Genomic DNA, 112,019 nt, shown 5'->3' on the forward strand with positions numbered 1-112,019 from the left:
GCGCCGCGTCCGCCGCCTCGATGGCGCGATGCGTATCAATGTCGTCGCAAGCCGGCACCGTGCCAATGGCCACATCGTCCACAGGATCGGTCACCGTCAGCCGGCCACCGGACGCCGCCTCGACCCACGCCCCGCCGATCAACGCGCGCTCGATCAACAAGTCGGTCCTGACCAGTCCCGCAATGCCCCTTCCGGCCACAACTGCATTCATCGGCACACAACTCCTGTCTGTCGGCCGATTTTAGGGAGGCAGCGCGCGGTCCGGCTGTTCGATTCTCGCAGGACGCGGCAGATCGGCCCGAAAATCCTGTCTGCTTCGGAACAAGATTGCGCGGCGGATGTGACACAGGCCACAGATCGAACGAACGACACAGGAAAGGAAGATCATGTCCGAAGCGAAGGATGAAGCCACTTATGACGACTGGCAGCGGCTCGACATCCGCGTCGGGACGATCCTCGACGTGCAGCCCTTTCCTCGGGCGCGCAATCCTTCCTACAAGGTCCAGGTGGACTTCGGCGCATTCGGTACGCGCTGGTCGAGCGCGCAGATCACCAGCTATGCACCCGAAGCGCTGATCGGCACGCAGGTCTGCTGCGTGGTCAACTTCGCCCCGCGCAACATCGCCGGCTTCCAGTCCGAGATCCTGATCCTCGGCGCGCGCGACACCGATGGCAACGTTATCTTGCTGACGCCTCGCAGCGCCGTGCCGATCGGGGAAACGGTGTTTTAAACGGGCCTTGGCGCCCCTTTTCGGTCGAGCGAAGTCGACACACGAACGGATGTCGTAAAGAGCTAAATGCACGATGATCAATTGTGCGGGGGCCCCTCCTCAAACGCAAAGGGCCCGGGAGTTGTCTCCCGGGCCCCGCATCGCTCGGGGGGCGAACTCAGAATTTGAAGTTGAGGCGAGCGTAGTAGAAGCCACCCTGCCAATCGACGACCGAGTCCGTCCGGTAGATCCGGCCAGCCGTAGGCTGGAGCAGATCCGGCGCGGGATAGTGATCGAGGATGTTGCGCGCGCCGACGGAGATGGTGAAGCTCTCGTCGAACGTGTAGCTCGCCTCCAGATCGATCTGGGCCTGTGTCTTGAACGACTGGGTGGGATTGGCGACCGTCTCCGACGGCGCCGTGGCCATGGCCGTATAGGGACCGAACAGGTTGGCCCGCGCCATGAGCGAGACCGCGCCCATGCTGTGGACCGCCGACAGCGTCCCGCGCCAGCGTGGCGCCGCGTTGCGGAAGTTGTAGTCCTGATAGACGGTGAACAGCGACGGGATCTTGAGGCTCTCGATCTTGTACCAGTTGGCGTTGAAGCTGGCGGCGAAGTTGGTCTTCATGCCCCCGCCCCAACGATGGTCGTAGGTCAGGATCGCGTCGAAACCGCGCGTGTCGGAATCGAAGGCGTTCTGGAAGAAGTTGACGCTGGCGATGCTGTCCGCGCCAACCACGCCCGCCGCGATCATCTGCGCCTTGAGCGCGTCCGTCACCGCGACATTGCGCGTGGAGTAGAAGGCGTCACGGATCTTGATGATATAGCCGTCGAGCGAGAGACTGAGGCCGGGCATCGGTGCCAGGGTCAGGCCCAGCGTGTAGTTGGTGGACTTCTCAGGCTCCAGTTCCTTCGCGCCCAGGAACTGGGACACGGGATTGGTGGCAGGGAAGAGGCCGGCCTGCGTAAACACGCCATTGACCGTTCGGATCGAAACCGACGTGGTATTGATGAGGCCCGGGGACGGCGCGTGGAAGCCCGTGCCGATCGAGCCGCGCATCGCGATGCCGGGCGTGAACTCGTAGCGGAAGGCCGCCTTGCCGTTCACCGTGTTGCCGAAGTTCGAGAAATGCTCGAAGCGGCCGGCAAGGTCGACGAACAGCCCCTTGATGGGATCGGTCGACAGTTCGAGATAGGCCGAGACGCTTTTGACACCCCAAGTACCGGCGGCCGAGGGCGGCACGCCGTTCACGCCATTCGAACCGACCGGCAACACATTATAGGCGGGGTCAATGCCGGCAAAGCCATCGGCCGTGCCGGCCTGGTAATTGGCGCAGTTGATGCCCTTGTTGGTTGGCGCGCCGGGGTTCAATGTCCGGGTCGCCTCATTGCAGAAATCGAACGGATCGGTCGCCGCGAACGGTCCTCCGCGATAGGAATCGAGCTCGCCCGGCCGGATCGTATATTCCTCGTTGCGATACTCACCGCCGAAGCTGACGACGAGCGGCGTCTCGAACGCAGCGACCGGGATCGAATAAGAAAGGTCGGCGTTCAGCGCGAGTTCGCTGTCGATGTAGGTCGAGGGCTTGAAGGAGCGCGGCGAGTTCGGACCCAGTGAGGCATTGACCGTGTCAACGATCTCATAGGCCAGCTTGTCCCAACCGTAGCGCGCGCTGATGTCATAGCTCAGCGCATCGGAGGCGGTGGTGCCCTTGATGCCGGCGACCGCACTCCAGTCCGTTACAACCCCGGAGAAGACCGGGCTGAAGCCGGCGGGGAAGATGTCTGTGAAGGAAAACACGCTGCCGTCCTGCAGTCGGACGGGCACGCCGTTCACCGGCTGATTATTCGCCGGGTAGCGATAATTGGCATAGGCCGAGCCCTTGGATCGCGAGAAGTTGCCGAAGGCATAGACCTGCGCAGTGTCACTGATGTCGATGCCCGAGTTGACGACGGCGCGGAACGCCTCGGTCTTGGGCTGGCCCCATTTCTGCAGCGGGGTGTCCAGATCGACCAGCGCGGCATAGGCCGGGTTCGCTGCCGCATAAGCGCGGGCGTCGAAGGTGGTGCTGGTATATTGGTTGGCCCGGGTGGTGTAATCGTCTCGGCTATATTGTGCCGTGACGTTGACGAAGCCGTTTTCCGTGAGCTTCATGCCGACATTGCCCGCGACCATCAGGCTGTCGCCGTCGCCCTCATAATATTGGCCGGCCTGGGCGGTCAGCGAACCGCCATGATTGTCGTCCTTCAGCATGAAGTTGATCACCCCGGCAATCGCATCCGACCCATATTGGGCGGCCGCGCCGTCGCGCAGTACCTCGACGGATTTGAGCGCGAGCGATGGGATGACAGCGGAATCGGCGCCTTGCGCGCCGGTGCCGGAAATGGCCACGCTGGCCGACTTGTGGCGGCGCTTGGAGTTCATCAGCAGCAGGGTCTTGTCTTCCGGCAGGCCGCGCAGCGTGATCGGGCGGACGAAGGTGCCGGTGCTGGAGTTGGGTTGGCGCGTAACGTTGAGGGAGGGAACCAGGGTCTGCATCACCGCGACGGTGTCGGTGCTGGAGATCTTCTCGATATCCTCCTGGTTGAAGTGATCGATGGGAACAGGCGAGTCCTGAACGGTGCGCGGGGTGCCGCGCACGCCGGTCACGACGATGTCCACGTCCGCCTCTCCCGAATTGTCTGCGGGAGCCGTCTCGGTCTGCGCCATCGCTGGCATTGCGAGCGTGAGCGCTAGAAGAGACGGGGAAGCGAGACCCAAGCGTTTCGCGAAATGCTTCATGAGAACCCCTTTTTGACCGTTGCTTATCTTTGCCCCGGATCGTCTGTTGTCCGGTGGAGGAGGAGGCCCCGGAAGGCCTGCCGCCATGAGGGGAATAGTAAGGTCGGGCCCATGAGCGAGTGTTGCCGTTTTTTGACGGATCGCTGGAAGAATATGCCATCGCAGCGAGCGGCAGCAGGGCGATCAATCTGAAATACGTCTTTCGTCGTATATGACCGCATGGTCGGACGATGCAGCACGCCCCCGCTTGTGGGACATCTGTCAGAACCGGCATTTTCCGGGGGTTTCGGTATATTGCATCCAAAGAAAAAGAATCCCGCGCGCGAGGGAAGCGGGGTGACGGTGGCGCGACGGCGACGAGGATCGCACGCCTGTCCCGCAGGCGGGCGGGAGGCCTTTGCGCCAAAGGTCCCGCCACGAGCGATTCTGCGTGGAACGGCGAACGGGAACGTCCCTTTTCGGCATAAAATGCTTCGCCATGGCCCGCTTTCGGCAACATCGCGAAAATCGCGCTGATAGCGTTTGCTTTCCAGGCCCGGGGGAGGATCGGGCGCTCCGCACAGGATCCAGCAAGGACCAGCGGTCAGCCTGGCGATCCCTGAACAAGGGTTCGTCATGAAGGCGATGCTATCTTCCCGCTGCACGAAGGAATCATCTATGAGCGTTGGAGACAAGAATCTTGGAATGGATCGCCCGATCCAGCGGCGCGATTTCATTCAAGGCGTGGCGGTCACGGCGGGGGGCGCCATGGCGGCCGCCAGCGCCGGCCCGGCCATCGCCGCAAAAGCCCGCGCAGCCGCGTTCGCCAATGCTGACGGCTCCGCCACTCCGGAGACCTACCCGCCACTGCGCACCGGCATGCGCGGCCAGCATCCCGGCGCATTCGAGGGCGCGCATGCGCTGCGCGACGGCGAGAGCTTTCCGAGCGCGGAGGATACCAAGGAAAGCTATGATCTGGTGGTGGTCGGCGGCGGCCTGAGCGGCCTTGCAGCCGCCTATTTCTTCCGCAAGCGCGCCGGCCCCAATGCGCGCATACTGATCCTCGACAATCATGACGATTTCGGCGGCCACGCCAAGCGCAACGAGTTCCTGTACAACGGCAAGCAGCTCATCGCGAACGGCGGCTCGTCCTATATGGTGGCGCCATCCAAATGGACCTATGAATCCATCTCGCTGATCCGTGAGCTGGGCATCGAGAAGGGCACCCCCACCGACCGGGTGGACGGCCAGCTCTACCGCTCGCTCGGCATGCAGCCCGCCACCTTCTTCCGCAAGCAGGTCTATGGCGCGGACAAGCTGGTGCCCGGCGGCACACCCACCAGTCCGACCGCGCAGTGGCTGGCACAGACGCCCTTTCCCAAGCAGGTGAAGGACGATCTGCTGCGGATCACCACTGCCAGCATCGACTATATGAGTGGGCTTACCCCAGCGGAGAAGACCGCCCGGCTGCAGGCGATGAGCTATCGCGACTATCTGCTGAACGTGGCGAAGGTGCATCCCGACGTCGTGCCGCTGATGCAGGGCATGTGGTGCCTGGGTGCCGATATGGGGACGGCCTGGTTCGCCTTCTTCCGCATGCGGCCCGGCTTTCAGGGCCTCGGGCTTGAGCGGCCGGCGCTGTCGCCCGAAAGCGAGGAGCATCGGCTGGACGATTTTTCGCTGCCGGCCGGCAACAGCGACATTGCCCGCCTCATCGTGCGCGCGCTCATTCCGGACGCCCTCGCGCCGGGCGATTTCGCGGCGGTCGAAACCAAGCGAGTCAATTATGCGGCACTGGACCGCGCACAGCAACCGACGCGGATCCGCCTGTCCAGCGTGGTCATCCGGGTGAAGCATGCCGCCACTGCCGGGCGCCTGTTCGATCCGGACAACAGCGAATGCGAAATCACCTATATGTCCGGCGGTAAGGCGAAGCTGGTTCGCGGCGCGAATGTGGTGCTGGCCTGCATGAACAACATCGTGCCCTATCTGGTGCCGGAGCTGCCGGAGGATCAGAAGACGGCGCTCCATGCAGCAGTCCGCGCCGTCAACCAGGAAACGAACGTGCTGTTCCGCAATTGGGAGCCCTTCGCCAAGCTCAAGACCAACGCCGTCACCTTCCCGAACAGCTTCTATGGGCGCATGAGCCTGGCCGCCCAGCGCTATTTGGGCGAGCTAGTGCCCTCGCGCACGCCGTCTGAGCCCATTGTCGTGAGCTTCGGCACCGGTGCCAATTCGGGCATTTGCTCCAACACCACCATGCTTGGCGAGCTCATGGGCGGATCGCCGCCCGAACCCGGCACACCGGCCGACGACCAGTTCCGCATGGCGCGGATGGGCCTGCTCCAGACGCCGTTCGAGCATTTCGAGCGCGCGATCCGGAGCCAGGCAGCTGCCGCGCTGAGCGGGACCGGCTTCGATCCCGCGCGGGACATCCTCGCTATCACGGTCAATCGCTGGGCGCATGGCTTCACAACCGGCCGCAATTCGCTCTTCGAGCCGGATAAGCTGGGCCAGACCTCTCCTGTCGTGACGGCGCGTGCGCCGTTCGGGCGGATCACCATCGCCAATTCGGATGCGGGTGGCGTCTCCACCGCCGGCACCGCCATTGACGAGGCGTTCCGGGCCGTGCGCGAACTCGAGCAGAACCAGATTGGCTTCTACGAACAGATTTGACGCGACGCCGGGCGATCACACATCGCCCGGCAGATAAAGGGGCAGACATGCGTAACTGGAATCGCCGCAAGCCGATGGCGCTCGACACGCTTTCATCGGCGCATCGCCTGCGCCCGACGCTGAGTTGGTGGCACCTCATCGCCTTGGGCGTTGGTGCCATCGTCGGTACAGGCATCTATACGCTGGTCGGCATCGGTGCCGGCCTCGCCGGTCCGGCAGTCATCCTGTCCTTCGCGATCGCGGGCGCGGTCTGTGCCTGCGCGGCGCTCTGCTATGCGGAAGTGGCGACGATGATCCCTGCATCGGGGTCAGCCTATACGTACAGCTATACGGTGATCGGCGAGCTTGTCGCCTGGATCGTAGGCTGGAGCCTCATCCTTGAATATTCGCTGGTTGTCAGCGCGGTCGCGGTCGGCTGGTCGGGTTATACCGCCGGCTTCCTCACCTCGCTCGGCATCCCCTTGCCCGCGGCGATCAGCGCCGGCCCTCATGCGGGCGGCCTGCTGAATGTGCCGGCGGTGCTGATCGTCTTCGCGGTGGCCGGGCTGCTCGCGCTCGGTACGCGGGAGAGCGCGGTCGTCAACGCCATCCTGGTGGTCGTGAAGATCGTGGCGCTGGTCCTGTTCATCGCCGTGGCCCTCCCCCATTATGACGCTGGCCAGTTCCACCCCTTCATGCCTTATGGCTTCGCCGCGCATGACGTGAACGGCGTGCAGCATGGCGTGATGGCGGCAGCGGCGATCATCTTCTTCGCCTTCTACGGGTTTGATGCCATCTCGACGGCTGCGGAGGAAACCAAGAACCCCGGTCGCGACCTACCGATCGGCATCGTCGGCTCCATGCTCATATGCACAGCGCTTTATGTGGGCGTCGCGGCGGTCGCGGTCGGCTCCATGCCCTACACCACCTATGCCAATAGCGCCGAGCCGCTGGCGCTTATCCTGCGTTCGCTGGGTCAGGGCAAAGTCGCGGCGATCATCGGCGCGGCCGCGATCATCGCACTGCCGACCGTGATCCTGGCATTCCTCTTCGGGCAGAGCCGCATCTTCTTCGTCATGGCGCGTGACGGGCTGCTCCCGGCGAAACTGGCCCGGGTCAATGCCCGGACCGGCACGCCGATCCGCATGACCATGGTCACCGCCCTGGTGGTGTCGGTGCTGGCCGGCCTCGTTCCGCTCGATGCGATCGCCGCGCTGGCCAATGCCGGCACGCTGGCGGCTTTCATCGCGGTGGCCGCCTGCATGCTGATCATGCGTCGCCGCGAACCCGATCGTGCGCGCATCTTCGCCACCCCGCTGCCCTGGGTGGTCGGCCCGCTCGCGATCATTGGCTGCCTCTATCTGTTCTGGAGCCTCCCCGGCACGACCAAGCTCTTCTTCCTCATCTGGAACGTCGTCGGATTGGTGATCTATCAGTGGATCGGCCGCCGCACCGACGAGGCGCCGGCCGCCTGACGGCAACGACCAAAAACCCGTGCTCCTGCCTTCGCGGGGAGCACGGGTTTTTGCATTTCGCCGCCGCTCAGGCGGACCGACCTACTTCAGCGTTTTCAGATAGGCGATGATGTCCGCGCGTTTGCCATCGTCCGGCACGCTGATGGCCATCCGCGTGCCGGGCACGAGCTTGGCCGGCGCGGTCAGGAATGTATCGAGTTCCTTGGTCGACCATGTCCTGCCCCACTTCGCGAGCGCCGGCGAGGGAGCGGTCATGCCAGGCACGACGCCGGCCTTGCGTCCGACCACGCCCGCAAGGCTCGGCGCCAGCTTCTTCTCGCCGGGCTTCGTGCCGTGGCACACGGCGCATTGAGCAAAGGCCGCCCGGCCCTTGTCCGCCGACTGGGCGAGCAAGGGCGCGGATGACAGGGTGAGAACTGCACTCAGAACAAAGGTCGCGATACGCATCTGGTCTCCACTCAACTCAACAGGTTCCAAGGACGATAGATCAGGATATTGCCATCGTAGCTATAGGTCAGCGTCTTGCCGTCCGGCGAAATCTTGTAGGTCGCCTGCAGGTCAACCTTTCCGTGACGGGTCACGGTCAGGCTCAGCGTCGCGTCGTCGACTTTCCTCAGCGAGACGACATTATAGGCCAGGCCCCCGGCGGTACTGTGATATTCGATGCCGGGCGTGCCATCGACCTGCGCCGCCCAATGGCCGGAGGTAAGCGCGCCAGACGCTGTCAGCGTCGTGAATGATACGAGGATCTTGCCATCCTCCGTATAAGCGAAACTGCGGATTGCGGCCTGCGGCTTGGCGCCCTTGTAGGTGGAGGCTGCAAGATCGACCTTCCACAGGCCGATGATGCCCGCGGGGGCCTGCTCCCGCGCATCGCGGAGCGACTGCGCCGGTTCGGCGGCCGAAACGGGCGATACGGAGAGGCTTGTCGCCATCATGGCTCCGGCGAGCAGGGTTCTGATCCAGGAATTCATACCGATCCTCCAGCAAAGGCCGCGCAGTGGCGGCAGAATATCGGAAGGAATATTCGCAGGGGTCCGCGACATTTTCTGCCGATTGCGCAGTGATGCGCGCGCGTCTCTGCGGGGAGGAGCCCGTCAGGGAGTGGAATTGCGGGATGTTACCGCTCCGCCAGGCAGCACCTTGCGCATGGCAATGCTCGAATGAATGCGGGCGACGCCGGGCAGGCGCGAGAGGACGTTGGTATGCAAGTCCTCGTAGGCCGCAGCGCTGCCCGTCGCGACGCGAATGCTATAGTCCGCATCGCCCGTCATGAGGTAGCATTCCCGTATCTCCGGATGTCGCCGCACCGCGCTCTCGAACCGGCGGAGATATTCCTCGGTCTGTTTCTCCAGCGTGATGCGCACGATCGCCACCGTCGCCTCATCTTCTTCCGGCAGCCCCACCACGGCCACATAGCCGCGGATCACACCTGATTTCTCGAGAATCCTGACCCTGCGCAGGCAGGCGGAAGGAGACAGGCCGACCGCTTCCGCCAGGCTCTGGTTGGAGATACGGCCATCGGTACGCAGCAGCCGGATGATATGTCTGTCGATCTTGTCCATGATCGTCGAAGCATATTGCGCACCTGCGCCTCTTTTCTACTGAATTCCGGCTTGAAACGGCAACTTCTGCATCTGTTGGGCAGAACATTCGAAGCGCCTGCTGATATCCCTTGTCCCCATCAGACGCGGGGTGACCAATGGACAATTCCGACAGTATCGAAGGCGCGATTCTGACGATCGACCTGTCCGCGCTGGTCGCCAATTATGCCCGGCTGCGCAACCGGGTCGCACCCGCCGAACTGGCGGCCGTGGTGAAGGCGGACGCATATGGCTTGGGCGCGAGCATCGTGGTGCCCGCCCTCGTCTCGGCCGGGTGCAGCCATTTCTTCGTCGCGCATCTTGCCGAGGCGCTCGCCATTCGCCCACTCGTGTCGGCAAACAGCACCATCTATGTGCTGAACGGGCTGACGCCCGGCGCCGAGGCGATATGCGCCGACCATGCTATCGTGCCGGTGCTTAACAGCCTGGGCCAGGCGTCGCGCTGGCGCGATCTGGCCATCCAGCGCAAATGCCCACTATCCGCCATTCTGCAAGTCGACAGCGGCATGTCGCGCCTGGGCCTCTCCCCGGAGGAGGCCCGGCAACTCGCCGGCGACGAGCAGTTCCGCCGCTCTGTGCCGCTCCGCGCGATCATGAGCCATCTCGCCTGTGCAGACGAACCGCAAAATGCTGCGAACGATCGCCAGCGCACGCAGTTCGAGAAACTGGCCGAGCTGTTCCCCAACGTGGCCCGATCACTCGCCAATTCCGGCGGCTGCCTGCTCGACAGCGCGTTTCATGGCGACATCGCCCGCGCCGGCATCGGGCTTTACGGGGCCGACCCTGCCGACGGCGCGGAGGCGCCCTTCGCCCCCGTCGTGCGGCTCGATGCCAGAGTGATCCAGCTCCGCACGGTGCCGGACGGCGCTGGGGTCGGCTATGGGCTCGACTGGCAAGCGCGCGGGGAACGGCGCCTTGCGACGTTATCGGTAGGCTATGCCGATGGCTGGCCACGCGCCCTCTCCAATCGCGGAGCGGCATGGTCCGGCGGCGTCCGCCTGCCGATCACGGGTCGCGTGTCAATGGACAGCATGACCGTGGATGTGACGGCACTCGCGCCCGGCGCGCTGACGGAAGGCGATTTCGTCGAGCTGATCGGCCCGCACCAGCGCCTTGAACAGGTCGCGCGCGATGGCGGCACCATCGCTTATGAGATCCTGACGAACCTCGGCGCCCGCTATGCCCGACATGTCCTCCCCCTCGCCTGCCCCACCCCCATATTGGAGACAATGTCATGAAGGTGCTGATCCTCGGCAGCGGCGTGATTGGCGTCACCTCCGCTTATTATCTCGCCAAGGCCGGGCACGAGGTGCATGTCGTCGACCGGCAGCCCGGCCCGGCGCTGGAAACCAGCTTCGCCAATGCCGGTGAAATCTCGCCCGGCTACGCCTCGCCCTGGGCCGCGCCCGGCGTTCCCTTCAAAGCGCTCAAATGGATGGTCTCGAAGCATTCGCCGCTCATCCTGCGGCCCGGTCTCGATCCGGCGCGACTGCTCTGGCTGGCGCAGATGCTTCGCAACTGCACGGGCGCGCGCTATGCGGTGAACAAAGCGCGCATGGTGCGGATCGCGGAATATAGCCGTGACAAGCTGATCGCCCTGCGGGCCGACACCGGCCTTGCCTATGACGAGCGCATGCAGGGCACGCTCCAGCTCTTCCGGACGCAAGCGCAGATGGACGGCATCGCCAAGGATGTCGCTGTGCTGCAGGCCGATGGCGTACCGTTCGAGGTGCTGGATCGGGAGGGCTGCATACGCGCCGAGCCCGGGCTTGCCGATGTTTGCGGAACATTCGTCGGCGGCCTGCGCCTGCCCAATGACGAGACCGGCGATTGCTTCCTGTTCACCAACGCCCTTGCCGAGCTGGCGCAGAGGCTGGGCGTGCACTTCGACTATGGCACGGCAATCGACGGGATCGAGGTTGATGCGGACAGGGTGACGGGCGTGCGCACCAGCAAGGGATTCATGCGTGCCGATGCCTATGTCGTAGCCCTCGGCAGCTATTCGCCCGCCCTGCTGCGTCCGCTCGGTATCCGCCTGCCGGTGTATCCGGTGAAAGGCTATTCGATCACGGTGCCCATCGTCGACGAGGCCCGCGCGCCTGTCTCGACAATCCTCGACGAGACCTACAAGATTGCGATCACGCGTCTGGGTTCGCGCATCCGGGTCGGCGGCATGGCGGAGATCGCCGGGTTCGATCGCCGCCTGCGCCCCGCCCAGCGCGAGACGCTCCAACTCTCGCTCGGCACCCTGTTCCCCGGTGTCGCGGACATGGGCGCGGGAACTTACTGGTCGGGCTTCCGGCCGATGACGCCGGATGGCACGCCTGTGATCGGCAAGACGCGCTACGGTAATCTGTTCCTCAATACCGGTCACGGCACGCTGGGCTGGACAATGGCCTGCGGCTCGGCCCAGGTCGTCGCGGACATCATCTCGGCTCGACCCACGGAAATCGAGGCCGTCGACCTGGCCATTTCGCGCTATGCAGCCTGACGCCGCAAGCGATCACTTTTATCGACAAGGAGTAAGCATGAGCATCGAACGTCTCGATCAGGGCCCACGCATGAGCAAGGCCGTCATCCATGGCGACACCATCTACCTTGCCGGCCAGGTCGGTGCGCCGGGCGAGAGTGTCACTGCGCAGACGCAGGCCGTGCTGGCGCAGATCGAGGCGCTGCTCGCCCGCGCTGGGAGCGACAAGTCGCGCATCCTGAGCGCCACCATCTGGCTCGCCGACATGGCCGACTTCGCCGAGATGAATGCCGTCTGGGATCGCTGGGTCGGCGGCAGGGACGCCCCAGCCCGCGCCACCGGCGAAGCCAGACTCGCCACGCCCGACTACAAGGTCGAGATCATTATCATCGCGGCGCGAGACTGAAGGCGCCGCCTCGGCCTTCGCTCACAACCGGCTGACAGCCTACTTTTGCATTTGACTCGCATTAGTGCGAAAATGCAGGCTCCTCTTGTGAAAATAGGGGGAACATGAATACGAATTGGTTGCTGTCCACGTCACTGCTCGTCGCGGACTGATCTGACGCAATCGACCGACGTTGAGACATTCCTGCCGATCGATGCTCGCAATGGAAATGTCCGGCTACGCCGAATCCGGTCATTCGTGTAGCGGGTTAAGCCTTCGCTATGGTGTTTAGGCTTAGGAATACTTCGACGAGTGGGTTTCAGTCAGTGGGGAATCGACACGGCGGGTCACACCGATCTCGAGAAGGCCGTCATGCTTTCGCACCGCTGGTGGACGCCACAGGAACTGGCGGCCCATGACGAGGCCTGGTATCCGGTCGATCTGCTGGACATCTGGCAGGAGCTGCTCGCCGGCACCGTGCCGTCATGACCGGCGAAACGCGGGCAGGGCTGCTGGAAGGCTGGCGCGCGCATCTCGCCGAAGGCCGGCGCCGCTCGCTTCACACCGTGCGCGCCTATGCCAACTGGCGGCGAGGTGTCAGAGGGAACGAGGGCATCACAGTCATCCGTCCAGGCTTCCTGCGCGGTGCAGACTAGAGCTTATCGATCTGGTCAATCACCTTGCGCATCAATGAGAGGAGCTGCTCCCTCTCCTGATCGGATAACCCGGCGAGAAGCAGATCTTCGCGTTCTAGCGCCGTGGCCAGTAGCCGATCGTAGAGCTCGCGACCCTCTGCAGTCAATTCATAGGGCTTGGTGCGCCCGATGAACCGGCCGGCTTTAGGGGAAACATATCCTTCCGCCGCCAGCTTCGACATCGACCGGCTGACCGCGCCGGCATCCATCGCGATGAGATTTACGACCATCTGGGAGCTTGCCGTGCCCTGCGCATGGATCGACGCAAGCACGCGCCATTCGCCAATTCCGATGCCAAACCTTTCAAGATAGAGCTTGGAGGATGTTGCAGTCCAACGATTTGAAATCGTGCCTAAAAAAAATGGGAAATATGCACGGAGATCGAACGGGACGTTAGCCATTCCGAATGGCACCCGATTTAATTTGACATGTCAAATTATAAGTTCAGATTTGCCTCCTGCTAAGGACATTTCGAGGTCAGGCAGTGCTTCCTGGGAGCGCGACGACCGATCCCTAGGCAAGCTCAAGCGCCGCACGGACGCAAAATTGCGACGGCAAGAAGGAGAGAGGACGATGGTGTCATTACGCGAAGCGAGCGGCTCTGAGCGCGACGATCGCTGGGCCAGCACCGGCCTGTCGGACACTGGCGCCTTGTCCGCCTGGAACGACGTCATGTCCAGCAGTGTCGCTGAAATGTGCATCGATACCAACCATCGGGCGAACTTCAGGGCGCAATGGGTCCGGTTTGGCCTTGGGCCTATCGACATCAACAACTTCCGCACAGCCGAGCAGACGATTTCCAGAAGTCAGGCCATGGCGCGCCGGTGCTCCGAGGAGGTTTTTGCGCTGTCCTACATGCAGCAGGGCACGGCAGCATTGCGCCACGCCGGCATCGATCTGCATGTTCCGGAAGGCAGTTTTTGCATGGTCAGCCATGCGTCGCCCTACAGCTTCCAGTTTCCGCGCGGGGCAATAGCGTTGACGGCGCACATGCCGTCCTCCTGGTTGCGCCGCTGGGTGCCACAGCCCGAAGCGATGCTGGCCCGAACCTTCGACGCCAGTCTGTGGGGCGGCGCACTGGCGGCGATGCTTTCGGCTATCGACCAGAACGGACTTGAAGATGCGGCACTGTCGCGATCGTGCATTGCCGACCAGCTTGGTGCGTTTCTTGCGCTGATGAATGGCAATGTGACGACAGGCGAAACCTTGCATCAGGGCAAGCTCTTCCAACGCGCCATCCAGATCATGCGCGACCGGTTCGACGATCTGGAGCTTAGCCCGGCGACACTGGCAAGCGAGCTGAACATCTCCAAGCGCTATGTGCACAAGATCTTCGCGGGCAACGACACAACCTTCGGGGCGGCGTTGCTTGAGCTGAGGCTTTGTCGGGCAGCAGAGATGCTTACCGACCCGCGCTATGGCATCTATCGGGTCGCGGATGTCGCCTATGCCTGCGGCTTTTCGGATTCGAGCCATTTCGCGCGAAGGTTTCGGGATCGGTTCGGCGCGGCCCCGCTGCAATTGCGCAAGGGGCACTAAAGGGGGCCGCAGAGCCTATCCCTCGATACCGCGCAGCGAGACGCCGCCATCGAGCACGATTTCAGCGCCCGTCATGAAGTCGGATGCGTCGGAGGCGAGATAGAGCGCCAGCGGCTTGAACTGATGGGTCTCACCCATGCGGCCGAGCGGCACGCCAAGATCCCACACCGCGCGAACCTCCGGATTGTGGAGGACACCGCCACCGATATTGGTCACCACAGAGCCCGGCGCGATGGCATTCACCCGAATGCCGAAGGGGGCCAGCTCGCGCGCAAGCTGCCGCACGAGATGCTTCACCCCTGCTTTGGCGGGCATATAGGGCGTCGCGACGATCGGAACCGTGATTTCGGACGCGTTGGAACTGGTGGCGATCAGCGAGCCCCTGCGTCCATGCTTCTTCATCAGCCGGACTGCGTGGCGGAAGGTGAAGAACACGCCGTCAAGATCAATCGCGATGGTCTTGCGCCAGTCGTCCACCGAATAGGTGTCGATCTGGCCCGAGGCAGTCCGCTGGCCGTCAAAGCCCATATAGCCTTCGCCCGCCGCCATGCCGGCATTGGCGAACACAATGTCGATGGCGCCGAAGGCGGCTTCATGGTCGTCAAAGGCGCGCCGCACATCCTCGTCATTTGCCACGTCCATCCCCGCATGGCGGACTGTGAAGCCTGATGCCGCGAGGCGCTCGGCTTCCTTCGCCGCAGCCTCTTCATCCATGTCGGCAATCGTGACGCTGGCACCGCCCTCGGCGACGGCCTCGACATAGGCCAGACCAATGCCTGAAGCGCCGCCGGTAACCAGCGCGGATTTCCCCGCGAGCGAAAAGCGGTCGAGTAAAGTCATGCTGATCTCCAGTTGAGGATGGCCTGGCTCAGAAAGGCTCAGACGATCTCAGAGCGCGCTTCTGCGATGACCGTTGCGGTCTTGGCAAAGCTCACCTCGGCCATCCGGTCGAGCGGCCACTCCCTGAAATATTCGTGCATGACTTCCACGCCGATCGGACCATCATAGCCCAGGCTCCAGATCGCGCGGAGGAAGCCGACGATATCGAACTCGCCATCGCCCGGCAGGCGCCTGCGATTGATGACCGAATCCATGAAGTCGACCGGCTTGGCCAACACGCCATCGTTGATTTCGACGCCGATCAGGTCCTGCGGCGTAAGCTTCTCCACCAGATCGGCCAGCGTTGTCCCGGTACGGACCACGTGGAGATTGTCGATCATGATGCCGCCGTTCTTCGCCCCGGCGCCGCGCGTCAGCGACAGCACATGGTCGAGGCTGGGAAGGTGGGAAAATCCCGCCGGGAGCATCTCGAACAAGATCTTGGTGCCGCGCTCCGCGGCTTGCGCGCAAAGCGTGGCGAATTCCTCGGTCATCCGGTCCAGCGGCGTGCCGTCATTATCGAGGTCCGCCACCTTGATGTGGTTCGCCCCGAGTGCTTCGGCCGCATCGAGCAGCAAGGCGCGGCTCTCGTCGGACGCCGCGCGACGCTCTCCTGTGCAATACCAGTCGTTCAACCATTCGACTTCGATATGGGCGATGCCATTGGCCGCCAGCATCGCCTTGACCTCGGCAAAGCCATGCCGCTCGCGCAGGACGGCCAGATCGGAATGCCAGAAGCCCATCCCGGTAAAGCCCGCTCGCGACGCGCATTCAATGCGGTCGCGGATGTTGTGGTGGCACAGTTCCTGCACCACCGGTGCCGTGCCGGCCGCCAAGGTCCAGTATGATCCGAGGATATTCACATCGTTCAACATATCCGTTCCTTGGCGATCGTTGCAGCAGGGCTCAGTACCGATAGTCCAGCGCGATTCCGAAGATGCGGGGCGGATCGTAGCTGATGTTGATGGTGCCGTCGGACAGGGTCGAGCTGTAGGTTCCCACTGCCTTGTCGGTCAGGTTGGTGCCGAAGACCCGCACCGAGTAGTGATCGTCGGCGGAGGTCCAGGCCACGGCGGCGTTCAATTTCGCGAACGGCGCCTGGGACACGATGTTATTGGCCTCGAAGAAATAGCGCGACGAGTAGATACCCGTGGCGTTGAACGCGATCTTCGATCCGTCCGACATGTCCAGCGTGTAGGTGGCCGACAGGTTGCCCTGAAGGCGTGGCGCCTTGGGAATGCGGTTTCCGCTGGCATCGCCGGGGAAGGACGCCACACCGCCATTGGGGCCGGTGAACGGTGCGTTGGTGAACTCCTTGAACTGCGCGTTGGTGTACGCGAGGCTGCCCGCCAAATCGAAGGCCGGAGAGATGCGCGCATCGAAATCGACCTCGGCGCCGTAGATTCTGGCTGACGCGCCGTTGATGATCCCAGTTGCGGCGAGGCCGACCTTCTGCACCTGGATGTTCTTGTAATCATAGTAATAAGCCGCGAAGTTCATCCGCAGACGATTGTCCAGCAGGTCCGTCTTGAGGCCCAGTTCATAGGCATTGAGCGTTTCGGGCAGGAAGGCGGGATCGGTGGAAAGTTGCGTGTTGAATCCGCCGCTCTTGAAGCCGGTGTTGAAGGAGGCATAAGCCAGCACCTCCGGCGAGAACCGGTGATCAAGCGACACCCGGAAGGTGGGCTTCTTGAACGAAATCTCGTCATGGGGGGTGGTCCCCAGCAAAACGCGGGCAGGACTGCCGAACGCAATGGCCTCGGTACGGCCATCGATCTCGCGCTGTTCGTATGTGTAGCGGGCGCCGACGGTGAGCTTTGTTTCGGGTGTCAGGCTCAGAGTGCCCTGGCCATAGCCCGCGAGCGATTCGGTCAACTGGTTGCCGAACAGCAGCACGGATTCAAACGGGCCAAACAGGTTGTTCGGCACATCCCGCGAGAAGACTTGCGAAGGATCATAGATGCCGCGGGCGCGGAAGTAATAGACGCCTGCCGTCCAGGTCAACGGGCCGGAACCTCCGGACGAAAGCTGCAGCTCCTGACTGAACTGACGTTCCAGATCGACCAGATTGCCCTCGAAATGCGGCACCGGCGTGAAATCGATATCCCAGCGCAAATTGGTATTCGAATTGCGATAGGCGGTAATGCTGCTCAGGGTCAGATCGCCAATATCCTGATCGAGCTTGAAGCTGACACCCCAGTTGCGATTATCGACCCGGGGCACGGCATCGCCATTGAGATCCCATGGATCGCCAGGCGTATTGGGCACGCCGAGGAAAGTCGGAAGATTCGTGCCCGGGAACACCCGCTGGCCGTTGAAGGAATTGGCCATGTCCGTGAAATCGCCAATCAGGCGCGCGCGCGTGGTGTCACTCAGCTCGAACAGCCATTTGGACCGCACGCTGATATTGTGGATATTGCGATTCACCTTGTCGCCGGTCGGCACGTTCACGCCCCAGCCCTTGTCCTGCGTGCTGGCGGAGACGGCGAGATCGGCCGTGATGCCATTGGAAATGGCGCCCGCGACATAGGCATTGCCCTTTGTCGTGAGGTAATTGTCGACGCTGACGCCCAGCCGCACGTCGAGATTGCGTGAGGGGTCGCCGGTGACGACCTGGATCAGGCCACCCGTCGCGTTGCGGCCGAACAGCGTGCCCTGCGGCCCCTTGAGAACCTCGATGCGGCTGATGTTATTGAAATCGAACAGTGCCGAGGTCGATGACGCATAATAGACCCCGTCAACGTAGATCGACACCGGCGTCTCGATGCCCGGACCGATGGCCGTGCTGCCGACGCCACGCAAATAGGTGATCGCAAAGCCGACGGCACTGGAGACGCTCAGGCTGGGGACGACCTCGCCAAGCGCCTGCACGCCCTCGATGCCGCGAATTTCCAACTGTTTCGCTGTCTGCGTTTGCACCGCGATGGGAACGTCCTGCAAGCGCTCCTCGCGGCGCTGGGCCGTCACGATAATGTCGCTGTCGCCTGCGGCGGGCGCGGCGGCCTGCGGCGCCGACGAGTCGACGGCTTGTGCGACCGCATTGGTCGACACGCCACAGCACAGTGAGGAAACGAATGCGATTCCAACAAATGATCTGATCATGGTTCTGGCCCCTCCGGACAGTCCTTGCGGACGTTATTATGTGTGGTTCTTGATAGGGTGTTTCGCGGATGTCAGCGCGGGTGGCGATGCACGAAAATGCGCTCCACGGTGCACTGCCGCGCTCCTCCCGATCACCTGCTATCGGGAGGAGTGCGTGACTCAACGCGACCGATATTCCTGGGCCGATGCCGAATAGGGCCAGGGAAGAACGGTGGCCCGCACATCCTTCTGGACATGGCGCTCGACACCCGGCTTGGACGATCCGCCACCGGGCTCGCCCCACAGGATCGAGACTTCCTCGCCCATCTCCGTGTCGGCGAGGGTGGCAAGCGATATCCACTTGCGCTGCACGGAGAGGTAGCAGGGATAGGTGGACAGGCCGATGCGCTGTCCGCCCTTGGTCACGCTATCGTATGGGTGCGCGGCATAGTGCGCATTCGGCATTTCCATGAACTTGGCGTTCGTGCCGTCCAGCAACTGGCTGGCGTAAATGGCGATGGCATCGTCTGCATTCCATTCCAGCGTGACCTTGCGGCGATGTGGCTGGTCGACCATCTTTTCCAGAGCCGAGCGGCCGATGAAGTCATGGTCGAATTTGATCAACCGTCCGTAGTCGAGATCCCAGGGGGATAGATAATAATCCTCGATATTGTCGGAGACGAAGCTGCCGCCGATGGAGGCGTTTGCTTCAAATCCATTGCCCGGCAGCCATTCCCGGTAGGCGCGCATATTTTCGCCCGAATAGATCGCCTGCAGCGGGGACGGGATCCAGCCCGCCTCGACCGCGCAGGTGCCGTAGGCCCGGCCGCCGACGAGCTTCAGCCCGAATTCGGCGCCCGCTTCGAGGATCTTGGCGCGGACATCGTCGCCCTCATCCCACGGCCCCCAGAATTCAAGGCCCGGTGCACCGGCGAAGGAGTGGGCCAGCGCTCTGGCCTTATGTCCTGCCACGGTGATTTCCGTCATCTGGAAGAATTTGGGCTTGTCGATCGGCCCGCCATTCAGCTTCTCCAGCAGCGGCCAGGCGTTGGGGCCCTGCAGCTCGAAGCGGTACGTCTTGCGCGGCTGCGGATTGGAGATGGAGCGCTCGTCCCGCTCGGTCTTTACGTCATAGCTGCCGGTGGAGGCGATGAATTCGATCCAGTTGGCCACGGCAGGGCGGCCGACGATGTTCACCTTGTCATCTTTCAGCCCGAAGAGGATCATGTCGCCGATCAGATAACCGTCGTGGTTGCAGCAGATGAGCTGCTTGCCCTTGTTGCGGCCATAATTCTTGAACGAATTGACGCCGACCTCGGAGAGCAGCTTTATCGTGTCCGGCCCTTCAACATACAGGTCGGTCATGTGGAGGGACTGGTCCAGCAGGCCGACGGTTTCGTGCCAGGAGCGCTGCTCGTCGCGCCAGTTGGTATACTCGCTTTTGACCGGGTACTGATAGGCACCCACGCTCACATCGCGCAGCCATTTGGCGGGATTGCCGAGTTGGTCGATCTTGTCCTGAAGCGACTTGAATTGCATGATATCCTCCGAATTGATTGATCAGAAATCGCGTAATTTGGTTCAGGGCCGCGCCGGCATGGCGGCGTCATCGCCGCGTCCCGCGCTTACCTTGCGCAGCAGCGACAGGCCGCCGAGCAGGAAGATCAGCCCTGCAGTGAGGCCAGCCCGCTGGCTGGCGAACAGCTGGGTGAGGACGGCAATCGTCAGCGGGCCGAGGAACGACGTGGCGGTGCCCGACAGGGCGTAGATGCCAAACAGTTCGTTCAGCGATTCCCGGGGCGCGATCTTGGCAAGCATCGCCCGGCTGGAGACAAGCCCTGCCGTCACGAAGAAGGCGGCGAGCCCTTCTGCAAAGAAGAACGCCTTATCCGCGATGCGCGGATACAGACCGCCGGTGGCATCGGGATCGGTGGCCATGAACAGGACGGTATCAGGGCCAATCGTGACAAGCAGCAGGTTGGAAGCCACACAGCCGAGGATCACGATCTGCAGAGCCGATTTCGATCCCAGCCGATCATCCAGAACGCCGCCGAAAAGCGATCCGCCCACCGCCACGACGCTGAGTACAAGGCCCATGACGGACAGTTGGACACCGCCCCACCCGAGAACGCCCGAGCCGACCACGCCCATGAACATCATCAGCACGATGAAGCCTTCGTTGAACACCATGCGGGCGATCAAATAATGCAGCACATCGGGCATCGACCGCAGACGCGTTATGGATCGACGCAGACGCTTCAGCCCGTCGCCCACCACCTTGCCGAGCGGCAGTTTGTTGGCCGCAGGGTCTGAAACCTTGAGCAGGATGGGCAGCGAGAAGGCCAGCCACCAGAGCGCCACGACCGGGGGCACGAAGCGCTCGGTTGGCCACGCGCCGTCGCCCTGAACAAGGGTGCGGTCTGCCAGCAGATACGCACCGAACAGGATGATGCCGGCCCCGTTGGCTAGGGCGTAGGCCAGACCACTCACCCGCCCGAAGCGGCTTGAGGGCGCAACCTGGGGTAGCAGCGCATTGTAGAAGATGGACGACAGTTCGTAGCAGATATTGGCGACCACCAGCGCGGCGGCGATCAGCAGCACGCCACCGCCCAAATCGGGCCGTGCCAGCGTCAGGATTGCCGTCGCCGGTACCGCCACCGCGATACAGGCGAGTAGGAAGGGCTTTCTGCGCCCGCCCGCGTCGGCAATGGTGCCAAGCAGGGGCGCGCACAGCGCGACGCACAGCGCCGCCGTGGAGAGGATATAACCCCACAGCGCCTGCCCCCACACCGGATCGCCCACCACCCGATTGGCGAAATAGGCGGAGAAGACATAGATGTTGATGAGTACGTAGAATGGATTGCGGGCGGCCTCGTACAGCGCCCAGGCCATCTGCGTTCCGCGGGATTGCGTGGACGCGCGAGCGCCCTCCGCCGCGCCCGTTGTGGGCGCGGCGTGAATATAATCACTCATGGTGCAGTAATCCCGTTGGTCAGGTCGCCCGCGGCGACCGATCAGCCCACTTCAACAATGCATACCGCTTGTCCGACCTCGGCGATCTCATCCTCCGGCACGAGGATTTCGACCATCGTGCCATCGCCTGTCGCCTCGATCACTTGCGTGACCTTCTCGGTCTCGATCTCGTAAAGCGGTTCGCCTTCCTTGATCGGATCGCCCGGCTGCTTGTGCCAGGTCACGATCGTCGCCTCTTCCATGTTCATGCCGTAGCGCGGCAGCTTCAGTTTCACCTTCATGCCGTCACCCCACGCAGTTCACCGCAGATTGAGAGGGCCGCAGTGACCACCTTGTCTTGGTTCGGGAAAACGGCCATTTCGGCCACGCCCGAATAAGGCATCGACACATTGGGAACGGTCACCCGCTTAATCGGCGCTTTCAGCGACGAGAAGCAGCTGTCGGCCATGAGCGCCGCAGTGTGGGACGCGGCACTGCAGCGATCCTTGGATTCATCGACCAGCACCAGTCGCCCCGTCTTGCGGACCGATGCGGCGATACCCGCCTCATCGAGCGGAACCAGCGTGCGCGGATCGATGACCTCCGCGGATATGCCATGGTCTTCCAGTGCGCGTGCCGCACGGAGCGCCGGGCGCACCATGGTGCCGATGGCGCAGATAGTCAGATCGGTCCCTTCATGGTGGACCGCAGCCTTGCCGAAGGGGACCAGATACTCGCCGTCCGGTACCTCGCCGCTGTCGCCGCCGCGCCCGCTCGCCTCAAGGAAGAAGGTGGGGTTGTTGCCCCGAATGGCCGTGGTGAGCAGGCCCTTGGCATCGGCCGGGGTCGCCGGCGTCGCCACGTTGACCCCGCCGATATTCATCAGCGTCGGATAGGGCGTGTCGGAATGCTGCGCGGCCAGCGACCGCCCGCCGCCATAGCCGGCGATGATGGTGATGGGGAGGTTCATCTGCCCGCCGGTCATCATCCGCAGCTTCGCCATCTGGTGAGCGATCGCGTCCATGCCGGTGTAGACGAAGTTGCCGAACATCAGGTGCAGGATGACCCGCCGCCCTGCCGCCGCCGCACCGACGGCCATGCCGGTCAGCGAGGCTTCACAGATGGGGGTATTGTAGACGCGGTCCGGTCCAAACCGGTTGTAGACCTCGCGGGTGTCGCCGAAAATGGCCAACTCGACATCTTCTCCGAAGAGGATGATGTTCTTGTCGCGCTCCATCTCATCGAGGAAAACCTGGTTGATTGCCTGGATATAGCGTTGCTTTGCCATGATGATCTGTCCTCAGGGCCGCTGGCCGGAAAAGGTAATTTCGAAGACAAGCTCCGGGTCGGCATCTTCGCTTTCCAGCGCGAAGGCGACCGCAGTCTCGATCTGCGTCAGGACGCGGTCGTTGACCTGATCGAGATCGCTCTGGGAGGCGCCGCCTTCCGCGAGCAGCCGGGTGGCAAAGCGCAGGATCGGGTCCTTGTCTGGGGTCCGCCAGCCCTCGATTTCCTCTTGGGTGCGATAGGTGTAGCCACCCAGAAAGGCCTCCTCAGCCTCAAGATGGCCGTGAATGCGGTAGGTCTTGGTCTCGATAAAGCTGGGGCCGCCGCCAGCGCGCGCCCGGTCCACCGCCTCTGCCATCGCTGCCTGCACCGCCAGCACATCATTGCCGTCCACGGTGACCGCCGGCATACCGACGGCCCGGGCGCGATCGGTAAATTCGCCGGCCGTCACCCGGTCGGTGATGGTGAATTCGGACAGGCCATTATTCTCGAGCACCCAGATGACCGGGAAGCTCCACACCGCACTCATGTTGAGGCTTTCCATCAGCACGCCCTGATTGGCCGCGCCATCGCCGAACAGGCAGACCGAGACGGCGGTCTCCTTGGCGACCTTGATCCCCATGCCTGCGCCTGCGGCAATGGCGATACCGCCGCCGACAATGCCGTTGGCGCCGAGGATGCCCTTGCTGACATCCGCCACGTGCATCGATCCGCCCATGCCACGGCAGATGCCGGTCCGCTTGCCCCAAAGCTCGGCAAACATGGCATTGAGATCACCGCCCTTGGCCAGAAAATGGCCGTGGCCCCGGTGGGTGCTGGTGATGAAGTCGCGGTCTTCCAGAACGGAACAGACCCCAACGCCCGAGGCTTCCTGACCGATGTAGAGATGCACGCCGCCCGGCAGATTGCCAGCCTGCGCCTCCTTGCCGAGGCGCTCTTCCGCACGGCGGATCAGCAGCATCCTCTCATAGAGCGCCAGCCACTCGGCACGCCGCCTCTCGTCAACATTGGGAAGGTCGCTCAAGCTTCTCTCCATTTGCATCCCCGTTTCGCCCACGGGCTTTTCGAGGCTTTTCAATTCACCGGACCACGAATGGCAAATCCCGTGTCCGCCATTATAAACCGGACGCCCTATCGTTGCCATCCAGCTTACCGGTATCTCGCTGGACCTGTGCGTATGACGGAGAACAAACTTCGGTATCTGCGTGTATCCTCCACCTTGGTCGGTCCGGCCCAGTCTTGCCCGACCTCCAGCTAGAACGGCTAAATACCGGGCTTTCCGTGCAAGATTTCGCGAAGTCTTCAGCCTCCCGAAAGCTGTCATCGGCTCGCCGCAACGCCCATGTCGCACTTGTTATGAGCGGCCCGAACGCGGCATATTGACGGAAGACCAGGTCGGTCCTGAGCCATGCCACGGTCTATGAGACGGGCGGCTCAGATCGGCACCATGGCATGGCGGTGGCAGATACGCCGCGTGACCGGAGAGGAGAGGCGCATTGAACTCCGTAACCAGCAAGTTCGACGTTGAGGGCCGTTCGGTGTTTGTGACCGGCGGTGGCGCGGGGCTTGGCCTCGCTTATGCCGAGGCGCTGGCCGAGTGCGGTGCAAAGGTCACCCTGACGGGTCGCAGCAGCGACAATATCGAGGCTGAGGCCGCCCGGATGCGTGATCTGGGCTGGACGGTCCATGCCCATCAGCTCGACATTAGCGACGCCACAGCAGTAGCCGCCGCCATTGATGAGCATGTCGCGCGGTTCGGGAGCCTCGATGCTGTCTTTGCCAATGCCGGGATTGGCGATGGCCCGGGCTTCTGGGACGCAGCCCATCAACGGCGCGTGCCCCAAGGCGAGATAGAGAATCTGGCACAGTCAAGCTGGGCACGCATTCTCGACGTCAATCTCAATGGCACGGCCTACACCGTATCGAATGCCGCGCGCGCGATGAAGGTGCTGGGCCGGCCCGGGTCCATCGTCGTGACGTCATCTGTCGCCTCCACCATGGCCTTTCCGACGATCGCGACCGCCTACATGGTTTCCAAGGCGGCCGTCTCCCACCTAGTCCGGCAGGTCGCGCTGGAGCTGGCGGAATTCGGCATCCGTGTGAACGCAATTTCACCGGGCATGTTCGTCACCAACATCGGCGGCGGCTATCTGGCGGACCCGGCAGCCCGCGCGGCCATGGGTAAATATGTGCCGATGGGACACATGGCCGATGTCCACCAGATCAAGCCACTGGCGCTCTATCTGGCATCGGACGCGTCGGATTTCATGACCGGCGCGGAACTGCCCATCGATGGCGGGGTACTGCTCGGTGCCTTTAAGTGATCGGATGGAGGCCCCAGTCGGGGCGCATCGCATGAGCGTCACCTCACACGCCCAAACGCTGAGGGGAAAAACGGCACTCATCACTGGGGTGGTTGGTAATATCGGCCATGCCACGGCGCGGGAACTGGCGGCGCGCGGTGCCCGCATCATCGGCGTCGATCATCCAGAGGCGGATGCCAGTGTCATCCAGCAGAGTTTTGCGGCCGACCCCTCCTTCGCGCTGATCCGCGCGGATGTGAGCCGAGAGGCTGACGTGAAGGCCTATGTGGAGGCCGCCCGGGCGCTGGCACCCAGCATCGACATCTTCTTCAACAATGCAGGCATCGAGGGACCGCAAGCTGCCATTGCGGACTACCCGACCGCAGCATTCAGCAGGATCTTCGAAGTGAATGTGCTGGGCGTCTTCCTCGGGCTGAAATATGTGCTGCCGGAGATGCAGCGGCAGAAGAGCGGGGCCATCATCAACACCTCTTCCATCGCCGGACTGGTCGGGGCTGCCAATATGTCCGGCTACATCATGTCCAAGCATGCGGTCCTCGGCCTGTCCCGCACGGCCGCCCTCGAAGCCGCGCCGTTTGGCGTGCGCGTCAATTCAGTGCATCCCGGCTTTATCGAGAGCCGGATGTTGACCGACATCGTCCACCGGCTGGGCGCGCCGGATACCGATGCGTTTTCAGCGACGGTCCCCCTTAAGCGGCTCGGCTCCGTCGATGAAATTGCCAAGGCCGTCGCCTTTCTGGCGTCCGATGAGAGTAGTTACATGACGGGCCACGCGATGGTGCTGGACGGCGGGTTGACCGTTGGCTGACGCTACATGAGCGCCAATGACATCGATAGGGCGGGGGCCGGCCGCAGTGTCGTCGTTTTGCGCTCGGCCTCGGCGAGAGACGAAAGGGCATATTTGTGAAAGCCGTTATCTTCCAGGCGCTCCACACGCCGCTGGCGTTCGAGGACATTCCTGATCCCACGCCCGGCGAGGGCGAACTGGTGGTCAAGGTGGGGCGCTGCGGCATTTGCGGCAGTGATCTGCATATGACGCAGGATGCCGCTTATGGATGCAAGCATGGCGATGTGCTGGGCCATGAGTTCGCCGGCGAGGTGGTGGCGCTGGGTCGGAACACGCAGGGGCGCAAGGTGGGCGACCTCGTCTCGGTCATCCCGCTCAAAAGCTGCGGCGACTGCGAACATTGCCGCAAGGGCGAAGTGCAGTGGTGCGCGTCATTCGGGCTGCAGGGTGGCGGCTATGCCGATTATGCCGTCACTCGCCCGAACCAGTGCGTGCCCTTGCCGGCGGGGCTGACGCTGGCGGATGGCGCCATTATCGAGCCGCTGGCCGTGGCCCTGCATGGCGTGAACCTGTCGGGCCTGAAAACCGGTGACAAAGTGCTGGTGTTGGGCGCAGGGCCGATCGGGCTTGCGGTGGCCTTCTGGGCCAAGCGGCTCGGGGCCGCCAGGGTGGCCGTGCAGGATATCTCCACCGCGCAGCAGCAGCGCGCGCACGATATGGGCGCGGACGTGTTCGTGGTGGACCCGCAGAACCCCGTTGAAAGTGCCGTGCAGGGTCTGGGTGGCATGGCCGACATCGTCTTTGAATGCGTCGGCGTGCCCGGCCTGATCGCGCAAGCCGTGGACCAGGTGCGTCCGCGCGGCACGATCCTGCTGCTGGGCCTGTGCACCAAGCCGGACACGTTCAACTCCTTCGCCATGCTCGGCAAGGAAGTGCGCCTCGTTACCTCAGCCTTCTTCACCGTGCAGGAATATGAGGCCGCCCTTGCCGCGCTGGAACAGGGCGCCATCGCGCCCCGGCTGATGGTCACCAGCACCATTGCGCTCGCCGAGACGCCCACGGTCTTCGAGGCCCTCAAACAGCGCGGCGAGCAGTGCAAGGTGCTGATCGCGCCGGGCGTCTAGGCCCTTGCATGGGGGCGCTAGCCACAGGTCGGCGAGTTCGATGGCCGCTTGCCCGTCAGGTGCTCCGACTGCTTCAACTTGCCGCGCTGGAGCAGCGTCGGTTTTCAGGATCAGAGAAAGGCTCCCTTGACGGCACATATTGGGGCGCCGCCGCAAAGCGGTCTCGCGTTATCCGAATGACCGGTTCTAGCGGAAGCTGCCGTTCAAAGTCCCGCCGGCGAACGAGGCATTTTGGTCGTGTTCCGCCCTCTTTCCAGACATTGCCAGTCAGCATCTCCATCCCGAAACCAGCCGAGTTTGCACACGATCTACCACGAACGGAGACGGATGGCCCCTCTCTCGAAGCCCTCGGTTTTCCGAGAAAATTTGCGTACGCGCTGGATCGGGAGTGATCACTGAGGTGCAGGAACTGGCGGAGAGGGTGGGATTCGAACCCACGGTACGGTTGCCCGTACACCGCATTTCGAGTGCGGCGCATTCGACCACTCTGCCACCTCTCCGCAGAGGTTTTCGCGTCGCAGTGCCCTGAGAGAGGGCGCCGCTGCGGTAGTCGAGCGCGCGCTGTTAGCGGATGATCGGGGCTTTGCCAAGCAGTCGGTGCGGGAAAACTTGCACTCGGTGCCAGCGACACTAAATCTGTCTCATGAATCAAGCCCAAGCCCGCAAGTCATTCTCTTCCGTGACGCACATTCCGACGATCAGTGCCGCCCATCGCGTGTCGCACGCGCATTTCGGTATTGGGGAGAAGGTCCGGCACCGCCTGCTGGGGTTTCGCGGGGTTGTGTTCGATATCGATCCGGTCTTTTCCAACAGCGAGGAATGGTATGAGGCCATTCCCGAGGCGATGCGGCCGGAGCGGGACCAGCCTTTCTACCATCTGTTCGCGGACAATGGTGAAGCGACCTATGTCGCTTATGTGAGCCAGCAGAATCTGGTGGCCGACGGAACCGACGAGCCGATCGATCATCCGGCTGTCACCGCCTTGTTCGGCGAGCATCGCGGCGGGCATTACGCGCTCGACCCGAGCTACTGGCACTGAATGACTGCGGCGCCTCGGCTGTTGCAGCCGGGGCTATGTCCCTCTTCAGGATTTGATCCGCCACCCCTGCCGTAGCCCGATATAGCAGACGGCGGCCAGCACGAGGTTGAGCGCGAGCAGGAGCGCCGCGCCCACCGCGATGGGCGAATCGGCTGCGGCGAGGAAGCCATAGCGGAAGCCCGAAATCGCGTAGAAGAACGGATTGACGTGGCTGATCGCCCGCATGATCGGCGAGACATGATCCATCGAGTAAAAGGTGCCGGAGAGCAGCGAGAGCGGCGCGACGAGGAAGTTGGTAACGGCCGCGGCATGATCGAACTTCTCCGCCCAGATCCCGGTGAGAATGCCGAGGAAGCCCAGCATCGCCGAGCCGGCAATGCCGAAATAGACGACGGCCCAGAGATGATGCGGGGCCACATGGACGCCCGGCCAGGCCAGCATCGCCAGCCAGATCGCGCCACCGACAAAGGCCGCACGGGTCACCGAGGCCGCGACGAGGGCGAACAGCAGTTCCCCCGCCGAGAAAGGCGGCATGAGATAATCGACAATCGTGCCCTGCAGCTTGCCGGCGAGCACCACGGTAGCGGTATTCTGGAAGCTGTTCTGCACCATCGCCATGATGATGAGGCCGGGCGCCACGAAATCAGCGAAGGGCACGCCCATCACCATCAGGCCGCCACGCCCCAGCGCGACGGTGAAGATGATCAGGAACAACAGGCTGGTAAGCGCCGGCCCCCAGATCGTCTGCAGATGCACCTTGAGGAAGCGGCGGACTTCCTTGAGGTAGAGCGCCTTCATCCCGGACCAGTTGACGCCGTGGATGACGGGAACGCCCGGTTCATGACGAATGAGCGGTTGGGTGTGCGAGGAAGCAGGTTCGGCCATGAAACTGCCCTATCGCGTCCCACCCGCAGCAGCAATGGCACAGCGATACTGTGCCGCCCGGCTTTGTCGATGACAGGCCGTTTGACCTTTGGGCCATGGATGCCCATATGACCCGATCATTTGAAGGAATAGGCATGTCCTGGACAGACGAACGCATCGATCAGCTCCGGCAGATGTGGGAGCGCGGCATGACTGCGAGCCAGATCGCTGAAGAGCTGGGCGGCGTGAGCCGCAACGCCGTGATCGGCAAGGCGCACCGCCTTGGCCTGCAGTCGCGCCCCTCCCCCGTGAAGGCGGCGGACTCCAGCCGCGCTGCTGCGCCGCAAAGCCGCAAGGCGGCGCCTCCGCCGGCACCTGCCGCACCCAAGGTGGAAGCCGCGCCGGCGCCCGAGCCGCGCGTCGCAAAGCCGCAGCCCAAGGCGCCTCCGGTGGTGGAAGCCCGGCCGCAGCCCCCCGTCGCGGCCCAGCCTGCCGCCGACACGCCGCCCCCGCCTCCCCAGCCCCGGATCGTCTCGGTTGGCCCCGGCGGCTTCCTGCGGCAGGGTCCGGGTGAGATGCAACAGCCGATTCCGCCGGCACCGCCGCGCCGGCTGGTTCCGGCCAAGCCCAGCCCGGAAATCGCGGACAAGACCAGCCTGCTCGATCTCAACGAGAAGATCTGCAAATGGCCGATGGGCCATCCGGGCGAGCCGGACTTCCACTTCTGCGGTGAAAAGGTGAACCCGGGCTTCCCTTATTGCGTGGAGCATTGCGGGCGGGCCTATCAGGCGCAGCTGCCGCGTGGCACGCGCCGTCCCCCGCCGCCCATGCCTTATGGCGGCCCCCGGGTGCGCTGAGGCATCAAGCGATGACAAAAAAAGGGGCCGGTTTCGGCCCCTTTTCTGTATCTGGCATTCCAGTGCGACATACACCCTCCCGCCTTATGAAGCGGGAGGGCGCAATCGATCTTAGAAGCGGAAGCTCGCCGTCGCGCGAACGGTGTGATGATCGAACACATCGTTGGTGCGCTGAATGTCGGTGAAGCCAGCCGGCGTGATCACGAACGGGTTCGTCAGCGACGGCGGCGTGCCTTGGCCGGCGCGAACGGTGTAGCCATCCGTGTTGAAGCGGGTGTAGCGATACTGCACGCCGATCGAGAAGTTCTGGCTCACGCGCTGCTCGATGCCGCCGCCAGCAGTCCAGCCCCACTCGTCCGCGCTTTCGTTGGACTCGGTGAAGGTGTTGAAGGTGTTGCTGGTGGCGAAGTTGTTCTTGATCTTGGCGTAAGCCACACCGCCGGTGCCGTAGATCAGCGTACCGGTGCCGAGTGCCAGACCGGCGCGCAGACGAGCGTTGGCATCCCAGTCAATCCGACGCGACAGGACATAGCTGGCCGGAGTGGTGCTGAAGCCGCTGACCGAGTTACCGATCATCGTGCGACCGCCTTCGATGACAGCGCCGACGACGAAGTTGCCCATCTGCATGTCATAACCGGCATGGACACCCCAGGCGACGCGACGATCCTTGTCACCGGCACAGGAGCCGGGCGTGGCACCAAGCGCGCGGCCACGGCAGAAGCCGGGCGCGAAGGCATTGCCGGGGACAGCCGTGGAAACGGTATCGCCGTAATTGCCATCATTGTTGGTGTCGAAGGTCAGCGTCTCGAGCGTGTCGCGGTCATAATTGGGCTGCCAGGCCATGCCGAGCGAGCCACCGACATACGGACCGGTCCAATCACCCGCGCCATCCTGCGCCAGAGCCGGAGCAGCCAGCAGGCCTGCCATGGCGGTGGTGAGCGAAATGAGAGCGATCTTTTTCATACAATAAATCTCCTGCCTCTGAACTGGCTGGCCGCAATACGTTCACCCCCTCGAATTGGTTTCGCGAACTCGCTCACAAAATTCTGTTAACCACGACACCTGTCTCTTTTTTGTAACGGTTTGGCCGCGAATATTGCTGCCAGATGAACGAAACGGTCACGATTATTGATTTTGCCTACTTCGTTGCTCGCTGAGCTGTCTGTATCTGCAAGCTATTCTATTGCATTTGGCCGCGGTGCGGCGCTGCGATGATCGATCCGCTAGAGCGCTCGGACGCCGACATGGTTCCACCACCCGCCGGATAAGATCACGCCGCTTGCGCCCGTGACTCCGCTGGCCCTATAGTTCCCGCATGTCCGACAACCTGTTCGACCAGAACATCGCCCGCACAACCGAAAGCTACGACGCCTCCGCCATCGAGGTGCTGGAGGGGCTGGAGCCGGTGCGTCGCCGCCCCGGCATGTATATCGGCGGCACGGACGAGCGCGCGCTGCACCATCTCGCCTCCGAAGTGCTCGACAATGCCATGGACGAAGCGGTCGCCGGCCACGCCACCCGCATCGAGGTGACGCTGGAGGCGGACAATCGGCTGACGATCACCGACAATGGCCGCGGCATCCCGGTGGACCCGCACCCCAAATTTCCCGGCAAGTCGGCGCTGGAGGTCATCCTCACCACGCTGCACTCGGGCGGCAAATTCTCGGACAAGGCCTATGCGACGTCGGGCGGCCTGCATGGCGTCGGCATCAGCGTGGTCAACGCGCTGTCCGTCGACACCGAGATCGAGGTGGCGCGCAATCGCGAACTGTTCCGCCAGCGCTTCTCCAAGGGGCACCCTGTGGGTCCGCTGGAGAAGGTGGGCGCGGCGCCCAATCGACGTGGCACCAGCGTCAGCTTTACGCCGGATAGCGAGATTTTCGGGGAACTGAAGTTCAGGCCCTCCCGGTTGCACCGCCTCGCCCGCTCCAAGGCCTATCTCTTTGCCGGTGTGGAAATCCGCTGGAAATGCGATCCGGCTATCATCACGGATGACACACCCGCCGAGGCGGTGTTCCAGCTCCCCGGCGGCCTTTCCGACCATCTGCGCGAGCAGCTGGGCAATCGCGAGTGCGCGACGGCGGAGTTCTTCCGCGGCACGCAGGATTTCCCGGACGGTGTCGGGCGCGTGGAATGGGCCATCGCCTGGCCGCTCTGGTCCGACGGTTCCACCAGCTGGTACTGCAACACCATCCCGACACCCGACGGCGGCACCCACGAGACCGGCCTGCGCGGCGCGGTCACCAAGGGCATCCGCGCCTTTGGCGAGTTGGTCGGCCAGAAGAAGGCGAAGGACATCCAGACGGACGACATCATGTCCGGCTGCGAGCTGATGCTGAGCGTGTTCATTCGCGATCCGCAATTCCAGAGCCAGACCAAGGACCGGCTGACCAGTCCCGAAGCCGCGCGGCTGGTGGAAGCGGCTATGCGCGACCATTTCGACCATTTCCTCACCGACAATATGGACCGGGGCAAGGCGCTGCTCGGCCATGTGCTGGAGCGGATGGACGAGCGCCTGCGCCGCAAGCAGGAAAAGGAAATCAAGCGCAAGACGGCGACCTCCGGCCGCAAGGTCCGTCTGCCGGGCAAGCTGACCGACTGCTCGTCAGATGACCCCGAGGGCACTGAACTGTTCATCGTGGAAGGCGACAGCGCCGGCGGCAGTGCCAAGCAGGCGCGCGACCGCAAGACGCAGGCGATCCTGCCGATCCGCGGCAAAATCCTGAACGTCGCTTCGGCCACCTCGGCCAAGATCCTCGCCAATCAGGAAATCGCAGACCTGATCCTCGCCATCGGTTGCGGCACCCGCAAGGACTGCAACCCGGACAATCTGCGCTATGAGCGCATCGTCATCATGACCGACGCCGATGTCGATGGCGCGCATATCGCGACGCTGCTGATGACCTTCTTCTTCCAGGAAATGCCCGAGCTGGTGCGCCGCGGCCATCTCTACCTCGCCCAGCCGCCGCTCTATCGCCTCGTAGCGGGGGGCAAGAGCTGGTATGCGGCGGACGATGCCGCGCTCGCCAAATTGCGCAGTGGCGAACTCAAGGGCAAGAAGCTGGAGGTCAGCCGCTTCAAGGGCCTGGGCGAGATGAATCCCATGCAGCTGCGCGAGACCACCATGGACCCTAAGAAGCGCAAGATGATCCGCATCACCCTGCCGCAGGAATATGAGGAACGCGCGGGCGTGAAGGATCTAGTGGACCGGCTGATGGGTACCAATCCCGCGCATCGCTTCGCGTTCATTCAGGAGAATGCCGCGCAGGTCGATGAGGACGTCATCGACGCCTGAGCCGGGCGAGCCCACGGAATTTCGCGCCTGAAACCGCCCGTAACGGGAGCGTTATCCCGCGCCTCGCGTTTCCCTACCAAGCAGTCGGGAGACATATGTGCGCACTGGAATTTTTGGATCATCGTTGCTGGCGGTCGCGCTGCTTCTTTCAGGTTGCGATAAAACAAAGGACAATCAGGATCAGGCCGGCGTCGCGCTGGAAGACATGCAGTGGAGCGACGCGGCGACCGATCAACTAAACGAAGCGCTTTCCCAGCGCGCCGCGCATGGACTGGACCAGAAGGATTTCGGCCTCGCCGGCTCGGGTGAAAAGGCCGGCAATGCGGCGCTCACCAAGGCCGCGCTCGCTTATGCGCAGGCGCTGGCGCGGGGCGCGACCGACCCGACCAAGCTGTATGAGATTTACACCGTCCCCCGCCCCTCGCCCGACCTTCGCGCCGGGCTTGCGCAGGCGTTGCGGGAGGGCAAGGTCGGCGCGTGGCTGGCCAGCCTCGCGCCGCAGGATGCAAGCTATCGCAAGCTGTCCGAGACCTATCTGGCGCTGCGCAAGCAGGGCAATGGCGCCAGTACCGAAATTCCGGCAACCAGCGCGCCGCTCAAGCCGGGTGAGAGCGACGCCCGCATCCCGGCCATAGCCCGGCAGCTCGTGGCGACGGGTTATCTCGACAAGGCGAATGCCAGCGCGGACACGCGCTACACCCCGGCAATCGCCGCCGCCGTGCGGGCTATGCAGGCGGACTATGGGATCACGGCCGACGGGGTGATCGGCGACGATGCGCTGAAGATCATCAACCTGTCCGACGCTGACCGCGCCCGCGCCCTCGCGGTGAACATGGAACGCATGCGCTGGCTCGAGCGCACACCGCCGGCGACGCGCATCGATGTGAACATCGCGGAGGCCCGGCAGAGCTACTGGCGCGACGGCAAGCTGGCCGATGTGCGCCGCGTGATCGTGGGCGAACCGGACAGGGAAACGCCGATGCTCGGATCGCCCATCTATCGCCTCGTCGCCAACCCGACCTGGACCGTGCCCCGCTCTATCGAAGAGAAGGAACTGGCCGGCAAGGGCGCAGACTATCTCCGCCGCAACAACATGGCGCGGAAGGACGGCTGGATCGTCCAGCAGCCCGGGCCGAAGAACTCGCTCGGACTGGTCAAGTTCGACATGAAGAATGATCATGCCATCTATCTGCACGACACGCCCGCCAAGCAGCTGTTCAATGACGTGCAGCGCCAGCGCAGCCATGGCTGCGTGCGCGTGCAGGACGCGCTTAGCTTTGCCGACATGATCGCGCGAGACGAAGGCGTGACGGCAGAATGGCAGAAGGCACGCGGGACCGGCAAGGAGAGCTTTGTCCCCCTGCCCCGCGAAATCCCGGTGCGGCTGCTCTACCAGACCGTGATCTTCGACGATGCCGGCGATCCGGTCGTGCGTGACGATCCTTATGGGTGGAACAACCCCGTCGCCGCCGCGCTGGGCTTCGGCTCAGGGTCGGAACGGCGGGTGCGGGGCGACCGCGGTGACATCGGGCCGTGAGCCGTGCGGTGCCGGGCGGTTTGGGCTAGCCTTCCGCCCGGCGCCGGCCGGGCCGCAGCAGGTAACGCCACACCCCGACGAGATTGATGACGAGCAGCACGATGTTCTGCACGCCGATGCCTTCGCTCTCCGGCTGGAGGAAACCCCAGCCGATCAGCGCCATGGAACTGGTGACGAAAATCACCATCGCCCAGCCCGTCCACAGCCGGCCGAGATTGAGCGACACGATGAGCGCGGCCAGCGTCGCCGCGGCCGCGCCATAATATTGTAAGGCTGTCAGCAAGCCGTCAGACATGCAGGTCAGGCCGCATCGACATGACGACCTTCAGCAAATTCCTCGATGATCTTGGCACAGAAGGCATCCAGATCATCCGGTGTGCGGCTGGTGACGAGGCCATTGTCGACGACCACTTCCTCATCCACCCAATCACCGCCGGCGTTCTCGATATCGGTTCTGACTGTGGGGTACGAAGTGAGCGTGCGCCCCTCGACCACATCGGCCTCGACCAGCAGCCACGGACCGTGGCAAATCACGCCGATGGGTTTGCCAGCCTCGGCGAAGGCGCGAACCAGATCGACGACATCGTCATCGCCGCGCAGCTTGTCCGCGCCGACGCTGCCGCCGGGGATGATCAGGCCGTCGAAGTCATCGACGGACACATCGGCAACCGCGCGATCCACGGTGTAGGTGCCGCCGGGGTCGAGATCATTATTGTTGGTCTTGGCTTCACCCGTCTCGATGCCGATCACGGTGACGGTGGCGCCCGCCTTGGTCACGGCATCGCGGGGTTGGACGAACTCGGGCTCTTCCGTGCCGCGCGGCGCGATGAGGATCGCGATGGATTTTCCTTCCAGACTCATGGGGTCTCTGCCTTTCCTTGCGTTTGGGGATATTCCGGACAACGCACCGGCAGGCGTTCCGAGCCCGAAGGACATGCAAGACAGGCTGAACCGAACCAATCATGCGCCGGCGGCGGAGCAGTCCCTCCGCCGCCGGCGCCCTCATTGAGGGTTAGAAGCGGGCGCGAAGGCCGCCGTAAACCGCGCGCCGCTCGACCGGGTAATAGATTGCGGAGGCTGCATTAGCGGTGATTACGGCGGAAATGTCGCCGATGGCCTTCTTGTCGGTGATGTTCCGTACGTCGAGGAACAGGTCGATCCCGCTGGTCAGCGTCGCGCCTGCTGTCAGGCCAAGCAGCGCATAGCCGGGCGTGCGCGTGCTGTTGGCGTAATCGGCAAACGCCCCCTGCGGCACCCATTCGAGATTGGGCGCGACGTTGAGCGCCGGCGTCCCGATCCGTACTTCGCTGCGCAGCACATTCAGCGGCACGACCGGCAGGCGGTTGTTCTGGAAAACCGCATCGTTGACGAAGTGGAAGTCCGAATATTGCCAGATCTGGCGCAGGCGCAGCCAGGGGGTCGGCGCGAGGCTGACGGCGGCCTCGATGCCACTGTGCCGCGTGCGATCCGCGTTGAAGGTGGCGGCCGGAACGGTGGTGCCATTGGGGGAATATTGCAGCAGCTCATCGCGCAGGGTGGCACGGTAGGCGGTGATATCCCAGCTCACCATGCCCGCCTGCCCGCGGGTGCCGATTTCCGCCGTCCAGGCCGTCTGTGGAGCGATGGCCGCAATGAGCGTGTTGACCGGCGGCGTGCCGACGCTCTGGAAGACCTCGCCAAAGCCCGGGAATTCCGCCGAGCGGCTGTAGTTGGCGAAGAGCTGGATGTCCGGCGTCGGCTCGATGAGCACGCCGAACTTGGGCGAGAATTCATTGAACGCCAACCGCCCGCTCTGCCCCGTGGAGAGCAGCACCGTGCGCTTGCGGAAGCCATCGGCATAAATGCCGCCGGCAATCAGCGTAACGCCCGGCACCGGCTGGAGGCGGGCCTCGCCATAGACATTGGCGGTGCGCGCGGTCTGATCGGCATCGAAGGTCAGCGCCCCGCGTTGGCCATTCACATTCCGATACTGGCGCGCCCGCGTTTCGCCATGGCGGACCTCGCCGCCCAGCGTGAAGGAGAGAATGCCCGCATCATGATCCAGCCGGGCGAAGACGCCCCGGTCGGTCGATTTCTGATCGATCACTTCAAAGATGGGGTGGAACAGATCCTTCATGTTGAGGAAGGCCCCGACATCGAGCCGGGTCTGGCCCCAATCGAAGCGGGTGCGGTTCTGCAGGCGGATCGAGTCGATATCCCGCCCCTGATCGCCGCTGAAATTGCCTTTTTCCGGATTATTCAGAACATCCGTAGCGGTAAGCGCGCCGGGCAGTTCCTGCCGAATGCGGTTCAGGCTCGCATAGAAGCGCGTGGTCACAACATCGGACAGGGCAAGGCCGACATTGCCATGGACGCGCATGCTCTCGCGATGGGCGTGCTGGCGGTCGCCATCCGAGGTATCGGCGCTCACGCCGACCCAGTAGTCGGCGGGGCCACTGGTTCCGCCATAGGCCGCGAGGCCCCGGACTGTCTCGAAGCTGCCGGCATCGGCACGTAGATACAGGCCGGGCGCATCCTTGCCCGTCGGCGTCACGCCATTTATCGCGCCGCCCAGCGTGCCCGAGCCGAAGCGCAGGGCGTTGGCGCCACGATAGACCTCCAGCCGCTCGAAGAAGATCGGGTCCAGTTCCTGAAAATCGCCATTGTCATCGGCGAGATTGATCGGCGCGCCATCCTGCAGCAGCGTGATGCCCCGCATGTGGAAGCCGCGAGAGAGGCCCGAGCCGCGGATGGAGAGGCGAACCTCCTGCCCATAGCGCGGCTGGGTGTAGACGCCGGGTGAAAAGGCGAGCGTATCGCGCAGTGAGACGATGGTCTTGTCGGCATAATCCTCGTGCCGGACGACATCGGTGCCGCCCGGCGTGGCGCGGGCGAGCCGCTCGGCTTCCTGGGTCTGGGACTGGCCCACGACGATGATGGTGCGCTCGCCATCGGCGGCGGCATCGGCAGCCTCCTCAGCAAAGGCGGGCGTGGCCATGGCGAGCATGGTTGCGAGAGCGATAAAGGACGTTTTCATGATGATGTCTCCCCCCCGTTCGGGGTCTGAAATATTGTGGGTCAGGCGATCAGGCGGCGAAGTTCGGCGAGGGCCGCATCTTCACTATCCTGATCGCTCAGCAGGGATTGCAGGCGCCCGTCGCGATCCATGAGGATGACGAAGGCGCTGTGATCGATGGTGTAATCGCCGCCCTCGAGCGGGATCTTCTGGTAGAAGACCCGGAAGGACCTGGCGGCGTCGGCAATCTGGGTTGGCGAACCGGTCAGGCCGAGAATGGGCGTGCCGAACAGATCGACATAAGCACCCACATCGGCCGGCTTGTCATGGCCGCTATCCACCGAGACGAAGACGATGCGGAACTTGTCCCCATCCTTGCCCATCGCCTTGCGCAGATGCGCCATGCGGCTGAGGGTCGTCGGGCAAATATCCGGGCAGCGGGTGAAGCCGAAGAAGATCGCATAGGGCGTGCCCTTGAGCGTCTGCGCGGTGACCGGCTTTCCATCCCTGTCGACCAGCGAGAAATGCTGGCCGACATCGGCCGGCGCGCCCGCAATCACTTGCGGCGGACCTTGGGTGACGAACCGCAGGGCCAGCAGAATACCAAGGCCAAGGGCAGCGAGCGCCACCAGCAGCCAGAGCCACAAGCGAATGCGAGCCAGCCGGCGCGGATCAGTGTCCGCCATGGCTGCCTCCATAAGTGACGGCCTCGACGGCGAACGAGACCTGCACCTTGCCGGCGCGGGCGAAGTCGAGCGTGACGGGAATGGTCTCGCCGCGCACCAGCGGGCGCTTGAGGCCCATGAACATGATGTGGAAACTGCCCGGCTTGAGCGTCACCGAGCCGCCGGCCGGGATCGGCAGGCCATGCTTGAGCGGCCGCATCCGCATGACACCGCCCTCCATGCTCATGCTGTGGACTTCGACGCGGGTGGCCACGGGGGTACTGCCTCCGATGAGCCGCTCATCCGCACGGGCGCTGTTGGTGATGGTGAGGAAACCGCCACCCGCAGACTGCCCACGCGCGGTTTCCCGCGCCCAGGGTCGATCGATGGTGAGGCCGTCCTTCTTGACGCCCTGCGCGGTGGCAGGTGCCACCAAAGCTGCGGCGAAACCCGCCGCGATCACGATAGGAATTTGCATTGAGAAACACTCCGACATGCCCACGCGTGACGACGCGCCGGCAGGACCGACAAATCAGCTCAGATTGTCAGGCGTAGGCCGGAGGGCCGCGTAGGGGGGGTCGGAGATAGGTCTCGTGCCGGGGCAGCCGCAGATCGGGCTGCAGCAGGGCCGTCGCGAAGATGAACGCCAGCGCGGCTTCGAGCACGACCGGATCGGTTGCGGCAAGCGCCTGAGCCGTCAGTCCACCGAAAGCGCAGGTCTGATCCGATTGGGTCTGCGGCGTCTTGTCCTTGCCCTCGACGGGAATGTGCAGCGTGATCGGCCCCGCCCCGCCGGACGAGCATAGCTCGACGGTGAGCGTCTTACCGCTGACGACCGGCATGAAGCCCGCCGGCATCAGCGCCTTGAACAGCAACGCGAGGCCGAGCAGCGTGGCAGCCCAGCAGCGGTGCGAATGAACAAGGCGGCGCATATGCAACACGGCCGCGCTCCTAATCCCCTCCGCCGCATTTGTCACCCGCGAACGGATAAAACCTCACGGCGCGCAGGCAGGAGCGGATTTTCTAGAACAGATAGCTCAGGCTGTGCAGCGTGAGACCGACCAACCCGCCGACAAGGGTGCCGTTGATACGGATATATTGCAGATCGCGCCCGACCGCATTTTCCAGCCGCCCGGTGATCGTTCGCGCATCCCAACTGCGCACGGTTTCGGAGACCAGCAGGACGATGCTGTCGCCATAGCGCGCCGCCGTGCCGACCGCGACGCGCCGGGCGAAGCGATTGACCACATGCTTGAGCGCGGGATCGTCGCGGAGCGTTTCGCCAAGCTGGCGCACCACCTCGCCCATCCGCCCGGCAAGCGCTGCCTGCGGATCACGCGCGGCGCGCAGCATGGCCTCCCGCGCGGCCTGCCAGATGCCATCCAGCCAGCGCTGCATGGCCGGGTTGGCGATCATCTCGTCGCGGATGCGGTCGACACGCGCCTGCATCTTGGGGTCAGTCTGGAGATCGTCCGCAAGGGTCGCCAGCCCCTCCTCCACCTTGGAGCGCAGCCGGTGCTCCGGGTCGTCCGCGGCCTCCTGCAGCAGCCTGTCCAGCCCGTCGATGATCTTGTTGGCCAGCGTCTCATCGAGCCCGGTGAAGCGCATGATCTTGCCCGAGCGCTCATGCACGATCTGGCGGATGAGCTCGCGATTGGCTTCCAGCGTCCGCGCGCCCCAGCGGATCAGCGCATCGAGCACCGGCTGGTGGCGCCCGTCCTTCATGGCCGCGGCGAGCAACTGGCCCAGCAGCGGCGCGGCATTGAGTTGGCCGATGCGCTGGACCAGCACGCCCTTGAGCATCCCGCCTAGCCGCTCGTCGTCCAACGCTTCCAGAGAATCGGCCAGCAATCGTGAGGCGCCACGGCGTAGCCGTCCATCGCCGGCGGCCGGCGCCGCCAGCACGCGCCCGGCCGCGCCGGCGACATCCAGCCGGCCCATGCGGCGAGCGACGACGGCGGGCGTGAGGAAATTGTCGCGCAGAAAGACCGCCAGCGTATCGCCGATGCGGTCCTTGTTGCGAGGGATGATCGCGGTGTGCGGGATCGGCAAGCCCAGCGGATGACGGAACAGCGCAGTAACCGCGAACCAGTCGGCCAATCCGCCGACCATGGCCGCCTCGGCGAACGCCCGGACGAAGCCCAAAGCCGGATGCAGGTCCTCGAACCGACGCGCCGACACATAGGTAATCGCCATCACGACCAGCAACCCGGTTGCAATGATGCGCATCTGCCGCACGCCGCTATGGACGGGAACCTTGATCATGCGACGTCTCTAGCCGAGTGCTGCCCCTGGGTCATCCGGCAAGGCATCGCGCAACAGGTCCATCCCCGCACGCGAACCAAGCCGCTGCCGGAAGAAGTCCCGCCAGCGACAAGAGTTCCAGAAACCCCTGCTTATTCGGCTGGCTGAGCGGCCTCGCCCTTGCCGTCATAGGTCAGCACCCGGCGGCGCAGCCACGGGCCGATCCGCTTCTCGACGCCATCGGCGAGGCTGAACGCAGCAGGCACGATCGCGAGGGTGAGCAGCGTCGAGAGGATCAGGCCGCCAATCACGGTGATGCCCATCGGCGAGCGCCAGGCGCCATCACCGGTGAGCGAGAGCGCGGTCGGCACCATGCCGGCGGTCATGGCGACCGTCGTCATCACGATCGGCTGGGCGCGCTTGTGGCCGGCTTCCATGATCGCCTCGAACTTGGGCACGCCCTTGTCCATCTCCTCCAGCGCGAAGTCGATCAGCAGGATCGAGTTCTTGCCGACAATGCCAAGCAGCATGAGCAGGCCGATATAGACCGGCAGCGAAAGCGGCTCGTTCATCACCAGCATCAGCAGCAGGCCACCCAGCGGCGCCAGCGCCAGCGAGCACATGTTCACCAGCGGCGAGATGAAGCGCTTGTAGAGCAGCACCAGCACCGCGAAGACCAGCAGCACGCCAGAGGTCACGGCAATGACGAAGTTCTGGATCAACTCCTCCTGCCAGCGATCGCTGCCGACAGCCTGATTGCTCACGCCCTGCGGCAGGTTGCGCATGGTCGGCAGCTTGTTGATCGCCTCCATGACAGGACCCTTGACCGCGCCCTGCGCCAGATCCGCACCGACGAAGATGCGGCGCTGCTGGGCATAACGCTGAATGGAGGTCGGCCCGGAGCCGAAGCTGATCTCGGCGACGCGGCTGAGCGGCACGGTGCCGCCGCCCGCCGTGGGGACAGGCAGGTTCTCGATGTTCGAGAGGTCGCGCCGCGCCGATTCCGGCAGCATGACCCGGATGGGCACCTGGCGATCCGACAGCGAGAACTTTGCGCTGTTCTGGTCGATATCGCCTAGCGTTGCGATGCGGATCGTCTGGCTGAGCGCCGAGGTCGTAACGCCAAGCTGCGCAGCCAGATCGAGCCGCGGACGGATGATGAGCTCCGGCCGCTGCATGTCGGCATTGACGCGCGGCGCCACCACACCCGGCAGGCTCTTCATCTCTTCGGCAACCTTCGTCGCCGTCTCTTCCAGAAGCGCCGGGTCAGAGCCGGAGAGCATCACAGAAATGTCGCGTCCCGTGCCGAACCCGCCCTGCTGGGACGCGAACGAGACGCGCGCGTCCGCTATTTCCGCGAGACGCGGCGCCAGTTCGCGCTCGAACTCGATGCTGGTCCGCTTGCGGTCCTTCTTGAGCGTGATGAAGATGCGGGCATTGCCTTCGCCGACGTTCGCCATGGCGGTATCGACTTCCGGCTGCTTATTCAGCAGCTCGGTCACCTGATCGGCAATGGCCTCGCTCTGCCGGAGCGTCGTGCCAGGCACTGCCTCGATGTTGATCCGGCTGAAATCCTGATCGGCATTGGGCTCAAACTGCTTGGGCATCGAGACGAGGAGGATGACGGTCAAGGCGAAGGCCGCCAGACCAAAGCCCATCATCCAGACGCGATGATCGAGGAAGCGCGCGCGAATCCGCCGCCCCAGCCCACCGCCACGGGCATAAGCCTTGGCCTTGCGATCATCGAGCGCCCAGCCAAGCAGGCTCATATAGCGGTCCATCAGCCAGCCTTCGCCATGCTTCTCCTCGCCATGATGTTCGAGGAAGTAAGCAGCGACTAGCGGCGTGATCATGCGCGCGACAGCAAGGCTGATCAGCACGGCGATGACGACCGTGAAGCCGAAATTCTTGAAGAACTGACCGGTGATGCCGGGCATCAAGGCGACTGGAAAGAACACCGCGACGATGGACATAGTGGTGGCCACCACCGCGAGGCCGATCTCGTCCGCCGCGTCGATGGAGGCCTGATAAGCCGTCTTGCCCATGCGCATGTGCCGCACGATGTTCTCGATCTCCACGATCGCATCGTCGACCAGCACGCCGGCCACCAGACCGAGCGCGAGCAGGGAAAGGGAGTTCAGGTTGAACCCCATCAAATCCATGAAATAGAAGGTCGGGATCGCCGAGAGCGGAATGGCGATGGCGCTGATCACCGTCGCCCGCCAGTCGCGCAGGAAGATGAACACCACGATGACGGCGAGCACCGCACCCTCAATCAGGGCGTGCATCGAGCTGCTATACTGGCTCTTGGTATAGTTCACGCTGTTGAAGCGCTGGTAGAAACGAATGCCGGGATTTTCCGTCTCAAGCTGCTTCAACACCTTGAGCGTTTCATCGAAGACGCTGACGTCCGATGCGCCCTTGGCGCGCTCGATGGAGAAGTTGACGACCTGCTTGCCGCCGACCTTCGCCAGGCGCTTTTGCTCGCCATAGCCATCGGTCACGCTGGCAATGTCCGCCAGCAGGATCGTGCGGCCGTTGCCCAGCGATATCTGGGTCTGGCCGAGGCTGTAGGCATCCTGCGCATTGCCCAGCACGCGCACCGACTGGCGCGAGCCGGCGATCTCCGCCTGGCCGCCCGCCGCGTTGACGTTCACCTGACGCAGCGCCTGGTTGACCTGCGACGCCGTAACGCCGAGCGACTGCATCTTGGCCGGATCCAGCGTCACGCGAATTTCGCGATCGACGCCGCCTCCGCGCCCGACGCGCGCCATGCCTTCGATGCCGAGCAGGCGCTTGGCCACCGTATCGTCGACGAACCAGCTCAGCTGTTCGATCGTCATGTCCGAGGCCTGGACCGAGAAAAACGCGATCTCGGCGCCGCCCACTTCGACCTTCTGGACGAAGGGCTCGAGAATGCCATCGGGAAGGTCGCTGCGGATCTGATCGACCGCGTTCTTCACTTCCTGGGTAGCGACGTTGGAATCGACGCCAATCTGGAACTGGACGAAGGTCTGGCTCGATCCTTCGCTGGCCGTCGACTGGATTTCATCGACGCCATTGATCGACCGCACCGCCGCCTCGACGCGCTGGGTGATCTGGGTCTCGATTTCCGTCGGCGCGGCGCCCGGCTGGCTGATCGTGACGTTGACGGCCGGAAAATCGATGTCCGGATTATCCACGACGGCCATGCGGCTGAACGCAATGATGCCCGCCAGCAGCAGGCCGATGAAGAGCACGATCGGCGGCACCGGATTGCGGATGCTCCAGGCCGATATGTTGCGAAGACTCATCTCGTCTGTCCTGCCAATCTAGCGTGTGACGGCCGCCACAAGCAGCGGCGCCCTGTTAGACGTCGCCCGTTAGACGTCGCCCTGTCAGGCGTCGCCGGTCAGCCGCCAGCCCTTCCGTCCGTTGCACTCTTCGCGAGCCGGGGCTTGACCGTCTCGCCCGGGCTGAGGAAGCCGCCGGCATAGAGCACGACGCGCTCTGAGCCATTGAGCCCCTGCACCACGGCGATGCCCCGCGTCGTCACCGCACCCGTCTTCACCGACCGGCGCTCGACCTTGTTATCCTTGCCGACGACGTAGACATAGCTGCCCTTAGGGTCGCTCTGGATCGCGGACTCCGGCAGGACTGCTGCCGACACGCGCTCCATGGCAATTTCCGCATTAGCGAAACCACCCGGACGCAGCGCGGCATTATAAGGCACGGCGATGCGGACGATGCCCTGGCGCGACGTCTGGTCGATCACCGGCGCGATCTGCCACACGCGGCCCTCGAAGCTCTGCGTCATGCCGACAGGCGTCACGCGTGCCACGGCGCCTTCGGACAGCAAGGCCAGCTCGTCTTCGGAGAGCAGCGCCTTCATTTCCATTTCGCCCGCGCGCGCGATGCGAAACAGCACGGCACTGCCGCCGGAGACGACCTGACCCGGCTCGACCGAACGCGTGAGCACCAGCCCTGCGGCCGGCGCGCGAATATCCAGCCGCCCGACCTGCGCGCGCATCTGGTTGAGCTGCGCCACCGCCACATTGACCCGGGCCACGGCAGCATCGCGCGTCGCGGTCTTCTGGTCGATGTCGGCGCGGGACACGAATCCGTCGCTCACCAGCGCCTTGGCGCGATCAAGATTGTTCTGGGCCAGCTTGGCGTCGGCTCGGGCGACCTGCACGGACGCTTCGAGCTGGGAAATCTGCTGGGCCTGCACCGAGCGTTCGATGGTCGCGAGAATCTGATTCGCGCCGACCCAGTCGCCCGGCTGAACATGAACGGCGACCACGCGGCCACCCTCGCCGACCACGCCGACGGGCATATCCACCCGCGCTGCGAGTGAGCCGGTGGCATTGGCGGTGCGCGTCACGGCTTCCTGCGCGGGCACAGCGACGGTGACGATTGCCACCTGGCTGACCTGCTCGCCCTGATCGCCCGAACCGCCGAAGAATCGATAGGCCAGCATCGCGATGACCGCCAACGCGACGAGCGCGCCAACAACCAGCAGCAGGCGCCGCCGCTTCTGCCGACTCTCGGCCTCTTCCGGGTCCGCACTGGACACGCCGTATTTCATGTTCGCTTCATAGTTCATGAGTTTCGCCGCCTAGGCGCCCCTTAGCTCGAACTGTATTACATGAATAAGTCACTATCGACAAGCGGGATTATACCCACCTTCTCGCAGCCGCAACACCCTGTGTTCACTTCGCTTTCTAAGCTGAAGACCTTACAGGACAGCAGCATGAATGAACGCTGAGCAAAAGCGATGCTTGGCGGATGCGCCTGCAAGAAATCCGAGTGTCGCAGCGGTGCCGGCTTGTAGACTTCGTCTACTTGCTGTCAAACGAAATTAAGAACATAACAATGAGAGGCAGCGACCGCCATTCTCACCATGAGGTCGCCTAACCAAGTCCTGAAAATAAACGGTTTGGGCAGACGCAACACTTACCGATCCAGCTTGGCGGATCAGGCAGCCCGCGGAACGATTTTCGCCAGTTCACGCCCATGCACGCGGCGCTCTTCTTCCAAGTCGTAATCAATCTGAAGACCCAGGAAAAACCCTTCGCTCACACCAAAATAACGAGCCAGCCGCAGGTCCATATTCGCGTCAACGGGATAAACCTCAGCGAGAACGTCTGACAGGCGCCGCTTCTCGACCCCCGCGCCTGTCACGACTTCATCAAGTGAGATCTCGCTACCGACCAGAAAATCCTCGCGCAGGATCGAGCCCGGATGGACATTGTCCAGCAGGCCGTCATCCTCTGTGATAGTCCTCGATCCGGACATTCTCTGCGCCTCCATCCGACCAGTTGAACGTGATCCGCCATTGGTCGTTGATCCGCAGACTATATCGTGAAGGTGTGAAGCCTTTCAACTGCTCGAAGCGATTTCCCGCAGGAATGCGGAGATCATACAGATTTGTGATGCGATTGATCTGACGAAGTTTGCGGCGCGCCGTCTGCTGGATATCCGGCGGCAGCTTGCGACTGCGCTGGCCGAGGAAGACTCTTTCAGACTCCCCATCGGTAAACGACCGGATCATTGAAACTCATCCAGCCGACGCCAATTTGCATCCGCGGGGCCTTTTGCATGCCAAAAACGCCAACCATTAACGTTGTTCCCGGTTATCGCGCCTGCTGCATCTGAAGGACTGGTACGGACAATCCCGTTAGAATCCAGCCACTGCCCATTCTGGATTTCCGCGAAGTAAGTTCGCCCCTTGTAATCCGCCTTAAGCTTCGTTCCGTTGGGAAAAAGAACGCCATTAAACCAAGCACCGTTCATATACGGCGCGAGCACATTTCCTCCAGCAGGACGCCGCATTAGGGCATCCACCTCTGCTTCACTCATGCCGGCAAGCAACGCATTGGTGACGGCATTTTCACGATTAGGAAGCTTCAATAACCGACGCAAAACGTCATTATACCCGTCCGCCTCGTTATGTCGAAGGGCGGTGAGTGCTTTGAAAACGTCAAAGTCGATTTCGATCTGCATGCCATAGCCTTCTCTCTACGGGAGCATACTATGATAGTTTACCGACGTTAGCAATCCAGATTTTTGCCGTTTAACGCCCCATTTTCCGCTGCGTCTTGCCGTAGCGCATCTTGCGCGTGCCGGGTTTGCCCTCGGTGGCGCGGCCGAGATAGCGGCCCGCATTGGCGGTGACCTGCTGATCGACAGGGAGCCCCAGTTCCTCGGCTTCCAGCTTGCGGATCTGGTCGCGCAGGCGGCCGGCTTCCTCGAACTCGAGGTCGGCAGCAGCGGTGCGCATCTTCTTTTCGAGATCCTCGATATAGGCGCGCAGATTATGGCCCACCATGTGCGGCGCATCGTCGAGGCCGGTGTCGACGGTCACCTGATCCTTGCTGGCGACATGGGCGATGATGTCGCCGATCTGCTTCTTCACGCTTTCCGGCGTGATGCCATGTTCCAGATTATAGGCGACCTGCTTCTCGCGGCGACGGTTCGTTTCGTTGAGCGCGCGCTCCATCGAGCCTGTCATGCGGTCGGCATAGAGGATCACGCGGCCATCGATGTTGCGCGCGGCGCGGCCGATGGTCTGGATGAGGCTGGTTTCCGAGCGCAGAAAGCCTTCCTTGTCGGCATCAAGAATGGCAACGAGCCCGCATTCGGGGATATCCAGACCCTCGCGCAGCAGGTTGATGCCCACGAGCACGTCATAGACGCCCAGGCGCAAGTCGCGGATCAGCTCGATGCGCTCCAGCGTCTCGACATCGCTGTGCATGTAGCGGACCTTGAGGCCTGCCTCATGCATGAACTCGGTCAGATCTTCGGCCATGCGCTTGGTGAGCGTGGTCACCAGGGTGCGGTAGCCCTTTTGCGCGGTCAACTTGGCTTCATGGATGAGGTCGTCCACCTGATCCTCGACCGGCTTGATCTCCACCGGCGGATCGATGAGGCCGGTCGGGCGGATGACCTGCTCGGAGAAAGTGCCGCCGGTCTGCTCCATCTCCCAGTTGCCGGGCGTGGCGGAGACGCTGACCGTCTGCGGGCGCATCGCGTCCCATTCATTGAAGCGCAACGGGCGGTTGTCGATGCAGCTTGGCAGGCGGAAGCCATATTCGGCGAGCGTCACCTTGCGGCGATGATCGCCCCGCGCCATCGCGCCGATCTGCGGCACGGTCTGATGGCTCTCATCCACGAAAAGGATCGCGTTTTCCGGCAGATACTCAAACAGAGTCGGCGGCGGCTCACCCGGCAGGCGGCCGGTGAGAAAGCGGGAATAATTCTCGATGCCGGCGCAGGAGCCCGTGGCTGCGATCATTTCCAGATCGAAATTGGTGCGCTGCTCCAGCCGCTGCGCCTCCAGTAACTTGCCCTCCTCGACCAGCTCCTTCAGCCGCTCGGTCAGTTCGTGGCGGATCGCCTCCATCGCCTGCTTGAGCGTCGGGCCGGGGGTGACGTGGTGCGAATTGGGGAAGACCTTGACGTAATCGAGGCTCGCCGCCTTCTTGCCGGTCAGTGGATCGAACTCGACAATCTCCTCGATCTCGTCCCCGAAGAAGCTGATCCGCCAGGCATTATCCTCATAGTGGCTCGGGAAAATCTCCAGATTGTCGCCCCGAACGCGGAAGTTGCCGCGCGCGAAGGCGGCATCGTTGCGCTTATATTGCAGCGCCACGAGCTTGCGGATGATCTCGCGCTGATCGGCGCTCTCGCCCTTTTTGAGGCTGAAGGTCATCGCCGAATAGGTTTCGACCGAACCGATGCCGTAAATGCACGAGACGGACGCAACGATGATCACGTCATCGCGCTCCAGCAGCGACCGGGTCGCCGAGTGGCGCATCCGGTCGATCCCCTCGTTCACGCTCGACTCTTTCTCGATGTACGTATCAGAGCGAGGCACATAGGCCTCGGGCTGGTAATAATCATAATAGCTGACGAAATATTCTACCGCATTGTCAGGGAAGAAGCTCTTGAATTCCCCATAGAGCTGCGCGGCGAGGATCTTGTTGGGCGCCAGCACCAGCGCGGGGCGCTGCACCGCCTCGATTACCTTCGCCATGGTGAAGGTCTTGCCCGACCCGGTGACGCCGAGCAGCACCTGATCCTTCTCGCCAGCCTCGGCCGCCTCGACCAGCTCGGCAATGGCCGTGGGCTGATCGCCGGCCGGCTGATAATCGCTCACCAGCTTGAAACGCCTGCCTCCCTCCGCCTTTTCCGGCCGTGCCGGACGGTGGGGAACGAAGGACTGGTCGGTCTGGGGTTCAGCCAGATTTGTGCGGATTTGGATCGCCATAGGGGGAATATGGCGATTGTGGCCGCCGGCGGCAATGGGGCGGAAGAACAAAGCGGGATCGACGATGACTGGGCCCGCCATCATGATATGGGGTGAGCGTCAATCAGGCTTTTGCCACCGATCCGTCCGTCGTGCCGTTCTCGAGCTTGCCCTGCGGAGGCTAAAGCGCCATCACCGGCCGGACGAGCTTGGACACACAGGTGCCGGGCCTTGCGAAGAGGACATGCCCATGCGCGCCGTTTTTCTGATCACCCCTGCCCTTCTTGTCCTCTCCGGCTGCGACAGCGGCCCGAATGTCTCGGCGACCAACGCGACGCCCGAGGAAGTGCAGCAGCAAGTGGCGGCTGCCGGCGGCGATGGTGTCATGGTCAGCCCCGGCCGGTGGGAAGGCCAGATGACGGTGCAGGAGATCGAGATGCCCGGTCTGCCCGCCGAAGCGCGTGATCACATGGAGGCGCAGATGGGCGCCGGGCGAAGCTTCACCAGTTGCGTGACCGAAGAGGATGTGAAGGAGCAGAAAGCCTTTTTCACCGGCGAGCACGACAAGAGCTGCAAATATGATCACTTCACGATGAAAAATGGTAAGATTTCCGCGCTACTCAAATGCGATGGCGGCGCGCAGGGCCGCATGGAAATGAAGATGGACGGCGAATATGCCCCCGACCGCTACCGGATGGAGATGGCCTCAAAGGCCCAAGGCGGGGACGCCGCAGGCGAGATGACGATGAAGATGACAGTGGACGCCAAGCGGGTCGGCGCCTGCAAGGGAGACGAGCAGGGCTGACAGCCTCGGTCGCCCTGCGGGGCGAGAGGGACCCGCCCATGCGAAGCGTTTCAATTCGGGGCGGCAGAACTAGCGTGGAGCGGGACCGTTAGCACCAGCCGAATTCTACTGTATGGAGCCGCTGGTTCGCGCGGCGTTGAGTCGGGCAAGCGGTCCATCCCGGCGGAGAGGCACCCATGATCGGCTACACGACGGTGGGCACCAATGACCTGCAGCGCGCCATGGCCTTCTATGATGCGCTGTTCGGCAGTGTCGGCATCCGGCGGTTGCTGGAGCTGCCCCATATCGCGGCCTGGGGCGCCAGCTGGAGCAAACCGATGTTTGGCGTCGCCAAGCCGTTCAATGGCGGACAGGCGACCCCCGGCAATGGGGCGATGGTCGCCATGGGCCAGCGCACGCGGGAGAAGGTGCGGCGATTGCATGGCAAGGCGATCGAAATGGGCGGGGTAGATGAAGGCCCGCCTGGTCTGCGTAGTGCCGATGGGAGTCAGGCCTTCTACGCCGCTTATGTGCGTGATCTCGATGGGAACAAGCTCTGTTTCTACTGCGTCGGTCCCGGCGAAGGCGATGCGGAGACGGCTGCGCTGGTCGGCTAGATCCGCAAACACGGCCGGCGGTCAGAATTTTCCGGGCGACCTGCGCTGCGCTTGTGCTAACGGCGCGCCATGCTGACCATCAATGATATCACCGTGCGGCTGGGGGGCCGTGTCATTCTCGATGCCGCGAGCGCCGCCCTGCCGCCGCGGTCGCGGGTCGGCCTGATCGGCCGCAACGGCGCCGGCAAGTCCACCCTGATGAAGACGATCATCGGTGAACTCGACCCCGATGGTGGATCGGTCGACATGCCGCGCGACACGCGTCTGGGCTATATCGCGCAGGAAGCCCCGAGCGGCAGCGCCACGCCGTTCGACACCGTGCTCGCTGCCGATACCGAGCGCGCGGCGCTGCTGGTGGAGAGCGAGACGTGCGAAGACCCGGACCGGCTGGGCGACCTGCACGATCGCCTGATCGCCATCGATGCCTACACCGCGCCCGCGCGCGCGGGTCGCATCCTCACGGGCCTCGGCTTCGATGAAGAGATGCAGAACCGGCCGCTCGACAGCTTCTCGGGCGGGTGGAAGATGCGCGTCGCGCTGGGCGCCCTGCTCTTCTCCGAGCCGGACTTGCTCCTGCTCGACGAGCCATCCAACCACCTCGACCTCGAAGCGACCCTGTGGCTGGAAAGCTTCCTCAAGGAATATCGTGGCACGGTGCTGGTCATCAGCCACGAGCGCGACCTCCTTAACAATGTCGTGGACCACATCCTGCATCTGGAGGGCGGCAAGATCACCCTCTATCCAGGCGGCTATGATGCGTTCGAGCGGCAGCGCGCCGAGCGGCTCGCCCAGCTCGAATCGGCGCGCGAAAAGCAGGCGGCAGAGCGTGCGAAGCTGCAGGATTATGTCGCCCGCAACAGCGCCCGGGCCAGCACGGCCAAGCAGGCGCAATCGCGGGCCAAGGCGCTGGCCAAGATGCAGCCCATCGCCGCTGCGCTGGAAGACCCCAGCCTGTCCTTCGACTTCCCCGATCCCGAAGCGCTGCGCCCGCCGCTCATCACGCTCGACATGGCGTCGGTCGGCTACAATGAGACCCCGATCCTCCAGCGCCTCAATCTGCGCATCGACCCCGATGACCGCATCGCGCTGCTCGGCAAGAACGGCAACGGCAAGACGACGCTGGCCCGGCTACTCGCCGCGCAGTTGCCGGCCATGGAAGGCGCAATGAACGCCTCGGGCAAGATGAACGTCGGCTATTTCACCCAATATCAAGTGGAAGAGCTGGATACGGAAGACACACCGCTGGAGCACATGACCCGGCAGATGAAGGGCGCCACCCCCGGCGCGGTGCGGGCGCAGCTTGGGCGGTTCGGCTTTTCAGGCATAAGGGCAACCCAGAAGGTCGGGTCGCTCTCCGGCGGCGAACGCGCGCGGCTGGCGTTGGCGCTGATCACCCGCCACGCGCCGCACCTGCTGATCCTCGACGAGCCGACCAACCACCTCGACGTCGATAGCCGCGAGGCTCTGGTGCAGGCGCTCAACAGCTATTCCGGCGCGGTGGTGATCGTCAGCCACGACCGGCACATGATCGAGCTGGTCGCCGACCGGCTGGTGCTGGTCGATAGCGGACTGGCGCAGCCTTTTGACGGCAGCCTTGAGGATTATACCGACTTCGTGCTCGGGCGCGGTGCCAGTGCCCCAGCGAAGGAGAGCGGGTCCAAGAACGATCGCAAGGCCGATCGCCGCGCGAACGCCCAGGCCCGCGAGCGCTACAAGGCGCTTCAGGCGGCCGTGAAGAAGACAGAGAAAGCGCTGGCCGATCTCACCGCCGAGCGCTCGCGGATCGATCTCGCCCTGTTCGATCCGGCAAAGGCTGGGCCGCAGGAAAAGGACCGGACGATGAGCGAACTGATGCAGCGGCGCGCCAAGCTCGACGGCGCCATCGAACAGGCCGAGCAGAGCTGGATGGAAGCCAGCGAGGCGCTCGACAGCCTCGACGTGGCCTGACAGGGGCGATCCGGCCATGACAGCCGCCGACCGCCTCGACGCCTATCTGGCCCGCCTCGGCCTTGAGTCCGCGCCGGCGCCCGATGCCGACGGCCTCGCCATTCTTCAGGCGGCACAGCGCCGGCGCATCGCGTTCGAGAATCTGGATGTGCGCCTGGGCCGCCCGATCCTGATCGACGGGGACAGCGTGTTCGACAAGCTCGTCACCCGGCGGCGCGGCGGCTATTGCTTCGAGCAGAACCGGCTGTTTGCCGACATGCTGGGCACGCTTGGCCTGCCGGCCAGACCGCTGCTCGCGCGGGTGTTGCTCGGCGCGGCGCCCGGAGACATCCCGCCGCGCACGCATACTCTGTTGCTGCTTGAGATCGAAGGCCAGCCTTGGGTGGCCGATGCCGGATTTGGCGGCAGTTTCGTACCGCCCCTGCCCTTGCAGGACGGCGCCGAGGCCACGACGCCCGACGGAGCCAGCCATCGCTTGCGCCGGACCGGCCAGCCCGGCGACGTCCTCGGCGAATGGCTACTGGAGCGCGCCGGCCCGACGGCCTCCACCGACGGGCGCAGCGTGGAGACCGACGACTGGCAACCGCAATATGCGTTCCACCTCGATCCCGTGGCACCCATCGATCTGGAGCAGTGCAACCACTGGACCTCCACCCGCTCGGCTTCGCGCTTTACGACGCTGCACATTGTCAGCATCGTGCTGCCCGACGGCTTCGCAGCGCTGACCGAGCGTGATCTGTCTATCGCGCGTGGGCCTATTCGCGAGGTGCGCGAAATGACCACGCCGGAAGAGTATCACGCGGCCCTGGCGGATGTCTTCGGGCTCACCCTTGCGCCGGATGACGTGGCTGCGCTGCCCCTGTTTGCGCCATGTAACAGTTCGGGCGCGGGCGAATAAGCGGGCTTAACCCTTTCCGATAACGCGGTGCTCCTGCGGAAGCAGGCGCCCAGGGCAGTGGCGTACTGCGGTTGCGCCCTGGGTTCCTGTTTTCACAGGAACGCAAGGCGGTTCCTAGGCTTGACCGCGCCTAGCTCAATGATCGCACGATGAAGATCAGCAGCATCCCACCGAGCACGGAGCCGATGAAGCCGACCGGGCGGAAGTTGCCGCTCTTGCCATCCATCAGCCCCGCGACGAAGCCGCCGATGATGCCACCGCCGATGCCGAGCAGGATCGTGGCGATCCAGCCGAGGTCCACGGCGCCGGGATAGAAGAAGCGCGCGAAGACGCCAACGATGAGGCCGACGACGATATAGCCGATGATCCGGAACATAGATGCATCCTTCCTGCCTGCGGCGTCATGAGCGCGCGCCGCTGAGCGGTTATTGCGCGGATCGGCCGGCGCCGCAACGGCGTCGAGCGCTTGCCTGCGCAGGGCAAAGGCGTATAGCGCGCGGCATCCAAACCGCCTTTCCTTGCCATTTGCCGGGAGTCTCACGCGCGCCATGACCGTGACCATCAAGACCGCCGACCTGATCGAAAGCGTCGCCGATGCGCTTCAGTTCATCAGCTACTATCACCCGATGGATTATATCCGCGCGCTGGGCACGGCCTATGAAGCGGAGCAAGGGCCGGCGGCCAAGGACGCCATTGCGCAGATCCTGACCAACAGCCGCATGTGCGCCGAGGGCCATCGCCCGATCTGCCAAGATACCGGCATCGTTAACGTGTTCGTGAAGTGGGGCATGGATTGCCGCCTCGACGACACCAGCAAGTCGCTGCAGGAGGTTGTCGACGAGGGCGTGCGTCGCGCTTATCTCAACCCCGAGAACAAGCTGCGCGCATCCGTGCTGGCCGACCCCGCCTTCACGCGGCGGAACACCAAGGACAACACGCCCTGCGTGCTGCATGTCGAAATGGTGCCCGGCCATCATGTCCATGTCGATGTCGCGGCCAAGGGCGGCGGCAGCGAGAACAAGTCCAAGTTCAAGATGATGAACCCGGCTGACAACATCGTCGACTGGGTGCTTGAAATGCTGCCGCAAATGGGCGCCGGCTGGTGCCCGCCGGGGATGCTCGGCATCGGCATCGGAGGCACGGCCGAGCATTGCGTCCACCTCGCCAAGAAGGCGCTGATGGAGCAGATCGACATGGCCAGCCTCAAGGCGCGCGGGCCGCAGACGGATATCGAGGCGCTGCGCATCGAGATTTTCGACAAGGTGAACGCGCTCGGCATCGGCGCCCAGGGTCTGGGCGGGCTTGCTACAATCCTTGACGTCAAGATCCTCGACGCGCCCTGCCATGCGGCAGGCAAGCCGGTGGCGATGATCCCCAATTGCGCCGCGACCCGCCATGCGCATTTCTCGCTGGATGGCTCCGGCCCCGCCTATCTGGAAGCGCCCAAGCTCGATGAGTGGCCCAAGGTGGACTGGAAGCCGAGCGCGGAAGCGATCCGCGTCGATCTCGATGCGCTCACGCCCGAGATGGTGCGCAGCTGGAAGCAGGGCGACCGCCTGCTGCTCAACGGCAAGATGCTCACCGGCCGCGACGCAGCCCACAAGCGCATTCAGGACATGCTGGCCAAGGGCGAGCAACTGCCGGTCGAGTTCAAGGGCCGCGTGATCTATTATGTCGGCCCGGTCGATCCGGTGGGCGAGGAAGTGGTCGGTCCGGCTGGCCCGACGACCGCGACCCGCATGGACAAGTTCATGCGCATGATGCTCGACCAGGGCCTGCTCGCCTGCGTCGGCAAGGCTGAGCGCGGCCCGGCGGCGACCGAGGCGATCAGGGATGCCAAGAGCGCTTATCTGATGGCGGTCGGCGGCGCGGCCTATCTCGTCGCGCGGGCGATCAAGGGCAGCAAGGTGGTCGGCTTCGAGGATCTGGGCATGGAAGCGATCTACGAGTTCGAGGTGCAGGACTTTCCCGTCACCGTCGCGGTGGATAGCGAAGGCAACAACGTCCACCAGCTCGCGCCGCTCGTTTGGCAGGAGAAGATCGCCCGGGAAGGCCTGCTGGAGAAAGCATGAACCTGACCCGGCATAGGGCGCAGCGTTGATTTCTTCGCCGATCTGGCTGCCGGCGACGCTGCTGGCCGGCCTGCTTCAGGCGTGGCGGACGGCCGTGCAACGGCGCGTCGGGCAGATGATGTCCGTGAATGCCGCTGGCCTTGTGCGCTATCTCTACGGCCTGCCCTTCGCGGCGGTGCTGATGCTGGGCTATCACGCCCTGCTGCGGGACGGGCTGTTCCCGGCCTTCTCCAGCGCCACCGTCATCTATAGCGCATTGGGCGGGCTGGCGCAGATACTGGCGACGAACCTGCTGCTGATGGCCTTCCATCATCGCAATTTCGTCGTCGGCACCGCCTACTCCAAGACGGAAGCCGCGCAGGGCGCCCTGCTCTCCATCCTGCTGCTCGGCGAAACGCTGAGCCTGCTGGCCTGGATCGGCATCGCCATTGGCGTGGTGGGCGTCATGCTGCTCTCCACCGGCGGCAAGCGGATGAGCGCGGGCGATTTTCTGCGAGCGCTCGGCCAGCCCGCTGCGCGCTACGGCATCGCATCCGGCTTCTTCTTCGCGCTCACCGCGATCGCCATTCGGCGCGCGACGATGGATGTGACCACGCCCGACCCTATTTCCGCAGCGCTCACGGTGCTGGTCATCACCGTTGCCCTGCAGACGGTGATGCAGGGCGGCTACCTGCTGTGGCGCGAGCCGGAACAGGTGCGCAGGGTGTTCGAGACATGGCGCGTCTCGGGTCAGGTCGGCTTTCTCTCCGCACTCGGCTCGGCCTGCTGGTTCACCGGCTTTGCGACGGCACCGGTAGCGCTGGTGCGGATCGTCGGCCAGAGCGAGGTCGTCTTCACGCTCAGCTTTGCGCATTTCTATCTGCGCGAGCGCCTGCGCCGGAGCGAAGTGATCGGCCTGCTGCTGGTGGTGAGCGCGGTGGTGCTGGCGCTGCTCGGCGCCCGAGATTAGGGCGACGCGCCACTAATACCGCACCGCACAACGTCATTTTAACCGCTTGTTCCTAAACCGCCCGTCGAGCGGGAGACAAAAGCGCGTGAACATGACGAACCGGCTGGAAACGACGATCTTGCATGTCGCCGAGCATACCGGCGCGCTCGGCCTGCGCACGCTCGACCTGCAGGTGGACATTGCCGAGCTGGCCGACCGCGTCACCGATCAGGCATCCATGCTCGAAACGCTCGAAGATGCCGCGATCGCGCTCGGCCAGATGGGCGATGACGTAGGCGACAATGCCGATCAGGCCCGCGCGCAGGCCAGCACCGCGCGCAAGGTAGTCGATGATTCGAGCACACAGCTTGCCTCAGCCTCGCAGAATGTGCTGGATCTGATCGATCAGGTCTCCCGCATTCACGAGCGGCTGGATGGGTTCAATCTCGCCCTCGCCAGCGTCAGCGATACCAGCAAGGTCATCAGCGGCATTGCCGGCCAGACCAATCTGCTGGCGCTCAATGCCGCCATCGAGGCCGCCCGAGCCGGCGACGCCGGACGGGGTTTTGCGGTGGTGGCGGCGGAAGTGAAGAAGCTGGCGCAGGAGACGGCGCTCGCCACGCAGCAGATCGAAGGATCGATCCGCGAATTACGCAGCGAAGCGCAGACCATGCTCGAGCGGATCGCGCAGGGCGCGCAAAAGGCCAATGGCGCCCACGCCGCCTCGGGCGAGATCGCCGCACTGGTTGCCCGGTTGCGCGACCTGATCCTCGGCCTCTCCGGGAACAGCGAGGCGGTGTCGGCCAACATTCACGCGATCCTCGGCTCGGTTGGCGAAATTCGCACCGGGCTCTCCGACCTCGCCGATGCTTCCATCGACAATGCCATCGGCCTCCAGCGGCTGTCCACGCGCGTGATCGACGTGAGCGAGGACACCAACCAGCTGCTCCAGTATCTCGCCGAAAGCGGTGTCGACATCCCGGATTCGCCTTATATCCGCTTTGCGTCCGAAGCGGCGGCGGCCATGGCTTCCGCCGTCGAAGAGGCCATCACAGCCGGCGAGATCACGGCCGATCAGATCTTCACGGACGATTATGAGCCGCTGGCGGGCAGCAATCCGCCGCTGTTCAACCATCCTGCCCAGACCCTGATCGCGCGGATCGCGGCAGGCTGGCGGGAGGGTGCGCGGCAGTTGCCGGGGCTGGTTGGCTTCAACTGTCTCGACCGCAATGCCTTTTGCGCGCTCGCTCTCCCCGTGCAGGGGATGGAGCAACCGTCAGCGGCCCTGGAGCAGGCGAGCGATCAGGGCCAGCAGGGGCAGATGCTCAATGCGCCCCACATGCGCGCGCTGGCGCGGACGACCCGGCCGTTCACCGTGCGGACAAGCCGGCGCCCGCTGGCGCAGGGCAGAAGCGGACTGTTCAAACAGGTGGTGGCGCCGCTCTCCATTGCGGGCCAGCATTGGGGCGTCATCGAACTGATCTATCAGCCGCCGCTGGCTGCGCCGCTCACCATCGCAGCCTGACGGCTCAGGCGCGTTGGCGCGGCACCAGATGCCAGGCGCACGCCGTCGCCATGCCGCCGCAGACTATCAGGGCCAGAGCGAGCGAAACCGGCTCTCCCGCCGTCACGCGCGAAAAGATCGCCACGATCAGGCCGGCCAGCGCGAGCTGGACGAAACCCAGCAAAGCCGAGGCCTGACCGATGCTGTGCGGATGGGTGGACAAGGCGCCGGCCTGCGTCTGCGGCTGCACGATGCCCCAACCCATGGTGTAGAGCATCTGCGGGATGACCAGCGCGACCCATATGTGCGGCCAGGCAGAGACGGCGAGCAGCATGAGCAGCGGTCCAGTCGCCTGGAACAGCACGCCGACCCGCAAGGTGCCATCCACGCCCAGGCGACGGACGAGACGATAAGACAGGAAATTGCCGGCGATGAACCCGGCCGTCGCCAGCGAGAGCATCGCGGCATAGCCGGCGGCCGAGACGCCGAGATAGTCGATGATGACTTGCGGCGCGGCGGAAGAAAACAGCAGGATGCCGCTGTAAGCAAAGGCGTTCGCGATGATGTAGGCCATCAACGCGCGCGACCGGGCAAGGCCTGAGAGGGTGCGGAACAAGGCGCGCAGATCAAAGGGGAGCCGCTCTTCGCGCGCCAGCGTTTCCGGCAAGCGCAGGGTCGTCACGATGACCAGCACGCCGCCCATCACGGCCAGTGCCACCAGGGGCGCACGCCAGCCGCCTGTCGCCACCAGAACGCCGCTGATGAGTGGCGCCAGCGCCGGGGTGAACCCCATGATGATGCCGATCAGCGCCAGAGCGCGCGCGGCGTCCTCCCGGCCAAGCTGATCGCGGACCATCGTGCGGGCCAGCAGCACCGCTGCGGCTGCGCCGACGCCCTGCAGCGCACGGGCGGCGAGCAGCATCGAGAAGCTCTCCGCAAATGCACCCAACAGGCCCGCTAGCGTAAACAGCAGCAACCCGCCGATGACGACCGGCCGGCGGCCTAGTGCATCCGCGCACATGCCGCCGAGCAGCTGCGCGATGGCGAAGCTGATCACGAACGCGCTCATCGCGGTCGGCATATGAGTGGGGTCTGCCCCAAGGCCGCTCGCAATAGCCGGCAAGGCGGGCGACACGCCTTCGATGGCGGCCGGCAAGGTCGCCGTCAGCGCGGCCAGCAGCAGGACACGGCCGAGCGGGAGATGCGACGGTGCGGGCGCGCCGGGCGCCGCCTTGGAAGGATGATCGGTCAGAATGGGGGTCCGTTCAACTGTTGCCGGGGCTGTCCAGCTTGCCGAACCGCGCCTCGAAGCCGGCAGTGTCGCCGCGCGCCAAGAAGCCGGCTTGCTCCACCCAATTGTCGCGCACGATGCGGCCCTTGAAGGTACCCAGATTGGCATCGACCGTCGCGATGTCCGCCACGTTCCAGGCGGCGATTTGGTCGAAGCGGGTAATCCCGAGCTCCGTCAGCAGCGCAGCCAGCTTTGGCCCGACGCCCTTGAGCAGGCGCAGATTGTCCGGTGCGCCCACGGCGGCAGGAATGCCGATGGCGTTGGGCGTTGTCGCCGCCGGGGCCGGGGCTGCGAGGGAGTCATCCGGGATCGGTGTCGTCTCGGCTGCGGCCGTCTGCGGCTCAGACTTGCCCTCGAACTTATGCGCGACCTCTTCGGCGATGTTGCGTGCCGCTTCCGTAACCGCGCCCACGGCGGTGGCCGAGGTATCGATATGGTCCGCCGCTCCGAATCGTGACCGGAAAACCCACACCAGCAGAATGATGAGCGCGATTGCGCCGATGATCATGATGATGCCTTGGGACATGCCGACAATCCTCTGTGCCTGACTCTTCGCCCGATCCATAAGGCGGCCTCGGCGGATTTGCCAGCATCACGAGGGCGCGCATTCGGTGCACGTCGCCAGGCCCGTCCCGATGGCCGGCCTTTTCCACATCTTTATTTTTCCGGCCCGCTTTCTGCGCTTGCTTTCCGGCAAGCCCGCGCAGGACCGCGCGTCGCTGCACTGCAGCATAAGCAGACATCGCCCAACCGAGTCATTTCGTCGATGAAATGCGGCCCCGCGATCGCCATTATACCTTGCATCCGCAATCATCTGTGGCACTATCAATAGTGTTAGGGGTCCGGGGGCTACGCTATAGATTGTGCTTCGTGATGTTCTGGATAGCGCGCCAAGGCGCGTAACCCGGCGGAAAATCCCGCCGACATCCGAATTTGAGGTCTCTCCGGCCAAGGCTTGACGAAACCGAACGAAGCAAGAACATTGGGGGTTGAATCATGGAGTTTCGGGATTTGCAGGCGGAAGGTTTGGCAGAAGCAACGCTGGCCAGCGAGGGCATTATGGAAACTGTGCGGACAGGCGATGCGCCTGAAAAGGCGCCCAAGAAGGCGGCAGCATCGAACACCATCGACGCCCGCCGCTTCGATGTGGTGACCGATTCCACGCGTGATGCCTTGCTGACCGAGTTCGGCAAGGAGACGCTCAAGGATCGCTATCTGCTGCCCGGCGAATCCTATCAGGATCTGTTCGCGCGCGTCGCGGCGGCTTATGCCGACGATGAGGCGCATGCCCAGCGCATCTACGATTATATCTCCAAGCTGTGGTTCATGCCCGCGACGCCCGTGCTCTCCAATGGCGGCACGGGGCGCGGCCTGCCCATCTCCTGCTATCTCAACAGCGTCGACGACAGCCTGGAGGGCATCGTCAACACCTGGAACGAGAATGTCTGGCTCGCCTCGCGCGGTGGCGGCATCGGCACCTATTGGGGCAGCGTCCGCGGCATCGGCGAGCCGGTCGGCCTCAACGGCAAGACCAGCGGCATCATTCCCTTCGTCCGCGTGATGGATTCGCTCACCCTCGCGATCAGCCAGGGCTCGCTGCGGCGCGGCTCGGCGGCCTGCTATCTGGACGTCTCGCACCCGGAGATCGAGGAGTTCCTCGAAATCCGCAAGCCATCGGGCGACTTCAACCGCAAGGCGCTCAACCTGCATCATGGCGTGCTCATCACCGATGAGTTCATGGAAGCGGTGCGTGAGGGCGCCGAGTTCCAGCTGCGGAGTCCCAAGGACGGCAGCGTGCGCGCCACCGTCGATGCGCGCTCGCTTTTCCAGAAGCTGGTCGAGACGCGGCTGGCGACCGGCGAGCCCTATATCGTCTTCTCGGACACGGTGAACCGGATGATGCCCAAGCATCATCGCGACGTGGGCCTGAAGGTCTCCACCTCCAACCTCTGCTCGGAAATCACCCTGCCGACCGGCAAGGACCAGTTCGGCGAGGATCGCACCGCCGTGTGCTGCCTTTCGTCGCTCAACCTCGAAACCTGGGACGAGTGGAACGGCGACAAGATGTTCATCGAGGACGTCATGCGCTTCCTCGACAATGTGCTGCAGGATTATATCGACCGCGCACCGGACGAGATGGCCCGCGCCAAATATTCCGCCGGCCGCGAGCGGTCCGTTGGCCTCGGCGTCATGGGCTTCCACAGCTTCCTGCAGGCGCGCGGCATCTCCTTCGAAGGCGCCATGGCCAAGAGCTGGAACCTGCGCATCTTCAAGCATATCAATGCCAAGGCCAACGAGGCCTCGATGGTGCTGGCGCAAGAGCGCGGCCCCTGCCCCGACGCGGCCGATCAGGGCGTGATGGAGCGCTTCTCCTGCAAGATGGCGATCGCGCCGACCGCGTCGATCAGCATCATCTGCGGCGGCACCTCGGCGTGCATCGAGCCGATCCCGGCGAACATCTACACGCACAAGACGCTCTCGGGCAGCTTCATCGTCAAGAACCCCTATCTCGAGAAGATCCTCGCGGCGAAGTCCAAGGATTCGACCAATGTGTGGAACTCGATCCTCGAGAAGGGCGGCAGCGTGCAGCATCTCGACTTCCTGACCCAGGAAGAGAAGGACACGTTCAAGACCAGCTTCGAGATCGACCAGCGCTGGCTGCTCGAGCTGGCCGCCGACCGCGCGCCGTTTATCGATCAGGCGCAGTCCTTGAATCTGTTCATCCCGGCCGACGTGGAGAAGTGGGATCTGCTGATGCTCCACTTCCGCGCCTGGGAGCTGGGCGTGAAGTCGCTCTATTATCTGCGCTCCAAGTCCATCCAGCGCGCCGGCTTCGCAGGCGGCGTCGAGGCGGACAACACAGCCGAGCTCAAGAAGATCGAGCTGGGCGAGTCCACCGATTATGACGAGTGCCTCGCCTGCCAATGATCCCCCGGATCATCGGCACGTTGCGGCTCGGCACTCTCGCCTGCCAGTAAGGAGCGGGCATCGTCCACTCAATCGATCCCATATGGGCCGGAGCGCATGGCGTCTCCGGCCCATATCTTTGGCGGGCGACGCCCCGCCTCCATGCATTGTCGCCAAATCCCCCAGCAAAGATGGTACGACCTGGCACGCCGCCGTTCAGGCAACCGAGCGCAGGGGCGTTCGTTCAACGATATTGCGCAACGCGTTCAAGGAGACAGCATATGACCACCCGGACAGCATCGGCTCAATATGAAGGCATGGGCAAGGCCGGCAAAGGCCGCCTCACCACCCAATCCGGCGTACTCAAGGAGCAGCCCTATGGTTTTGGCACCCGGTTCGGCGATGAGCCCGGCACCAATCCCGAGGAGTTGATCGCGGCGGCCCATGCCGGTTGCTTCACCATGGCGCTCTCCTTCGCGCTGGAGCGCGCCGGCTATGCGGACGGGTCGCTCGACACCAAGGCTTCGGTCAAGCTCGAACAGGGCGACGGCGGCTTTACGATCACCCGCTCGGACCTGGTGCTGGAAGCCACCGTGCCCGGCATCGACCCCGATGAGTTTGCGCGGATCGCGGAAGAGGCGAAGAAGACCTGCCCGGTCTCGAAGCTGCTCAATGCCGAGGTGACGCTGGAACATCGCCTGAGCTGATCCGGCACGCGGGTGCACAGCAGGACAGGTTCTGCGAGCCCTCGGAACGACCTCGCCTTCCAGCCGTTATCTCTGCCAACAAGGGCAGGACGATCAGAAAGGCAAGGACATGACTTTCGCAGGATTTCGCACACCGGCCATCGCACTCGCGGCCGCGACCATGACCCTCGCAGGGTGCAGCGATATGGGACTTGGCGGCGGCCCCGGCTACGCCTCGAACAATGATGGCTATGTGCTGGGCGCCAATGACCCGATCTACCGTGACGACCGAGGCGGCTACTATTGCCGCAAGCCGGACGGCACGCGGGGCGCGATCATCGGCGGCCTTGCCGGTGGCGTCCTCGGCAACATCATTGCGCCCGGCGGCAGCAAGACGATCGGCACGATCATCGGCGCTGCGGGTGGCGCCGTGGCTGGTCGCGCCATCGAACGCGGCGAGGTGCGCTGCCGTTAAGGCTTGCCGGTCGACGCCGTGACAGCACTTCGCAACATTTTGCAAATCAGGAGAGCATCATGCTGAAAACATTTTTCTATGGAGCGGTCGCCGCCTTCATCGGCTCGAAGCTCAAGAAGATGAACGATGAGGGACGCCTCGAGCCGTACAAGGATCGCGCCCGCAAGCGCGCTCAAGAGCTGAAGGACAAGCTGGCGGAACATCGCCAGACGTCCGAGACGGATACGGCCCGGCAGGAGATCGGCAAATCGCTGTCGTCCGGCAAGGCACAAGCCAATGCTTCGGCATCGCCGGATGTTTCGAAGCCCGCAAAGGCCCATCCCTGGCCGGTTGATCCACAGGCCATGCCGAGCTGAGCGATTAGTCCTCCACATGAAACGGGCGCCCGAACGGCGCCCGTTTTGCTTTGTCAGCGGCGCTCGATCAGCCTGTTCAGCTCCACCTGGCGCTGGGCGATCAATTCCGGCACCGCGTCGATTTCCTTCTCCAAGGCATCCCGCAGGCTGCAAATCTGCGCATCCGTAAGATGCTCGATGCCGATATAGCCATTCTGCGCGGATTCCATGGCGCGGATAAGCTCGTCCAGCTTGACCTGCATGGCGCTCGCATCGCGGTTCTGGGCATTCTGGATCAGGAACACCATGAGGAAGGTCACGATAGTCGTGCCGGTGTTGATGACCAGCTGCCACGTGTCCGACCACTGAAAAATCGGCCCGCTGATCCCCCATATGACGATGATGCTCAAGGCGAGAACGAAGGTGAACGGCTGGCCCGTCCAGCTCGCCATGCGGCTGGCGAAACGGGTGAAAAACATCTCGATCATGTTGCGCATTCCAGCAGGGAGGATGCGGCGGATGTGTAACCGGTCGGGGCCGGGCTGGCCAGCACGCAGGCACGCCCACCGAGGTTGCTGCGCCCGCCTGTGCGCCAAGACAGAGCAGCCGAAACGCAGGCTCTAGGCATGAGCCTTCTGGCCGGCTACTCTCCCGCGCATGAAGCTCACCTCCGCCCGCGCGCTTGCCGCCCTCGCCCTGCCCGCAGCCATTTTGTTGAGCAGCTGCGCAACGCCGGAAAGTCGCATTCGCGCAGGGCTCGTGCGCGCGGGCCTCAGCGAGCCTATGGCCGGCTGCATGGCGCGCACCCTTACGGATCGCCTGAGCAATGCGCAGCTTCGCCGGATCGCGACGCTGACCGACGGACGCGGCATCGACCCCAATAGGACGACGGTGAGCGAAATGGTCCGCCACTTGAGCACGTTGGGCGATCCAGAAATCCTGCGGGCGGCTACAGCATCGGCCATTAGCTGCGCGATCTGACACACAGACCCGACGTCTTCGAGCCAATCCGCCTCGCGAGACCTTGACCGGCGCCGCGCTGGTCTACGCGTAAATATCGCATCCGAGCCGTCGATTTTGCAACTTTGCAAATTACGCCGGCGTCGGCTTGGGCTATGGCGCGGCCAACCTCTTCTCAGGCTCAGGATACTGCACCCATGAACATTCATGAATATCAGGCCAAGGAACTGCTCGCGAAATTTGGCGCCCCCGTCCCCGCCGGCCATGCAGCGCTGACCGTGGCGGAAGCCGTCGAGGCCGCCAAGTCGCTCCCCGGCCCGCTCTATGTGGTGAAGGCGCAGATCCATGCCGGCGGGCGCGGCAAGGGCAAGTTCAAGGAGCTCGGTCCGGATGCCAAGGGTGGCGTGCGGCTGGCCAAGACGATCGAGGAAGTCGAAGCACATGCCAAGGACATGCTCGGCAATACGCTGGTGACCATCCAGACCGGCGAGGCCGGCAAGCAGGTCAACCGCCTCTACATCACCGATGGCGTCGACATCGAAAAGGAATTCTACCTCGCCCTCCTCGTGGACCGCGCCAGCGGCCGCATCGCCATGGTCGCTTCGACCGAGGGCGGCATGGACATCGAGGAAGTGGCGCACTCCACGCCCGAGAAGATCCACACCATCACCATCGACCCGGCGACCGGCTTCATGCCGCATCATGGCCGCCGCGTGGCTGCCGCGCTGGAGCTTTCCGGTGATCTCGCCAAGCAGGCCAGCAAGGTCGCCGGCGCGCTCTACAAGGCGTTCCTCGGCACCGATGCCAGCCAGATCGAGATCAACCCGCTCGCCATCGCCGGCGGCAAGATCCAGGTGCTCGACGCCAAGGTCGGCTTCGACGGCAATGCGCTGTTCCGCCACCCGGACCTGATGGACCTGCGCGACGAGACCGAGGAAGACCCCGCCGAACTGGAAGCGAGCAAGTACGACCTCGCCTATATCAAGCTGGATGGCGACATCGGCTGCATGGTCAACGGCGCGGGCCTTGCCATGGCGACGATGGACATCATCAAATTGAACGGCATGTTTCCGGCCAACTTCCTCGATGTGGGCGGCGGCGCCTCCAAGGAGAAGGTGACGGCGGCATTCAAGATCATCCTCTCCGACCCGGCAGTGAAGGGCATTCTGGTCAACATCTTCGGCGGGATCATGCGCTGCGATATCATCGCAGAAGGCATCGTCGCGGCAGCCAAGGAAGTGAATCTCTCGGTGCCGCTGGTCGTGCGGCTTGAGGGCACCAACGTAGCGCAGGGCAAGGAAATCCTCGCCAATTCCGGCCTCGCCATCGTGCCGGCCGACGATCTGGGCGATGCCGCCAAGAAGATCGTGGCCGAGGTGAAGGCGCTGGCCTGATGCAGAGCGCGGCAGAAGGCGGTTGCCGCTGTGGCAAGCTGCGCTTCCGGGTCACCGGGGCGCCGCTGTTCACAGCGGCCTGCCACTGCCGCGGCTGCCAGCTGATGACGGCGAGCGCCTTCTCGCTCAGCAGCTGCTATCTCTCGACCGGTTTCGAAGTGATCGCCGGCGCGCCGGTGATCGGCGGATGGCACGGCGCGCCGCGGCATTTCTTCTGCGATCATTGCCTGAGCTGGGTGTTTACGCGCCCGGAAGGCATGGACGAGATCGTCAATGTGCGCACGACCTTGCTGGACGTACCGCCGACGGACCCGCCCTTCCTGGAAACCTACACCTCGGAAGCGCTGCCCTGGGCGGTCACGAAAGCCAGACACAGCTTCGAGACCTTCCCGCCCATGGAGCAGTTCCAGCCGCTGATGGCGGAATTTGCGAGCCTTTCTCGAGGTTGACGTTAACGTGAACGTCAACTAGCATTCGACTGTCTTAAGGAGAGCACAGATGAAGATCCTGGTCCCGGTGAAACGGGTGCTCGATTATAATCTCAAGCCGCGCGTGAAGGCGGACGGGTCTGGTGTGGACCTTGCCAACGTCAAGCTGAGCATGAACCCCTTTGACGAGATTGCCGTCGAGGAGGCCATCCGCCTGAAGGAGAAGGGCGTGGCGAGCGAGATCGTCGCGGTCTCCATCGGCGAGGCGAAGGCTCAGGAAACGCTGCGCACGGCACTGGCCATGGGCGCGGACCGGGCGATCCTGATCACGCATGAAGGCGTGGCCGAGCCGCTGGCGGTGGCCAAGCTCCTGAAGGCGATTGTCGATGAGGAACAGCCGGGTCTGGTGATCCTGGGCAAGCAGGCCATCGATGATGACAGCAACCAGACCGGGCAGATGCTCGCGGCGCTGCTCGGCTGGGCGCAGGGTACGTTCGCCAGCAAGGTGGAGGTTTCCGGCGACACGGCCAATGTAACGCGCGAAGTGGACGGCGGGCTGGAAACGGTGGCGCTCAAGCTGCCGGCCATCGTGACGACCGACCTGCGCCTGAACGAGCCGCGCTATGCCTCGCTGCCCAACATCATGAAGGCCAAGTCCAAGCCACTCGCGCAGAAGACGCCGGCCGATTACGGCGTGGACATGACGCCGCGGCTGACGACGCTGACGGTGACCGAGCCCGCCAAGCGGCAGGCGGGCGTGAAGGTGAACAGCGTGGATGAGCTGGTCGAGAAGCTTAAGGTGCTTGGGGTCGCCTGAGCGACCGATCACTTTTCCGTTCGTGTCGAGCGAAGTCGAGACACGCCGCGCACAACGCTTCTCGACTTCGCTCGAAGCGAGCGGGATGCGGATGAAGGGACAGGATAATGAAGACACTGGTTCTGGTCGAGCATGACAATGCCACCCTCAAGGATGCGACCCTGCCGGTCGTGACCGCCGCCGCCAAGCTGGGCGAGGTGCATTTGCTGGTCGCAGGCAAAGGTTGCGCCGCCGTGGCCGAGCAGGCCGCGAAGATCGCGGGCGTGGCCAAGGTTCATCTCGCCGATGATGCCGCGCTGGAGCACCAGCTCCCCGAGAATGTCGCACCGTTGATCGTCGACCTCATGGGGCATCATGACGCCTTTCTCGCCCCGGCCACGACAACCGGCAAGAACATCGCGCCGCGCGTCGCCGCCTTGCTCGACGTGATGCAGATTTCGGACATCATCGCGGTGGATGGGCCGGACACGTTCACGCGCCCGATCTATGCCGGCAATGCCATCGCGCAGGTGAAGACGAGTGACGCCAAGCTGGTCATCACCGTGCGCGGCACCGCCTTCGACAAGGCGGCGTCCGAGGGCGGCTCGGCCCCGGTGGAGGCCGTGTCCGGCACCGGCGATGCTGGCACCGCGCGCTTCGTGTCCGCCGAGGTGGCAGCCTCGGAGCGGCCTGAGCTAACCAGCGCCAAGGTGATCGTTTCGGGCGGTCGTGGCGTAGGCAGCGGCGAAAATTACAAGGCGCTCATCGAGCCGCTGGCTGACAAGCTCGGCGCCGCCGTCGGCGCCTCGCGGGCGGCGGTGGACGCGGGCTTCGTGCCCAATGATTATCAGGTCGGCCAGACCGGCAAGATCGTGGCGCCGGACGTCTACATCGCCGTCGGCATTTCCGGCGCCATCCAGCACCTCGCCGGCATGAAGGACTCCAAGACCATCATCGCCATCAACAAGGACGAGGATGCGCCGATCTTCCAGGTGGCCGACGTCGGACTGGTGGGCGACCTGTTCCAGATCGTGCCGGAGTTGACGAGCAAGCTCTGAGGCGCGGATTGAATTTGGCAGAATGCGGGCGCGTCGATATTGGACGCGTCCGGGTTCTGCGGGGCCAAGACCGGATCATGTTGGCGCTCGGACCGTCCAGAAATGTTGTTTGTCTGAATAACGGAAGTCAGAGATCGAGGAGCCTGAGCGTCGCTCCTGAACGCGAGCGTTGGCGAGGGTTACGCTTTACGCAGCTTCTCGTTTCAACCGGTGACACGCGCCGGCGCTAGCAGATGAAGAAACAAGGTTCGGCAGGCAATTTCGCCCGCTATAGTCGCGCCGATGGCTCTTGACCTTGGACGGCGCCTTGCGCCCATACGCTTCCTCGCTTTTGCGGCGATCCTGCTTGTCAGCCTGCCGCTGCTGCATCAGGTCTTGGGCTGGCGTCATGCCATGATGGCGGGATTCGATATCGCGGCTGGTATCTTTCTGCTGTCCGTCTGGCCTTTGCTGGCCCGCGCCGGGCCGGATCAGATGCGCCAGTCTGCCGTACGGAACGATGCCAATCGCACCTTGCTGCTGGGGATAACCGGCGCGGTCTCGCTGGTGGTGCTCGTCGCGATCTTCTCCGAGCTTGAGAACAGGCACGATCCCGGCATCGAAGCCATGGCCCTGGTCATCGCGACCCTGGCACTGGCGTGGATCTTCTCCAACATGGTCTACGCCCTCCATTATGCCCATATGTTCTACGTGCGGAGCGAGGGCGACACAGATGACGAGGGCAGCGCGGATGCGCGCGGCTTCGACTTTCCCGGCACCAAGGAGCCGACCTATTGGGATTTCGTCTACTTCAGCTTCACGCTGGGCATGACGTTCCAGACCTCGGACGTGGCGGTCACCTCCACCTCGGTCCGGCGCGTGGCGACGATCCACTGCCTCGCCGCCTTTGTCTTCAATCTGGGCGTACTGGCCTTCACGATCAACGTGCTGGGCGGCAGCGGCAACTGAGCCCGTCGCACCGGCTGCGACACATTGATACAAACTCCGCCGATTGCGACAAAGTCTCGTGACAAGTGGGGGCTATACAGTCCTCATCAGCGTTACTCTCCCACGGCGCTGATACTCTCCCACAGTCCCCGACGGCCCCTCCCTCCCCCAGGGAGGGGCCAAGGACGTTTGGGGGTGAGCGGCCCCCATCCCGGCTAGATTTGCGCGTGGTGCTCCTGCGCAGGCAGGAGCCTAGGGCGGCAAGGACATCCAGCTGCGCCCTGGGCTCCTGCCTACGCAGGAGCACACGCTTCAATCTAGCTGTCGTAATTCTAGCCCTCAGGCGGCGGTCCAGCCGCCATCCACGCTGATGTTCGCGCCGGTAATGTTGCTCGCGGGATCCGAGCAGAGGAACATCGCGATCGCGGCGACCTGCTCCACCGTCACGAACTCCTTGGTCGGCTGACCAGCCAGCAGCACATCGTTGATGACCTGCTCGCGAGTCATGTTCCGGGCTTTCATCGTGTCCGGAATCTGGCCCTCGACCAGCGGGGTCCAGACATAGCCGGGCGAGATGCAATTGGCAGTGATGCCGAAGGTCGCCAGTTCCAGCGCGATCGTCTTGGTGAAGCCGGCAAGGCCGTGCTTGGCCGTCACATAAGCCGACTTGAACGGCGAGGCGACGAGGCTGTGCGCGGAGGCGGTCTGGATGATCCGGCCCCATTTGCGCTGCTTCATATAGGGCACGGCAAGCCGGGTGGTGTGAAAGGCGGATTCCAGATTGAGCTTGATGATGAGGCTCCACTTGTCGAGCGGGAATTCCTCCACCGGCGCGACATGCTGGGTGCCGGCATTGTTGATGAGGATATCGACACCGCCAAAGGCCTCCGCCGCCTGCGCCATCATCGCCTCGATCTCCTCCGGCTTGGTGAGATCATGGCCGGAATAGATCGCCTTCGCACCGCTCGCCTGCTCCAACGCCAGCCGCTCCTTCTCGATGGCATCGGCATCGCCAAAGCCGTTGATGACGAGGTTGACGCCCTCGGCCGCCAGCGACTTGGCATAAGCAAGGCCGATGCCCGATGTGGAGCCGGTGATCAGCGCTGTCTTGCCCTTCAAACTCATGCCTGCTTCTCCTTGATCTGACCGGTCAGCGCGAGGTCGAAGGTTGCGCTGCGGCCACTGACGATGTTTTCCGCGATAAGCTGGGTCCCGTGCGAGAGCACGGCGGCGACGGCGGCATCGCCCTGCGCCCAGTGATCCAGCATCGTGCGGCGCGAAAATTCGAAATCGCGCGCGCCGCTATGCCAGGCGCGCAGGCGGTGGATGAGATGGATGATGTTGACCGATCCTTCCTCGATCATCCCCGCCAGCCGCCGCGCCTCGGATGTTTGGGCGACGTCCTGCGGCAAGCGATCCAGCAGCGCGCGGATCGCCTCATGCTCCCGCCGGGTACGCAGGAAGCGGTCCGTCACCTGCCGGGTGCGGCTGGAATATTGAATATCCTTTTGCCGCGACCAGACATCGCTCATTTCGCGCGGCAGCGGCCCTTCTGCCGGGAAGAGATCGACCTGGAAGATCAGCAGATCACCGGACTGGTGCTCGAGGACATGACTGAGCGGGGTATTGGAGACCAGGCCCCCATCCCAATAATGGCGGCCGTCAATCTCCACCTGCGGGAGTCCCGGCGGCAGGGCACCGGAAGCCATGACATGGCGGGCATCGATCCGGCCCCGCCATTGCGGGTCCTGATTGTCGAAATAGACGAAATTGCCGCTCTCGATATCCACTGCGCCAATGGAAAACCGCATGGGACCGTGATTGACCCGGTCCCAGTCGACCAGCCGGTCCAGTGTCTCGCGCAAGGGCGCCGTGTCGTAATAGCTGATCGCTTCCGTCGTTCCGGGCGGCGCCCATAGTGGCTGCAGAAAATGCGGGCGGAAGAAACCTGGTACGCCCCCGAGCAGCACGGCGCCGGCGGCGGCGAGATGTGCGCCCTCGCGCAGATGATCGTCCTCGGGCAGGCAGATGTTCGGCAGGCCGCTGCTGACGAGAGTCCAGAACTCGGTCAGACGGGCCACCCATTGATCGGGCGTGTTGCCGGCGATGATGGCGGCATTGACGGCGCCGATGGAGATGCCCGCGACCCAGTCGATCCCGATGCCAAGCGCCGCCAGCCGCTCGATCACGCCGGCCTGATAAGACCCCAGCGCGCCTCCGCCCTGGAGGACCAGTGCGACCTGATCGGGCAAAGGGAGCGGCGCATGGCCGCCGCGGCGACGCGGAGTCGGCATATCCATGGTGCGATGCAATATCCCATTCCCCGGCCGTCCACCAGCGCCGAGCGGGGACCGGATGTCGCGATCCCCACAGAATTGCCGGGGCGTTGGGATAGTTCCTAGCCTTGTTGCATTTCACCGTCGCAGCGGGGAGAATTTCCCGACACATCGACCATGGCGTGATCATGCAAGCACGCGCTGGGGAAGGGACGAGAATGCGGCTCGACGACGAACGGGAAAGCAGCAACTACGAGATCCAGCGTGGCGGCGGGGGCGGTTTCGGCGGCGGGGGCGGCAATCTGCTCGGCATGTTGCTGCCGATGATCGGCAGCCGCTTCGGCTGCGGCGGGGTGGTAATCGCGCTCGCCGTGTTCGCCTTCATCAGCTTTAGCGGCGGCGGGCTGCTGACCGGCGGAGATACCTCCCAGCCGGCGACCGAGCAGGGCGCTCCTACGGGTCAGGAGGGCGAGCTGACGCAGATGCAAAGCTTCTCGCTCAAGGTGCTCAACACCACCGAGCGCATCTGGGGCGATCTCTTCCGGCAAAGCGGCCAGACCTACAAGCCCACCATCCTCTCCTTTTATGCGCAAAGCGGGCGTTCGGGCTGCGGGGCGGCGCAATCGGCCATGGGACCATTTTACTGCCCGCTCGACGAGAAGATTTATCTCGACACGGATTTCTTCCGGGAACTGCAGCAGCGCTTCGGCGCGCCGGGCGACTTCGCCCAGGCCTATGTGATCGCCCATGAAGTCGCGCATCATGTCCAGCATCTGGAGGGCCGGCTGGATGATGTGAACAAAAGGCAGCAGCAACTGGGCGAAGCACAAGCCAATGCGCTGCAGGTCCGCATCGAACTGCAAGCCGATTGCTACGCAGGGGTGTGGGGACGCCGTACCGGTCTGATGGAAACTGGCGATCTTGAGGAAGGCCTGCGCGCTGCCGCCGCGATCGGCGATGACACGCTGCAGAAGGACGCCGGGCGCCGGCCGGCGCCGGACAGCTTCACCCACGGCACCAGCGCCCAGCGGGTGGCTTGGCTGCGTCGGGGCTACGACTCCGGCGACCCTGCCCAGTGCGACACCTTCAGCGGCGACATCTGATCGTCGAAGCGGGCAGGTGATTCGCGAATGAGGGTGACATTGCATTCGATTGCAATGTTCAGCTAGGAGCAAGGCCCCCTTGTCCATGATCAGAAAATGGCGGGTTTCTTTGAATTTTTTTCGCTTCTTTGAGGCGATCCCCGGTTGATTCCGTCACCTCTCGCGGGCGCGAGATAAAACCCAGCGGTGAGAGAGATGAAGAAGGTTTCCCCTCCGGCGAAAATTTTTTCTCTTTTAGATCAAAGGCGTATATCTAAATTACATTTTGCATCAGCGAGTTTCGTTTTTCGCACTTGCAGCAAAAAACGGATGTGCTATTTAGAAACTGCCTTTCAGGCATCCTCTCCTAAGACTCAAGGGGCCGATCTCTCACGAGGTCGGCCCTTTTTTTTTGTATAAAACTGCATTAGGCAGGCCCGTCTCCATCGCTCTTACAAGATTACTTCGGAGAGGGAGCCGCCGGGAAGACCGGCACGGGCGACGGGACAAAGCGGAGGATCGAGCGCTTAGAAGCAGCTCTCCTCCGCTTTTTCGTTTCTGGACATTGGCGCGATTATAGATGCAGCAGAATCCTGCTGTCATTGCGGGCTGACTGCCGTAGGCGGGTGTGAGCGCGCGGGTTAGGGCACAAGGATGCTCCCCGAGCGAAGGCGGCAGCCCGGCACCGTTGACAGCCTCGCGAGAGAATAGAAAGCCCGCGAGCACTGAACCGCGCACGCGCAATCAACGCTAGTTGATCAGTCAGGAAGGCGAGCGGCCAGAACGCCGCTCATCGGCGGCGCGCCCTGCGCAGACATGCAAGCTATCGGGAGGAGAGCTGCCAGTCGTGTGATCAATCGTCGCGGGAGACTTTTTCCTGCCGTTCGTGGCGCTCCTGCGCCTCGACGGTCATGGTCGCGATGGGGCGGGCTTCAAGGCGACCGAGCGAGATGGGCTCACCGGTCACTTCGCAATAGCCATATTCGCCATCGTCGATGCGGCGCAACGCGGCGTCGATCTTCGAGATGAGCTTGCGCTGGCGATCGCGGGTGCGCAGCTCGATGGACCAGTCCGTTTCGCTGGAGGCGCGATCGTTGAGATCGGGCTCGCGCAGCGGTTCGCTCTGCAGCGTGGCGAGCGTGCCCTCTGCCTCGGCGAGAATTTGCTTCTTCCAATCGAGCAACCTGCGGCGGAAATATTCCAGCTGCAGCGGCCCCATAAACTCTTCGTCTGCGGAAGGCCGATAGCCTTCGGGAAGATCGATCCCCGAGCCTTTCGAGCCGTTTTTATCCGACGAATCTGCAAGCGAGGCCATTCACTTCTCCGCGTCGATCAAGTCGCCGATTTCCGGCGCTCTCGCGGCGCCTATAGAGCGCAGCCGAGAGTGAAACAAGCACTGTTTCCCGCGCATTGAACGATGACTGAACAACGGCCGAATCCGCCGTGAATCGGCGGCCGAACGAGACGAATACCGCTGCCCTCGCCAGGCTTGGGCGGCGGTGCCAGTCGCGTCCCCACCACTGGGAGATCGCTGGCCGCTTGATCGGCCATGGCGCGCGGGGCATAGGCGGTGCGCCATGCATGATATCAAAGCCATTCGGGACAATCCCGCCGCCTTCGACGCCGCCCTCGCCCGCCGTGGCATGGAGCCGGTCGCCGCCTCCATCGGCGAGGAGGACACGCGCTGGCGCGCCGTCGCCACGCAGGTGCAGGAAGGCCTTGCGCGACGCAACGAGGCCAGCAAGGCCATCGGCCAGGCCATGGCGAAGGGCGACAAGGAGACAGCCGAGGCGCTGAAGGCGGAGGTCGCGACACTCAAGACCAGCCTGCCCGAGCTGGAGGCGCAGGAGAAGGCGCTGGCGGAGGCTGTGCAGAGCCGCCTCGCCGCCATTCCCAATCTGCCCGCCGCAGACGTGCCCGATGGCGTCGATGAGGCGGGCAATGTGGAAGTGCATCGCTGGGGCACGCCGCGCAGCTTCGACTTCACGCCGCAGGACCATGCCGATTTCGGTCCTGCGCTCGGCCTCGATTTCGAGGGTGCGGCTGCCATGTCCGGCGCGCGCTTTGCGGCGCTGCGGGGGCAGATGGCGCGGCTCCACCGGGCGCTCGCGCAATTCATGCTCGACCGGCAGACGGAGACCAATGGCTATACCGAGGTCAATCCGCCGCTGCTGGTGCGCGATGAGGCGGTGTTCGGCACCGGGCAGTTGCCCAAGTTCGCCGAAGACCTCTTCCGCACCACCACCGGCCACTGGCTGATCCCGACCGCCGAGGTGAGCCTCACCAATCTCGTGCGCGAGCAGATTTTGACCGAGGCTGCGCTGCCGATGCGGTTCACGGCGCTCACGCCCTGCTTCCGCTCGGAGGCGGGATCGGCCGGGCGCGATACGCGCGGGTTCATTCGCCAGCATCAGTTCGAGAAGGTCGAGCTGGTGGCGATCTGCACGCCCGATCAGGCGGCGGCGGAGCATGAGCATATGCTCAAATCCGCCGAGGGCATCTTGGAAGCGCTGGGCCTGCCCTATCGCCGGATGCTGCTCTGCGCGGGAGACATGGGCTTTTCCGCAACCAAGACCTTCGATCTGGAAGTCTGGCTGCCGAGCCAGCAAACCTATCGCGAGATCAGCTCCGTCTCGACCTGCGGCGACTTTCAGGCGCGGCGCATGAATGCGCGCTACCGTCCCGAGGGCGAGAAGGGCACGCGCTTCCTGCACACGCTCAACGGATCGGGCCTCGCCGTGGGGCGGACGCTGGTGGCGGTGTTGGAGAATTACCAGAATGCCGATGGCAGCGTGACGGTGCCTGAGGCGCTGCTACCCTATACCGGCGGCCTCGCCACGCTGACGCCCGCCTGATGCGCATTCTGCTCACCAATGATGACGGCGTGAACGCGCCCGGCCTCAAGGTGCTGGAAAAGATTGCCCGCTGCTTTTCGGACGACATCTGGATCGTCGCACCGATGGAGGAGCAATCGGGCGCCGGGCATAGCCTGACACTCTCCCGCCCGCTGCGCCTGCGCCAGCATGGCGAAAAGCATTATAGCGTCTCCGGCACGCCCACCGATGCGGTGATGATGGCGGTGGGGCATCTGATGAAGGACCAGAAGCCCGACCTGCTGCTCTCCGGCGTCAATCGCGGCGCCAATCTGGGCGAGGACGTGACCTATTCCGGCACCGTCTCGGCGGCGATGGAAGGCGCGATCTCCGGCGTGCGCTCGATCGCGCTGAGCCAAGTCTACTCGCGCGAGGGGCTGGGCGACAGCATCCCGTTTGAGGCGGCCGAGGCCTGGGGCGAGCGGGTGGTGCGCGCGCTGCTCAAGCAGGATGCGCTGGAGCGCACGCTCATTAACGTGAACTTCCCGGCCCTGCCCGCCAGCGCGATCAAGGGCATCAAGGTCGCGCGCCAGGGCTTCTACGACATCGACCGCACCCGCATCGTGCCAGGCACCGATCCGCGCGGTTATGATTATTTCTGGTTCGGCCTGCACCACAGCGACTCAGCACCGGAAGCAAGCGACCTCGCGGCGGTGGCGGAGGGTTATGTCTCTGTGACGCCGCTGCACTACGACCTGACGCACTATGAATTGCTGACGGCGCTGGAAGCGGGGCTGGCGGGGGCCGGGGAATAACGGCAGTGATCTGAAGCCCCTTCTTGGAAGATGAGGGGAGAAGGTTCACCCCTGCCCCTACCTCGCCTTGCACCCTGCCCTCCCCGCTGGCACAAGGCCGGTGATGTTCCAGCGCGACGATCCCCGCGTGCCGCCGCGCGCCTTTTTGCGACGGCGCTCGTCCCTGCCGGTCTGGGCGGACCTCGCGTGGCGGGTGGGCGCGATTCTGATCCTCGCGACCTTCGTTCTGCTGGTTCACTGGTTTGAGCGAGACGGGCTGCGCGACAATCTCGACGGGGAGGTCAGCTTTGGCGATGTCGTCTACTTCACCGCCGTGACTGTCACCACCGTGGGCTATGGAGACATCGTGCCGGTAACGGACCGCACCCGGTTGTTCGAGAGCATCTTCGTTACCCCGGCGCGCATCTTCGTCTGGCTGATCTTTCTTGGCACGGCCTATCAGTTCGTTTTCCGCAATGTTTGGCACAGGTGGCGCATGTCGCAGATCCAGAAGTCCCTCACCAACCACATCATCGTCGCCGGCTTCGGCACGAGCGGTTCCGAGGCGGTGCGGGAGCTGGTGGCGCGCGGCACAGACCCACGCTGCATCGTCGTCATTGAGCGCAGCGACGAATCACTGGCGCTGGCCGAGGCCGCTGGTTGCAACATCCTGAAAGGGGATGCGACGCGCGACCAGACGCTGATGGACGTGCGCGTTCAGGAAGCGCAGGCCATGATCGTCTCGGCCGGACGCGACGACACTTCGATCCTCGTGACGCTGACGGCTCGCCATCTCGCGCCCGATATCCCGCTGAGTGTCGTCGTGAGGGCGCCAGACAACGAGTCGCTCGCCCGCCAGGCGGGCGCGACGACGGTCATCAATCCGGTCAGTTTCGCCGGACTGCTGCTCGCCGGTTCGTGCCAAGGCGCCCATATCGCCGATTATATGGCCGATCTTGCTGCATCTGGCGGGCGCGTGCAGCTGCGCGAGCGCCGCGTCACGCAGGCCGAGGTGGGCGAACCGCTGAGCGCGATCCAGACCGGCCTGGGCGTGCGGCTCTACCGGGCCGGGCGCGCTTATGGTTTCTGGGAGCCAGAGGCCGCGATGCTCTATGCGGGCGACATGATCATCGAGATCATTCCCAACGACGGCGAAACACCGCCCAGCCCCAGCCCGGCGTAACGGCGCAGATGGACCGCGCGGGACGACTCGCCTTTTGCTTGCCGGCGCCCTATATGCGCGCGCAATCATGGCATTGAAAATTCCCGACGCGCCCAAGGTGGGCATGGTCTCGCTCGGCTGCCCCAAGGCGCTGGTCGATTCAGAACGTATCCTCACCAAGCTGAGGAGCGATGGTTACGCCTTGTCCCCGGACTATGATGGCGCGGACGTGGTGCTGGTGAATACCTGCGGCTTCCTCGACAGCGCCAAGGAAGAAAGCCTCGAGGCAATTGGCGAGGCCATTGCCGAGAACGGTCGCGTGATCGTGACCGGCTGCATGGGCAATGAGGCCGAGCTGATCCGCGCCCGCTTCCCGCAGGTGCTCGCCATCACTGGAGCGCATCAGTATGAGGATGTGGTCAATGCGGTGCATGATGCCGCGCCGCCCGTCCCCAATGCCTTTGTCGATCTGGTGCCCGAGGGTGGCCTCAAGCTCACCCCGCGCCATTATGGCTATGTGAAGATCAGCGAGGGCTGCAACCACAGCTGCGCCTTCTGCATCATCCCCGATTTGCGCGGGAAGCTCGCCAGCCGGCGGATCGATGCTGTGCTGCGCGAGGCGGAGAAGCTGCTCGCGGCGGGCACCAAGGAACTGCTGATCATCAGCCAGGACACCTCTGCCTATGGCGTGGACGTGCGCCATGAGGAGCGGTTGTGGAAGGGCGAGCCTATCCGCACGCATATGACTGACCTCGCCCGCGCGCTTGGCCAGCTGCGTACGCCGCAGGGCGAGCAGCCCTGGGTGCGGCTGCATTATGTCTACCCCTATCCGCATGTCGACGCGGTGATCCCGCTGATGGCGGAGGGGCTGCTGACGCCCTATCTCGACATCCCCTTCCAGCACGCCGCGCCCAATGTGCTGCGCGCCATGAAGCGCCCGGCCAACGAGGCCAAGGTGCTGGAGCGCCTGCGCGGCTGGCGGGAAATCTGCCCCGATATCGCAATCCGCTCCAGCTTCGTCGTCGGCTTCCCCGGCGAGACGGAGGCGGACTTCCAGTATCTGCTCGACTGGCTGGAAGAAGCGCAGCTCGATCGCGTCGGCGCCTTCCGCTTCGAGCCGGTGGAAGGGGCGCAGGCCAATGCCCTGCCCGACCATGTGCCGGACGAGATCAAGGAAGAGCGCTTCCAGCGGATCATGGACGCCTGCGCGCGGATTTCAGCAGCGAAGCTGGCGGCCAAGATCGGCCGCACGCTGCCTGTGGTTATTGACGAGGTTGGCGAACCGGATGAGGACGGCAGTGTCGGGGCGACCGGCCGCAGCCAGGCTGACGCGCCTGAGATCGACGGGCACGTGTATCTGCGCGATGTCAATCCGGGGCTTGCGGCGGGTGATTTCGTCTCGGTGGAGATCGAAGATGCGGACGAGCACGACCTGTTTGGCGTGCCGATTTCGGTCTGACCAAGCTTTCCAGCCTGCCGTTTGTGTCGAGCGAAGTCGAGACACGGGAAGAGCGGTGCTTGTGTGTCTCGACTTCGCTCGACACGAACGGGAGGTGGGGATTGCGGGCCTACTGTGCCGCCGCGAAGGCCTCCTTCCAGGCCGGTTTCACCGCGCCCAGCACTGCGACATCCACCGGCACTTCGATCTCGTAGATCCCTTCCGCATAGGGTCCGGCCTCATAGGGCATGATCACGAAGTGGAGGCGGTTGAGCGCGCCGCCACCTGACGTCGCGGCAATGATCGTCTGCTTGGTTGGATCGACACATTGGTCGAATTCGGGGATCGGGCTGCCCTCGCCGCTGCCGACCGGCTCGCCGCGCCGCTTGGCGCGCTCGGCGTCCAAAGCCGCGCAGAAGCGGTCTTTAACGGCGCGGCCTAGCGCAGCAATGTCGAACAGGTCGCTGGCCTCCAGCGCCTTGTTCCCAGCCTTGTCCCAGTAGAGCACCTTGACCAGCGGCATGCCGTGAGCGCCGCCGGTATAGCTATAGCCTTCGCTGCGCAGAACGAGCAGCGTCGGCACGTCGGCCGCCACGGACCAGTCCTCGGTGTAGCTATAGCCACGGAAGGGATAGCCGGCTTCCTTTGCGGAGGCTTCTTCTGCCCGGATGCCGTCCTCCGTTTCCTTGCGCTGCTTCTCCGCGCTCTCCTGCAGCATGGCATCGAGCGGGGCGATGGCAGCGGCCGCGGCAGGCCAGCTGACGCGAAATTCGGATTCGCCCTTGGTGAACGCCACCGACTTGCCCGCCACGGCATTGGCCTGCATCGCATTGGCGGGCTCGGCTGCGTTGGCCGCGTTTTCTACCGGCGCCTGCATATTGTTGGGGACGGTCTCATTGCCGCAGGCGGCCAGCGCGATGCAAAGGCTGAGCAGAGTGGCGGACTTGATGGGGGCCATGGGGCAATCCTTTCACGAATGGGGCGAGCCTAACGGATCAGCCGGCGCTTGCCGAGGCCCCCTGCGCACTCTAACCCTGCATTATGACGGACCCAGCCGATCTCGTGCGCCCCGACACGGGCCAGACCGCCCATCTCATCCACCTCATCGATGCCGCCAGCCATGAGCAATGGCTCGCCGGACGGACCGAGCGGGAACGCGCCGCGCTCGTGGCGCAGAATTACCAGCCAAAGGCCTATGCCCACGCCATCCTGCCCGGGGAAAAACCCGATGCATGGAGCGTGGTGACATATGTCGCCAATGTCGACTCGCTCTCCAGCTGGTGCCTCGCCAAACTGCCGGGCGTGCTGCCCGCGGGAACCTATCGCCTGGCCGAGCGGGAGCCGGGCCCGGCCATCTTCGGCTGGATGACGGCGCAATATCGCTTTGAGCGCTACAAGGCCAAGCCGGCGGCCAAGGGGCCTTGCGTTCTGCTCACCGGCCAGCCCGGCGCCATTGACGGTGCCGCCGCGCAAGCCCGCGCGACCGCACTGGTGCGCGATATGGTCAATACGCCGACGGCCGAGATGGGGCCGGGCGAGATCGAGGCGCAGACGCGCGCGGTCGCCGATCGCCATGGCGCCACCATGACCGTGACGCGCGGCGATGCGCTCGAATCGGGCTATCCGATGATCCACGCCGTCGGCCGCGCGGCGGACCGGGCCAATGCGCCCCGCCTCATCGAGCTGGTCTGGGGCCCCGAGGATCATCCCCGCGTCGCGCTGGTCGGCAAAGGCATTACCTTCGATACCGGTGGGCTCGACATCAAGCCGGCTTCCGGGATGCGCCTGATGAAGAAGGACATGGGCGGCGCGGCCCATGCGCTGGCGCTGGCGGATCTGGTGATGGGTGCGGGCCTGCCGGTGCGCCTGCACCTGCTGCTGCCGGTCGCCGAGAACGCCATCGCCGGCAATGCCTTCCGCCCCGGCGATGTGCTGCGCAGCCGCAAGGGGCTGACCGTGGAGATCGGCAATACCGATGCGGAGGGACGGCTGGTGCTCGGCGACGCGCTGACGCGGGCCGGCGAAGACAAGCCCGAACTCATCATCGACTTCGCCACGCTGACCGGTGCGGCGCGGGTCGCGCTCGGCCCGGACCTGCCTGCGCTCTTCACCAATGACGATGCGCTGGCGGCCACGCTGGCCAGCTGTGGCAGCGACGCGGACGATCCGCTGTGGCGCCTGCCCCTATGGGCGCCCTACAACGACCTGTTCAAGAGCGACATCGCGGACCTCTCCAACAGCGGCGAAACGCCTTTTGCCGGCGCCTCTACGGCGGCGCTGTTCCTCCAGCGCTTCGTGCCGGACAAGACCCCATGGGTGCATTTCGACACCTTCGCATGGCGGCCGACCGTCAAACCGGGGCGCCCTAAGGGGGGTGAGGCGTTGGGCCTGCGCGCGACCTTCGCCATGCTGCAAAAGCGCTACGGACAGTCTGGGGATTGAGCGATCCGGGCATCTGCGCCAAGGGCCGGGATGCACCGTTGCGGTCGGGTATCCCTTGACCTTTCGGCCTGTTTTGCCGCAGGGGGCGCCGATGAAACAGACCATCGCCGGGACTAGCGTGGCGTCGTCGCCCGAACGCAAGAGCGTGAAGCTGGATGGGACATCCCGCAGCTACGATCCGCGCGTGCGCGCGATCCGGCCCGATCTGGCCGATGTGGCCCTCGCCGATCTGTATTTCGCGCCGCATTATGCCGCGCCGGTGCCGCGCAGCTGCGTGGTGGCCGCCACGATGCTGCGCGCCGCACCGGACGTCGCCGCAAGCGCCGTGAGCGAGCTGCTCTATGGCGAGAGCTTTCACATGCTCGATGCCCGCGCCGGCTGGGCCTGGGGCTATTGCGGCCATGACCATTATGTCGGCTATGTGCCGCTGGACGCGCTGGGCGAACCTGTCGAGGCCAGCCATGTCGCACGCGGCCTCGCGCCGGTGTTCGCGGCGGCCGATATCAAGTCACCGGTGCAGATGCTCCTGCCCGCCGGTGCCAAACTGGCCGGTACGGCGCAGGGCGATTTTCTCGCTATCGATGGCGGGTTCGTTCATCAGCGGCACGTCCGCACCCTCGCGGATGTCGAGAGCGACTGGGTTGCCGTCGCGGAGCGCCACTTGGGCGCGCCCTATATATGGGGTGGCCGGGGCCTGGGGCTCGATTGCTCGGGGCTGGTGCAGATCGCTCTGGCTGCCTGTGGGATAAACGCACCGCGCGACACCGACCAGCAGGCCGAGGCCGTCGGCGAGGCGCTGGGCGACAATGCGGCGCTCCGACGAGGCGACATCATCTTCTTCCCCGGCCATGTGGGGCTGATGGTGGATGGCGAGCGCCTGATCCATGCCAATGCTCACGCGATGGCCGTGACCATCGAGCCGCTGGACGATGTCGTCGCGCGGCTCCGCGACACGCATGAGCAGCCGGTGACAGGCCGGCGCAGGATTACGACATGACAAAGATTTTCATTGACGGCGCCGCCGGGACCACCGGCATCCAGATCCGGGACCGGCTGGAGGGGCGCAGCGAATTCGATCTCATCACGCTGGGCGATGCCGCCCGCAAGGACGATGGCGCGCGCGCCGAAGCGATCAACGCCGCCGATATCGTCATTCTCTGCCTGCCCGACGACGCGGCGCGCCAGTCCGTGCAAATGATCGCCAATGATCGCACGCGGGTGATCGACGCCTCGACGGCGCATCGCGTGGCCGACGGCTGGGTGTATGGCATGCCGGAGGTCTCCGGCCATGATGCGGTCGCGAAAGCCCGCTTCGTGAGCAATCCCGGCTGCTACTCGACCGGCTTCATCGCGCTGGTCGCGCCGCTGGTGAAAGCCGGCATCATCCCCGCCGAGACGCAGCTCACATGCAACGCCGCCTCCGGCTATTCCGGCGGCGGCAAAGCCATGATCGCCGAATATGAGGGCGCTGATGGCGCGCCGAGTGCCTTCCGCACCTACGCGCTCGGCCTTGGCCACAAGCATGTGCCCGAAATGCAGGCCCGCTGCGGCCTGACGCATCGCCCGCTGTTCGCGCCGGCTGTCGTGCCGGTCTATTCTGGCATGATCGTGGACGTGCCGCTGCATAGCGATCTGCTGACCAATGGCACGGATGCCCGCGCCATGCGCGCAGCACTGGCCGAGCATTATGCAGGCTCGCCGATCATCAGCGTGGCGGATGGCTATGAGGCTGCGACGCTCCCCATCGAGTTGCTGCGGGACAAGGACATCATGCGTCTGTTCGTGTTTGCGGATGAAAACAGCGCGCAAATCCGTCTGGTCGCGGCGCTCGACAATCTCGGCAAGGGCGCGTCCGGTGCGGCCGTGCAGAACCTCAACCTGATGGCGGGCCTGCCGGAGACGACGGGGCTGCGCCTTTAGGCAACGGCCAGCGGATTCCCGTTCCCGTTCCCATTCGTGTCGAGCGAAGTCGAGACACTTTGCCACTGCGCTTGACGTGTCTCGACTTCAGCTTGCAGCTGAAGTTTATCCTGAGCGCCCGCCTGCGGGCAGTCAAAGGGCTCGACACGAACGGCAGGTGGACTGGGCGCGCCCCTTTGCACCCCGCCACCGACTTCCTATCTTTGAGGCAACACACCCCCTCCTCGAAAGGACGCCCACTCATGAGCGCGACTGCAACGCTGGCCGGCGGCTGCTTCTGGTGCACAGAAGCGGTCTATCAAAATCTCGCAGGCGTCGAGTCCGTCGAGAGCGGCTATATCGGCGGCAGCAAGCCCAACCCCACTTATGAGGAGGTCTGCTCGGGCAGCACGGGCCATGCCGAAGCGATCCGCATCACTTATGATCCGGCCGTGATCGGCTATGGCGATCTGCTCGATATCTTCTTCGCCACGCATGACCCGACGACGCTGAATCGGCAGGGAAATGACATCGGCACCCAATATCGCTCCGCAATCTTCCCGCATGATGCCGGGCAGGAGGCAGAAGCGCGCGCTGCCATGGAACGGGCACAGGCGGACTGGCCGAGCCCCATCGTCACGACGATCGAGCCGCTTGCCACCTGGTATCCTGCCGAAGATTATCACCAGCAATATTGGGATCGGGTCGGCGACCGGAACCCTTATTGCATGGCGGTGATCCCACCCAAGCTGCAGAAGCTGCGCAAGGGCTTTGCCGACCGCCTGCGAAACTGAGGGGAAACGGGGGCCATTCCGGCGCAGCAGGCTTGCGCGACGGCGGGAAGCCGCTCAGACAGTGCTCCTGTCCCCGATGGACATTGGAGAGGCTGCCATGGTTCGACCTGCCCTGCTGATCGCCGCGAGCGTGCTTGGACCGCTCACCCTGCAGGGCTGCGTCGCCCGTACGGCCTATAAGGTGGCCAAGGCGCCGGTCGATGCCGGTGCGAAGATGGCTGACTGGGCAACGGTCAGCGGCGACGAAGCGGATCGGGAACGGGGTCGCGAACTCCGGCGCAAATGCAAGGCGCGCTACGACCCTTATTATTGCGAATGAGGCAGGAGGGCGGGACTAGCCGCCCTCCCCTCGATTGTCAGAACCTCAGCTTTCCCAGACGCGGCTGACGGCCACGCGCGCATCCCGCGGAATGTAGCGCGGGCGAGACGGCCGGGGCGCCGGGCGGGAGGCACGAATGGCCGTCGCCGCCATCAACGGCGCACAGAAGAAGCGCAGGGCCAGCGACACGAAGCCGATAAAGCTGAGGAGCGCGATGCCCGTGCCAAGCAGCCCGATGGCGAACAGGCAGAGCACTGCCACGGCGAGCGACGCGCACCCTGCGATCGTCTCTGGCCGGGTCGCTGCAAAGGGCGATTCGTCGGCCAGTCCGGCGAACTTGGGCGTACGTCGCCAAGCGAGCGGGCGATTCGAGAGGCCGGCAATGCCTGCGACCAGCACGACATAGCTGAGCGAGGCGCGGGCGATCTCGCCCCACACCATGGCGCCAGTGTCATAGCAGCCGGACAGGCGATAGCGATGCACGAGCCGCACCCACCATGTCGCCGCACCGATGAGCATCAGCAGACCGGCGATGGACGGCACCTTGACCGGCTCCATAGCGCCGATGGCCAGCCCGACGACCATGGCAATCATGCCCCCCACGCTGACGACGAGCGCGGCCAGCGTCTGCAACGGCGCGAGGCAGCGCACGACTTCCAGCAATTTGGTCCAACCCGGCAGTGGCGCGGCAAAGGGCGCCGGCAGGAACAGGCGCCAGTGACGACGCAGCTGCTGCACCGGACCCGCCGTCCACCGGAAGCGCTGCTTCTTGTAATCGTCGAAGGTCTCGGGGATCAGGCCGCGGCCGAAGGTCTCGCCGAAATACAGGCCCTCATAGCCGACCTTGCGCAGGCGCACGGAGACTTCCGAATCTTCCGTGAGGCACCATTCCGCCCAGCCACCGGCTTTCACCAGCGCATCCTTGCGCATCAGGCACATCGTCCCGATGGTGAAGGCGCCGCCATATTCACTCACGCCGGGGTAATCGACCTTGTTGACGGGCATATATTCCCAATAGCAGGCACTCAGATAGTCATTGCCCTCATAGTCGCGATAGTCGTGGGGCGTCTGAATGTAGCCGAGCTTCGGATCGGCGAAGAACGGTAGCAAGCGCGAGAGGAAGTCGTTGCGGGAGTAATAATCGGCATCGATCACGCCGATGATCTGCGCATCGTAGGCGGTCTGCTCAAGGAGGAAATTGAGCGCGCCGGCCTTGGCGCCCGGCAGCGGGTCGACATGGAAGAAGCGGAAGCACTCCTTGCCGAGCTTCGCGTTGAGGCGCGCGCAATGGGCTTCCAAGGGCCTCCAAAGAGCTTCGTCCTTCGTATTGTTATCGCAGACCAGAACTTCGAAATTATCGTAATCCTGCGCGGCGAGGCGGTTCATCGTCTCGATCACGATCTCGGGCGGCTCGGCATAGCAAGCGAGGTGCAGCGAGACCTTGAGATGCGCGGCCGCGGGATCGGATGAGGGGATCGCCACCGGCAGGCGCCAGCGCTCATGCGTCAGCACTGCTTCGCGCGCCACGCTGGCGATGAGATTGGCGAGGAAGGCGAACAGGGTCAGCCCCAGCGCGGCGAAGGCCAGCACCATCAGCAATGGCGGCAGGCCGGCTTCGAGAATGAACAGCGTGCCCCACAGGCTCGTCATCACGCTGCCAAGCCCGGCGCCAGTCAGCCAGAGGATGCCCGGCATGCTGAAGCGCACGAGATAATAGCGCGCAATTGCGACCAGCGTGATCGCGGCGAGAAAGATGGGGATGACCGAGCCGATCTGCCAGGTGACCAGCGCCGTGGCGAAAAGCGCGCCGAACGAAGCGCCCAAAAACTCGTGCACTTCCTCGGAAACTGGCCGAGAAATACGATGCGGCGCAGAAACGGCACGAAGTGTCAAAAGTGCAGCCGCGAGTGTAAAAAATGCAACGAAGATCAACGAAGAATCGAGATCAACTCTGGATAAGGCGATCAATTATTCAGTCCTCCGTTTACTGCCGACACGCCAACTGGATTTGCCGCGTCCGTGCATAACGCATGGATTTGACAATCGAGCCTTCACGAACTCTTCAAAAACCGCAAACCAGCCAGCGGCAAACCGTGCATGAGCCGCCGCTGCCTGCCACAGGTGCGAGATTCGCGAGGATGGCCAGCGGTCGATCGCCCCCGCCCGTCCCGCATATTTTCGACCGACTCACTGCTCAGGCCGACCTCACGCAGCCGCGCGCCGCAGACGATCGTTGATGGCAAGGCCGAGCCCTTCAGACGGGATCGGCGCCACCGAAATGCGCGCCGCCGCGCTCTCATCCGCCTCGTGCAGAGCGGCGAACAGATGCGCGGCGGCTTCGATCAGATCACCGCTCGGGCTGAGGTTGCGCTGGGATGGTCCCGGACCGAAACCGATGTGGAAACTGCCCGGCGCAGGGTCCGTGCAGTTGAGCATCAAGGGTTTGGATGGCGCATAATGGCTTTCGAGTTGGCCGGGCGCGGTAATCCCTGCACTGGCTGCCGGTGCGCGCACTGGTCGTCCGGTGATCGCTTCCAGGCGCTCCGGGGTCACGGGGCCGGGCCGCAGCAGGATGATCGCATCGTCGAGCGGCTCGACGATGGTCGATTCCACGCCATCGCTGGCTGGCCCGGCATCGAGGATGAACGGGATACGCCCGCCGAGGCTAGCCAGCACATGGCTGGCGCGGGTCGGGCTGATCGCGCCGGAGCGATTGGCCGAGGGGGCGGCCAACGGCACGCCCGCCGCGCCGATGAGCGCGCGCATTGCCGGATGCGATGGCAGCCGCACCGCCAGCGTGGGAAGACCGGCGCTGGCAAGCCCGGCGACGGGACTATCGGGCAGGCGCGGCAGGACCATGGTCAGCGCGCCTGGCCAGAATGCCTCGGCCAGCGCCTGTGCCGTGGCGTTGAACGACACCAACTGGCGCGCCATCGCGACATCGCTGACATGGACGATCAGGGGATTGAAGGACGGGCGGCCCTTGGCCTCATAGATGCGCGCCACGGCGAGATCGTTGGTCGCATCGGCGGCGAGACCGTAAACCGTCTCGGTGGGCACGGCGACCGGTTCGCCGGCCATGATCAGCGCGGCGGCTTCCGCCAGCCCGGCGCTGTCATAGGCGCGAATACGCGTTTCGAGGGACCGGGTGGCGCGGGACATGTGCGGCCTATAGCCGCGCCGCGTGACACATTGAAGCGGCATGATAGCGTGGCGGCGACAGGGCGGAGACCGGTGCCGCCGGCCTTCGCGTCTTGACCTCGCGGGAACGGCCCGCCACGGCTCAATCCATGATGACCGAGGGAAATGCCATGTCCACACCATCCATGGACGATGCGCTCGCGCGGATCGCCGCCGCGCTCGAACGGCTTGCGCCGAATGCCGCCGCCACCCCCGACCTGGAAGCGCATCCGGCCTATCGATGGGATGGGAAGATGCTGGTGCCTATCGAGGGCTTCGAGCCGATCGACTACGCCCTGCTGACCGGCATCGACGCGCAGAAAGAGGCTTGCCTTGAGAATACCCGTCGCCTCGCGCGGGGCCATGCGGCGCACGACATTCTGCTGTGGGGTGCGCGGGGCACGGGCAAGTCGGCCACGGTGGCCGCCTGTGTCGGCCAGGTGCAGAAGGAAGGGCTTCCGCTCGCGATGGTCGAGATCGCCACGGACGATCTGCGCAGCCTCGCAACGCTGTTCTCGCTGCTGCGCGCCGCGCGCCGGCCGATCGTCCTCTACATCGACGACCTTGGTTTCGACGGTGACTTTGGCGCCGATGCACGAGCGCTGCGCTCGCTGCTGCAGGGTGGCGCCAGTGCGCGCGGGAGCCATGTGCGGCTCTATGCGACCTCCAACCGACGCCACATCGTGCCGCGCTCCATGAGCGAGCAGGATGACCCAATCAATCCGCGCGACGTCGTGGACGACCGGATGGCCCTTTCCGATCGGTTCGGCCTGTCGCTCGGCTTCCATGCGCTCGATCAGGATGCCTATGTCGCCATCGTGCGCCGCTACGCCGCCCGTTATGAGCTGGACGTCGATCCACTGGCCGCGATCCAGTGGGCGACCCAGCGCGGCAGCCGCTCGGGCCGGGTGGCCTGGCAATATGTGGTGGAACTGGCGGGGCGGGCAGGCATTACGCTCGACCGCTGAGGATGGTGCCGAGACCACGATGAAAACTGTGCTCCTGCGAAAGCAGGAGCCTAGGGCGGGGTTTTCTCTTCGGCTGCTCCCTGGGCTCCTGCTTTCGCAGGAGCACGAGGCACAATCAATTCTGCAAAAGGCTCAGGAGGCTGGCGCGCGCTCCGGCGTCGGCGCGGCGGCCGGTTTTGCGGAATTGCTCACACGCCAGATGATCCCGCCGACATCGTCACTGACCAGCACCGATCCATCGGCGGCCACCAGCACGTCGACCGGGCGACCCTGCGCCTGCCCGTCCTTGTTAAGGAAGCCGGTGAGAAGATCGACCAGCTTGCCCTGCGGCCGGCCGCGATCGTCAAAGGCGACATAGGAGACCTTGTAGCCGCTGGGCGGCTTGCGGTTCCAGCTGCCATGCAGGGCCACGAAGGCCCCCTGGCTAAACGGCGCGCCAAGCGCGGACCCCGGCGTGAAGGCCAGGCCCAGGGGCGCCGTGTGCGTGCCCAGACCAAAGGCCGGGCGGCGGGTATATTCGCGCAGATCATCGCGCTGCGGCTGCACGCGCCGGTCGACATAGCCGCCCCAGTAATTCCACGGCCAGCCGTAGAAGGCCGCGAATTCCACATCCGTCATGTAATCCGGCACGAGGTCCGAGCCCAGCATGTCCCGCTCGTTGACGACCGCCCAGAGCGAGCCGGTCCACGGGTTCCAGGCCAGATCGGTGGGGTTGCGCAGGCCGCTGGCGAAGATATTCGCCTCGCCCTTGCGCGGATCGATCTCCAGAATGGCGGCGCGATAATCCTCCGCATCCAGCCCGTTCTCGGCGATATTGCTGTTCGAGCCGACGCCGACATAGAGCTTGCCGTCCGGGCTCGCTGCAAGGCTGCGCGTCCAATGATTATTGGGCGCATTGGCGGGAAGATTGGCGACCTTGCGGCCTTTCACGCTGATCCGCGTTTCGCCCAGCTTGTAGGGGAAGGCCATCAGGCTGTCGGTGTTCGCGACGTAGAGCGTCTCGTCGATCAGCGCCATGCCATAGGGCGAGTTCAGCCCTTCTAGCAGAACATGCCGCTGCTCGGCAATGCCGTCGCCATTGGTATCGCGCAGCAGCGTGATGCGATTGGCGGACACGCCACCAGCGCCGGCAAAGCCGATCAGCTTGCCCATGATCCAATCCTGGATGCCACCGGCTTTGCGGGGCGGGCTGTTGGTCTCCGCCACCAGAATGTCGCCATTGGGCAGGCGCAGCATCTGGCGAGGGTGATCGAGACCGGCTGCGAAACGCTGCACGACGAGACCACGCGCGGCCACCGGCGCGGCGCCATCGGTCCAGCCGACTGGCTTGGCGATCATGACAGTGGGGAGGATCTGCTTGCGCGCCGGCGTGAACTCGGGCTCACGCCCTTCAAGCGCGGTTTCCGGCAGGCGCGCGACATCGGGGCGCGACAGATAATAGAACACGCCACCCGCGATGAGGATCAGCGCGGCGAGTGTCAGCAGGATGATCTTTTTCATGGCGACGATCTTACGGCTACGCCTGCCTTGACGCAACAAGCCGAGCAGCCATGCGCGCCCTTATCTGCGCGGATCAGCCCCGGCCCTTCAGCCAGATCGCGACAGCCACGATCACCCCCAGCGCAAGCCCGGCCAGAATGCCGATCGAGGGCTGCCCGGTCGCGATGCCGACGATCGTGCCAAGGAGAATAAGGCCTGCCAGCGGCGCACCGCCGCCCATGGGTGATTTGTCGCCTGAAGAATTCGGATTGGTCATGTCACGCCCATGCCATGTCCCGCGCCGCGATGCCAGCCGAACAAGCGCGCGGTCTTCGTCGTGCCGTAACTGGACAGATTGCTCCCGCACGGGACTTGGTTAAGCCGTGCTTAGCCAGCGTGGGGCGTCCGGCACGGATAGAGGGCGAAGCTGGCACGGTCCGTGAATGGATTCAGCTGGACCAGAATGACTTGATTTTGCGGGGGCAAGGGATTCGAATATTGAATGCATCTTCCGATCATGGTCGACCGTCGGAGTTACGACGACGCCACCGCATTGATGCGCATTTTCGGCGATCACGCGGGCGTTGAGGCGGCCCAGCGCGCGGATCGCAGCCGCGATGTCGGCAACCACATCCGCTTCTGCCACTGGAGAGAGGTGGAGCGCGTCCTGTTTCTTCTCCAGGTCCAACATTGCGTGGGAACCGTCCATTGACAGCCGCGTTGAGGGAATGATGCGGCTCCCCGCAATTGCCGCTATCATCTCTCCCGGCTCATCCCTCAGTCCCCCCCAACGATGAGCCGGGAGAGAAACCCTCAAACAAGCCCCGCCTTGGCCCGCTCTTCCGCGACAAGTTCCTTGCGCGAGAGCTTGCCGACCAATGTGCGCGGCAGGCTCTCGCGAATTTCGACCGCGCAGACGCGCTCATGCTTGCCGAGCTGCGGGTTGAGCCAGTCCTTGAGACGCTCCCCGTCGATGTCGTCCTGCACCTCGGGCCGCAAGGTCACGAAGGCCTTGGGCACCTCGCCGCGATAATCATCGGGAATGCCGATCACGAGCGCTTCCCGAACGGCGGGATGGCGATACAGCACGTCCTCGACCTGGCTGGGGAAAACCTTGAAGCCACCAACCGCGATCATGTCCTTGATGCGGTCGACCACGCGGAAATAGCCGTCTTGATCGATGGTGCCGACGTCACCGGTGCGCAGGAAACCATCGACGAAGACCTCCCGATCGGCATCCGGATTCTGCCAATAGCCTTGCATTCTTTGCGGGCCGTCAAAGGCGATCTCACCCGGTTCCCCCGGCTGGGCAAGCCGGGACGGATCTTCCCGGTCGAGCAGGCGCACGCGCGTGCCGGGAATGGGCTGGCCGATCGAGCCGGTCTTGCCCGGCCCATCATAGGGATTGGCCGAGACGACGCCGCTGCTCTCCGTCAGCCCATAGCCTTCGACCAGCCGCGCGCCGGTGGTCGCCATGAACCGCTCCTTGAGTGGCAGTGGCAGCGGCGCGCCACCGGAAATGCAGACGCGCAGGGAAGAGAGGTCGGCTTTGGCGAGATAGGGACTGTCCAGCAGAGCCTGGAACATGGTCGGCACCCCGGGCAGCGAGGTGACGCGGGTCCGCTGGATCGCTGCGATGACCTGCCGCGCGTCGAAACGCGGAAGAATGACGATCTCCCCGCCGCGAACGACTGTGCGATTGAGCACCGCCGTGTTGGCGAACACGTGGAAGAAGGGCAGCGCACCCAGAATGCGGTCCTCAAGGGCATGCCAGGGATCGAGCAGGTCGATCTGCCGCGCATTGGCCGAGAGGTTCTGGTGGGTGAGCATCGCGCCCTTGGGTCGCCCGGTGGTGCCACCGGTGTATTGCAGCAAGGCAAGGTCGCGCAGGGGATCGATCGACGGCAGGCTGGAGGGATCATCGCCCAGCAGCGAGCCGAACGAGAGAATGCGCGGATCGGACGGGACATGGTCATCGGCCGACCGCTTGAACAGTCGGTAGAGCAAGGATTTGCCCAGCGGCAGGCCACCGGCGACGGAGCCGACCACCAGCCGGTCGATGCAGGAGCAATCCAGCACGGCGCAGGCATTGCCGAACAGGGGCTTGGCGGAGATGGTCACCAGCAGGGTCGTCCCGCTGTCCTCGGCCTGATGCGCCAGTTCCTCGACCGTATAGAGCGGCGAGAAATTGACCGCGATGGCGCCGGCCATCATCGCGCCATAATAAGCCACGACGTAATGCGGGACATTGGGGAGGTAGAGACCGACCCGGTCACCGGGCTGGACGCCGAGGCCGATCAGCCCGGCAGCGAAGCGCCGTGCATTGCGGTAGCACTCGGCATAGCTGAACTTGCGCCCGTAAAAATCAAGCATCGGGCGGCTGCCGTCCTGCTCCACGGCAGACCGCAGCATCTCCGGCAGCGATAGCGGGGCAAAGTCCTGCGCCCACGCAACGGGGTGATCATAATGGTCCTGCCAGGCGGGTTTTTCGCTCTCCATACGGAGAGGCTATGCGATCCCGCGTGGCAAGGCAACGCCATGCCGGGCGACGCTACGTCGCCCGGATGAATGCTTTTGATCACAGTGTAAATTCGACCCCGAACGCCCCGAATCGGGGCGCGAAATCAGTCTTCGCGGGGGCGGCTCGCGAACAAAGCGGCTTCCTCCGCCAGCATCGTTTCAGACGCGCGGCGCTGTGCGTCCTCGCGCTCCTGGCGCAGTTCGGCGATCAGTGCCTCACGGTCGCCATCGAGACGGTTGTCGGTCGGCGCTTCGATGCCGGCCTTCTTGGCCGCCTTGGCCACCAGTGCATCCAGCTCACGCTGCGAGCACAGGCCCAGCGTCACCGGGTCCTTGGGCTGGATGTTGCTGATGTTCCAGTGCGTCCGCTCGCGGATCGCCTGGATGGTCGTGCGCGTCGTGCCGATCAGCTTGCCGATTGCGCCGTCCGAAACCTCGGGATGGTGGCGCAGAATCCAGGCGATGCCGTCCGGCTTGTCCTGACGCTTGGAAACCGGCGTGTAGCGCGGTCCTTTGGTGCGGCGGACCGGGTCCGGCCCCTTTAGCATCTGCAGCTTGTAATCAGGGTTCTGCTCGCCCTTGTGGATTTCCTCCACCGAGATTTCATGCGCACGGACCGGATCACGGCCGGTATATTTGGTGCCGGCGGTATCGTCCGCGATCGCCTGCACCTCGAGGATGTGCAAACCGCAGAATTCCGCAATCTGCTCAAAGCTGAGCGCAGTGTTGTCGACCAGCCAGCTGGCTGTGGCGTGGGGCATGAGCGGCTGTGCCACGGGACAAGTCCTTCTGTGCAAAATAGAAGGGCCACCCCTCACGGGATGGCCTCGATGGTCGCACAGATAAGCTATTCCGGCTGGATCGGCAAGCGCTCGCGCGCGTCGCGGCGCCCAAGGGGGCGAAAGACCGTTCGGCCCTTACAACGGGCTCAGGCCGCGTGTGCCAGCGCCGGGGCGCCGAGCCAGTGCAAGCTCTCGAGGAACTGCTCCGCGCTGCGCCGCCAGGTGAAGCTGCGCGCATGCGCCGTGCAGGCCGACGGAGAAAGCTCCAGCGCCTGCGTCACGGCGCGCGCGAGATCCTCGTCCATCGTGCCGGTCTGTGCTGTCAGCACGTCGACCGGGCCGGTGACCGGATAAGCCGCCACCGGCGTACCGCAGGCGAGCGCCTCGATCATCACCAGCCCGAAGGTGTCGGTGCGACTGGGGAAGACGAAGACATCGGCAGCCCGATAGGCCGAGACAAGCGCCTCGCCGCTCAACATGCCGAGGAAATGAACGGCAGGATGTCGCGCCTCCAGCGCCGCGCGCGCAGGCCCATCGCCCACCACGACCTTGCTGCCGGGCGTATCGAGCGCAAGGAAGGCCTCGATATTCTTCTCCACGGCGACGCGGCCAACGTGAAGAAGGATTGGCCTCGGCAAGCCGGCAAGCGCGGGATGCCCATCCCCTAGCGGCGAGAATTGCGTGAGATCGACGCCGCGCCCCCAGTGATGCGTGTGGCGGATGCCGGCGCGATGCAGTTCGGCGCGCACTGACGGCGTCGCCGTGAGCACCGCCTGCGCCGCCCCATGAAACCAGCGGAAATAGGGCCAGAACCAGTCCGCCGACAGGCCCGTGCGCCGCTCGACATAATCGGGGAAATTGGTGTGGAACGCCGTGGTGAACGGGCGGTCATGCCGCAGGCACCAGCGCCGCGCGGCCAGACACAGTGGGCCTTCGGTCGCGAGATGGATCGCATCCGGGCCGAACGCCGCGATCATGCGGGCGATCGCCCCCGGCGCAGGCATCGCTAGCCGAATTTCTGGATAAGTGGGGCAAGGTAGCGTGTGAAAGCGGTCGGGCGCGATCACCTCGACCACATGCCCCATGGCGACAAGTTCTGCGCGAACCGCCTGAAGCGTGCGCACGACGCCATTGACCTGGGGTGCCCAGGCATCGGTGACGATGAGGATGCGCCGGCCGGCCTTCGCAGGCCCATAACCGCTCAAGCGGCGGCCTCCAGATCATCCGCAGCGGCGCCTAGGGTGCGCGCTGCCATCACCTCGGCCCAGTGCAGGATTTCCATCCGCCCATCATGATGCTCGACAAGCGCCGTGCATCCCTCCACCCAGTCGCCATCATTATAATAAGTGATCTCGCCGAACTGGCGGATTTCCGCCGTGTGGATGTGCCCGCAGACGACGCCATCGACACGCCGTCGTCCCGCCTCATGCGCAACGATCTCCTCGAAGCGGGTGATGAACGCCACGGCGTTCTTGACCTTGTGCTTGGCGATCTTGGAGAGCGACCAATAAGGCAGGCCCAGCCAGCGGCGGACCTGATTGACGCGGCGATTGAGCGCCATCAGCGCGGTGTAGGCGGCGTCCCCTACGAAGGCGAGCCAGCGATGGGCGAGCATGACCGCGTCGAACTCATCACCGTGCAACACCAGCAGCTTGCGGCCCTCTACGGTCGTGTGGATCATCTTGCGGCGGATTTCGACGCCGCCAAAGCTCATGCCGGTGAACTGGCGGAAAATCTCGTCATGATTGCCGGGGATATAGATGACGCGCGTGCCGCGCCGCGCCCGCTTCATCACGCGCCAGACCACATCGTTATGGGCGGTCGGCCAGTAGACGCGCTTCTTGAGCTGCCAGCCGTCGACGATGTCCCCGACGAGGTACAGCGTGTCGCTGTCCACATTGTCGAGAAAATCGACCAGCATCTCGGCGTTGCACCCCTTGGTGCCGAGATGAATGTCGCTGATCCAGATGGTGCGGTAATGCGCGCGCGGATGACCGCTGCGCACGGCCCGTTCCTGCGCGATTGAGCTGATGGCGTTCATGGCTTTCTCGACCCCCGGGGACACCATTTCCCCGAGCGCGCTCTAGCCGAACAATGTGACAGTTTTTCTGGGAATATGACGGATTTGCGTCACTCGTCGACCCTTCACCGCACCTTCAGGACGATCTTTCCGAAGTGCCCGCCCGCTTCCATCAGCGCATGGGCTTGCGCGGCTTCGCCAAGCGGGAAGACGCGGTCCAGCGCGGGACGCAGCGCGCCCTCCTCCGCCATCGACCAGACCGTGCGGCGGATCTCATCGACGAGCAGGCCCTTGAAGCCCGCGGTCCGCGCCCGCAATGTGGACCCGGTGAGCGTCAGGCGGCGCATCATGATTTTGGGAATGAACAGGTCGGCCTTGGCCCCCCCCAGCACTGCGATGGAGACATGCCGGCCGTCCTCCGCCAGGCACTCCAGGTTGCGCGGAAGATAATCGCCGCCCACCATGTCCAGCACCGCCGTCACGCCCTTGCCATCCGTGATGCGCTTCACAGCTTCGACGAAGTCCTCGCTGCGATAATTGATCGCATGGCCAGCGCCCCATTCCAGCGCGGCGCGGCACTTGTCGTCACTGCCACAGGTGACGATCGTCGTGATCTCGAACAGCCGGCATAGAGCCACGGCCATCGTGCCGATGCCGCTCGTCCCACCATGGATGAGCACGCTGTCGCCGTTCACGATGTAGGCGCGCTCGAAGAGATTGTGCCAGACCGTCATCAGCGTCTCAGGAATTGCGGCCGCTTCTTCCATCGAGAGCGCCGGTGGAATGGCGAGGCATTGGGCATAGTCGGCGCAGACGTATTCGGCATAACCGCCGCCCGCGACCAGCGAACAGACGCGTTCGCCGATCACGTCAGGGCCTACCCCCTCACCCACCGCCACAATGGTTCCGGCCACTTCCAGCCCGGGCAGCGGGGAGGCGCCGGGCGGAGGCGGATAGCTGCCCTGCCGCTGCAGAACGTCCGGGCGATTGACTCCTGCCGCCGCGACCGCAACGAGCACTTCGCCTTGCGCGGGCACCGGCAGAGGAACCTGAACCTCGGTCAGCACATCCGGCCCGCCTGGCTCCCGAATAGCAATGGCGCGCATGGTCTCGGGCAGGTTCGTCACCTTGGCTTGCTCCCCCTGGCTGGCCGTGATCGGCCCTACGTCTAGAGTCCGGTGCGAAAAAGACCAGCCCGGAAAGCAGGATAGGCGGATTGAGATCGCCCCTTCGGGCATGCCGAGGCTTCTGCCAACCCCGGTTGACTTGCGCGGACTTTGGCGCAAGCATGTCGTTATGGATTTCGACGACGCCTCACCCCGGGCGCGGCCCGGCGACCTGATTGCACAGCTGATCCGCGAAGATTTGGATCGGCTTTCGGTCGATGAGCTCGATGAACGCATCAGCCTTCTTTCAGCCGAAATCGAGCGCACCCGCGCCAAGAAATCGAGCGCGGTTCACCATAAGGCAAGCGCTGAGGCGCTATTCAAGAAATGAGGAGAGCGGAGGCAGGATCGCCTTCTGGCGCATATCGGCCTCCGGCAAATCGGTGGATGACAGAGCGGCCCTTGAAGGCGGCTCGCGGCGTGCCGACATTGACCCTAACGCGACCCTCTCTCGGGCCGCAGGAGTAGAACGATATGCCCTCTTTCGCGTCCGCCCTCGAAACAACTCTGCACAATGCCCTGGCGCATGCCACGGAGCGCGCGCACGAATATGCGACGCTCGAGCATCTGCTGCTGGCGCTGATTGACGATGAACATGCCGCAAAGGTCATGCAGGCCTGTGGCGTAGATCTTGGTGAGCTTGGCGACACGGTCACCCATTATCTCGATACCGAACTGGAGAGCCTGAAGGTCTCCGGCGGCGTCGACCCCTCTCCCACCAGCGGGTTCCAGCGCGTCGTCCAGCGCGCGATCCTGCACGTCCAATCTTCCGGCAAGGAAGAAGTGACCGGTGCCAATGTGCTGGTGGCTTTGTTCTCCGAGCGGGAGAGCTATGCCGTCTATTTCCTGCAGCAGCAGGACATGAGCCGCCTCGACGCGGTTTCCTATCTCTCGCACGGCGTCGGTAAGGGCGCTGCCTCGCCGGAGCCGGCCAAGCCAGCCCAGGCCGAGGAAGAGAAGAAGCCGGAGGCCAAGAAGAAGGAAGGCGCGCTCGATCAGTTCACCGTCAATCTCAACGAGAAGGCGAAGGAAGGAAAGGTCGATCCGCTGATCGGCCGCGATTCCGAAGTGGATCGGACGATCCAGATCCTGTGCCGGCGTTCCAAGAACAACCCGCTCTATGTGGGTGATCCGGGCGTGGGCAAGACGGCCATTGCCGAGGGTCTGGCGCGCAAGATCGTCAATGGCGAAGTGCCCGACGTGCTCAAGGAAGCGGTGATCTACTCACTCGACATGGGCGCGCTGCTCGCCGGCACGCGCTATCGCGGCGACTTCGAGGAGCGGCTGAAGGCCGTCGTTACCGAACTGGAAAAAATGCCGCACGCGGTGCTGTTCATCGACGAGATCCACACGGTGATCGGCGCCGGCGCGACGTCAGGCGGCGCCATGGACGCCTCGAACCTCCTGAAGCCTGCGCTTTCGGGTGGCGCGATCCGCTGCATCGGCTCGACGACATACAAGGAGTTCCGCAATCACTTCGAGAAGGACCGCGCGCTGCTGCGTCGCTTCCAGAAGATCGATGTGAACGAGCCGACCGTGGATGATACCGTCAAGATCCTCATGGGCCTGCGCTCGGCCTTTGAGGATCACCACTCGGTCAAATACACGCCCGACGCCATCAAGGCGGCGGTGGAACTGTCCGCGCGGTACATCAACGACCGCAAGCTGCCGGACAAGGCGATCGACGTGATTGACGAAGTCGGCGCGATGCAGATGCTCGTGCCGCCCTCGCGTCGCAAGAAGATGATCACGCCCAAGGAGATCGAGGCCGTGATCGCAACGATGGCGCGGATCCCGCCCAAGACCGTGTCGAGCGACGACAAGAGTGTGCTGGAAACCCTCCAGACGGATCTCAAGCGTGTCGTCTTCGGGCAGGACAAGGCCATCGAGGTGCTCAGCTCCGCGATCAAGCTGTCGCGCGCCGGCCTGCGCGATCCGGACAAGCCGATCGGCAACTATCTCTTCTCGGGCCCCACCGGCGTCGGCAAGACGGAAGTTGCCCGCCAGCTTGCCACGCTGCTCGGCATCCCGCTCCAGCGCTTCGACATGTCGGAATATATGGAGCGTCATTCGGTCAGCCGCCTGATCGGCGCGCCTCCGGGCTATGTCGGCTATGATCAGGGCGGCCTGCTTACTGATGCCATCGACCAGAACCCGCATTGCGTGCTGCTGCTGGACGAGATCGAAAAGGCCCATCCGGACCTGTTCAACATCCTGCTGCAGGTGATGGACAACGGGCGCCTGACCGATCACCACGGCAAGACCGTCGACTTCCGCAACGTGATCCTGATCATGACGACCAATGCCGGCGCGTCCGACATGGCGAAGGAATCGATCGGGTTCGGGGAATCGACGCGCGAGGATGTGCAGGAAGAGGCCGTGAAGAAGCTCTTCACGCCGGAGTTCCGCAACCGCCTCGATGCCATCGTGCCCTTTGGCTATCTGCCGTCTGAAGTCGTCGCCCGCGTGGTCGACAAGTTCATCCTGCAACTCGAGCTTCAACTGGCCGATCGCGATGTGCACATCACGCTCGACGACGAAGCCCGCAACTGGCTCACTGCCCGCGGCTACGACAAGCTGTACGGTGCCCGTCCGATGGGTCGGCTCATGCAGGAGAAGATCAAGCAGCCCCTCGCCGAGGAACTGCTGTTCGGCAAGCTCGTGCACGGAGGCGAGGTTCATGTCCGCCTCAAGGACGACGCTCTCACCTTCGAGATCACGCCTGCTGCGCCCAAGCGCAGCAAGGGGAGTGCTACGCGCAAGGCAAAGAGCGGCCCTTCCGAGGTCTCAGAGCCAAAGAGCTGAACGCCATCGACGGCACAGTTCATATAATCTCGACCGGCCCCGGGCAGTTGCTCGGGGCCGGCTTGTTTTCAGGATATCCGCATCACCATGAGAATGGCTGGGATCGCTCAGGCATGATCAGGCGTTGAAACCCACCGTGCAGCCAACTGTCGTCCTTATTCATGGCTTTGCTGGATTTGCGGTGATGAACCGGCCCCTCGCTGCCGTGCTTCGCAGCACCGGCTATCAGCCCGTCGATCTGAGTTACGACAGTTGGCGGCTGGACCTCGATGGCATCTGCAAACTACTCGGCCCACGCTTGGAAGAGATCGATACAGCGGGCAGCCCGGATCAGCCTCTCCACATCGTCTGCCATTCCATGGGCGGACTGGTCGCCCGCGCGCTCATCAAAGCGCGGCGCCCGGCACGGCTGGGCCGGGTCGTCATGTTGGGAACCCCTAATGCTGGCAGCGAAATAGCCGACACATTGCACCGTTATGCTCTGCTGCGTCCGATCCTCGGCAGGGCCGCCCCGGCTCTGGTCACGCAGCGCCCCGCAGAGATCACTGCAATGCTGGGTGACATTGATTATCCGCTAGGCATCATCGCCGGCGACCGCCCGATGATGCGCTATGGCGCGTCACGCCTTCTGCCCGGGCCGAGCGACGGCAAGGTCAGCGTGGCCTCGACCAGATTGAAGAACGCGACGGACCACATCATCCTCCCGCTCTCCCATATGCTGCTACCCTATCACCCGGCAGCTCATGCCCAGATAAAGCATTTTCTGAGCGAAGGACGCTTCGCTCGTGAGGCAGGGCTTTGACGAAACCCTAAATTTCGTTCATGATACGTTCCAGTCACTGGGGAGACGATCATGAGCCAAATTCAATTCTACACCAACCCGATGTCGCGTGGGCAAATTGTCCGCTGGATGCTGGAAGAAGTCGGCGTCCCGTACGAAACCCACCTGCTCGACTACCAGACCGAGATGAAAGGCCCGGCCTATCTGGCCATCAATCCGATGGGAAAGGTGCCCGCCGTGGTGTACGAAGGAGCGGTCGTCACAGAATGCGCCGCGATTTGCGCCTGGCTGGCGGATCGCTTTCCCGAAGCAGCGCTGGCCCCACCCCTGCCCGATCGTGCCGATTATTATCGCTGGATGTTCTTTGCGGCGGGACCGCTAGAGGCGGCTGTGACGAACCGTGCACTGGGTTTCGTCGCTGAGCCTGGTCGGGAAAGGACTTTGGGCTATGGCAGCTTCGAGCAGACAATCGACACCTTGGAAAGCGCGCTCCGGGGGAAGACGTTTATTTGCGGAGAGATGTTCACGGCAGCCGATGTTTATGTCGGATCGCATATCGTCTGGGGGCTGCAGTTCGGCACCATCCCTTCCCGGCCGATTTTCTCGGACTATGTCGCGCGCCTTGAGAGCCGACCCGCCTATGTGCGCGCGAAGGAAATCGACAATGCGCTTATCGCGCAGGCGCAGTCGGGCAAAGCTTAGTCCAGACTCAGTTCCGGTGCACTCACTCGGGCTGGCCTAATAAGAAAAAGGGCCGGGAGGATGTCTCCCAGCCCTTCTTGTACAAGAAAAGAACCCGGCGAGATCAGTCGCGATTGCCGAGGAACTGCAGCAGGAACGTAAACATGTTCACGAAGTCCAGATACAGGCTCAGCGCGCCCATGATGACGGCCTTGCCCATCATGTCGGACCCGGCAACCTGGAAATACAGGCTCTTAAGGCGCTGCGTATCATAGGCAGTCAGGCCGGCAAAGATCAGGACACCAAGGATGCTGATGACCAGCTGAAGCGCCGTCGACTGCACGAAGATATTGATGACCATGGCGACGAGAATACCGACCACGCCCATGATCAGGAACGTGCCGAAACCGGAGAGGTCCTTCTTAGTCGTATAGCCGTACAGGCTCAGGCCCACGAAAGCCGCTGCCGTGGCGAAAAATGTCTGCGCAATCGAGACACCCGTGAACACCAGGAAGATCGACGACATGGAGAGGCCCATGACGACGGCAAATGCCCAATACAGTGCTTGCGCAGTGCTCGTCTGCAGCTTGTTGATGCCGAAGCTCAGCACCATCACGAAGGCCATCGGGGCCAGCATGATTACCCAGCGCAGCGGGGTCACCAGCACCTGAGCCGCGAAGCCGGAGCTTGCAAACAACAGCGCAACGATACCCGTGACCAGCACGCCGCTGGCCATGTAATTGTAGATCGAGAGCATGTAGGAGCGCAGGCCTGCGTCATAAGCAACCTCGCTCGCATGCGTGGAAGCACCACCGTAGCCCGTAGCGGACGACCGGGGATCTGGCCAATTCGCCATTTTATCATCTCCTCTTTCCGGCAACAGCGCCGGACTATCAGCGCACAATATCGGGCTATGCCCTTAGATTTCAAGTGAAACCGGTCTGCGAGGCTTATCATGCCTGCTGTATCGCCCGCTCTCGATGCGCGCCCATAGACGCAAGGTGACAGCCCGACGCTCTTTCACACAAAAAAAGGGGCCGGATAAGCCGGCCCCTTCCTTGTTCGTCCCGCCGAAGCGGAAAGTTCTTAGTTGCCCGAACCCGGACCGTAGGTGATTTCCACGCGACGGTTCTGGAGTTCACGCACACCGTCGGCCGTGTCGACACGCGGACGCGTCTCACCGAAGGCCTGCGTCGAGATGACGCCGTCGGAGATGCCACGCGAGGTGAGGTAGCCACGGACCGAAGCGTTACGCCGCTCGGAAAGGCCCATGTTGTAGCGCGGCGAGCCCGAACGGTCAGCGTGACCAGCGAGCATGACCTGCGCACTACCGCAGTTCGCATAAGCCGAAACCGCGTTGTCGAGGATCGAGGCAGCATCCGGCGTGATGTCGGCGCTATCCCACTCGAAGAACACGATGTACGGCCCCGGCTGGCACTGCGCAACCGGCGGAGGCGGCGGAGGCGGAGGCGGCGGGGGAGGCGGCGGCGGGGGCGGCGGGGGAGGCGGCGGCGGAGCCGGCTCTTCACCACCGAAGTTGAACACCAGGCCAGCCAGGATGCTGTGGCTGCGAACCTCAGTTTCCAGCGGCGTGCCGGCGGTGTTGATCAGGTCGATGTTGCTGTGGTTGAAGAAGCGATACTTCAGCGACAGATCGACGTTGTTGCTCACCGGATAACGGACGCCAGCGATTGCCTGCCAGGCGAAGCCCGTGTCGGAATCGCGCGTGTCGGGCAGCGAGATCTTGGACCGCGCAACGCCGACGCCGCCGCCGACGAAGCCCTGCAGGCCATCATCGGGACCGAAGTCGAGCATACCGTTCAGCATGATGCTGTCCACGCGAGCCTGGCCGCCGGGCAGAGCCGTCGTCAGGTTCGAGTAGGTGGTGTTCTTGTTCATCGCCTTCTTGTGCGAATATTCGGCTTCCAGGCGGAACGCGCCGAAGTCGTAACCCACATAACCCGCGGCGTCGTAACCGACCTTGTGCGGGGTGTTGGCCGTGACGCCAGTGGTCGCTGCCACACCGGCAACGGTGCCGGCGTCATACGTGGTGTCAGAGTCCTCGACGATGATCGCGCCAACGTCGCCGCCCAGATACCAGGCGCCGTCCTTGGCGAGCGATGGTGATGCCATCGCGGTCGAAGCGAGCGCTATGGCGAGGCCAAGCTTCCGCATATCATTCCCCTTTCAGGTTGATCGTAAAATGCTGCTCGACGTTTTTAGGAGTGCGCCGCAAAGGTTTCAAGCGCACAATCGCATGATGTTGCCTAAATGCCGCATTGTGATCAGCTAATGTTGGCCCTGCAGGAAATATTGCCTGTCGCGTCCGCATGTTGGGAACCGACAACGTCTTTGTGCTTTATGCGTGGTTACGATGCGATGAGGCCGTGTGCCCTTAGGGTATCAAGCACTGAAATGATCGCCTCTCTCGCCTGCGAATCGACGGGCGCGCCCCCGGATGGATTCGCGATTGCAGGCCGCCTGCTGCCAATCACTTTCTCGCCATCAACATAGAAACCGTCAGTCCGCAGACCTTCTTCCCGCCAGTCGCCGGCCTGGAATCTCACGCCACTTTGCGTATCCCGCTTCCAGCAATGCAAGCCCTCGAACGGCGCGAGGAAGCGCCATCCAGCCGCAGTCCACGCCGCAATCATTCGCTCGCACCCCGCCCACTCGCCCGTTGCGCCACTCCCAACGAGCCAGCACGCACCCAGATCGGGCGCGGCGGGAGGCGCTGACAGGCTTGCGCTTTCCACCACTCGCCCGATCGCGATGTCGATGAGCGACAACGCCTCATTATGGGTGAGCTCCTTTTGCGCCTGCCCAGCGGAGAGCAGCGGCAAGCCAAATCGATCGGTCTGAGCCATTGATCGTTATCCTTCTCATGTGGGGAATCGCGCGCGGAGACGCGGATAAGTCAGGGCCAGGGAATGACGAGCGCTCGCCCCGCTCCCCAGCTTCCCAACTGCCTCACTTCGATTTGCATGCCAGCCAAGGCCGCGGCCGCGAGATCGGCCGCAACGTCACTCGCCGCGTAGACACAGGACGGGAGCGTCGTTTCCCATCGCCGCAATGTCACTCCGTCTGCGACGACACTGACCGCATAAGCCTCCCGCTCCTCCCCGAGGGGCGCATCCACGCCGTCGATCCATGCCGAGCCAAGCCGGCTTCTGCGAACCCAACTGATCTCAACATCACCACCGGCCAAAGTCGTGCGCCGCCCGTGCACCGGCGAAAGAGGCATCAGTGCGCGGCCGTCGATCAAAAGGCTGTCCTGCGCGGGCGTACTGTCCCCGCTGCCGATTGCCCTCAGAGTCAGCGTCGTTCCAACCGCGCTTTGCTCGACCGAGATCGGCGCCAGCCGCTCGCGGTCGAGCAGCACGAACCGTTCGCCCGCGTCGTGCCCAGCCATGGCCCATTCGGTGCCCATGCGCCCGCGAACGAGCCGTGACAGACGATAATGCCCCGGCGCGATGACGTCCGCCTGACCAAATTGCAGCGGTTCCTTTCCAATCTGGCAGATGTTCGCGCCGCCGAGCAGAAGATCGTCCCCCACCCCGGTCAACACATCACCGGGATCGTCGAGAATGATCTCAATGCTGCTGGAAAGGTCGATCCGCCACGGCGCGCCCGGAGGCAGCGCGCCACCAGTGCGGCCCATCACGGCGCGCGGCGCTGTGCTGCCAATGGGCTCGGCAATCTCCAGCACCGGATCATAGCGAAAGAGGGCCGCGCGCCGCCACCCGGCATTCGAGCCGGACGCCGCTGCCGCAATCACGGGGCTCGTGGAGATCGTAGTCCCGTCACCCGGCAACTCCACAATCGCCAGACTGGTCGGCCCCTGCACGAGATCGGGCTGGCGGACCGGCTCCCCAGAGGCCCCTGCACCTGCGATGGCCCGCGTGCCGCTCTCAAAAGCCTGCAGACTGAGCCTGACGGCCATGTCATCCCATTCCGTCGTCTCGACGAGCCACTGTCCCGGTTCGCCCGCAACGGTTACAAGATCGCCCGGACCGAGGTCCAGCGCGCTCCAACCAGCGCCGATATTGACGCTTCGGCGCCGTCGCAACGCATTGCGCAGCTTCCGGTCGGCCAGGCGCCGCGCATCATCCGCCCCCATCGCCGCGGGCAGGTCGATTTCCTCACTGCGCATCCCCGGCCCGGCCCGCAACGCGGTCTGCAGGCCAAGCTGATAGTCGCGGGCCGGGTCATGGTGACGGATCGCCAGCCGGGCAGCCACCGTCTCGATCGGTGTGCGGACATGCTGAGGCTCGGCTTGCTTCTCGCCGTCTATGCTGCGCACGGCGGCTGCCGGATCGATGACATCGTCCGTCGGCCTCCCGCTGTTCAACGCAAGCGCCCCCTCGCGCTCTGTCCATCGCACGTCGTGCAGCGAGACGATGTCGCGCATCGCTTCCTCCACTGTCCCTTCCGCCGCGAAGCCCAGCAGGCGGGCTGGATCGCCGTCTCCGGCATGACTGACGGTGCGCCCGGCAAGGTCGGAGGCAATCGCCGGCAGGGCCGCTGGTTCGGCATCAGCGATCACTTCGAACGTCAGCGAGGGAATCCGGTTGCCGAAGTCCGCCAGCTGAAGCCCTTCGAACACGACATAAGCGCAGCCGCGATAAGCAGGGCATTGCGCCACGCCCACTGCGGACGCCACCAGCGGGTCCACCATCTGGTCCGGCCCGCCCAGATACAGCCGAAATGCCGTGAGCGGCGATTTGAAATCCCCGACCGCGCCACGAAGCAGATTGCCGTCCGCCCAGATGCGTCCGATGCCGAGAATAGGCCGTGAGGAAAGCGCAACAGCCAGGCTCGCGGAATAGCTGTAGGTCGTGACGCTTGGGCTGCCCTTGCCTCCACCGCTTGTCGATGTGCTTTCCTGAAGGTCCGTGGCCCAGATCACCGTGCCCGCGACACGGATCGTTCCGTGGATGCGCGGGATCGCCGCGCCGTAGCGGGATGTCTGAACCTGAAGGTCGCTCAGCCGGGGCCCCGTCCGCCCGCCGGGTCGAAAAATCAGGGCATCGACAGACCGTCCGGCGAGCGCGCCGACCGCGCCGCCAATCGCCGCGCCCACAGCGCCGAACGTTCCGCCAAGGGCACTGCCCACGGCGGTGAGAACCAATGTCGCCATGCGCTACTCCTGAAATTGCCACGCGCCCAGCACCGGCCAGGGCGATGGCCCCGGCATCAGCACCACCTTGCCCAGTCCGGCATGAGCATGGACATGACCGCCCCGCGTCACGATCATCAGATGCAACTGCATCGGACCGCTATCGACCAGCAGCACGGCGCCCTCGGCCATCTCCGGCACCGGTGAGAGGCCGCATGCCGCGAGGTTCCGCACCGCCCTCGCCTGCCCCATGCCCCTCAGCTTATAGGTGGGGAGCGTGGGAACAGGAATTCCGGCCCGCCGCGCCGCAAGCGCAACCAGGCCGACACAATCCACCCCCGTTTCCATGCTGCGCCCGTGCAACCGAAAGGGCACGCCGACCAAAGCCAAGGCCTCGGCCGCCATTCGTTTGCCAACGTCCATCACTCAGCTCCCGGGATAGCGCGTCAGCAGGTCCATGCCGGGCAGATGCGGCTCCCCGCGGAAATTGACGGCATTGCCGAACCGCGCCGCACAAGTCGCGAGGCGCTTGTCGCACCCCTGCGTCAACTGCGCGCGCGTGCCTGCTGCCACCGGAAACACCGGCGGTTCCGCCAAGAAAACGCCCCCCGCCTCCTGATCGACAATGGTCTGCAGGAGGCCGCAATTGGGCCCCTCCAGCCAGCGCAACGAGCCGAAGGGATACACCCCAGCCAGCAGGCCACCGCACGCAACGCGGTCATCCGCCACGGCACCAACCGCGACGATCTGCTGATGCCGTCGCAAATCGATCCGGCAATCCGCATCCCCCAGCGTCGCCCGGCAGGTGGCGCTGGTCACCGGCGCGACCGGTCGCTCGAGCGCCGAAGCAAGCGTGGACCGCAGGCTCACCGAATAAGCGCCGCCGCGCCGCTCGATGCTTCCCAGTTCGCCGCGCGCAAGTTCCAGCCAGAGCACCCCGGGTTCGGTCCATTCGGTGAGATGCAGGAGCAGTGTCGCGCCGTCCCAGCGCCCGGCATCGAGATCGACCTCACTGATGGCCGCGCTGCTGATGGCGCCCTGCAAGTCCGTCAGGTCCGGGTCGTTGCCACCCTGCACGATGGCGCTCGGCGTGATCCCGGGTGCTGCCGCATAACGCAGGCCGTGCGCCCGCAGGCCTCGATCATGGCTGGTCAGGCCGATGGTCACGCCATCCCGCCGCTCCAACCGCCAGCAAAAAGCGAGCGCGCAAAGCGGCTTGCTCAGGATCGCCGCAGCGCTCACTCACGCACCTCCATCAGGGGGACGGACGGGACAATGCCCGCCGCAAACGTCTCTCGGTCGATATCCAGCCGGTCTTCGGCAAAGCGCACTGGCACCTCGAAGACAAAGCCCGCCGTCACCACCGCGCCCTCGGGCGGCGGGTCATCGAACGCGATCTCCCCCATGCCCGGATGAGACCAGCCGGCAAACCGCTCGACCCCATCCACCGCAACCCTGATGCTCCCTGCGACGGGCCGCGTGATCCGTCGTTGCTGGGGATCATTCACCCCGTAATTCTTGCGCAACTGGAAGCTCGTCGTCACGCCATCGCCCGTTCCGATCCACTGATCGAACGGCCCCGGCGCGACGCCGAACGGCCCGGACGTATGGTCGAACGTATCACGAAACCGAAACCCTCGCGCTGCACCGCGTCGAGCCCGAAAAAAGGCGATGAGCGTCGCGATATCCGCCTCGGATCGCACGCCCGGTCCCGCATCAAACTGCAGCCGCGCGTCGGCCCATTGCGTGCTGCGCTGCTCATGGCCGGACACGCTCTCCACGATCCGTGTCGAGAAAGCCGGTGCCACCTGCGCGCGATTGCCAATGTCGAGCGGAAAGGCGAGGTCGTCGAAATGCTGCACGTCCGCATCTCCTGAAAGCTGGAAATAGGTAAAGCCGTCCCGCGCGACCTGGGGTAGCGCCCAGATAAAGGTAGCGGCATGGCCGCGCGCCCGCGCAGCATCTGCCGCTGTGGCAATGCGGTCCCAACCGGTCTGCATTGACTCATCGGTGGAGCCAGCCGGCAAAAATCCGGCGAAATAGTGCTGGGCGTCTGGCGGATAGCCGAGGCGCGCGTCCATCGCGGCGCGCCCTGCGGCTGAGCGGGCGGTTCGGCCCTCGGTCACCCAGTCATAATCTTCGATCTGCAACCGGTCGAAAGCCGGCGCGGCCCAGCCTGTCGGCACGTTCGCGCGTTTGAGCTCCGGCGCCTCAGGGTCCAGCACGCTCGGCAGATAGACAAGCAGAAGAAGCTCGGCGCCCGGCGTCTCCGCGCGCACGGCTTCCGCCACGCCCGCCGTCGAAGTGGCCAGCCGAGCGCCAGCCGCATCCAACAAAGCCATCTGCCCGCTGTCGAGAGTATCGCGAACCGTCGGAATTTCCACGGCGGCACTCCCGAACGCGGCGCGCGCAGCATCGTCGTACAGGCAGGGTCGCCCATCCGACATCACCCACCACCAGGGCTCGCCGATCTGGAAACGCACCGCTAGCCCGGCATCCCGCGCGATGCCCGCAAAGGCCCGCGCCACCGCACGCAAATAGTCATTAGCCGCGGCATTGGCTGGCGAAAGCAGGGCGGAGGGCGGAGTCCACCCCGTCAGCGCGGGCGCTCCGTCCCACGCCCGCTGCTTCCACTCAGCTGGGCAATAAGCATCGAACAACTCATAAGAGAGCGACAGGATCAGCCCGAACCCCAGCGCCTTGCAGCGCGCCGCGAAGTCCTCGTGCCAGCGCCGGCACGGCGTCGCCAGCGCACCGCCCGCCAGCGTGACGCGAAAAGCGCTGCCGTCAGGGGCGAGCCGCATATAGTGGCTCATCCCGACATAATGATTGATCGCGCCGCGATAGCCGAGCGCCAGCACCTGCCGCAGCAAGCGCTCGGGCGTCTGATTGTACGCATCATCATAGCCGCTGGCGATGGACAGCCCATGCTCCGGCAGCATCGGATCGCCCATGGCGATGACCGATCCTGCCCCCTCGCAAACCATCTCGCTGACCTCCACCCGGCCTTCGCGGGCGTCAGGAAAGGTCGTCTCTCCCTCATCATAATCGGTCTGGACGATGGAGATGAACAGGCGGTCGATATCCCGTGCATCCACCGGGTCCGCATCGGCCGGTAAGGCAAAGCCACCGACCAACGCGTCGAAGTCGAGGGTGACGACCGCATCCTCCGGACTGCCTTCCGCATAGTTCCAGAGCCGCACATACCAGGCCCGCGCATTGCCGGCCGCGTCCCGCCCCTCAAGCGTCAAGGTCGGGCCCTGAATGGCATCGAGCGGCTTGACCCCAGCACTCCGCCAGCGGAACCGCAAGGTGCAGCCACGATAATCCCGTCGCGTCTCATAACGGAGCAGCGGATGGTCCCATACATCAGCCGATTCCCAGATCAGCCCGGCAAGGTCGCCCGAGCCATGGAACACCGCATCGACGCGCAATCCATCATCCCCGACCGTCACGACGGAGGCCGTCATCGGCCGTGGGAAATTGACGGTCCAGAAAGGTGGCGAGAAGCGCTTGACCACGCCGCTCTCCTGATTGCGCCTCTCGGTCGCCAGCCAGTAGGCCATCGGGGTTATCCTTTGTTGATATCGAGAGCAGCCATTTCGGCGGGCGATCCCACCCGCCCCCGCCCGTTTGTGTCGAGCCCTTCGACCGCCCGCAGGCGGGCGCTCAGGGTAAACTTCAGCCTCTCGGCTCAAGTCGAGACACAGTCATGGACGCGAAAAAGGCCTAATCCCCGAGCGCCCCACGCACCGCCCGCGCCACCTGACGCGCACTGCGCGCCAGCGCCCGCGGCGCGTCCTGCCCGCTGCCATTGACGGTGATCGACACGCGCACGTCTCGTCCGCCCTGGCCACCGACGCCGGGCACAATCTGGCCGCTGTTCGTCGGGACGAACACTTCCGGCCCGCGCTCGCCGACGAGATAGGCCCGCCCCGGCGCCACCGGGCCGCCCGTCGCCCGGCCGGGTAACCCAAGTGCACCGGCGAGGAGGCTCGTTCCCAACCCCAAAAGCCCGGAAGAGCCTCCGCCGCCGAGGATCGCCTCCAGGCCGTTACGAACCGCCGCACGGGCAATCTGGTCCATGACGGACAGCGCGATCTTGCCGAGATCTTCAAAGCCGATCCGCCCCGTGCGGACCGCCCGCAGCAGCCCCGCCTCGATGGTGCGGCTCGCTCGTTCCGCGCCTGTGCTCAGTAAATCCAGCTCGTCGCGCAGACCGCTCGCATCTTCGCGCAAGCGGGCCATGTCGCTGCCCATCGGCGCGAACAGGCTTTGCATATCCTCATCCATCGGGATGCCTTTCCATCATTTTGGCCAGTGCAGATCGGTCGAACGGCGTGACCTGAGGCCCGGCCAGATCGCGCAACACCGCCAGGGCGTCGGCCAGCTCGGCCGGCGTCGCGCGCCAGAACTCGTCGGGGCGCCAGCCGAGCAGCAGCCCGGCCTGCCCGACCAGCGTGCGCGCGATCTCCGCAAAGCAGGCCGACGTCATGCCCCGCCAGCCACGACCTGCCGCATGATTGCCCGCAGCGCCGGCAAGGCCACGCCCACCCCTTGCGCGATCAGCGCGTCGCCCAGATCGGCTCGGGCCATCGCCTCGGGTCGATCCGCAAGGCAGTGCCACAACAGAGCTTCCATCTCGGCGAGGCCGAGCCGCCCGTCCGCCGCGCGCTCGACCAGTGCGAGCAACGGCCCGGTCTCGCGCTCGGCAGCGACCAACGCCGCAAAGGTCGGGCGCACTGTCAGGCAGTGCTCGCCGACCATGAGCGCGGCTTCCCCGCGCGCCTCATTCGCGACCGCCCCGCTCATAGTGCGCTCACGGCGCCTGAGCTTTCCAGCGCGAGCGTATAGGTGCGCTCGCCATTATAGTCGCCGGCATAGTCCAGCCGCGTGACCAGAAACCGCCCACGCAGCTTCTCGCCACTCTCGAAGCTCAGTTCATAATCGGCGATGGCGCCCGCCAGCGCATGATTGCGCAGGCGCGTTTCCGCCGCCGATCCGGTAAAGATGCCAGAGCCTGACACACTCACGGAGCGCACCCCCGCGCCCGGCAGAAGGTCGCGCCAGCCACCGGAATCCTTGGAGGTGACATTCACCGCCTCGCCATTGACGGAAAGCTGCGTCGCGCGCAGGCCCGCCACCGTCGCATAGCTTACCGGCGTGCTGCCATTGCCAATCTTGAGCAGAAACGCGCTGCCCTTCTCCACTGCCATCGCCTTGATCCTTTCTGTATCCGCGTCCCCGCTCGCACCGAGCGAAGTCGAGATGCGGGCTTCAGTTCAGCCGCGCCGCCCGCACGGCATAGTCGGTGCTCGCTCGCCACTCGGTGCGGCTGCGCAGGACGCGTGATCTCTCGAACCGCAAGCTGGTGATCCGCCAGTCGCCCAGATCGCCGTCGATCCCCGCGAGCACGGCATCCACGCGCGCCAGCACGGCGGTCACCCGCGCCAGATCATCGCCACGGACGACCAGCTGGATAGGCAAGCGGAGCGTCAGCCCCGCCACATCCCGTGCGCCCCAGCCGGTCGACATCATCTCGCCGACCAGAAGCCAGGGCGGGCTTGCCTTGATCGGCTCGCCATTGCTCACGAGATTGACCAGCGCCATCAGGTCCGCATCGTTGCGAAGTGCGGCGACGACCGCCCCCCTCACTGCCATCTCGCCGCTCATGCGAGGTGCACCCGTCGCCAGGGCCGCAATAGGGAGACAACCGATGCCGGCAGGTCTCCCTCCAGCCCGTCGCGTCGCGCATACCACTCGCCCGCCAGCCGAACGACGGCGTGCTGAAGCGCATCGGGCACCTCGGCGGTGGCAAGGGCAAGCCCGGCACGATAGGTCACGCGAACCCGTCCGGCCGATCCCGGATTGAGGATGCGCACCCATCCCGCCCCCTGCGCATCGATATCAATGGCATAGGCCGTAACCGGCAGGACGAATGCCGCGCCATCCACCGGCAGCCCCTCAACGCCGCTGATCGCAGTGACCGGTGCCATCGTCAGCCGGCCCCATGCCCCGCTGGCGCTGCGCACTTCGGTCACAGCTCTCTCGATCAGCATCTGGCCGAGATACTGCTCGGCCGCCTCGCTCGCCGCGCGCAGTAGATCGGTGAGCGCAGCATCATCGTCGCTAAGGCTGATGCCCAGATACTGCTTCAGGTCTTCGAGCGGCACCGCGAGCGGCCCGCCCTTCTCGATTGTCACGGTCATGATCGCAGCCGTCCTTCAAGCATGAGAAAAAGGCGCCATGCCGGCGGGGAGAGACCGGCATGGCGCCCCTCATCGGTTCGCCGATCGGGGCCTCCTCAGGAGGCGGCGAACTTCATGAGCTTGATGGCCTCGCTGTTGGCGACCGCGCCGCCGATCCGCTTCACTGCGTAGAAGTGGACGAACGGCTTGTTGGTGAAGGGATCGCGCAGAATGCTCGTCTCGCTGCGCTCAGCGATCACATAGCCATTGGCGAAGTTGCCGAAGGCGATGGAGAGGCTGTTGGCGGCGATGTCGGGCATGTCCTCGGCCTCGATCACCGGATACCCAAGCAGCGTCGCAGGCTGGCCTGCGATCATGCTCGGCTGCCACAGGAACGCGCCGTCACTGGTCTTGAACTTGCGGATCGTCGCCAGCGTCGCGGCATTCATCACGAATACCGCACCCTGCCGATAGGGCGCCCGCAGCGACTGGACGAGGTCGATCAGCCGATCCTGCGGATTGCTGGCCGGGAAGCCGCCCGCTGCCCCGGATGCGACATATTGCAGCGACCCGAATGGACGAACGCTGTCCGCCTGATTGGTGGTGGCATAGGTCAGGAAGCCCTTGGGCTTGCTCGTCCCGTCGCCATTGATGAATGCCGCGCCCTCGGCCCGGCCAAATTCGCGGGCGATTTCCTCGGCGAGCCAGCTCTCCACATCGAACTGGGCATCGTCCAGCATCGCCTGACTGGCCGATGGATTGGCATAAAGATCACCCGAGGGCGGCGCGATTTCCTGGAAGGTGGGGGTCGCCGTCTCGGGCCGCGCTGCCGTCTCGGCCGCCCAGCCGG

109 protein-coding genes and 1 tRNA gene (2 of these 110 only partly in view) are annotated in these 112,019 nt (G+C 64.2%); 49 read left to right on the forward strand and 61 right to left on the reverse strand.

Annotated elements, in window-relative coordinates:
• Positions 1-211: the 5' portion of an NAD-dependent succinate-semialdehyde dehydrogenase gene (locus M2337_RS15640; RefSeq protein WP_264570978.1), read on the reverse strand. It extends 1,274 nt beyond the left edge of the window; 211 of the gene's 1,485 nt are visible here — the first part of the coding sequence; its start codon is at positions 209-211; its stop codon lies off the left edge, out of view.
• 175 nt (positions 212-386) lie between these two features.
• On the opposite strand from M2337_RS15640, the gene M2337_RS15645 reads away from it, so the two are divergent.
• The gene (locus M2337_RS15645) at positions 387-731 is read left to right on the forward strand and encodes a tRNA-binding protein (protein ID WP_264570979.1); all 345 of its coding nucleotides are present in this window, start codon (positions 387-389) and stop codon (positions 729-731) included.
• A gap of 157 nt (positions 732-888) precedes the next feature.
• On the opposite strand, the gene M2337_RS15650 is transcribed toward M2337_RS15645, so the two are convergent.
• The gene (locus tag M2337_RS15650; protein WP_264570980.1) at positions 889-3,492 is read right to left on the reverse strand and encodes a TonB-dependent receptor plug domain-containing protein; all 2,604 of its coding nucleotides are present in this window, start codon (positions 3,490-3,492) and stop codon (positions 889-891) included.
• Between the two features lie 657 nt (positions 3,493-4,149).
• On the opposite strand from M2337_RS15650, the gene M2337_RS15655 reads away from it, so the two are divergent.
• Both M2337_RS15655 and M2337_RS15660 read left to right on the forward strand, forming a co-directional pair.
• Positions 4,150-6,147, forward strand: a complete 1,998-nt coding sequence (locus M2337_RS15655) for an NAD(P)/FAD-dependent oxidoreductase (protein ID WP_264570981.1) — start codon at positions 4,150-4,152, stop codon at positions 6,145-6,147.
• 47 nt (positions 6,148-6,194) lie between these two features.
• Complete coding sequence (locus tag M2337_RS15660; protein WP_264570982.1) at positions 6,195-7,601, forward strand: amino acid permease; 1,407 nt, start codon at positions 6,195-6,197, stop codon at positions 7,599-7,601.
• Positions 7,602-7,682: 81 nt separating this feature from the next.
• Here the strand turns inward: M2337_RS15660 and M2337_RS15665 are convergent, their stop codons facing one another.
• The 3 genes from M2337_RS15665 to M2337_RS15675 all read right to left on the reverse strand — a co-directional run bounded on the left by M2337_RS15665 (position 7,683) and on the right by M2337_RS15675 (position 9,166).
• Entirely contained in the window at positions 7,683-8,048 is a 366-nt protein-coding gene (locus M2337_RS15665; protein WP_264570983.1) for a c-type cytochrome, read from the reverse strand.
• An 11-nt stretch (positions 8,049-8,059) separates the two neighbouring features.
• Positions 8,060-8,575 (reverse strand): hypothetical protein, encoded by a 516-nt coding sequence (locus M2337_RS15670; protein WP_264570984.1) that lies wholly within the window; start codon positions 8,573-8,575, stop codon positions 8,060-8,062.
• A gap of 123 nt (positions 8,576-8,698) precedes the next feature.
• Complete coding sequence (locus tag M2337_RS15675; protein ID WP_264570985.1) at positions 8,699-9,166, reverse strand: Lrp/AsnC family transcriptional regulator; 468 nt, start codon at positions 9,164-9,166, stop codon at positions 8,699-8,701.
• Between the two features lie 137 nt (positions 9,167-9,303).
• Here M2337_RS15675 and alr point away from each other — a divergent pair, with 137 nt between their 5' ends.
• The 5 genes from alr to M2337_RS15700 all read left to right on the forward strand — a co-directional run bounded on the left by alr (position 9,304) and on the right by M2337_RS15700 (position 12,716).
• Positions 9,304-10,443, forward strand: a complete 1,140-nt coding sequence (gene alr, locus M2337_RS15680; protein WP_264570986.1) for an alanine racemase — start codon at positions 9,304-9,306, stop codon at positions 10,441-10,443.
• A complete protein-coding gene (locus M2337_RS15685; protein WP_264570987.1) occupies positions 10,440-11,696 on the forward strand; it encodes a D-amino acid dehydrogenase in 1,257 nt (418 codons plus the stop codon). The genes alr and M2337_RS15685 overlap by 4 nt, the downstream gene beginning before the upstream one ends.
• A gap of 37 nt (positions 11,697-11,733) precedes the next feature.
• Positions 11,734-12,081, forward strand: a complete 348-nt coding sequence (locus tag M2337_RS15690; protein WP_264570988.1) for a RidA family protein — start codon at positions 11,734-11,736, stop codon at positions 12,079-12,081.
• A 291-nt stretch (positions 12,082-12,372) separates the two neighbouring features.
• Entirely contained in the window at positions 12,373-12,549 is a 177-nt protein-coding gene (locus tag M2337_RS15695) for a hypothetical protein (RefSeq protein ID WP_264570989.1), read from the forward strand.
• Positions 12,546-12,716 carry a hypothetical protein gene (locus M2337_RS15700; RefSeq protein ID WP_264570990.1) on the forward strand — a complete coding sequence of 57 codons (171 nt, stop codon included), beginning with the start codon at positions 12,546-12,548 and terminating at the stop codon, positions 12,714-12,716. Before M2337_RS15695 ends, M2337_RS15700 begins: the two co-directional genes overlap by 4 nt.
• Here the strand turns inward: M2337_RS15700 and M2337_RS15705 are convergent.
• Positions 12,713-13,027 (reverse strand): MarR family winged helix-turn-helix transcriptional regulator, encoded by a 315-nt coding sequence (locus M2337_RS15705; protein ID WP_264570991.1) that lies wholly within the window; start codon positions 13,025-13,027, stop codon positions 12,713-12,715. The two genes, M2337_RS15700 and M2337_RS15705, sit on opposite strands and share 4 nt — an antisense overlap.
• 43 nt (positions 13,028-13,070) lie before the next feature.
• Here M2337_RS15705 and M2337_RS15710 point away from each other — a divergent pair, with 43 nt between their 5' ends.
• Positions 13,071-14,294 carry a helix-turn-helix domain-containing protein gene (locus M2337_RS15710; RefSeq protein WP_264570992.1) on the forward strand — a complete coding sequence of 408 codons (1,224 nt, stop codon included), beginning with the start codon at positions 13,071-13,073 and terminating at the stop codon, positions 14,292-14,294.
• Between the two features lie 15 nt (positions 14,295-14,309).
• Here M2337_RS15710 and M2337_RS15715 read toward each other — a convergent pair whose 3' ends face one another.
• The 8 genes from M2337_RS15715 to M2337_RS15750 form a co-directional block, all read right to left on the reverse strand.
• Positions 14,310-15,134: an SDR family NAD(P)-dependent oxidoreductase gene (locus M2337_RS15715; protein ID WP_264570993.1), complete on the reverse strand. Its 825-nt coding sequence runs from the start codon at positions 15,132-15,134 to the stop codon at positions 14,310-14,312.
• Positions 15,135-15,172: 38 nt separating this feature from the next.
• A complete protein-coding gene (locus M2337_RS15720) occupies positions 15,173-16,048 on the reverse strand; it encodes a sugar phosphate isomerase/epimerase family protein (protein ID WP_264570994.1) in 876 nt (291 codons plus the stop codon).
• A 31-nt stretch (positions 16,049-16,079) separates the two neighbouring features.
• Positions 16,080-18,275 (reverse strand): TonB-dependent receptor, encoded by a 2,196-nt coding sequence (locus M2337_RS15725; protein ID WP_264570995.1) that lies wholly within the window; start codon positions 18,273-18,275, stop codon positions 16,080-16,082.
• A 159-nt stretch (positions 18,276-18,434) separates the two neighbouring features.
• The gene (locus tag M2337_RS15730; protein ID WP_264570996.1) at positions 18,435-19,793 is read right to left on the reverse strand and encodes an aminomethyl transferase family protein; all 1,359 of its coding nucleotides are present in this window, start codon (positions 19,791-19,793) and stop codon (positions 18,435-18,437) included.
• A 42-nt stretch (positions 19,794-19,835) separates the two neighbouring features.
• Entirely contained in the window at positions 19,836-21,227 is a 1,392-nt protein-coding gene (locus M2337_RS15735; protein ID WP_264570997.1) for an MFS transporter, read from the reverse strand.
• Positions 21,228-21,268: 41 nt separating this feature from the next.
• Positions 21,269-21,508, reverse strand: a complete 240-nt coding sequence (locus tag M2337_RS15740; protein WP_264570998.1) for a lipoyl domain-containing protein — start codon at positions 21,506-21,508, stop codon at positions 21,269-21,271.
• On the reverse strand, positions 21,505-22,494 hold the full coding sequence (locus M2337_RS15745; protein WP_264570999.1) for an alpha-ketoacid dehydrogenase subunit beta: 990 nt from the start codon (positions 22,492-22,494) through the stop codon (positions 21,505-21,507). The genes M2337_RS15740 and M2337_RS15745 overlap by 4 nt, the downstream gene beginning before the upstream one ends.
• 12 nt (positions 22,495-22,506) lie before the next feature.
• Positions 22,507-23,517, reverse strand: a complete 1,011-nt coding sequence (locus M2337_RS15750) for a thiamine pyrophosphate-dependent dehydrogenase E1 component subunit alpha (RefSeq protein WP_264571000.1) — start codon at positions 23,515-23,517, stop codon at positions 22,507-22,509.
• 472 nt (positions 23,518-23,989) lie between these two features.
• On the opposite strand from M2337_RS15750, the gene M2337_RS15755 reads away from it, so the two are divergent.
• From M2337_RS15755 to M2337_RS15765, 3 genes are all read left to right on the forward strand, one after another.
• The gene (locus M2337_RS15755; RefSeq protein ID WP_264571001.1) at positions 23,990-24,817 is read left to right on the forward strand and encodes an SDR family NAD(P)-dependent oxidoreductase; all 828 of its coding nucleotides are present in this window, start codon (positions 23,990-23,992) and stop codon (positions 24,815-24,817) included.
• Positions 24,786-25,625, forward strand: coding sequence for an SDR family NAD(P)-dependent oxidoreductase (locus M2337_RS15760; protein WP_264588614.1), 840 nt, complete (start codon positions 24,786-24,788; stop codon positions 25,623-25,625). The genes M2337_RS15755 and M2337_RS15760 overlap by 32 nt, the downstream gene beginning before the upstream one ends.
• A gap of 95 nt (positions 25,626-25,720) precedes the next feature.
• Positions 25,721-26,728 carry an alcohol dehydrogenase catalytic domain-containing protein gene (locus M2337_RS15765; protein ID WP_264571003.1) on the forward strand — a complete coding sequence of 336 codons (1,008 nt, stop codon included), beginning with the start codon at positions 25,721-25,723 and terminating at the stop codon, positions 26,726-26,728.
• 410 nt (positions 26,729-27,138) lie between these two features.
• Here the strand turns inward: M2337_RS15765 and M2337_RS15770 are convergent.
• Positions 27,139-27,228 (reverse strand) — tRNA-Ser (locus M2337_RS15770).
• A 143-nt stretch (positions 27,229-27,371) separates the two neighbouring features.
• On the opposite strand from M2337_RS15770, the gene hspQ reads away from it, so the two are divergent.
• Complete coding sequence (gene hspQ, locus M2337_RS15775; protein ID WP_264571004.1) at positions 27,372-27,767, forward strand: heat shock protein HspQ; 396 nt, start codon at positions 27,372-27,374, stop codon at positions 27,765-27,767.
• 45 nt (positions 27,768-27,812) lie between these two features.
• Here hspQ and M2337_RS15780 read toward each other — a convergent pair whose 3' ends face one another.
• Positions 27,813-28,652 (reverse strand): ABC transporter permease, encoded by an 840-nt coding sequence (locus M2337_RS15780; protein ID WP_181560303.1) that lies wholly within the window; start codon positions 28,650-28,652, stop codon positions 27,813-27,815.
• Between the two features lie 134 nt (positions 28,653-28,786).
• Here M2337_RS15780 and M2337_RS15785 point away from each other — a divergent pair, with 134 nt between their 5' ends.
• Entirely contained in the window at positions 28,787-29,488 is a 702-nt protein-coding gene (locus M2337_RS15785; RefSeq protein WP_264571005.1) for a GcrA family cell cycle regulator, read from the forward strand.
• 111 nt (positions 29,489-29,599) lie between these two features.
• Here the strand turns inward: M2337_RS15785 and M2337_RS15790 are convergent, their stop codons facing one another.
• Positions 29,600-30,451 (reverse strand): outer membrane protein, encoded by an 852-nt coding sequence (locus M2337_RS15790; protein WP_264571006.1) that lies wholly within the window; start codon positions 30,449-30,451, stop codon positions 29,600-29,602.
• A gap of 352 nt (positions 30,452-30,803) precedes the next feature.
• On the opposite strand from M2337_RS15790, the gene parE reads away from it, so the two are divergent.
• On the forward strand, positions 30,804-32,783 hold the full coding sequence (parE, locus tag M2337_RS15795; protein ID WP_264571007.1) for a DNA topoisomerase IV subunit B: 1,980 nt from the start codon (positions 30,804-30,806) through the stop codon (positions 32,781-32,783).
• A 97-nt stretch (positions 32,784-32,880) separates the two neighbouring features.
• The gene (locus M2337_RS15800) at positions 32,881-34,320 is read left to right on the forward strand and encodes a L,D-transpeptidase family protein (RefSeq protein ID WP_264571008.1); all 1,440 of its coding nucleotides are present in this window, start codon (positions 32,881-32,883) and stop codon (positions 34,318-34,320) included.
• Between the two features lie 25 nt (positions 34,321-34,345).
• On the opposite strand, the gene M2337_RS15805 is transcribed toward M2337_RS15800, so the two are convergent.
• From M2337_RS15805 to uvrB, 13 genes are all read right to left on the reverse strand, one after another.
• A complete protein-coding gene (locus M2337_RS15805) occupies positions 34,346-34,615 on the reverse strand; it encodes a hypothetical protein (protein WP_181560308.1) in 270 nt (89 codons plus the stop codon).
• Positions 34,616-34,620: 5 nt separating this feature from the next.
• Positions 34,621-35,181, reverse strand: coding sequence for a type 1 glutamine amidotransferase domain-containing protein (locus tag M2337_RS15810; RefSeq protein WP_264571009.1), 561 nt, complete (start codon positions 35,179-35,181; stop codon positions 34,621-34,623).
• A gap of 151 nt (positions 35,182-35,332) precedes the next feature.
• Positions 35,333-37,336, reverse strand: coding sequence for a TonB-dependent receptor family protein (locus M2337_RS15815; RefSeq protein ID WP_264571010.1), 2,004 nt, complete (start codon positions 37,334-37,336; stop codon positions 35,333-35,335).
• A 41-nt stretch (positions 37,337-37,377) separates the two neighbouring features.
• Positions 37,378-38,001: an SCO family protein gene (locus M2337_RS15820; RefSeq protein WP_264571011.1), complete on the reverse strand. Its 624-nt coding sequence runs from the start codon at positions 37,999-38,001 to the stop codon at positions 37,378-37,380.
• Positions 37,988-38,458, reverse strand: coding sequence for a copper chaperone PCu(A)C (locus M2337_RS15825; protein ID WP_264571012.1), 471 nt, complete (start codon positions 38,456-38,458; stop codon positions 37,988-37,990). Before M2337_RS15825 ends, M2337_RS15820 begins: the two co-directional genes overlap by 14 nt.
• Before the next feature lie 67 nt (positions 38,459-38,525).
• Positions 38,526-38,912 carry a DUF2946 family protein gene (locus M2337_RS15830; RefSeq protein WP_413715979.1) on the reverse strand — a complete coding sequence of 129 codons (387 nt, stop codon included), beginning with the start codon at positions 38,910-38,912 and terminating at the stop codon, positions 38,526-38,528.
• Between the two features lie 91 nt (positions 38,913-39,003).
• Positions 39,004-40,245: a DUF445 domain-containing protein gene (locus M2337_RS15835; RefSeq protein WP_264571014.1), complete on the reverse strand. Its 1,242-nt coding sequence runs from the start codon at positions 40,243-40,245 to the stop codon at positions 39,004-39,006.
• Positions 40,246-40,376: 131 nt separating this feature from the next.
• Positions 40,377-43,517: an efflux RND transporter permease subunit gene (locus M2337_RS15840; protein WP_181560314.1), complete on the reverse strand. Its 3,141-nt coding sequence runs from the start codon at positions 43,515-43,517 to the stop codon at positions 40,377-40,379.
• A gap of 98 nt (positions 43,518-43,615) precedes the next feature.
• Positions 43,616-44,809, reverse strand: coding sequence for an efflux RND transporter periplasmic adaptor subunit (locus M2337_RS15845; protein WP_264571015.1), 1,194 nt, complete (start codon positions 44,807-44,809; stop codon positions 43,616-43,618).
• A 371-nt stretch (positions 44,810-45,180) separates the two neighbouring features.
• Positions 45,181-45,501, reverse strand: a complete 321-nt coding sequence (locus M2337_RS15850; RefSeq protein WP_264571016.1) for a HigA family addiction module antitoxin — start codon at positions 45,499-45,501, stop codon at positions 45,181-45,183.
• Positions 45,470-45,757 (reverse strand): type II toxin-antitoxin system RelE/ParE family toxin, encoded by a 288-nt coding sequence (locus tag M2337_RS15855; RefSeq protein ID WP_264571017.1) that lies wholly within the window; start codon positions 45,755-45,757, stop codon positions 45,470-45,472. The genes M2337_RS15850 and M2337_RS15855 overlap by 32 nt, the downstream gene beginning before the upstream one ends.
• Entirely contained in the window at positions 45,754-46,209 is a 456-nt protein-coding gene (locus M2337_RS15860; protein ID WP_264571018.1) for a hypothetical protein, read from the reverse strand. The genes M2337_RS15855 and M2337_RS15860 overlap by 4 nt, the downstream gene beginning before the upstream one ends.
• A 70-nt stretch (positions 46,210-46,279) precedes the next feature.
• Positions 46,280-48,475: an excinuclease ABC subunit UvrB gene (gene uvrB, locus M2337_RS15865; RefSeq protein ID WP_264572290.1), complete on the reverse strand. Its 2,196-nt coding sequence runs from the start codon at positions 48,473-48,475 to the stop codon at positions 46,280-46,282.
• Between the two features lie 229 nt (positions 48,476-48,704).
• Here uvrB and M2337_RS15870 point away from each other — a divergent pair, with 229 nt between their 5' ends.
• The 4 genes from M2337_RS15870 to M2337_RS15885 all read left to right on the forward strand — a co-directional run bounded on the left by M2337_RS15870 (position 48,705) and on the right by M2337_RS15885 (position 52,700).
• On the forward strand, positions 48,705-49,259 hold the full coding sequence (locus tag M2337_RS15870) for a DUF3617 domain-containing protein (RefSeq protein ID WP_264571019.1): 555 nt from the start codon (positions 48,705-48,707) through the stop codon (positions 49,257-49,259).
• A gap of 176 nt (positions 49,260-49,435) precedes the next feature.
• The gene (locus M2337_RS15875) at positions 49,436-49,855 is read left to right on the forward strand and encodes a VOC family protein (RefSeq protein WP_264571020.1); all 420 of its coding nucleotides are present in this window, start codon (positions 49,436-49,438) and stop codon (positions 49,853-49,855) included.
• A gap of 69 nt (positions 49,856-49,924) precedes the next feature.
• A complete protein-coding gene (locus M2337_RS15880; RefSeq protein ID WP_264571021.1) occupies positions 49,925-51,802 on the forward strand; it encodes an ABC-F family ATP-binding cassette domain-containing protein in 1,878 nt (625 codons plus the stop codon).
• Between the two features lie 16 nt (positions 51,803-51,818).
• Positions 51,819-52,700: an arylamine N-acetyltransferase family protein gene (locus M2337_RS15885; protein WP_264571022.1), complete on the forward strand. Its 882-nt coding sequence runs from the start codon at positions 51,819-51,821 to the stop codon at positions 52,698-52,700.
• Positions 52,701-52,830: 130 nt separating this feature from the next.
• Here the strand turns inward: M2337_RS15885 and M2337_RS15890 are convergent, their stop codons facing one another.
• Positions 52,831-53,076, reverse strand: a complete 246-nt coding sequence (locus tag M2337_RS15890; protein WP_181560320.1) for a GlsB/YeaQ/YmgE family stress response membrane protein — start codon at positions 53,074-53,076, stop codon at positions 52,831-52,833.
• Between the two features lie 172 nt (positions 53,077-53,248).
• Here M2337_RS15890 and M2337_RS15895 point away from each other — a divergent pair, with 172 nt between their 5' ends.
• From M2337_RS15895 to M2337_RS15905, 3 genes are all read left to right on the forward strand, one after another.
• Positions 53,249-54,772, forward strand: coding sequence for a fumarate hydratase (locus M2337_RS15895; RefSeq protein WP_264571023.1), 1,524 nt, complete (start codon positions 53,249-53,251; stop codon positions 54,770-54,772).
• Between the two features lie 25 nt (positions 54,773-54,797).
• On the forward strand, positions 54,798-55,721 hold the full coding sequence (locus M2337_RS15900; RefSeq protein ID WP_181560322.1) for an EamA family transporter: 924 nt from the start codon (positions 54,798-54,800) through the stop codon (positions 55,719-55,721).
• Between the two features lie 91 nt (positions 55,722-55,812).
• Positions 55,813-57,225, forward strand: a complete 1,413-nt coding sequence (locus M2337_RS15905; RefSeq protein WP_264571024.1) for a methyl-accepting chemotaxis protein — start codon at positions 55,813-55,815, stop codon at positions 57,223-57,225.
• A gap of 4 nt (positions 57,226-57,229) precedes the next feature.
• Here M2337_RS15905 and M2337_RS15910 read toward each other — a convergent pair whose 3' ends face one another.
• Together M2337_RS15910 and M2337_RS15915 are read right to left on the reverse strand one after the other, a co-directional pair.
• Positions 57,230-58,561 (reverse strand): multidrug effflux MFS transporter, encoded by a 1,332-nt coding sequence (locus tag M2337_RS15910; protein WP_264572291.1) that lies wholly within the window; start codon positions 58,559-58,561, stop codon positions 57,230-57,232.
• Positions 58,470-59,021, reverse strand: coding sequence for a hypothetical protein (locus M2337_RS15915; protein WP_264571025.1), 552 nt, complete (start codon positions 59,019-59,021; stop codon positions 58,470-58,472). Before M2337_RS15915 ends, M2337_RS15910 begins: the two co-directional genes overlap by 92 nt.
• 533 nt (positions 59,022-59,554) lie before the next feature.
• On the opposite strand from M2337_RS15915, the gene M2337_RS15920 reads away from it, so the two are divergent.
• The 4 genes from M2337_RS15920 (at position 59,555) to M2337_RS15935 (ending at position 62,919) form a co-directional block, all read left to right on the forward strand.
• A complete protein-coding gene (locus M2337_RS15920; protein WP_181561483.1) occupies positions 59,555-61,423 on the forward strand; it encodes a ribonucleoside-diphosphate reductase subunit alpha in 1,869 nt (622 codons plus the stop codon).
• Between the two features lie 260 nt (positions 61,424-61,683).
• Positions 61,684-62,109, forward strand: coding sequence for an OsmC family protein (locus M2337_RS15925; RefSeq protein WP_264571026.1), 426 nt, complete (start codon positions 61,684-61,686; stop codon positions 62,107-62,109).
• Positions 62,110-62,218: 109 nt separating this feature from the next.
• Positions 62,219-62,563 carry a glycine zipper 2TM domain-containing protein gene (locus M2337_RS15930; protein ID WP_181560327.1) on the forward strand — a complete coding sequence of 115 codons (345 nt, stop codon included), beginning with the start codon at positions 62,219-62,221 and terminating at the stop codon, positions 62,561-62,563.
• Between the two features lie 59 nt (positions 62,564-62,622).
• A complete protein-coding gene (locus M2337_RS15935) occupies positions 62,623-62,919 on the forward strand; it encodes a hypothetical protein (RefSeq protein WP_264571027.1) in 297 nt (98 codons plus the stop codon).
• Between the two features lie 53 nt (positions 62,920-62,972).
• Here the strand turns inward: M2337_RS15935 and M2337_RS15940 are convergent, their stop codons facing one another.
• Complete coding sequence (locus M2337_RS15940; protein WP_264572293.1) at positions 62,973-63,383, reverse strand: low affinity iron permease family protein; 411 nt, start codon at positions 63,381-63,383, stop codon at positions 62,973-62,975.
• Between the two features lie 172 nt (positions 63,384-63,555).
• On the opposite strand from M2337_RS15940, the gene M2337_RS15945 reads away from it, so the two are divergent.
• The 6 genes from M2337_RS15945 (at position 63,556) to M2337_RS15970 (ending at position 68,482) form a co-directional block, all read left to right on the forward strand.
• The gene (locus tag M2337_RS15945; RefSeq protein WP_264571028.1) at positions 63,556-63,879 is read left to right on the forward strand and encodes a hypothetical protein; all 324 of its coding nucleotides are present in this window, start codon (positions 63,556-63,558) and stop codon (positions 63,877-63,879) included.
• 176 nt (positions 63,880-64,055) lie between these two features.
• Positions 64,056-65,252 carry an ADP-forming succinate--CoA ligase subunit beta gene (gene sucC / locus M2337_RS15950; RefSeq protein WP_264571029.1) on the forward strand — a complete coding sequence of 399 codons (1,197 nt, stop codon included), beginning with the start codon at positions 64,056-64,058 and terminating at the stop codon, positions 65,250-65,252.
• The gene (locus M2337_RS15955) at positions 65,252-65,701 is read left to right on the forward strand and encodes a GFA family protein (RefSeq protein WP_264571030.1); all 450 of its coding nucleotides are present in this window, start codon (positions 65,252-65,254) and stop codon (positions 65,699-65,701) included. Before sucC ends, M2337_RS15955 begins: the two co-directional genes overlap by 1 nt.
• A gap of 49 nt (positions 65,702-65,750) precedes the next feature.
• Complete coding sequence (locus M2337_RS15960) at positions 65,751-66,497, forward strand: electron transfer flavoprotein subunit beta/FixA family protein (protein ID WP_264571031.1); 747 nt, start codon at positions 65,751-65,753, stop codon at positions 66,495-66,497.
• 107 nt (positions 66,498-66,604) lie between these two features.
• A complete protein-coding gene (locus M2337_RS15965; RefSeq protein ID WP_264571032.1) occupies positions 66,605-67,534 on the forward strand; it encodes an electron transfer flavoprotein subunit alpha/FixB family protein in 930 nt (309 codons plus the stop codon).
• Between the two features lie 282 nt (positions 67,535-67,816).
• Positions 67,817-68,482, forward strand: a complete 666-nt coding sequence (locus tag M2337_RS15970) for a DUF1345 domain-containing protein (RefSeq protein WP_264571033.1) — start codon at positions 67,817-67,819, stop codon at positions 68,480-68,482.
• A gap of 318 nt (positions 68,483-68,800) precedes the next feature.
• On the opposite strand, the gene M2337_RS15975 is transcribed toward M2337_RS15970, so the two are convergent.
• Both M2337_RS15975 and M2337_RS15980 read right to left on the reverse strand, forming a co-directional pair.
• A complete protein-coding gene (locus M2337_RS15975; protein WP_181560335.1) occupies positions 68,801-69,586 on the reverse strand; it encodes a 3-hydroxybutyrate dehydrogenase in 786 nt (261 codons plus the stop codon).
• Positions 69,583-70,761: a patatin-like phospholipase family protein gene (locus tag M2337_RS15980; protein ID WP_264571034.1), complete on the reverse strand. Its 1,179-nt coding sequence runs from the start codon at positions 70,759-70,761 to the stop codon at positions 69,583-69,585. The genes M2337_RS15975 and M2337_RS15980 overlap by 4 nt, the downstream gene beginning before the upstream one ends.
• A gap of 194 nt (positions 70,762-70,955) precedes the next feature.
• Between M2337_RS15980 and M2337_RS15985 the strand changes: the two genes are divergently transcribed.
• Complete coding sequence (locus M2337_RS15985) at positions 70,956-71,840, forward strand: neutral zinc metallopeptidase (RefSeq protein WP_264571035.1); 885 nt, start codon at positions 70,956-70,958, stop codon at positions 71,838-71,840.
• Positions 71,841-72,672: 832 nt separating this feature from the next.
• Here the strand turns inward: M2337_RS15985 and dksA are convergent.
• A complete protein-coding gene (gene dksA / locus M2337_RS15990; protein WP_181560338.1) occupies positions 72,673-73,134 on the reverse strand; it encodes an RNA polymerase-binding protein DksA in 462 nt (153 codons plus the stop codon).
• A 262-nt stretch (positions 73,135-73,396) separates the two neighbouring features.
• On the opposite strand from dksA, the gene serS reads away from it, so the two are divergent.
• From serS to rimO, 4 genes are all read left to right on the forward strand, one after another.
• Positions 73,397-74,674, forward strand: a complete 1,278-nt coding sequence (gene serS / locus M2337_RS15995) for a serine--tRNA ligase (RefSeq protein WP_264571036.1) — start codon at positions 73,397-73,399, stop codon at positions 74,672-74,674.
• Positions 74,674-75,447 carry a 5'/3'-nucleotidase SurE gene (gene surE, locus M2337_RS16000; protein ID WP_264571037.1) on the forward strand — a complete coding sequence of 258 codons (774 nt, stop codon included), beginning with the start codon at positions 74,674-74,676 and terminating at the stop codon, positions 75,445-75,447. Before serS ends, surE begins: the two co-directional genes overlap by 1 nt.
• 103 nt (positions 75,448-75,550) lie before the next feature.
• Positions 75,551-76,609, forward strand: a complete 1,059-nt coding sequence (locus M2337_RS16005; protein ID WP_264571038.1) for a potassium channel family protein — start codon at positions 75,551-75,553, stop codon at positions 76,607-76,609.
• A gap of 67 nt (positions 76,610-76,676) precedes the next feature.
• Positions 76,677-78,047 (forward strand): 30S ribosomal protein S12 methylthiotransferase RimO, encoded by a 1,371-nt coding sequence (gene rimO, locus M2337_RS16010; RefSeq protein WP_264571039.1) that lies wholly within the window; start codon positions 76,677-76,679, stop codon positions 78,045-78,047.
• Between the two features lie 109 nt (positions 78,048-78,156).
• Here the strand turns inward: rimO and M2337_RS16015 are convergent, their stop codons facing one another.
• Positions 78,157-78,984, reverse strand: a complete 828-nt coding sequence (locus M2337_RS16015; protein ID WP_264571040.1) for a DUF3298 and DUF4163 domain-containing protein — start codon at positions 78,982-78,984, stop codon at positions 78,157-78,159.
• 83 nt (positions 78,985-79,067) lie between these two features.
• On the opposite strand from M2337_RS16015, the gene M2337_RS16020 reads away from it, so the two are divergent.
• The 5 genes from M2337_RS16020 to M2337_RS16040 all read left to right on the forward strand — a co-directional run bounded on the left by M2337_RS16020 (position 79,068) and on the right by M2337_RS16040 (position 83,480).
• Positions 79,068-80,468, forward strand: a complete 1,401-nt coding sequence (locus M2337_RS16020; RefSeq protein WP_264571041.1) for a leucyl aminopeptidase family protein — start codon at positions 79,068-79,070, stop codon at positions 80,466-80,468.
• A gap of 91 nt (positions 80,469-80,559) precedes the next feature.
• Positions 80,560-81,465 carry a C40 family peptidase gene (locus M2337_RS16025; protein ID WP_264571042.1) on the forward strand — a complete coding sequence of 302 codons (906 nt, stop codon included), beginning with the start codon at positions 80,560-80,562 and terminating at the stop codon, positions 81,463-81,465.
• Positions 81,462-82,388, forward strand: a complete 927-nt coding sequence (gene argC / locus M2337_RS16030; protein WP_264571043.1) for an N-acetyl-gamma-glutamyl-phosphate reductase — start codon at positions 81,462-81,464, stop codon at positions 82,386-82,388. Before M2337_RS16025 ends, argC begins: the two co-directional genes overlap by 4 nt.
• A gap of 242 nt (positions 82,389-82,630) precedes the next feature.
• On the forward strand, positions 82,631-83,161 hold the full coding sequence (msrA, locus tag M2337_RS16035; protein WP_264571044.1) for a peptide-methionine (S)-S-oxide reductase MsrA: 531 nt from the start codon (positions 82,631-82,633) through the stop codon (positions 83,159-83,161).
• 97 nt (positions 83,162-83,258) lie between these two features.
• A complete protein-coding gene (locus tag M2337_RS16040) occupies positions 83,259-83,480 on the forward strand; it encodes a hypothetical protein (RefSeq protein WP_264571045.1) in 222 nt (73 codons plus the stop codon).
• 45 nt (positions 83,481-83,525) lie between these two features.
• Here the strand turns inward: M2337_RS16040 and M2337_RS16045 are convergent, their stop codons facing one another.
• Both M2337_RS16045 and M2337_RS16050 read right to left on the reverse strand, forming a co-directional pair.
• Positions 83,526-85,316, reverse strand: a complete 1,791-nt coding sequence (locus tag M2337_RS16045; RefSeq protein WP_264571046.1) for a glycosyltransferase — start codon at positions 85,314-85,316, stop codon at positions 83,526-83,528.
• 369 nt (positions 85,317-85,685) lie between these two features.
• On the reverse strand, positions 85,686-86,642 hold the full coding sequence (locus tag M2337_RS16050; RefSeq protein ID WP_264571047.1) for an L-threonylcarbamoyladenylate synthase: 957 nt from the start codon (positions 86,640-86,642) through the stop codon (positions 85,686-85,688).
• Positions 86,643-86,806: 164 nt separating this feature from the next.
• Between M2337_RS16050 and M2337_RS16055 the strand changes: the two genes are divergently transcribed.
• Complete coding sequence (locus M2337_RS16055) at positions 86,807-87,628, forward strand: ATP-binding protein (RefSeq protein WP_264572294.1); 822 nt, start codon at positions 86,807-86,809, stop codon at positions 87,626-87,628.
• A gap of 132 nt (positions 87,629-87,760) precedes the next feature.
• Here M2337_RS16055 and M2337_RS16060 read toward each other — a convergent pair whose 3' ends face one another.
• Together M2337_RS16060 and M2337_RS16065 are read right to left on the reverse strand one after the other, a co-directional pair.
• Positions 87,761-89,128 (reverse strand): PQQ-dependent sugar dehydrogenase, encoded by a 1,368-nt coding sequence (locus M2337_RS16060; RefSeq protein WP_264571048.1) that lies wholly within the window; start codon positions 89,126-89,128, stop codon positions 87,761-87,763.
• Between the two features lie 73 nt (positions 89,129-89,201).
• The gene (locus M2337_RS16065) at positions 89,202-89,384 is read right to left on the reverse strand and encodes a hypothetical protein (protein ID WP_264571049.1); all 183 of its coding nucleotides are present in this window, start codon (positions 89,382-89,384) and stop codon (positions 89,202-89,204) included.
• 225 nt (positions 89,385-89,609) lie between these two features.
• On the opposite strand from M2337_RS16065, the gene M2337_RS16070 reads away from it, so the two are divergent.
• Positions 89,610-89,819, forward strand: a complete 210-nt coding sequence (locus M2337_RS16070; RefSeq protein WP_181560352.1) for a hypothetical protein — start codon at positions 89,610-89,612, stop codon at positions 89,817-89,819.
• Between the two features lie 101 nt (positions 89,820-89,920).
• Here the strand turns inward: M2337_RS16070 and M2337_RS16075 are convergent, their stop codons facing one another.
• From M2337_RS16075 to M2337_RS16095, 5 genes are all read right to left on the reverse strand, one after another.
• Positions 89,921-91,606, reverse strand: a complete 1,686-nt coding sequence (locus M2337_RS16075; protein WP_264571050.1) for a long-chain-fatty-acid--CoA ligase — start codon at positions 91,604-91,606, stop codon at positions 89,921-89,923.
• A 125-nt stretch (positions 91,607-91,731) separates the two neighbouring features.
• On the reverse strand, positions 91,732-92,388 hold the full coding sequence (locus M2337_RS16080) for a DUF1013 domain-containing protein (RefSeq protein ID WP_181561486.1): 657 nt from the start codon (positions 92,386-92,388) through the stop codon (positions 91,732-91,734).
• 167 nt (positions 92,389-92,555) lie between these two features.
• Entirely contained in the window at positions 92,556-93,614 is a 1,059-nt protein-coding gene (locus M2337_RS16085; protein WP_264571051.1) for a glycosyltransferase family 4 protein, read from the reverse strand.
• Positions 93,611-94,450, reverse strand: a complete 840-nt coding sequence (locus M2337_RS16090; protein ID WP_264571052.1) for a UDP-2,3-diacylglucosamine diphosphatase — start codon at positions 94,448-94,450, stop codon at positions 93,611-93,613. Before M2337_RS16090 ends, M2337_RS16085 begins: the two co-directional genes overlap by 4 nt.
• Before the next feature lie 104 nt (positions 94,451-94,554).
• Positions 94,555-95,535 carry an NAD(P)H-quinone oxidoreductase gene (locus M2337_RS16095; RefSeq protein ID WP_264572295.1) on the reverse strand — a complete coding sequence of 327 codons (981 nt, stop codon included), beginning with the start codon at positions 95,533-95,535 and terminating at the stop codon, positions 94,555-94,557.
• 190 nt (positions 95,536-95,725) lie between these two features.
• Between M2337_RS16095 and M2337_RS16100 the strand changes: the two genes are divergently transcribed.
• The 4 genes from M2337_RS16100 to M2337_RS16115 all read left to right on the forward strand — a co-directional run bounded on the left by M2337_RS16100 (position 95,726) and on the right by M2337_RS16115 (position 99,883).
• Positions 95,726-95,926 carry a DUF1192 domain-containing protein gene (locus tag M2337_RS16100; protein WP_181560355.1) on the forward strand — a complete coding sequence of 67 codons (201 nt, stop codon included), beginning with the start codon at positions 95,726-95,728 and terminating at the stop codon, positions 95,924-95,926.
• A 143-nt stretch (positions 95,927-96,069) separates the two neighbouring features.
• Positions 96,070-98,400 (forward strand): ATP-dependent Clp protease ATP-binding subunit ClpA, encoded by a 2,331-nt coding sequence (gene clpA / locus M2337_RS16105; protein ID WP_181560356.1) that lies wholly within the window; start codon positions 96,070-96,072, stop codon positions 98,398-98,400.
• Positions 98,401-98,584: 184 nt separating this feature from the next.
• Complete coding sequence (locus M2337_RS16110) at positions 98,585-99,202, forward strand: lipase family alpha/beta hydrolase (protein ID WP_413716207.1); 618 nt, start codon at positions 98,585-98,587, stop codon at positions 99,200-99,202.
• Positions 99,203-99,253: 51 nt separating this feature from the next.
• Positions 99,254-99,883, forward strand: a complete 630-nt coding sequence (locus tag M2337_RS16115; RefSeq protein WP_264571053.1) for a glutathione S-transferase family protein — start codon at positions 99,254-99,256, stop codon at positions 99,881-99,883.
• Between the two features lie 103 nt (positions 99,884-99,986).
• On the opposite strand, the gene M2337_RS16120 is transcribed toward M2337_RS16115, so the two are convergent.
• From M2337_RS16120 to M2337_RS16185, 14 genes are all read right to left on the reverse strand, one after another.
• Positions 99,987-100,718 carry a Bax inhibitor-1/YccA family protein gene (locus M2337_RS16120; protein ID WP_264571054.1) on the reverse strand — a complete coding sequence of 244 codons (732 nt, stop codon included), beginning with the start codon at positions 100,716-100,718 and terminating at the stop codon, positions 99,987-99,989.
• Between the two features lie 230 nt (positions 100,719-100,948).
• Positions 100,949-102,037, reverse strand: coding sequence for an OmpA family protein (locus tag M2337_RS16125; RefSeq protein WP_264571055.1), 1,089 nt, complete (start codon positions 102,035-102,037; stop codon positions 100,949-100,951).
• Between the two features lie 194 nt (positions 102,038-102,231).
• A complete protein-coding gene (locus M2337_RS16130) occupies positions 102,232-102,729 on the reverse strand; it encodes a DUF2793 domain-containing protein (RefSeq protein WP_264571056.1) in 498 nt (165 codons plus the stop codon).
• 50 nt (positions 102,730-102,779) lie between these two features.
• Positions 102,780-105,002 (reverse strand): phage tail protein, encoded by a 2,223-nt coding sequence (locus M2337_RS16135; protein ID WP_264571057.1) that lies wholly within the window; start codon positions 105,000-105,002, stop codon positions 102,780-102,782.
• Positions 105,003-105,005: 3 nt separating this feature from the next.
• Positions 105,006-105,404 carry a peptidoglycan endopeptidase gene (locus M2337_RS16140; protein ID WP_264571058.1) on the reverse strand — a complete coding sequence of 133 codons (399 nt, stop codon included), beginning with the start codon at positions 105,402-105,404 and terminating at the stop codon, positions 105,006-105,008.
• A gap of 3 nt (positions 105,405-105,407) precedes the next feature.
• Positions 105,408-106,223 carry a DUF2163 domain-containing protein gene (locus tag M2337_RS16145; protein WP_264571059.1) on the reverse strand — a complete coding sequence of 272 codons (816 nt, stop codon included), beginning with the start codon at positions 106,221-106,223 and terminating at the stop codon, positions 105,408-105,410.
• The gene (locus M2337_RS16150) at positions 106,220-108,547 is read right to left on the reverse strand and encodes a DUF2460 domain-containing protein (protein ID WP_264571060.1); all 2,328 of its coding nucleotides are present in this window, start codon (positions 108,545-108,547) and stop codon (positions 106,220-106,222) included. Before M2337_RS16150 ends, M2337_RS16145 begins: the two co-directional genes overlap by 4 nt.
• A gap of 163 nt (positions 108,548-108,710) precedes the next feature.
• On the reverse strand, positions 108,711-109,274 hold the full coding sequence (locus M2337_RS16155; protein WP_264571061.1) for a tail tape measure protein: 564 nt from the start codon (positions 109,272-109,274) through the stop codon (positions 108,711-108,713).
• Positions 109,267-109,476: a phage tail assembly chaperone gene (locus tag M2337_RS16160; protein WP_264571062.1), complete on the reverse strand. Its 210-nt coding sequence runs from the start codon at positions 109,474-109,476 to the stop codon at positions 109,267-109,269. The genes M2337_RS16155 and M2337_RS16160 overlap by 8 nt, the downstream gene beginning before the upstream one ends.
• The gene (locus M2337_RS16165; RefSeq protein WP_181560367.1) at positions 109,473-109,793 is read right to left on the reverse strand and encodes a gene transfer agent family protein; all 321 of its coding nucleotides are present in this window, start codon (positions 109,791-109,793) and stop codon (positions 109,473-109,475) included. Before M2337_RS16165 ends, M2337_RS16160 begins: the two co-directional genes overlap by 4 nt.
• On the reverse strand, positions 109,790-110,197 hold the full coding sequence (locus M2337_RS16170; RefSeq protein ID WP_264571063.1) for a phage major tail protein, TP901-1 family: 408 nt from the start codon (positions 110,195-110,197) through the stop codon (positions 109,790-109,792). Before M2337_RS16170 ends, M2337_RS16165 begins: the two co-directional genes overlap by 4 nt.
• A 61-nt stretch (positions 110,198-110,258) precedes the next feature.
• A complete protein-coding gene (locus M2337_RS16175; protein WP_264571064.1) occupies positions 110,259-110,642 on the reverse strand; it encodes a DUF3168 domain-containing protein in 384 nt (127 codons plus the stop codon).
• 8 nt (positions 110,643-110,650) lie between these two features.
• Positions 110,651-111,190, reverse strand: a complete 540-nt coding sequence (locus tag M2337_RS16180) for a head-tail connector protein (RefSeq protein WP_264571065.1) — start codon at positions 111,188-111,190, stop codon at positions 110,651-110,653.
• Between the two features lie 95 nt (positions 111,191-111,285).
• Positions 111,286-112,019 carry the 3' portion of a phage major capsid protein gene (locus tag M2337_RS16185; protein ID WP_181560371.1) on the reverse strand. 418 nt of this gene lie beyond the right edge of the window, so 734 of the gene's 1,152 nt are visible here — the last part of the coding sequence; its start codon lies beyond the right edge, outside the window; its stop codon occupies positions 111,286-111,288.

This window comes from Sphingobium sp. B2D3A (assembly GCF_025961795.1).
GTDB lineage: Bacteria > Pseudomonadota > Alphaproteobacteria > Sphingomonadales > Sphingomonadaceae > Sphingobium.

What these genes read in the sequence shown, in the direction of transcription:
- M2337_RS15665 (WP_264570983.1), bottom strand. Translation starts at nt 8,048, where the DNA reads ATGCGTATCGCGACCTTTGTTCTGAGTGCAGTTCTCACCCTGTCATCC.
- M2337_RS15660 (WP_264570982.1), top strand. Translation starts at nt 6,195, where the DNA reads ATGCGTAACTGGAATCGCCGCAAGCCGATGGCGCTCGACACGCTTTCA.
- M2337_RS15700 (WP_264570990.1), top strand. Translation starts at nt 12,546, where the DNA reads ATGACCGGCGAAACGCGGGCAGGGCTGCTGGAAGGCTGGCGCGCGCAT.
- M2337_RS15650 (WP_264570980.1), bottom strand. Translation starts at nt 3,492, where the DNA reads ATGAAGCATTTCGCGAAACGCTTGGGTCTCGCTTCCCCGTCTCTTCTA.
- M2337_RS16095 (WP_264572295.1), bottom strand. Translation starts at nt 95,535, where the DNA reads ATGCGCGCCATTGCTATTCGGGAGCCAGGCGGGCCGGATGTGCTGACC.
- M2337_RS16120 (WP_264571054.1), bottom strand. Translation starts at nt 100,718, where the DNA reads ATGGCGAATTGGCCAGATCCCCGGTCGTCCGCTACGGGCTACGGTGGT.
- M2337_RS15780 (WP_181560303.1), bottom strand. Translation starts at nt 28,652, where the DNA reads ATGGCCGAACCTGCTTCCTCGCACACCCAACCGCTCATTCGTCATGAA.
- uvrB (WP_264572290.1), bottom strand. Translation starts at nt 48,475, where the DNA reads ATGGCGATCCAAATCCGCACAAATCTGGCTGAACCCCAGACCGACCAG.
- M2337_RS15860 (WP_264571018.1), bottom strand. Translation starts at nt 46,209, where the DNA reads ATGCAGATCGAAATCGACTTTGACGTTTTCAAAGCACTCACCGCCCTT.
- M2337_RS15970 (WP_264571033.1), top strand. Translation starts at nt 67,817, where the DNA reads ATGGCTCTTGACCTTGGACGGCGCCTTGCGCCCATACGCTTCCTCGCT.
- M2337_RS16020 (WP_264571041.1), top strand. Translation starts at nt 79,068, where the DNA reads ATGACGGACCCAGCCGATCTCGTGCGCCCCGACACGGGCCAGACCGCC.
- M2337_RS16165 (WP_181560367.1), bottom strand. Translation starts at nt 109,793, where the DNA reads ATGAGCGGGGCGGTCGCGAATGAGGCGCGCGGGGAAGCCGCGCTCATG.
- M2337_RS15880 (WP_264571021.1), top strand. Translation starts at nt 49,925, where the DNA reads ATGCTGACCATCAATGATATCACCGTGCGGCTGGGGGGCCGTGTCATT.
- M2337_RS15915 (WP_264571025.1), bottom strand. Translation starts at nt 59,021, where the DNA reads ATGTCCCAAGGCATCATCATGATCATCGGCGCAATCGCGCTCATCATT.
- M2337_RS16125 (WP_264571055.1), bottom strand. Translation starts at nt 102,037, where the DNA reads ATGCGGAAGCTTGGCCTCGCCATAGCGCTCGCTTCGACCGCGATGGCA.
- M2337_RS15670 (WP_264570984.1), bottom strand. Translation starts at nt 8,575, where the DNA reads ATGAATTCCTGGATCAGAACCCTGCTCGCCGGAGCCATGATGGCGACA.
- M2337_RS15935 (WP_264571027.1), top strand. Translation starts at nt 62,623, where the DNA reads ATGCTGAAAACATTTTTCTATGGAGCGGTCGCCGCCTTCATCGGCTCG.
- M2337_RS15985 (WP_264571035.1), top strand. Translation starts at nt 70,956, where the DNA reads ATGCGGCTCGACGACGAACGGGAAAGCAGCAACTACGAGATCCAGCGT.
- alr (WP_264570986.1), top strand. Translation starts at nt 9,304, where the DNA reads ATGGACAATTCCGACAGTATCGAAGGCGCGATTCTGACGATCGACCTG.
- M2337_RS16080 (WP_181561486.1), bottom strand. Translation starts at nt 92,388, where the DNA reads ATGCCCCACGCCACAGCCAGCTGGCTGGTCGACAACACTGCGCTCAGC.
- M2337_RS15835 (WP_264571014.1), bottom strand. Translation starts at nt 40,245, where the DNA reads ATGATCAAGGTTCCCGTCCATAGCGGCGTGCGGCAGATGCGCATCATT.
- M2337_RS16130 (WP_264571056.1), bottom strand. Translation starts at nt 102,729, where the DNA reads ATGGCTCAGACCGATCGATTTGGCTTGCCGCTGCTCTCCGCTGGGCAG.
- M2337_RS16075 (WP_264571050.1), bottom strand. Translation starts at nt 91,606, where the DNA reads ATGGAGAGCGAAAAACCCGCCTGGCAGGACCATTATGATCACCCCGTT.
- M2337_RS16110 (WP_413716207.1), top strand. Translation starts at nt 98,585, where the DNA reads ATGAACCGGCCCCTCGCTGCCGTGCTTCGCAGCACCGGCTATCAGCCC.
- M2337_RS15925 (WP_264571026.1), top strand. Translation starts at nt 61,684, where the DNA reads ATGACCACCCGGACAGCATCGGCTCAATATGAAGGCATGGGCAAGGCC.
- hspQ (WP_264571004.1), top strand. Translation starts at nt 27,372, where the DNA reads ATGAATCAAGCCCAAGCCCGCAAGTCATTCTCTTCCGTGACGCACATT.
- M2337_RS15895 (WP_264571023.1), top strand. Translation starts at nt 53,249, where the DNA reads ATGACCGTGACCATCAAGACCGCCGACCTGATCGAAAGCGTCGCCGAT.
- M2337_RS15905 (WP_264571024.1), top strand. Translation starts at nt 55,813, where the DNA reads ATGACGAACCGGCTGGAAACGACGATCTTGCATGTCGCCGAGCATACC.
- M2337_RS15685 (WP_264570987.1), top strand. Translation starts at nt 10,440, where the DNA reads ATGAAGGTGCTGATCCTCGGCAGCGGCGTGATTGGCGTCACCTCCGCT.
- M2337_RS15690 (WP_264570988.1), top strand. Translation starts at nt 11,734, where the DNA reads ATGAGCATCGAACGTCTCGATCAGGGCCCACGCATGAGCAAGGCCGTC.
- M2337_RS16005 (WP_264571038.1), top strand. Translation starts at nt 75,551, where the DNA reads ATGTTCCAGCGCGACGATCCCCGCGTGCCGCCGCGCGCCTTTTTGCGA.
- M2337_RS16040 (WP_264571045.1), top strand. Translation starts at nt 83,259, where the DNA reads ATGGTTCGACCTGCCCTGCTGATCGCCGCGAGCGTGCTTGGACCGCTC.
- M2337_RS15785 (WP_264571005.1), top strand. Translation starts at nt 28,787, where the DNA reads ATGTCCTGGACAGACGAACGCATCGATCAGCTCCGGCAGATGTGGGAG.
- M2337_RS16090 (WP_264571052.1), bottom strand. Translation starts at nt 94,450, where the DNA reads ATGAACGCCATCAGCTCAATCGCGCAGGAACGGGCCGTGCGCAGCGGT.
- serS (WP_264571036.1), top strand. Translation starts at nt 73,397, where the DNA reads ATGCATGATATCAAAGCCATTCGGGACAATCCCGCCGCCTTCGACGCC.
- M2337_RS15715 (WP_264570993.1), bottom strand. Translation starts at nt 15,134, where the DNA reads ATGACTTTACTCGACCGCTTTTCGCTCGCGGGGAAATCCGCGCTGGTT.
- M2337_RS15850 (WP_264571016.1), bottom strand. Translation starts at nt 45,501, where the DNA reads ATGTCCGGATCGAGGACTATCACAGAGGATGACGGCCTGCTGGACAAT.
- M2337_RS15675 (WP_264570985.1), bottom strand. Translation starts at nt 9,166, where the DNA reads ATGGACAAGATCGACAGACATATCATCCGGCTGCTGCGTACCGATGGC.
- M2337_RS15730 (WP_264570996.1), bottom strand. Translation starts at nt 19,793, where the DNA reads ATGCAATTCAAGTCGCTTCAGGACAAGATCGACCAACTCGGCAATCCC.
- M2337_RS15645 (WP_264570979.1), top strand. Translation starts at nt 387, where the DNA reads ATGTCCGAAGCGAAGGATGAAGCCACTTATGACGACTGGCAGCGGCTC.
- M2337_RS16170 (WP_264571063.1), bottom strand. Translation starts at nt 110,197, where the DNA reads ATGGCAGTGGAGAAGGGCAGCGCGTTTCTGCTCAAGATTGGCAATGGC.
- M2337_RS15725 (WP_264570995.1), bottom strand. Translation starts at nt 18,275, where the DNA reads ATGATCAGATCATTTGTTGGAATCGCATTCGTTTCCTCACTGTGCTGT.
- M2337_RS16050 (WP_264571047.1), bottom strand. Translation starts at nt 86,642, where the DNA reads ATGTCCCGCGCCACCCGGTCCCTCGAAACGCGTATTCGCGCCTATGAC.
- M2337_RS15825 (WP_264571012.1), bottom strand. Translation starts at nt 38,458, where the DNA reads ATGCAAATTCCTATCGTGATCGCGGCGGGTTTCGCCGCAGCTTTGGTG.
- argC (WP_264571043.1), top strand. Translation starts at nt 81,462, where the DNA reads ATGACAAAGATTTTCATTGACGGCGCCGCCGGGACCACCGGCATCCAG.
- M2337_RS16015 (WP_264571040.1), bottom strand. Translation starts at nt 78,984, where the DNA reads ATGGCCCCCATCAAGTCCGCCACTCTGCTCAGCCTTTGCATCGCGCTG.
- M2337_RS15740 (WP_264570998.1), bottom strand. Translation starts at nt 21,508, where the DNA reads ATGAAGGTGAAACTGAAGCTGCCGCGCTACGGCATGAACATGGAAGAG.
- rimO (WP_264571039.1), top strand. Translation starts at nt 76,677, where the DNA reads ATGGCATTGAAAATTCCCGACGCGCCCAAGGTGGGCATGGTCTCGCTC.
- M2337_RS16100 (WP_181560355.1), top strand. Translation starts at nt 95,726, where the DNA reads ATGGATTTCGACGACGCCTCACCCCGGGCGCGGCCCGGCGACCTGATT.
- M2337_RS15830 (WP_413715979.1), bottom strand. Translation starts at nt 38,912, where the DNA reads ATGCGCCGCCTTGTTCATTCGCACCGCTGCTGGGCTGCCACGCTGCTC.
- M2337_RS16160 (WP_264571062.1), bottom strand. Translation starts at nt 109,476, where the DNA reads ATGACGTCGGCCTGCTTTGCGGAGATCGCGCGCACGCTGGTCGGGCAG.
- M2337_RS16025 (WP_264571042.1), top strand. Translation starts at nt 80,560, where the DNA reads ATGAAACAGACCATCGCCGGGACTAGCGTGGCGTCGTCGCCCGAACGC.
- M2337_RS15735 (WP_264570997.1), bottom strand. Translation starts at nt 21,227, where the DNA reads ATGAGTGATTATATTCACGCCGCGCCCACAACGGGCGCGGCGGAGGGC.
- msrA (WP_264571044.1), top strand. Translation starts at nt 82,631, where the DNA reads ATGAGCGCGACTGCAACGCTGGCCGGCGGCTGCTTCTGGTGCACAGAA.
- M2337_RS15930 (WP_181560327.1), top strand. Translation starts at nt 62,219, where the DNA reads ATGACTTTCGCAGGATTTCGCACACCGGCCATCGCACTCGCGGCCGCG.
- M2337_RS15805 (WP_181560308.1), bottom strand. Translation starts at nt 34,615, where the DNA reads ATGTCTGACGGCTTGCTGACAGCCTTACAATATTATGGCGCGGCCGCG.
- surE (WP_264571037.1), top strand. Translation starts at nt 74,674, where the DNA reads ATGCGCATTCTGCTCACCAATGATGACGGCGTGAACGCGCCCGGCCTC.
- M2337_RS15720 (WP_264570994.1), bottom strand. Translation starts at nt 16,048, where the DNA reads ATGTTGAACGATGTGAATATCCTCGGATCATACTGGACCTTGGCGGCC.
- M2337_RS15960 (WP_264571031.1), top strand. Translation starts at nt 65,751, where the DNA reads ATGAAGATCCTGGTCCCGGTGAAACGGGTGCTCGATTATAATCTCAAG.
- M2337_RS15920 (WP_181561483.1), top strand. Translation starts at nt 59,555, where the DNA reads ATGGAAACTGTGCGGACAGGCGATGCGCCTGAAAAGGCGCCCAAGAAG.
- M2337_RS15855 (WP_264571017.1), bottom strand. Translation starts at nt 45,757, where the DNA reads ATGATCCGGTCGTTTACCGATGGGGAGTCTGAAAGAGTCTTCCTCGGC.
- M2337_RS16140 (WP_264571058.1), bottom strand. Translation starts at nt 105,404, where the DNA reads ATGGACGTTGGCAAACGAATGGCGGCCGAGGCCTTGGCTTTGGTCGGC.
- M2337_RS16115 (WP_264571053.1), top strand. Translation starts at nt 99,254, where the DNA reads ATGAGCCAAATTCAATTCTACACCAACCCGATGTCGCGTGGGCAAATT.
- M2337_RS15815 (WP_264571010.1), bottom strand. Translation starts at nt 37,336, where the DNA reads ATGAAAACGTCCTTTATCGCTCTCGCAACCATGCTCGCCATGGCCACG.
- M2337_RS15870 (WP_264571019.1), top strand. Translation starts at nt 48,705, where the DNA reads ATGCGCGCCGTTTTTCTGATCACCCCTGCCCTTCTTGTCCTCTCCGGC.
- M2337_RS15945 (WP_264571028.1), top strand. Translation starts at nt 63,556, where the DNA reads ATGAAGCTCACCTCCGCCCGCGCGCTTGCCGCCCTCGCCCTGCCCGCA.
- M2337_RS15810 (WP_264571009.1), bottom strand. Translation starts at nt 35,181, where the DNA reads ATGAGTCTGGAAGGAAAATCCATCGCGATCCTCATCGCGCCGCGCGGC.
- M2337_RS16155 (WP_264571061.1), bottom strand. Translation starts at nt 109,274, where the DNA reads ATGGATGAGGATATGCAAAGCCTGTTCGCGCCGATGGGCAGCGACATG.
- M2337_RS15955 (WP_264571030.1), top strand. Translation starts at nt 65,252, where the DNA reads ATGCAGAGCGCGGCAGAAGGCGGTTGCCGCTGTGGCAAGCTGCGCTTC.
- sucC (WP_264571029.1), top strand. Translation starts at nt 64,056, where the DNA reads ATGAACATTCATGAATATCAGGCCAAGGAACTGCTCGCGAAATTTGGC.
- M2337_RS16135 (WP_264571057.1), bottom strand. Translation starts at nt 105,002, where the DNA reads ATGGCGACATTGGTTCTCACCGCCGTGGGCAGTGCCCTTGGCGGAACG.
- M2337_RS16060 (WP_264571048.1), bottom strand. Translation starts at nt 89,128, where the DNA reads ATGAAAAAGATCATCCTGCTGACACTCGCCGCGCTGATCCTCATCGCG.
- M2337_RS15840 (WP_181560314.1), bottom strand. Translation starts at nt 43,517, where the DNA reads ATGAGTCTTCGCAACATATCGGCCTGGAGCATCCGCAATCCGGTGCCG.
- M2337_RS15820 (WP_264571011.1), bottom strand. Translation starts at nt 38,001, where the DNA reads ATGGCGGACACTGATCCGCGCCGGCTGGCTCGCATTCGCTTGTGGCTC.
- M2337_RS16175 (WP_264571064.1), bottom strand. Translation starts at nt 110,642, where the DNA reads ATGGCAGTGAGGGGGGCGGTCGTCGCCGCACTTCGCAACGATGCGGAC.
- M2337_RS15890 (WP_181560320.1), bottom strand. Translation starts at nt 53,076, where the DNA reads ATGTTCCGGATCATCGGCTATATCGTCGTCGGCCTCATCGTTGGCGTC.
- dksA (WP_181560338.1), bottom strand. Translation starts at nt 73,134, where the DNA reads ATGGCCTCGCTTGCAGATTCGTCGGATAAAAACGGCTCGAAAGGCTCG.
- M2337_RS16065 (WP_264571049.1), bottom strand. Translation starts at nt 89,384, where the DNA reads ATGACCAATCCGAATTCTTCAGGCGACAAATCACCCATGGGCGGCGGT.
- M2337_RS15975 (WP_181560335.1), bottom strand. Translation starts at nt 69,586, where the DNA reads ATGAGTTTGAAGGGCAAGACAGCGCTGATCACCGGCTCCACATCGGGC.
- M2337_RS15790 (WP_264571006.1), bottom strand. Translation starts at nt 30,451, where the DNA reads ATGAAAAAGATCGCTCTCATTTCGCTCACCACCGCCATGGCAGGCCTG.
- M2337_RS16055 (WP_264572294.1), top strand. Translation starts at nt 86,807, where the DNA reads ATGGACGATGCGCTCGCGCGGATCGCCGCCGCGCTCGAACGGCTTGCG.
- M2337_RS15760 (WP_264588614.1), top strand. Translation starts at nt 24,786, where the DNA reads ATGGCGGGGTACTGCTCGGTGCCTTTAAGTGATCGGATGGAGGCCCCA.
- M2337_RS15965 (WP_264571032.1), top strand. Translation starts at nt 66,605, where the DNA reads ATGAAGACACTGGTTCTGGTCGAGCATGACAATGCCACCCTCAAGGAT.
- parE (WP_264571007.1), top strand. Translation starts at nt 30,804, where the DNA reads ATGTCCGACAACCTGTTCGACCAGAACATCGCCCGCACAACCGAAAGC.
- M2337_RS15875 (WP_264571020.1), top strand. Translation starts at nt 49,436, where the DNA reads ATGATCGGCTACACGACGGTGGGCACCAATGACCTGCAGCGCGCCATG.
- M2337_RS16150 (WP_264571060.1), bottom strand. Translation starts at nt 108,547, where the DNA reads ATGGCCTACTGGCTGGCGACCGAGAGGCGCAATCAGGAGAGCGGCGTG.
- M2337_RS15845 (WP_264571015.1), bottom strand. Translation starts at nt 44,809, where the DNA reads ATGAACTATGAAGCGAACATGAAATACGGCGTGTCCAGTGCGGACCCG.
- M2337_RS15745 (WP_264570999.1), bottom strand. Translation starts at nt 22,494, where the DNA reads ATGGCAAAGCAACGCTATATCCAGGCAATCAACCAGGTTTTCCTCGAT.
- clpA (WP_181560356.1), top strand. Translation starts at nt 96,070, where the DNA reads ATGCCCTCTTTCGCGTCCGCCCTCGAAACAACTCTGCACAATGCCCTG.
- M2337_RS16070 (WP_181560352.1), top strand. Translation starts at nt 89,610, where the DNA reads ATGCATCTTCCGATCATGGTCGACCGTCGGAGTTACGACGACGCCACC.
- M2337_RS15980 (WP_264571034.1), bottom strand. Translation starts at nt 70,761, where the DNA reads ATGGATATGCCGACTCCGCGTCGCCGCGGCGGCCATGCGCCGCTCCCT.
- M2337_RS15885 (WP_264571022.1), top strand. Translation starts at nt 51,819, where the DNA reads ATGACAGCCGCCGACCGCCTCGACGCCTATCTGGCCCGCCTCGGCCTT.
- M2337_RS15655 (WP_264570981.1), top strand. Translation starts at nt 4,150, where the DNA reads ATGAGCGTTGGAGACAAGAATCTTGGAATGGATCGCCCGATCCAGCGG.
- M2337_RS16180 (WP_264571065.1), bottom strand. Translation starts at nt 111,190, where the DNA reads ATGACCGTGACAATCGAGAAGGGCGGGCCGCTCGCGGTGCCGCTCGAA.